At 71.0% G+C, this 114,712-nt stretch carries 97 protein-coding genes and 3 pseudogenes (2 of these 100 running past the window's edge); 53 read left to right on the forward strand and 47 right to left on the reverse strand.

Annotated elements, in window-relative coordinates; all coding sequences use genetic code 11:
- The 4 genes from ACWD2L_RS17920 to ACWD2L_RS17935 all read right to left on the reverse strand — a co-directional run.
- A protein-coding gene (locus ACWD2L_RS17920) for a FadR/GntR family transcriptional regulator (protein ID WP_351334245.1) crosses the window boundary here: on the reverse strand, nt 1-562 show its 5' portion. It extends 137 nt beyond the left edge of the window; 562 of the gene's 699 nt are visible here — the first part of the coding sequence; it begins with the start codon at nt 560-562; its stop codon lies beyond the left edge, outside the window.
- 91 nt (nt 563-653) lie between these two features.
- Nucleotides 654-1,313, reverse strand: a complete 660-nt coding sequence (locus ACWD2L_RS17925) for a response regulator transcription factor (RefSeq protein ID WP_351334248.1) — start codon at nt 1,311-1,313, stop codon at nt 654-656.
- Entirely contained in the window at nt 1,310-2,521 is a 1,212-nt protein-coding gene (locus ACWD2L_RS17930) for a sensor histidine kinase (protein WP_351334250.1), read from the reverse strand. The genes ACWD2L_RS17925 and ACWD2L_RS17930 overlap by 4 nt, the downstream gene beginning before the upstream one ends.
- A 5-nt stretch (nt 2,522-2,526) precedes the next feature.
- Nucleotides 2,527-4,698: an MMPL family transporter gene (locus ACWD2L_RS17935; RefSeq protein ID WP_351334252.1), complete on the reverse strand. Its 2,172-nt coding sequence runs from the start codon at nt 4,696-4,698 to the stop codon at nt 2,527-2,529.
- A gap of 216 nt (nt 4,699-4,914) precedes the next feature.
- Here ACWD2L_RS17935 and ACWD2L_RS17940 point away from each other — a divergent pair, with 216 nt between their 5' ends.
- The 5 genes from ACWD2L_RS17940 to ACWD2L_RS17960 all read left to right on the forward strand — a co-directional run bounded on the left by ACWD2L_RS17940 (nt 4,915) and on the right by ACWD2L_RS17960 (nt 8,826).
- Complete coding sequence (locus ACWD2L_RS17940; protein ID WP_351334286.1) at nt 4,915-5,706, forward strand: ABC transporter ATP-binding protein; 792 nt, start codon at nt 4,915-4,917, stop codon at nt 5,704-5,706.
- A 348-nt stretch (nt 5,707-6,054) separates the two neighbouring features.
- Nucleotides 6,055-6,435, forward strand: a complete 381-nt coding sequence (locus ACWD2L_RS17945; RefSeq protein ID WP_351334254.1) for a cell division protein SepF — start codon at nt 6,055-6,057, stop codon at nt 6,433-6,435.
- Nucleotides 6,436-6,599: 164 nt separating this feature from the next.
- Nucleotides 6,600-7,766 (forward strand): AAA family ATPase, encoded by a 1,167-nt coding sequence (locus ACWD2L_RS17950; protein ID WP_351334257.1) that lies wholly within the window; start codon nt 6,600-6,602, stop codon nt 7,764-7,766.
- Complete coding sequence (locus tag ACWD2L_RS17955) at nt 7,763-8,128, forward strand: nucleotide pyrophosphohydrolase (RefSeq protein WP_351334259.1); 366 nt, start codon at nt 7,763-7,765, stop codon at nt 8,126-8,128. Before ACWD2L_RS17950 ends, ACWD2L_RS17955 begins: the two co-directional genes overlap by 4 nt.
- 194 nt (nt 8,129-8,322) lie before the next feature.
- Nucleotides 8,323-8,826 carry a DUF6099 family protein gene (locus tag ACWD2L_RS17960; RefSeq protein WP_351334262.1) on the forward strand — a complete coding sequence of 168 codons (504 nt, stop codon included), beginning with the start codon at nt 8,323-8,325 and terminating at the stop codon, nt 8,824-8,826.
- A 39-nt stretch (nt 8,827-8,865) separates the two neighbouring features.
- Here the strand turns inward: ACWD2L_RS17960 and ACWD2L_RS17965 are convergent, their stop codons facing one another.
- Nucleotides 8,866-9,054: a hypothetical protein gene (locus tag ACWD2L_RS17965; protein ID WP_351334264.1), complete on the reverse strand. Its 189-nt coding sequence runs from the start codon at nt 9,052-9,054 to the stop codon at nt 8,866-8,868.
- A gap of 216 nt (nt 9,055-9,270) precedes the next feature.
- Nucleotides 9,271-10,194 carry an LLM class F420-dependent oxidoreductase gene (locus ACWD2L_RS17970; RefSeq protein WP_351334266.1) on the reverse strand — a complete coding sequence of 308 codons (924 nt, stop codon included), beginning with the start codon at nt 10,192-10,194 and terminating at the stop codon, nt 9,271-9,273.
- Between the two features lie 180 nt (nt 10,195-10,374).
- On the opposite strand from ACWD2L_RS17970, the gene ACWD2L_RS17975 reads away from it, so the two are divergent.
- The 3 genes and pseudogenes from ACWD2L_RS17975 to ACWD2L_RS17985 all read left to right on the forward strand — a co-directional run.
- Nucleotides 10,375-11,616 (forward strand): arginine deiminase, encoded by a 1,242-nt coding sequence (locus tag ACWD2L_RS17975; RefSeq protein ID WP_351331538.1) that lies wholly within the window; start codon nt 10,375-10,377, stop codon nt 11,614-11,616.
- A 120-nt stretch (nt 11,617-11,736) separates the two neighbouring features.
- Nucleotides 11,737-12,732 carry an ornithine carbamoyltransferase gene (gene argF, locus ACWD2L_RS17980; protein ID WP_351331539.1) on the forward strand — a complete coding sequence of 332 codons (996 nt, stop codon included), beginning with the start codon at nt 11,737-11,739 and terminating at the stop codon, nt 12,730-12,732.
- 119 nt (nt 12,733-12,851) lie between these two features.
- A pseudogene (locus ACWD2L_RS17985) lies at nt 12,852-13,592 on the forward strand (APC family permease); the annotation flags it as partial.
- 9 nt (nt 13,593-13,601) lie between these two features.
- Here ACWD2L_RS17985 and ACWD2L_RS17990 read toward each other — a convergent pair.
- Nucleotides 13,602-14,060 carry an ATP-binding protein gene (locus ACWD2L_RS17990; RefSeq protein WP_351331540.1) on the reverse strand — a complete coding sequence of 153 codons (459 nt, stop codon included), beginning with the start codon at nt 14,058-14,060 and terminating at the stop codon, nt 13,602-13,604.
- Nucleotides 14,061-14,314: 254 nt separating this feature from the next.
- Between ACWD2L_RS17990 and ACWD2L_RS17995 the strand changes: the two genes are divergently transcribed.
- Together ACWD2L_RS17995 and ACWD2L_RS18000 are read left to right on the forward strand one after the other, a co-directional pair.
- Nucleotides 14,315-15,145: an enoyl-CoA hydratase family protein gene (locus ACWD2L_RS17995; RefSeq protein ID WP_351331541.1), complete on the forward strand. Its 831-nt coding sequence runs from the start codon at nt 14,315-14,317 to the stop codon at nt 15,143-15,145.
- A gap of 7 nt (nt 15,146-15,152) precedes the next feature.
- Nucleotides 15,153-17,441, forward strand: a complete 2,289-nt coding sequence (locus tag ACWD2L_RS18000) for a bifunctional salicylyl-CoA 5-hydroxylase/oxidoreductase (RefSeq protein ID WP_351331542.1) — start codon at nt 15,153-15,155, stop codon at nt 17,439-17,441.
- An 831-nt stretch (nt 17,442-18,272) separates the two neighbouring features.
- Here ACWD2L_RS18000 and ACWD2L_RS18005 read toward each other — a convergent pair.
- The 8 genes from ACWD2L_RS18005 to ACWD2L_RS18040 are packed head-to-tail and all read right to left on the reverse strand — an operon-like array spanning nt 18,273 to nt 26,072.
- Nucleotides 18,273-19,493 (reverse strand): sulfate adenylyltransferase subunit 1, encoded by a 1,221-nt coding sequence (locus ACWD2L_RS18005; RefSeq protein WP_351331543.1) that lies wholly within the window; start codon nt 19,491-19,493, stop codon nt 18,273-18,275.
- 26 nt (nt 19,494-19,519) lie between these two features.
- Nucleotides 19,520-20,428: a sulfate adenylyltransferase subunit CysD gene (cysD, locus tag ACWD2L_RS18010; protein WP_351331544.1), complete on the reverse strand. Its 909-nt coding sequence runs from the start codon at nt 20,426-20,428 to the stop codon at nt 19,520-19,522.
- Nucleotides 20,425-20,982 carry an adenylyl-sulfate kinase gene (gene cysC / locus ACWD2L_RS18015; protein WP_351331545.1) on the reverse strand — a complete coding sequence of 186 codons (558 nt, stop codon included), beginning with the start codon at nt 20,980-20,982 and terminating at the stop codon, nt 20,425-20,427. Before cysC ends, cysD begins: the two co-directional genes overlap by 4 nt.
- Nucleotides 20,979-22,238 (reverse strand): glycosyltransferase family 4 protein, encoded by a 1,260-nt coding sequence (locus ACWD2L_RS18020; protein WP_351331546.1) that lies wholly within the window; start codon nt 22,236-22,238, stop codon nt 20,979-20,981. The genes cysC and ACWD2L_RS18020 overlap by 4 nt, the downstream gene beginning before the upstream one ends.
- Nucleotides 22,235-22,672, reverse strand: coding sequence for a hypothetical protein (locus ACWD2L_RS18025; RefSeq protein ID WP_351331547.1), 438 nt, complete (start codon nt 22,670-22,672; stop codon nt 22,235-22,237). The genes ACWD2L_RS18020 and ACWD2L_RS18025 overlap by 4 nt, the downstream gene beginning before the upstream one ends.
- Nucleotides 22,669-23,550 carry a sulfotransferase family protein gene (locus tag ACWD2L_RS18030; protein WP_351331548.1) on the reverse strand — a complete coding sequence of 294 codons (882 nt, stop codon included), beginning with the start codon at nt 23,548-23,550 and terminating at the stop codon, nt 22,669-22,671. The genes ACWD2L_RS18025 and ACWD2L_RS18030 overlap by 4 nt, the downstream gene beginning before the upstream one ends.
- Before the next feature lie 58 nt (nt 23,551-23,608).
- Nucleotides 23,609-24,427, reverse strand: a complete 819-nt coding sequence (locus tag ACWD2L_RS18035) for a PaaX family transcriptional regulator (protein WP_351331549.1) — start codon at nt 24,425-24,427, stop codon at nt 23,609-23,611.
- A 4-nt stretch (nt 24,428-24,431) separates the two neighbouring features.
- Nucleotides 24,432-26,072, reverse strand: coding sequence for an AMP-binding protein (locus ACWD2L_RS18040; RefSeq protein ID WP_351331550.1), 1,641 nt, complete (start codon nt 26,070-26,072; stop codon nt 24,432-24,434).
- Between the two features lie 150 nt (nt 26,073-26,222).
- On the opposite strand from ACWD2L_RS18040, the gene ACWD2L_RS18045 reads away from it, so the two are divergent.
- Genes ACWD2L_RS18045 through ACWD2L_RS18055 form a run of 3 tightly spaced genes read left to right on the forward strand, consistent with a single transcriptional unit; the run spans nt 26,223 to nt 28,636 of the window.
- Nucleotides 26,223-27,353 carry an acyl-CoA dehydrogenase family protein gene (locus ACWD2L_RS18045; protein WP_351331551.1) on the forward strand — a complete coding sequence of 377 codons (1,131 nt, stop codon included), beginning with the start codon at nt 26,223-26,225 and terminating at the stop codon, nt 27,351-27,353.
- A complete protein-coding gene (locus ACWD2L_RS18050; protein WP_351331552.1) occupies nt 27,350-27,754 on the forward strand; it encodes a RidA family protein in 405 nt (134 codons plus the stop codon). The genes ACWD2L_RS18045 and ACWD2L_RS18050 overlap by 4 nt, the downstream gene beginning before the upstream one ends.
- A 27-nt stretch (nt 27,755-27,781) precedes the next feature.
- Complete coding sequence (locus ACWD2L_RS18055; protein ID WP_351331553.1) at nt 27,782-28,636, forward strand: alpha/beta fold hydrolase; 855 nt, start codon at nt 27,782-27,784, stop codon at nt 28,634-28,636.
- A gap of 145 nt (nt 28,637-28,781) precedes the next feature.
- Here the strand turns inward: ACWD2L_RS18055 and ACWD2L_RS18060 are convergent, their stop codons facing one another.
- A complete protein-coding gene (locus ACWD2L_RS18060; RefSeq protein ID WP_351331554.1) occupies nt 28,782-30,311 on the reverse strand; it encodes a UDP-N-acetylglucosamine 1-carboxyvinyltransferase in 1,530 nt (509 codons plus the stop codon).
- 67 nt (nt 30,312-30,378) lie between these two features.
- Nucleotides 30,379-30,732 carry a hypothetical protein gene (locus tag ACWD2L_RS18065; RefSeq protein ID WP_351331555.1) on the reverse strand — a complete coding sequence of 118 codons (354 nt, stop codon included), beginning with the start codon at nt 30,730-30,732 and terminating at the stop codon, nt 30,379-30,381.
- A 300-nt stretch (nt 30,733-31,032) separates the two neighbouring features.
- Here ACWD2L_RS18065 and acnA point away from each other — a divergent pair, with 300 nt between their 5' ends.
- Nucleotides 31,033-33,759, forward strand: a complete 2,727-nt coding sequence (gene acnA, locus ACWD2L_RS18070; protein ID WP_351331556.1) for an aconitate hydratase AcnA — start codon at nt 31,033-31,035, stop codon at nt 33,757-33,759.
- Between the two features lie 148 nt (nt 33,760-33,907).
- Nucleotides 33,908-34,684, forward strand: a complete 777-nt coding sequence (locus tag ACWD2L_RS18075) for a class I SAM-dependent methyltransferase (protein ID WP_351331557.1) — start codon at nt 33,908-33,910, stop codon at nt 34,682-34,684.
- 21 nt (nt 34,685-34,705) lie between these two features.
- On the opposite strand, the gene ACWD2L_RS18080 is transcribed toward ACWD2L_RS18075, so the two are convergent.
- The 3 genes from ACWD2L_RS18080 to ACWD2L_RS18090 are packed head-to-tail and all read right to left on the reverse strand — an operon-like array spanning nt 34,706 to nt 36,214.
- Nucleotides 34,706-35,173, reverse strand: coding sequence for a hypothetical protein (locus tag ACWD2L_RS18080; RefSeq protein ID WP_351331558.1), 468 nt, complete (start codon nt 35,171-35,173; stop codon nt 34,706-34,708).
- Complete coding sequence (locus ACWD2L_RS18085; protein ID WP_351331559.1) at nt 35,154-35,393, reverse strand: DUF397 domain-containing protein; 240 nt, start codon at nt 35,391-35,393, stop codon at nt 35,154-35,156. The genes ACWD2L_RS18080 and ACWD2L_RS18085 overlap by 20 nt, the downstream gene beginning before the upstream one ends.
- Entirely contained in the window at nt 35,390-36,214 is an 825-nt protein-coding gene (locus tag ACWD2L_RS18090) for a helix-turn-helix domain-containing protein (protein WP_351331560.1), read from the reverse strand. Before ACWD2L_RS18090 ends, ACWD2L_RS18085 begins: the two co-directional genes overlap by 4 nt.
- Nucleotides 36,215-36,318: 104 nt before the next feature.
- Here ACWD2L_RS18090 and ACWD2L_RS18095 point away from each other — a divergent pair.
- The 4 genes and pseudogenes from ACWD2L_RS18095 to ACWD2L_RS18110 all read left to right on the forward strand — a co-directional run.
- Nucleotides 36,319-36,705: pseudogene (locus ACWD2L_RS18095) on the forward strand (ATP-binding protein); the annotation flags it as partial.
- A 64-nt stretch (nt 36,706-36,769) separates the two neighbouring features.
- Nucleotides 36,770-39,952, forward strand: coding sequence for an NACHT domain-containing protein (locus tag ACWD2L_RS18100; protein ID WP_351331561.1), 3,183 nt, complete (start codon nt 36,770-36,772; stop codon nt 39,950-39,952).
- Between the two features lie 106 nt (nt 39,953-40,058).
- Nucleotides 40,059-42,218 carry an ATP-binding protein gene (locus ACWD2L_RS18105; RefSeq protein ID WP_351331562.1) on the forward strand — a complete coding sequence of 720 codons (2,160 nt, stop codon included), beginning with the start codon at nt 40,059-40,061 and terminating at the stop codon, nt 42,216-42,218.
- Complete coding sequence (locus ACWD2L_RS18110) at nt 42,218-43,735, forward strand: ABC transporter substrate-binding protein (protein WP_351331563.1); 1,518 nt, start codon at nt 42,218-42,220, stop codon at nt 43,733-43,735. The genes ACWD2L_RS18105 and ACWD2L_RS18110 overlap by 1 nt, the downstream gene beginning before the upstream one ends.
- Before the next feature lie 33 nt (nt 43,736-43,768).
- Here ACWD2L_RS18110 and ACWD2L_RS18115 read toward each other — a convergent pair whose 3' ends face one another.
- Nucleotides 43,769-47,632 (reverse strand): GH92 family glycosyl hydrolase, encoded by a 3,864-nt coding sequence (locus ACWD2L_RS18115; RefSeq protein ID WP_351331564.1) that lies wholly within the window; start codon nt 47,630-47,632, stop codon nt 43,769-43,771.
- A gap of 434 nt (nt 47,633-48,066) precedes the next feature.
- Between ACWD2L_RS18115 and ngcE the strand changes: the two genes are divergently transcribed.
- From ngcE to ACWD2L_RS18165, 10 genes are all read left to right on the forward strand, one after another.
- Entirely contained in the window at nt 48,067-49,515 is a 1,449-nt protein-coding gene (ngcE, locus tag ACWD2L_RS18120) for an N-acetylglucosamine/diacetylchitobiose ABC transporter substrate-binding protein (protein ID WP_351331565.1), read from the forward strand.
- Nucleotides 49,516-49,579: 64 nt separating this feature from the next.
- Nucleotides 49,580-50,503, forward strand: a complete 924-nt coding sequence (locus ACWD2L_RS18125; protein ID WP_351331566.1) for a carbohydrate ABC transporter permease — start codon at nt 49,580-49,582, stop codon at nt 50,501-50,503.
- Between the two features lie 2 nt (nt 50,504-50,505).
- Nucleotides 50,506-51,435: a carbohydrate ABC transporter permease gene (locus ACWD2L_RS18130; RefSeq protein WP_351331567.1), complete on the forward strand. Its 930-nt coding sequence runs from the start codon at nt 50,506-50,508 to the stop codon at nt 51,433-51,435.
- Nucleotides 51,436-51,632: 197 nt separating this feature from the next.
- Nucleotides 51,633-52,844: an ROK family transcriptional regulator gene (locus ACWD2L_RS18135; RefSeq protein ID WP_351331568.1), complete on the forward strand. Its 1,212-nt coding sequence runs from the start codon at nt 51,633-51,635 to the stop codon at nt 52,842-52,844.
- Nucleotides 52,845-52,976: 132 nt separating this feature from the next.
- The gene (locus tag ACWD2L_RS18140; RefSeq protein ID WP_351331742.1) at nt 52,977-54,083 is read left to right on the forward strand and encodes an ABC transporter substrate-binding protein; all 1,107 of its coding nucleotides are present in this window, start codon (nt 52,977-52,979) and stop codon (nt 54,081-54,083) included.
- Nucleotides 54,084-54,259: 176 nt separating this feature from the next.
- Entirely contained in the window at nt 54,260-55,051 is a 792-nt protein-coding gene (locus ACWD2L_RS18145) for an ATP-binding cassette domain-containing protein (RefSeq protein WP_351331569.1), read from the forward strand.
- Nucleotides 55,048-56,328: a sugar ABC transporter permease gene (locus ACWD2L_RS18150; RefSeq protein ID WP_351331570.1), complete on the forward strand. Its 1,281-nt coding sequence runs from the start codon at nt 55,048-55,050 to the stop codon at nt 56,326-56,328. The genes ACWD2L_RS18145 and ACWD2L_RS18150 overlap by 4 nt, the downstream gene beginning before the upstream one ends.
- A 238-nt stretch (nt 56,329-56,566) precedes the next feature.
- On the forward strand, nt 56,567-58,546 hold the full coding sequence (dxs, locus tag ACWD2L_RS18155; RefSeq protein WP_351331571.1) for a 1-deoxy-D-xylulose-5-phosphate synthase: 1,980 nt from the start codon (nt 56,567-56,569) through the stop codon (nt 58,544-58,546).
- A 244-nt stretch (nt 58,547-58,790) separates the two neighbouring features.
- Nucleotides 58,791-60,329 (forward strand): amino acid permease, encoded by a 1,539-nt coding sequence (locus tag ACWD2L_RS18160; protein WP_351331572.1) that lies wholly within the window; start codon nt 58,791-58,793, stop codon nt 60,327-60,329.
- A 78-nt stretch (nt 60,330-60,407) separates the two neighbouring features.
- The gene (locus tag ACWD2L_RS18165; protein ID WP_351331573.1) at nt 60,408-61,919 is read left to right on the forward strand and encodes an ArnT family glycosyltransferase; all 1,512 of its coding nucleotides are present in this window, start codon (nt 60,408-60,410) and stop codon (nt 61,917-61,919) included.
- Between the two features lie 16 nt (nt 61,920-61,935).
- On the opposite strand, the pseudogene ACWD2L_RS18170 reads toward ACWD2L_RS18165, so the two are convergent.
- The 4 genes and pseudogenes from ACWD2L_RS18170 to ACWD2L_RS18185 all read right to left on the reverse strand — a co-directional run.
- Nucleotides 61,936-62,190: pseudogene (locus ACWD2L_RS18170) on the reverse strand (transposase); the annotation flags it as partial.
- Between the two features lie 39 nt (nt 62,191-62,229).
- Nucleotides 62,230-62,766 (reverse strand): GNAT family N-acetyltransferase, encoded by a 537-nt coding sequence (locus ACWD2L_RS18175; RefSeq protein WP_351331574.1) that lies wholly within the window; start codon nt 62,764-62,766, stop codon nt 62,230-62,232.
- Nucleotides 62,763-63,167: a hypothetical protein gene (locus ACWD2L_RS18180; RefSeq protein ID WP_451190127.1), complete on the reverse strand. Its 405-nt coding sequence runs from the start codon at nt 63,165-63,167 to the stop codon at nt 62,763-62,765. The genes ACWD2L_RS18175 and ACWD2L_RS18180 overlap by 4 nt, the downstream gene beginning before the upstream one ends.
- Nucleotides 63,168-63,510: 343 nt before the next feature.
- Nucleotides 63,511-63,900, reverse strand: a complete 390-nt coding sequence (locus ACWD2L_RS18185) for an NTP pyrophosphohydrolase (protein WP_451190130.1) — start codon at nt 63,898-63,900, stop codon at nt 63,511-63,513.
- A gap of 11 nt (nt 63,901-63,911) precedes the next feature.
- Between ACWD2L_RS18185 and ACWD2L_RS18190 the strand changes: the two genes are divergently transcribed.
- Nucleotides 63,912-64,955, forward strand: coding sequence for a hypothetical protein (locus ACWD2L_RS18190; protein WP_351331576.1), 1,044 nt, complete (start codon nt 63,912-63,914; stop codon nt 64,953-64,955).
- Nucleotides 64,956-65,060: 105 nt separating this feature from the next.
- Here the strand turns inward: ACWD2L_RS18190 and ACWD2L_RS18195 are convergent, their stop codons facing one another.
- The 5 genes from ACWD2L_RS18195 to ACWD2L_RS18215 form a co-directional block, all read right to left on the reverse strand.
- A complete protein-coding gene (locus ACWD2L_RS18195) occupies nt 65,061-67,193 on the reverse strand; it encodes a 3-hydroxyacyl-CoA dehydrogenase NAD-binding domain-containing protein (RefSeq protein ID WP_351331577.1) in 2,133 nt (710 codons plus the stop codon).
- Complete coding sequence (locus ACWD2L_RS18200) at nt 67,190-68,416, reverse strand: thiolase family protein (RefSeq protein WP_351331578.1); 1,227 nt, start codon at nt 68,414-68,416, stop codon at nt 67,190-67,192. The genes ACWD2L_RS18195 and ACWD2L_RS18200 overlap by 4 nt, the downstream gene beginning before the upstream one ends.
- Nucleotides 68,417-68,700: 284 nt before the next feature.
- Nucleotides 68,701-70,008 carry a ribonuclease D gene (locus ACWD2L_RS18205; protein WP_351331579.1) on the reverse strand — a complete coding sequence of 436 codons (1,308 nt, stop codon included), beginning with the start codon at nt 70,006-70,008 and terminating at the stop codon, nt 68,701-68,703.
- Nucleotides 70,009-70,130: 122 nt separating this feature from the next.
- A complete protein-coding gene (locus ACWD2L_RS18210; RefSeq protein WP_351331580.1) occupies nt 70,131-70,793 on the reverse strand; it encodes a response regulator transcription factor in 663 nt (220 codons plus the stop codon).
- 307 nt (nt 70,794-71,100) lie between these two features.
- Nucleotides 71,101-71,724 carry a DUF3000 domain-containing protein gene (locus ACWD2L_RS18215; protein WP_351331581.1) on the reverse strand — a complete coding sequence of 208 codons (624 nt, stop codon included), beginning with the start codon at nt 71,722-71,724 and terminating at the stop codon, nt 71,101-71,103.
- Nucleotides 71,725-71,937: 213 nt separating this feature from the next.
- Here ACWD2L_RS18215 and hemE point away from each other — a divergent pair, with 213 nt between their 5' ends.
- The 5 genes from hemE (at nt 71,938) to ACWD2L_RS18240 (ending at nt 78,175) form a co-directional block, all read left to right on the forward strand.
- Nucleotides 71,938-73,026 carry a uroporphyrinogen decarboxylase gene (gene hemE, locus ACWD2L_RS18220; protein ID WP_351331582.1) on the forward strand — a complete coding sequence of 363 codons (1,089 nt, stop codon included), beginning with the start codon at nt 71,938-71,940 and terminating at the stop codon, nt 73,024-73,026.
- A 135-nt stretch (nt 73,027-73,161) separates the two neighbouring features.
- A complete protein-coding gene (locus tag ACWD2L_RS18225) occupies nt 73,162-74,541 on the forward strand; it encodes an MFS transporter (protein WP_351331583.1) in 1,380 nt (459 codons plus the stop codon).
- The gene (locus ACWD2L_RS18230; protein ID WP_351331584.1) at nt 74,538-75,731 is read left to right on the forward strand and encodes a CaiB/BaiF CoA transferase family protein; all 1,194 of its coding nucleotides are present in this window, start codon (nt 74,538-74,540) and stop codon (nt 75,729-75,731) included. The genes ACWD2L_RS18225 and ACWD2L_RS18230 overlap by 4 nt, the downstream gene beginning before the upstream one ends.
- A gap of 236 nt (nt 75,732-75,967) precedes the next feature.
- Complete coding sequence (locus ACWD2L_RS18235) at nt 75,968-77,185, forward strand: acyl-CoA dehydrogenase family protein (RefSeq protein ID WP_351331585.1); 1,218 nt, start codon at nt 75,968-75,970, stop codon at nt 77,183-77,185.
- An 18-nt stretch (nt 77,186-77,203) separates the two neighbouring features.
- Nucleotides 77,204-78,175: a LysR family transcriptional regulator gene (locus tag ACWD2L_RS18240; RefSeq protein WP_351331586.1), complete on the forward strand. Its 972-nt coding sequence runs from the start codon at nt 77,204-77,206 to the stop codon at nt 78,173-78,175.
- A gap of 20 nt (nt 78,176-78,195) precedes the next feature.
- Here ACWD2L_RS18240 and ACWD2L_RS18245 read toward each other — a convergent pair whose 3' ends face one another.
- Together ACWD2L_RS18245 and ACWD2L_RS18250 are read right to left on the reverse strand one after the other, a co-directional pair.
- Nucleotides 78,196-79,581: an FAD-dependent oxidoreductase gene (locus ACWD2L_RS18245; protein WP_351331587.1), complete on the reverse strand. Its 1,386-nt coding sequence runs from the start codon at nt 79,579-79,581 to the stop codon at nt 78,196-78,198.
- Nucleotides 79,582-79,636: 55 nt separating this feature from the next.
- Nucleotides 79,637-80,563, reverse strand: a complete 927-nt coding sequence (locus tag ACWD2L_RS18250) for a DUF4349 domain-containing protein (protein ID WP_351331588.1) — start codon at nt 80,561-80,563, stop codon at nt 79,637-79,639.
- Nucleotides 80,564-80,744: 181 nt separating this feature from the next.
- On the opposite strand from ACWD2L_RS18250, the gene hemG reads away from it, so the two are divergent.
- Together hemG and hemQ are read left to right on the forward strand one after the other, a co-directional pair.
- Nucleotides 80,745-82,238 (forward strand): protoporphyrinogen oxidase, encoded by a 1,494-nt coding sequence (gene hemG / locus ACWD2L_RS18255; RefSeq protein WP_351331589.1) that lies wholly within the window; start codon nt 80,745-80,747, stop codon nt 82,236-82,238.
- A 4-nt stretch (nt 82,239-82,242) separates the two neighbouring features.
- On the forward strand, nt 82,243-82,986 hold the full coding sequence (gene hemQ / locus ACWD2L_RS18260) for a hydrogen peroxide-dependent heme synthase (protein ID WP_351331590.1): 744 nt from the start codon (nt 82,243-82,245) through the stop codon (nt 82,984-82,986).
- 77 nt (nt 82,987-83,063) lie between these two features.
- On the opposite strand, the gene ACWD2L_RS18265 is transcribed toward hemQ, so the two are convergent.
- The 5 genes from ACWD2L_RS18265 to ACWD2L_RS18285 form a co-directional block, all read right to left on the reverse strand.
- Nucleotides 83,064-84,686: an alpha/beta hydrolase gene (locus tag ACWD2L_RS18265; RefSeq protein ID WP_351331591.1), complete on the reverse strand. Its 1,623-nt coding sequence runs from the start codon at nt 84,684-84,686 to the stop codon at nt 83,064-83,066.
- Between the two features lie 186 nt (nt 84,687-84,872).
- A complete protein-coding gene (locus ACWD2L_RS18270) occupies nt 84,873-85,646 on the reverse strand; it encodes a TIGR04222 domain-containing membrane protein (RefSeq protein WP_351331593.1) in 774 nt (257 codons plus the stop codon).
- Between the two features lie 62 nt (nt 85,647-85,708).
- Nucleotides 85,709-86,557, reverse strand: coding sequence for a DUF4142 domain-containing protein (locus ACWD2L_RS18275; protein ID WP_351331595.1), 849 nt, complete (start codon nt 86,555-86,557; stop codon nt 85,709-85,711).
- Nucleotides 86,558-86,774: 217 nt separating this feature from the next.
- Nucleotides 86,775-88,082 (reverse strand): multinuclear nonheme iron-dependent oxidase, encoded by a 1,308-nt coding sequence (locus tag ACWD2L_RS18280; protein ID WP_351331596.1) that lies wholly within the window; start codon nt 88,080-88,082, stop codon nt 86,775-86,777.
- Between the two features lie 246 nt (nt 88,083-88,328).
- The gene (locus ACWD2L_RS18285) at nt 88,329-89,054 is read right to left on the reverse strand and encodes a peptidyl-tRNA hydrolase (RefSeq protein ID WP_351331598.1); all 726 of its coding nucleotides are present in this window, start codon (nt 89,052-89,054) and stop codon (nt 88,329-88,331) included.
- Nucleotides 89,055-89,324: 270 nt separating this feature from the next.
- Here ACWD2L_RS18285 and ACWD2L_RS18290 point away from each other — a divergent pair, with 270 nt between their 5' ends.
- Both ACWD2L_RS18290 and ACWD2L_RS18295 read left to right on the forward strand, forming a co-directional pair.
- Nucleotides 89,325-90,161 (forward strand): ATP-binding cassette domain-containing protein, encoded by an 837-nt coding sequence (locus ACWD2L_RS18290; RefSeq protein WP_351331600.1) that lies wholly within the window; start codon nt 89,325-89,327, stop codon nt 90,159-90,161.
- Nucleotides 90,158-90,826, forward strand: a complete 669-nt coding sequence (locus tag ACWD2L_RS18295) for an ABC transporter (RefSeq protein WP_351331602.1) — start codon at nt 90,158-90,160, stop codon at nt 90,824-90,826. The genes ACWD2L_RS18290 and ACWD2L_RS18295 overlap by 4 nt, the downstream gene beginning before the upstream one ends.
- 30 nt (nt 90,827-90,856) lie before the next feature.
- Here ACWD2L_RS18295 and ACWD2L_RS18300 read toward each other — a convergent pair whose 3' ends face one another.
- Nucleotides 90,857-91,039 (reverse strand): hypothetical protein, encoded by a 183-nt coding sequence (locus ACWD2L_RS18300; protein ID WP_351331604.1) that lies wholly within the window; start codon nt 91,037-91,039, stop codon nt 90,857-90,859.
- Nucleotides 91,040-91,088: 49 nt separating this feature from the next.
- Complete coding sequence (locus tag ACWD2L_RS18305; RefSeq protein ID WP_351331606.1) at nt 91,089-91,943, reverse strand: polysaccharide deacetylase family protein; 855 nt, start codon at nt 91,941-91,943, stop codon at nt 91,089-91,091.
- An 86-nt stretch (nt 91,944-92,029) separates the two neighbouring features.
- Between ACWD2L_RS18305 and ACWD2L_RS18310 the strand changes: the two genes are divergently transcribed.
- The 3 genes from ACWD2L_RS18310 (at nt 92,030) to ACWD2L_RS18320 (ending at nt 93,109) form a co-directional block, all read left to right on the forward strand.
- The gene (locus ACWD2L_RS18310; RefSeq protein ID WP_351331608.1) at nt 92,030-92,386 is read left to right on the forward strand and encodes a DUF6479 family protein; all 357 of its coding nucleotides are present in this window, start codon (nt 92,030-92,032) and stop codon (nt 92,384-92,386) included.
- Nucleotides 92,387-92,511: 125 nt separating this feature from the next.
- A complete protein-coding gene (locus tag ACWD2L_RS18315) occupies nt 92,512-92,835 on the forward strand; it encodes a plasmid stabilization protein (RefSeq protein WP_351331610.1) in 324 nt (107 codons plus the stop codon).
- 7 nt (nt 92,836-92,842) lie between these two features.
- The gene (locus ACWD2L_RS18320; protein WP_351331612.1) at nt 92,843-93,109 is read left to right on the forward strand and encodes a hypothetical protein; all 267 of its coding nucleotides are present in this window, start codon (nt 92,843-92,845) and stop codon (nt 93,107-93,109) included.
- Nucleotides 93,110-93,135: 26 nt separating this feature from the next.
- Here the strand turns inward: ACWD2L_RS18320 and ACWD2L_RS18325 are convergent, their stop codons facing one another.
- The 3 genes from ACWD2L_RS18325 to zapE form a co-directional block, all read right to left on the reverse strand.
- Nucleotides 93,136-94,014 (reverse strand): substrate-binding domain-containing protein, encoded by an 879-nt coding sequence (locus ACWD2L_RS18325; RefSeq protein ID WP_351331613.1) that lies wholly within the window; start codon nt 94,012-94,014, stop codon nt 93,136-93,138.
- Nucleotides 94,015-94,127: 113 nt separating this feature from the next.
- Nucleotides 94,128-95,510: a PhoX family protein gene (locus ACWD2L_RS18330; protein WP_351331615.1), complete on the reverse strand. Its 1,383-nt coding sequence runs from the start codon at nt 95,508-95,510 to the stop codon at nt 94,128-94,130.
- A 152-nt stretch (nt 95,511-95,662) separates the two neighbouring features.
- Nucleotides 95,663-96,742 (reverse strand): cell division protein ZapE, encoded by a 1,080-nt coding sequence (gene zapE / locus ACWD2L_RS18335; RefSeq protein ID WP_351331744.1) that lies wholly within the window; start codon nt 96,740-96,742, stop codon nt 95,663-95,665.
- Between the two features lie 82 nt (nt 96,743-96,824).
- On the opposite strand from zapE, the gene ACWD2L_RS18340 reads away from it, so the two are divergent.
- From ACWD2L_RS18340 to ACWD2L_RS18360, 5 genes are all read left to right on the forward strand, one after another.
- On the forward strand, nt 96,825-97,637 hold the full coding sequence (locus tag ACWD2L_RS18340; RefSeq protein ID WP_351331617.1) for a pyrimidine reductase family protein: 813 nt from the start codon (nt 96,825-96,827) through the stop codon (nt 97,635-97,637).
- 182 nt (nt 97,638-97,819) lie between these two features.
- Nucleotides 97,820-98,293 (forward strand): indole-3-glycerol phosphate synthase, encoded by a 474-nt coding sequence (locus tag ACWD2L_RS18345; protein WP_351331619.1) that lies wholly within the window; start codon nt 97,820-97,822, stop codon nt 98,291-98,293.
- A 132-nt stretch (nt 98,294-98,425) separates the two neighbouring features.
- Nucleotides 98,426-99,832, forward strand: coding sequence for a UDP-N-acetylmuramate--L-alanine ligase (gene murC, locus ACWD2L_RS18350; protein WP_351331620.1), 1,407 nt, complete (start codon nt 98,426-98,428; stop codon nt 99,830-99,832).
- Between the two features lie 12 nt (nt 99,833-99,844).
- Nucleotides 99,845-100,252 carry a peptide-methionine (R)-S-oxide reductase MsrB gene (gene msrB, locus ACWD2L_RS18355; protein WP_351331622.1) on the forward strand — a complete coding sequence of 136 codons (408 nt, stop codon included), beginning with the start codon at nt 99,845-99,847 and terminating at the stop codon, nt 100,250-100,252.
- 112 nt (nt 100,253-100,364) lie between these two features.
- Complete coding sequence (locus ACWD2L_RS18360) at nt 100,365-101,798, forward strand: FAD-dependent oxidoreductase (RefSeq protein WP_351331624.1); 1,434 nt, start codon at nt 100,365-100,367, stop codon at nt 101,796-101,798.
- Nucleotides 101,799-101,808: 10 nt separating this feature from the next.
- On the opposite strand, the gene ACWD2L_RS18365 is transcribed toward ACWD2L_RS18360, so the two are convergent.
- From ACWD2L_RS18365 to ACWD2L_RS18375, 3 genes are all read right to left on the reverse strand, one after another.
- A complete protein-coding gene (locus ACWD2L_RS18365; RefSeq protein WP_351331746.1) occupies nt 101,809-102,474 on the reverse strand; it encodes an ADP-ribosyltransferase in 666 nt (221 codons plus the stop codon).
- 88 nt (nt 102,475-102,562) lie between these two features.
- Nucleotides 102,563-103,825: a cytochrome P450 gene (locus ACWD2L_RS18370; RefSeq protein WP_351331626.1), complete on the reverse strand. Its 1,263-nt coding sequence runs from the start codon at nt 103,823-103,825 to the stop codon at nt 102,563-102,565.
- The gene (locus tag ACWD2L_RS18375) at nt 103,822-104,598 is read right to left on the reverse strand and encodes an alpha/beta fold hydrolase (RefSeq protein ID WP_351331628.1); all 777 of its coding nucleotides are present in this window, start codon (nt 104,596-104,598) and stop codon (nt 103,822-103,824) included. Before ACWD2L_RS18375 ends, ACWD2L_RS18370 begins: the two co-directional genes overlap by 4 nt.
- A 132-nt stretch (nt 104,599-104,730) precedes the next feature.
- On the opposite strand from ACWD2L_RS18375, the gene ACWD2L_RS18380 reads away from it, so the two are divergent.
- Nucleotides 104,731-105,564, forward strand: a complete 834-nt coding sequence (locus tag ACWD2L_RS18380; protein ID WP_351331630.1) for a pentapeptide repeat-containing protein — start codon at nt 104,731-104,733, stop codon at nt 105,562-105,564.
- Nucleotides 105,565-105,588: 24 nt separating this feature from the next.
- On the opposite strand, the gene ACWD2L_RS18385 is transcribed toward ACWD2L_RS18380, so the two are convergent.
- Nucleotides 105,589-106,230: a chorismate mutase gene (locus ACWD2L_RS18385; RefSeq protein WP_351331632.1), complete on the reverse strand. Its 642-nt coding sequence runs from the start codon at nt 106,228-106,230 to the stop codon at nt 105,589-105,591.
- Nucleotides 106,231-106,359: 129 nt separating this feature from the next.
- Here ACWD2L_RS18385 and cyc2 point away from each other — a divergent pair, with 129 nt between their 5' ends.
- The 5 genes from cyc2 (at nt 106,360) to ACWD2L_RS18410 (ending at nt 113,634) form a co-directional block, all read left to right on the forward strand.
- Complete coding sequence (gene cyc2 / locus ACWD2L_RS18390; protein ID WP_351331634.1) at nt 106,360-108,600, forward strand: germacradienol/geosmin synthase Cyc2; 2,241 nt, start codon at nt 106,360-106,362, stop codon at nt 108,598-108,600.
- Between the two features lie 86 nt (nt 108,601-108,686).
- Nucleotides 108,687-110,627 (forward strand): O-aminophenol oxidase PhsA, encoded by a 1,941-nt coding sequence (phsA, locus tag ACWD2L_RS18395; RefSeq protein WP_351331636.1) that lies wholly within the window; start codon nt 108,687-108,689, stop codon nt 110,625-110,627.
- Nucleotides 110,628-110,784: 157 nt separating this feature from the next.
- Complete coding sequence (locus ACWD2L_RS18400; RefSeq protein WP_351331638.1) at nt 110,785-111,438, forward strand: S1C family serine protease; 654 nt, start codon at nt 110,785-110,787, stop codon at nt 111,436-111,438.
- A 156-nt stretch (nt 111,439-111,594) separates the two neighbouring features.
- On the forward strand, nt 111,595-112,722 hold the full coding sequence (locus tag ACWD2L_RS18405) for an aminopeptidase P family protein (RefSeq protein WP_351331640.1): 1,128 nt from the start codon (nt 111,595-111,597) through the stop codon (nt 112,720-112,722).
- Between the two features lie 6 nt (nt 112,723-112,728).
- Nucleotides 112,729-113,634 (forward strand): aminoglycoside phosphotransferase family protein, encoded by a 906-nt coding sequence (locus ACWD2L_RS18410; protein WP_351331642.1) that lies wholly within the window; start codon nt 112,729-112,731, stop codon nt 113,632-113,634.
- 23 nt (nt 113,635-113,657) lie between these two features.
- On the opposite strand, the gene treZ is transcribed toward ACWD2L_RS18410, so the two are convergent.
- Nucleotides 113,658-114,712, reverse strand: the 3' portion of a protein-coding gene (treZ, locus tag ACWD2L_RS18415) for a malto-oligosyltrehalose trehalohydrolase (RefSeq protein ID WP_351331644.1). It continues 742 nt past the right edge of the window; only the last 1,055 of its 1,797 coding nucleotides appear in the window; its start codon lies beyond the right edge, outside the window — the gene reads right to left on this strand; its stop codon occupies nt 113,658-113,660.

Consider the following 114,712-nt stretch of genomic DNA (forward strand, 5'->3'; position numbering starts at 1 on the left):
CGTGGTCGCGCTCCCGGTCGTTGTACCGGTGCCGGATCTCGACCTGGTCGCGGGCGCGGACCTGGAGCAGCGCCTCGACGGTCTCCTTCAGCAGCGCGTTCCCGCTGGCCGTCGCGAGCGCCACGTGGAAGTGCACGGACCGGCGCAGCGACTCCTCGGGCGGGAACAGGGCGTTGGCCGCCGCGTGCTCCAACTGCTCGACCCCTTGCGGGAGTCGAATGCGCGCCGCCTCGGCCGCCACCGCCGGCTCGACGACGAGGCGGGCCTCGACGAGTTCGAGCACGGACCGCCGCGAGGTGCGCGGCCGGTGCGGATTGGCGAGCAGCCGCCGCTCGATGCCGGGCCCGACGTACGTCCCCGAGCCGTGCCGGAACTCCACGACCTGCATGGCCTCCAGGCGGCGCAGCGCCTCCCGGACGGTCGGCGTCGTCACCTCGAACCGCTTGGCCAGCTCGCGCGAGGAGGCCAGGGCGTCTCCGGGGGAGAGGCGCTCGGTGCGGATGATCTCGACTATGTCGTCCGCGAGGCGCTCGGACAGCGAGGGTTGGTCGACGTAACTCATGAAGTGAATAGATCACTTGGTTGGTGAGGGTGTCAACGGTCGTGCACGGCTCCGTTTCACCCGGCCGCGACGCGCCCTTCAGTACCCCGCCCTACAGCACCCCGCGCTCCATCGCGACGACCACGGCCCGCGTCCGGTCGCCGACGTCCAGTTTCGCGAAGATGCGCAGCAGATGTGTCTTCACGGTCGCCTCACCGATCACGAGGCGCTTCGCGATGTCCGGGTTGGACAGGCCGTCCGCGACCGCCGTCAGGACGTCCACTTCGCGCGCGGTCAGCGCCGTCTGCGTCGGCCGGCGCAGCTTCGCCACCAGCTTCTGGGCCACGCGCGGGGCCAGCACCGTCTCGCCGCGTGCCGCCGAACGGATCGCGTCGACGAGCTGTTCGCGCGTGGTGTCCTTGAGTAGATAGCCGATCGCGCCCGCCTCCACCGCGCGCTCGATCTCGGAGTCCGTGTCGTACGTCGTCAGGATCAGCACGCGGGTGCGGCTCGGCCCGGCGACGATCCGCTCGGTCGCCGCCACCCCGTCGAGCCCCGGCATCCGCAGGTCGAGCAGCGCCACGTCGGGGCGCGACTCCTCCACGAGCGCCACGCCGGACCGGCCGTCGTCCGCCTCGCCGACGACCTCGATGCCGGCCTCGGGTGCGAGCAGGGCGACGACGCCGGCCCGCATCACGGTGTGGTCGTCGACCACGACGACCCGCAGCATCGCCGCATCACTCACGCCACTCACGTCACTCGTGCCGCTCATGCTCGCTCCTCTTCGGTCCGGGTGCCGGGCAGTTGGGCCAGAACGCGGGTGCCGTCCCCCGGGGAGCTCGTGACGGTCAGCTCGCCGCCGAGCTCGGCGAGCCGCTTGCGCATGCCGTCGAGGCCGAAGCCGCGCGCCGAGGACACGTCGAAACCGCTCCCGTCGTCGGTGACCTCCAGATCGATGGCGCCCGCGCCCTGCTCCAGCACCACGACGACGGTCGAAGCGGCGGCGTGCTTACGGACGTTGGCGAGCGACTCCTGCGTGCAGCGCAGCAGCGCGATACGGGTCTGCTGGTCGCAGTCGACCTCGGCCAGCTCGGCTTCCACCGTGATCCCGGTGTCCTCGGCGAACCGGTCGAGGGTGCGACGCAGTGTGCCCGCCACCGGGCCCTGCGCGCCGCCGCCCGGCGGGGGCGTGGCGCCGACGAGAGCGCGCGCCTCCGCCAGGTTCTCCCGTGCCGTCTGCTCGATCGACGTCAACTGCTGCGCGGAGCGCGCCGATTCTGCCGGGAGTCCCGCGCGGGCCGCTTCCGCGAGGACGATGATCGAGGCGAAGCCCTGGGCGAGCGTGTCGTGGATCTCGCGGGCCATCCGCTCCCGCTCGTCCGCCGCACCCTGCTTGCGCTGCGCCGCGTCCAACGCCTGCTGGGCGTCCGCGAGTTCGTGGCTCAGTTTCTTGGTGCGGGCCTCGCTCTGCTCCGTCAGCCGGTGTACGAGGAGGCCCACCGTGGACCCGGCGGCGTACCCGGCGAGGGTGAACAGGACGTTGCCGCCGAGCAGTTGGGTACCGGACTCGCGTCCGGCGATGGTGCCGGCGGCCGTGAGCGCGGCGGCCGCACCGCTGAGTGCGAGGGCGGCGCCCGGCCCGGACGCGTAGATCCAGAAGTGCGGCAGCGACACGATGAACAGGGCGGCGCCGCTGCCCATCGTGTACGACACCGCGCCGACCCCGGCGGCCAGCAGCGCGAGGTAGGCCGTCGGCCGCAGCAGCTCCCGGCCGGGGAACATCGCCACGGCCGCGTACGCGCAGGTCATGGCGGACAGCAGCACGAACGTCGGGTACTTCGTCCCGGCCGGGGTGTCCGCCACCGCGAGGGCAGGCGGCACCAGGCCGCACAGCACCCACACCACTGCGTTCCACCGGTGGAGTGCGGGCACGACGGTCGTGGGGCTGGGGGCGAGGAGAGGCGCTCGGCTGCTGTCCACGGTGATCAGCCTACGTTCGCGAGCGGGCGCTCGGTCGTGGACGTCGCGGCCCGCAGTGGCCCGCGCGAGGGCCACCAACTCCGCTCGCCCAGAAGCAACATGAGCGCGGGCAGGATCAGCACCCGGATCACGAAGGCGTCCAGGAGCACCGCCACGGCCAGGCTGAACCCGATCTGCTTCATCTCGATGAAGTGCAGCGACACGAAGCTCGCGAACACGGTCACCATCACGAACGCCGCGCTGGTCACCACCCCGGCCGAGCTGCCGACCCCGTCGAGCACCGCCAGCCGCGTCGGCACCCCGCGCTCGGCGGCCTCCTTGATCCGGCTGATCACGAACACCTGGTAGTCCATGGAGAGCCCGAAGAGGATCACGAAGAGGAACAGCGGTACCCGCGAACCGATCGTGCCCGTCGACTGGAAGTCGAGCAGCCTCTCGGCCCAACTGTTCTGGAACGTCAGGGTGAGCACGCCGAGCGACGCGGCCGCCGACAGCAGGTTCAGGACGACGCCGACGAGACCGAGCAGCACGGACCGGAACGCCCACACGGTCATCGCGAACGTCACGAGCAGCAGCGCCCCGATGATCAGCGGCAGCTTCTCCTTCTGGTGCGCGGGATAGTCGGCGTAACGGGCCACGTCACCGGCGACGGCCGCGTCGACGCCTCCCCCCAACTTGCCGACAGCGTACGGGAGATACTCGGTACGCAGCCGCTGCAACGACTCCTGAGCAGGCTTCGTACTGACGTAGTGCGGGACGGGCAGTTCGAGCGACGTGACGCGGTGGTCGGCGGAGCCGCGCAGGGTGTACGTGCCGTTCAGGCCCGGGTCGTCCTTGGCGTCGGCGGCGAGCGAGCGCAGCGCTCCGGCCACCTCGTCGGCGCGCTCGGCGCCGGCCCGTACGAGCACCTGATGTGAGGCCTTGACCTCGGGGAACGCGGCGTTCAACCGGTCGAAGGTGGGCATCGACCGGGTCTGCCGCGAGTGCGTCTCACGGCCCATGTCGGTGAGCTTCAGGCCGAGCAGGGGAGCCGCCAATGCCATCATCGCGAGGACCGCGACGATCAGCACGGCAGCGGGCCTGCGGGCGGTGAGACGCAGCAGGGCGTTGCGCCGCACGGGCTTTTGCGGCCTCGCCTTTCGTGGCTTGCGTGCGGCGTGGCGCTCGGCCCGCGCGCCGATCTTCACGAGCAGCGCGGGCAGCACCGTCAGTGAGCTGACCACGGCGACCAGCGTGACCAGGATCGCGGCCGTCGCGATCGACGAGAAGATCACGTCGTCGGCGAGGTACAGCGTCGCGCTGGACACGGCGACCGCGAACCCGGAGAGCACGACCGCACGGCCGGACGTGGCGGCCGCGATCTCCACCAGGGCCCGCGAACTCAACTCGCCGTCCGAACGCGCCCGTTCCTCCCTCTCCCGCTTCAGATAGAACAGTGTGTAGTCGACGCCGACGGCGAGCCCGATCAGCAGAATGATGTTCGTGCCGACCCCGGCGTCGGGGAAGACGTGCGAGGCCAGCATCGACAGGCCGATCGACGCGACGATCGCGGACAGGGCGAGCAGCAGCGGCACGGTCGCCATCGCCACCGAGCGGAACACCAGCAGCAGCGTGAGCAGCGTGATGGGCAGCGCGATCATCTCCGTACGGGAGAGGTCGCTGCCGCGCAGCTCGTCGACGCCCTGGCTGATGGAGGGCCCGCCCGTCTCCTCGACGCGCAGCTCCGGATGCGCCTTCTGCGTGGCGGCGGTCTGCGCCCGCAGCGGATCGACGTGCTTCTTCCCGTCGAGTTCGGCGCCCTTCATGGTGACGTCGACGCGGACCGCCCGGCCGTCCTTCGACCACACGGGCTCGCCCACGGACCGCACCTCGGGCAGCCCCCGCATCCGGCCGACGACGTCATCGGCGACGGCGCCGCCCACCGTCCGGTCGAGGCGTCCGGAGGCACGATCCTCGATCAGCACCCGCTCCACGGGCCGCTGCGCGAGCCCGCCCTCCCGGGCGATCGCCTCGCCGCGCCCCGCCTCACCGACACCGAAGTCGGCGGACGTCGCGGCGTCGCCGCCCACGGTGATCCCGGCACCGAGGCACAGGACGACGAACAAGAACCAGCCGGCGATCGCCCTCCAGGGGTGCCCGGCGCTCCAACGAGCCATGCGTACGGTGTAGTTGGTCATGGCGTCCATGCTGGTCGCGGGGGTACGGGCGCGGACAGCGGCGACCGGTGGAACCTGGGGTCCACCGGTCGGTGGACACGGCCGCTGCGTCCACGAAATGGACACCGGCCGGGATAAATGCAACGTGCAGCTATCCTGCGTCGCAGACGCGATGAGGCAGGAGGCGCCGTGAGCGAGAACCAGGGCCGGACCGTGGCCGCCCTCGACGGCGTGGGCATGCGCCGCCACACCACCGGCCAGGCCATCCTCGACGACATCGACTGGACCGTACGGTCCGGCGAGCACTGGGCTCTGCTCGGGCCGAACGGCGCGGGCAAGACCAGCATCCTGCGGATCGTCGGCGCCACGAACTTCCCCACCACCGGCACCGTCGATGTCCTGGGTCACCGGCTCGGCCGCGTCGACGTCCGCGAGCTGCGCGCCCTCATCGGCCACGTCTCCACCTCGCAGCGCGTCCCCCAGGACCTGCCGGGCCACACCGTCGTCCTCACCGGCCACAGCGGCACCGTCCAGCCGCTCTGGAAGACGTACGACGACGAGGTGCGCGAGCGGGCCCACGCGCTGCTCGCCGAACTCCAGATCAAGGAGCTCGCCGACCGCCCCTACGGCGTCTGCTCCGGCGGCCAGCGCGCCCGCCTGCTGATCGCCCGCGCCCTCATGGCGGACCCGGCGCTGCTCCTGCTCGACGAGCCGTTCAACGCGCTCGACCTGCCCTCGCGCGAGGACCTCATCGATACGATGCGTCAGCTCGCGGCCGGACGGCCCGAGTTGGCGACGGTGACCGTCACCCACCACCTGGAAGAACTCTCCCCGGCCATCAGCCACGCGCTGCTGCTGCGCGAGGGCCGCGTCCTCGCCAGCGGCACGGTGGACGACGTACTCACCAAGAACCTGATGACGTCCTGCTTCGGTCGCCCCATCGAGGTCACGCGGCACGCGGGGCGGTGGCTGGCGCGCTCGGGCGACCTGGGCCCTTCTGACGGGCCAGGCTGGATCCGGGAGGCGTGATCGAGCGGTGCCGGTGAGCGGGGGCTGGTGCGTGCAGCTGCAAGGCGGAGGGGGGGCGTCAACGCGGAGCGTTGGCAACCGACGACAACGCGGCAGATGTGCGTGCCAGGGCACGCGACTCCAGCAAGGCCCGTCAGAAGGACCCTGGGTGTGACGGGGCGCACGGGGGCGGGGCCGTGTCGGTGTTGGGCCGAATGGGTTACATGGCGTAAGAATTGGGCGGTGCAGACAACAGTGCGAGCCCGAACGGGGTGGGGGCTGCATCCGGCCGGGGGCAGCCCCGGCACCCCCGGCCGGAAGAACAGGGCAGCTGTCATCCCTGGCGCCGACACCACGAGGACAACCTGAGTGAACAGCCACGACGTCACCGACGAACAGTGGGAAGGTCTCGCCCAGGTCGTGCCGCTGCGCAGCCGCAACGAGTGGCCGTCAGCCGTCGACCATCGGGCGATGCCGGAGGCCGACACCGAACCGCGCCGACGCTTCGTCGTCCTGCGTATCAACGTGTTCGGCGACGCGCGCGAGGTCGCGGAGACCGTCATGTCCGGCATCCCGGTGCTGCTCGACCTGTCCGGCGCCGAGACCGAAGTGGCCAAGCGGGTCCTGGACTTCAGCAGCGGCGCCGTCTTCGGCCTCGGCTGCGGCATGCACCGCGTCGACCGCAACGTCTTCCTGCTGGCCCCTCCGGGCACCGAGGTCCAGGGGCTCGTACAGGGCGCGGTCTCGTAAGCGCAATATCAGCCCCGCCGGCGTTTGAGGCGCGGAGCCCCGAGGCCGTAACGCCGGTCGACCGCGGGGACGCGCGGGCAAGCCCGACGGGCATAGTCGCTCTTTCGTAGGAAGCCCTTCGCACGCAAACGGTTCTGCGCACGCGGGCCACCTACGTTCAACCCATGACCGTGCTCCAGCGGGGCGCACCCCCGCTCCCCAGCGCGTCCCCTGACCGCCCGCGCGTCACCCGGCTCAGGCTCGCCGCCTTCGCCCGCCACCGCGGCACGACCGTCCCGCTCGGACCGTTCACCGCCGTGGCGGGCCCCAGCGGCAGCGGCAAGACCAGCGTGCTGCGCGCCTTCGCGGCGCTCGCGGGGCTTGGCGGCGGGGCACACCTGGCGGACGTCTTCCCGGACCCCCACGCCTACGTTCCCGAACGCGCACGGCCCGACGCCGAACGCCGCCGCGGGTTCCACATCGGCTGCACCGTCGACGGCCCGGTGGGACCCGTACGGCTCGACCTGGCCGTCCAGGCGGAACCCGAACTCCGGATCGTCGGCGAACGGTTGACGGGGCCCGGCATCACGTACCTCCAGACCGCCCTGCGCGACCCCGGCCGCCGCGACGTCCAGGCCGCCTGGCACACCGCGGGCTCGGTCCCCGTGACCCGCGGGCCGCTCCCCGACGACCTGCTCGGCACGGCGATGCTCCCGCTGCGCGTCGCGGGCCGCACCGAAGGGCAGCGCCAGGTGCTCGCCGCGGCCGAGCAGGTCGTCGTCGGCCTGCGCTCCACCTTCGCCTGTGACCCCGACCCCACGCGGATGCGCACCCCGGCGCCCGCGGCGGCGGACCGGCTGCACGGCGGCTGCGACAACCTCGCCGCCGTGCTGCGCCGCACCGGAGCCGAGTGCAGCACGAGGCACGCGCTGCTCGTCTCCGCTGCCCGCGCGGGTCTCGTGGGACCGGTGGCCGACGTACGCGCGGAGACCGCGTCCGACGGGACCGTGTGCGCCGTCGTGGACCGCGGCGGCGGGGCGACCAGTCCCGTCGAGCGGCTCGCGGACGGCGAGTTGAGGTACCTCGCGCTCGCGCTGGTCCTGCTCACCGGGCCCCGTGTGCTCGCCGTCGACGCGGCGGCCGAGGTCCCGGAGGCGTACCAGAGCCTGACCGTCCTCGCGGACGGCTTCGACCGGGGCCTCGACCGCGCCCAGTGCGCCGAACTCACCGCGCTGGCCGCCCGGATGTGCGCCCGCGGCCACATCCGGCTCGTCGCCGCGGTGGGCGAGGGCTCCGAGGCGGAGCGGGGGGCGCGGGCGGAAGGGGCGGCGATGGTAGACCTGGGACGATGAACGAGGAACGTGAGGAAACCCGCCCGCTCGACGTGGCGGCCCTGCAGGCGCGCCTGGCCCGGTTCGCGGTCGCCCGGGACTGGCAGCCCTTCCATACGCCGAAGAACCTGGCGGCCGCGCTGAGCGTCGAGGCGTCCGAACTGGTCGAGATCTTCCAGTGGTTGACCCCCGAGCAGTCGGCCCGCGTGATGGAGCACCCGGACTCGGCCCACCGTGTCGAGGACGAGGTCGCCGATGTCCTCGCGTATCTGCTGCAACTGTGCGAGGTGCTGGGCATCGACGCACTGGCCGCGCTGTCGGCGAAGATCGACCGCAACGAGCGGCGGTTCCCGGTGCGGGGCGAGGGGACCGGGTCCGAGTAGGCGGAGGGCCGGGCTCCGTCAACCGCCCCTCAACTGCCCCCCACGGGGACCGAATGTCACTCTCCGGAGTCACTGAGTTATCCACATCGAACGTTGTGTCCACAAATTTCTGGCTTCCCCTAGCTTTTTATCGCATCTGCCTTCACTCTGAGTAGTGGACGAAGGAGTTCGGGCGGGAGACGGACGGGGACGCGATGGATGCGGTGCGGCTCATCGGGGTCGGCCGACGGGCCCTGGCGGAGAGCCAGGACCCGCGGGACATCATGAGGGAGGCGTGGCAGGCACAGGCCTTGGCGCAGGCGATCGGGAGTCGCCTCGCGATGCAGGGGCCACCGGAGTTACGAGGCGAGGCGGTGGGGCTGAGCGAGGCGGGAGCGCGCGGCAGCGGAGGCGCGGCGACACCGATCGTGGGGGCCGGCGGGATACGGGCGGCGCAGCTGACCGAACTGGGCGATGTGCACCGGGCGTTGATGGATCTCGGCGTGCTGCTCGGTGACGTGGGGATCGCGCTCGTCGGGGTGGCGAGCGCGTCGTTCGAGGAGGGCGCCTATTGGCAGTGCATGGAGGCGATCGACGCGGCGGACGAGTCGCGGGACAGAATCCTCGAGATACTGCGGCGGCTCCCGGAAGGCTGCCGCGCGCTTCCCCTCGCCGACCGGGAGCCCACGCCGGAGCCGGACACGGACTCGGCGGCCTGAGCCCGGCGGGAGTCTGGCGTTTTTTCGGCGGGTGGTCGTTCAGATGTTCTCGGCGGCCGGTGGTGAAGTCCTGGGCGGCTGTTGGAGGTCGGCGTCGAGCTGCGTCAGGTCGGCGTTGAGCGCGGCCATCAGCTCTTCCATCTGCTGCAGCAGACCCTTGGGTGCGCCTTCCTGCTCCGGCGCGGACGTGTCGTGCACGGCCTCATCGGGCGCGGCTTCCTGGGACATTGCGGCCTCCTCGGCCCTGCCTCCCGCACGGGGAGGCAGTTGACGCAATCGTGACGCCCGGCAGTGACCGCCGGCGCGGGTGCCGGGCGGTCCGGCTCCGCCCGAGTCAACGATCAGGGCCGGGGCCGGGTCACTGCGCACCCCCGCCACCACGCGCCGGGTTGACGCGATTTCACCCGACCGTGGCAGCAGGAGACCTATCCGTCGCGGTACGCCTCAGCTCAGCTGCGGCGCCACCTCCGAGGCGATCAGTTCGAGTTGGTCCAGGTCGTCGAGGTCGAGCATCTGGAGGTACATCCGCTGGGAACCCACGGCTTGGTAAGCGGCGAGGCGTTCGACGACCTCGGCGGGGGAGCCGGCGAGGCCGTTGGCCTTGAGCTCGTCGACGTCGCGGCCGATGGCGTCGGCGCGGCGCTTGACCTCGGCGTCGGTGCGGCCGACGCAGGCGAGGAGGGCGTTGGAGTAGGTCAGCGCGTCCGGGGCGCGACCGTGCTCGCCGGCCGCGGCCTTCACGCGCTTGAACTGCTGCTCCGTGTCGGCGATCGAGGCGAAGGGGATGTTGAACTCGGTGGCGAACTTCGCGGCGAGCGCGGGGGTCTTCTTGGCGCCGTGGCCGCCGATGAGGATCGGGACGCGCGGCTGGGTGGGCTTGGGCAGGGCCGGGGAGTCCTTCAACTGGTAGAAGGTTCCGTCGTAGTTGAAGCGCTGGCCGACCGGCGTCTCCCACAGGCCCGTCACGATGGCGAGCTGCTCCTCGAGGCGCCCGAACTTCTCCTTCGGGAACGGGATGCCGTACGCGGAGTGCTCCTCCTCGTACCAGCCGGAGCCGAGGCCCAGTTCGACGCGGCCGCCGGACATCTGGTCGACCTGCGCGACCTGGATGGCGAGCACGCCGGGCAGCCGGAAGGTACCGGCCGTCATCAGCGTGCCGAGCCGGATCCGCCGGGTTTCGCGGGCGAGCCCGGCGAGTGTCGTCCAGGCGTCCGTGGGGCCCGGCAGGCCGTCGACGGGGCCCATGTGGAGGTAGTGGTCCGACCGGAAGAACGCCCCGTAGTTCAAGTCCTCGGCGGCCTTGGCGACGCGGAGCAGCGTCTCGTAGGTGGCGCCCTGCTGCGGTTCGGTGAATACGCGAAGATCCATGCGTCCATCATGCGGGTCATGGGGCGAGTGTCCTGCGTAGTCCGCGCCTGAAAGACCGGGGCTCCGCCCCGGACCCCGCGCCTCAAACGCCGGCGGGGCTGGAAATACCGGCGATTGAGCAGCGGGGGCTGGGGCGGAGCCCCGGGGCGCAACCGCCGTGCGGCGGGTAAGGATGGCTGCATGGGATTCCACGTCGACTCCGAGGCCGGCCGCCTGCGCCGAGTGATTCTGCATCGGCCCGATCTCGAGCTGAAGCGGCTCACGCCGAGCAATAAGGACCAGCTGCTCTTCGACGACGTGCTGTGGGTGCGCCGGGCCCGCCAGGAACACGACGGTTTCGCCGACGTGCTGCGCGACCGGGGCGTCAACGTGCACCTCTTCGGCGACCTGCTCACCGAGGCCCTGGACGTCGACGCCGCCCGCGGCCTCGTCCTGGACCGCGTATTCGACGAGAAGGAGTACGGCCCGCTGGCCGCGGGCCATCTGCGGGAGGCCTTCGAGACGCTGCCGTCCACGGAACTCGCCGAGGCGCTCATCGGCGGGATGACGAAGCGCGAGTTCCTGGCGGCGCACCCGGAGCCGACCTCCGTGCGCTTCCACGTCATGGAGCTCGACGACTTCCTCCTCGGCCCGCTGCCCAACCACCTGTTCACGCGCGACACCTCGGCCTGGATCTACGACGGGGTGTCCATCAACGCGATGCGGTGGCCCGCCCGGCAGCGCGAGACCGTCCACTTCGAGGCGATCTACCGGCACCATCCGCTGTTCCGGGACGCGGCGGAGGACGGGGGCTTCCACGTCTGGTCCGAGGGGCAGGCGGACTATCCGTCGACCATCGAGGGCGGCGACGTCCTCGTCATCGGGCGGGGCGCCGTCCTCATCGGGATGAGCGAGCGGACCACGCCGCAGGCCGTGGAGATGCTCGCGCACAAGCTGTTCGCGGCGGGCTCGGCGCGCACCATCGTCGCCCTCGACATGCCGAAGCGGCGGGCCTTCATGCACCTCGACACGGTCATGACGATGGTCGACGGCGACACGTTCACGCAGTACGCGGGGCTCGGCATGCTGCGCTCGTACACCATCGAACCGGGCACGTCCGGCGCGGAGTTGAAGGTCACCGACCATCCGCCCGAGCACATGCACCGGGCGATCGCCGCCGCGCTCGGACTCCCCGAGATCCGGGTCCTGACCGCGACACAGGACGTGCACGCCGCCGAGCGCGAGCAGTGGGACGACGGCTGCAATGTGCTCGCCGTCGAGCCGGGCGTCGTCGTCGCGTACGAGCGGAACGCCACGACGAACACGTTCCTGCGCAAGCAGGGCATCGAGGTCATCGAGATCCCGGGGAGCGAGCTGGGCCGCGGCCGGGGCGGGCCGCGCTGCATGAGCTGCCCGGTCGAGCGGGACGCGGTGACCGGCTGAGCAGACAGACCCATGAAGAGAAGTGCCCATGAAGAGACGTACCCATGAATAGAAATGTGGAACATCGTATAGACTTCCACTGTCCCGATCCCGTCCCCGAGTCACGCGCAGGAGCCCCGTATGAACCTCACCGGCCGCCACTTCCTCAAGGAGCTGGACTTCACCGCCGAGGAGTTCCGAGGCCTCGTCGACCTGGCCGCGGAGCTGAAGGCGGCCAAAAAGGCAGGGGCCGAGCCGCAGCACCTCAAGGGCAAGAACGTGGCGCTGATCTTCGAGAAGGCGTCCACGCGTACGCGCTGCTCCTTCGAGGTCGCGGCCGCGGACCAGGGCGCGTCGACGACGTACATCGACCCGGCCGGCTCGCACATCGGCAAGAAGGAGTCGAGCAAGGACACCGCGCGTGTGCTCGGCCGGATGTTCGACGCCATCGAGTTCCGGGGTGACGAGCAGTCCATCGTCGAGACGCTCGCCGAGTACGCGGGCGTGCCGGTCTACAACGGCCTGACCGACGACTGGCACCCCACGCAGATGCTCGCCGACGTGCTCACGATGACCGAGCACAGCGCCAAGCCGCTCACCGACATGTCCTTCGCCTACCTCGGCGACGCCCGGTTCAACATGGGCAACTCCTACCTCGTCACCGGCGCCCTGCTCGGCATGGACGTCCGGATCGTCGCGCCCAAGGCCTACTGGCCGGCCGAGGAGGTCGTCGCCAAGGCCCGTGAGCTGGCCGCCGCGAGCGGTGCCCGCATCACCCTCACCGAGTCCGTCGAGGAAGGCGTCGCGGGCGCGGACTTCGTCCTCACCGATGTCTGGGTGTCGATGGGCGAGCCCGAGGAGATCTGGGACGAGCGGATCAAGTCGCTCGCGCCGTACGCCGTCACGATGGACGTGCTGCGCGCGACGGGGAACGCGGACGTGAAGTTCCTGCACTGCCTCCCCGCCTTCCACGACCTGGGCACCAAGGTCGGCCGCGAGATACACGCCAAGTACGGCCTGGAGTCCCTCGAGGTCACCGACGAGGTCTTCGAGTCGGAGCACTCCGTCGTCTTCGACGAGGCGGAGAACCGGATGCACACGATCAAGGCCGTCATGGTCGCCACGCTCGGCCAGTAGCGACAAGCCGCACATTCACCTTCGCAGCGACAAAACCGCACATTCACTGAGCAACCGTTCAAACTGGTGGAGCCGGAACACCCTCTCCGGCCCCACCGGCACGCGGCCCCACGAAGGACGGCATGGCCGGCGTCACCTCCGGTGGCTCGCTCGCCTTCTTCTCGTACATCGGTTTCGACGCGGTCACCACGGCCGGCGAAGAGGTCAAGAACCCGCGGCGGAACATCCCCCTCGCCATCCTGATCTGCATCGGCATCGTCACGCTGCTCTACGTCGCCGTGGCCGTCGCCGCCATCGGCGCGCTCGGTGCGGGCGCCGTCGGGGACAAGCCGGCCGCGCTCTCCCTCGTCGTCGACCAGGTCACCGGGTCGACCGTCGGCGGCGGCGTCATCGCCTTCGGTGCGGTCGTCGCCATCGCCTCGGTCGTCCTCGCGGTGATGTACGGGCAGACCCGGATCCTGATGTCGATGTCCCGCGACGGGCTGATCCCGCGGGTCTTCGAGCGGGTCTCCCCGAAGACGCACACGCCGGTCGCCAACACGTGGATCGTCGCGACCGTCTTCGCGGTCCCGGCCGCGTTCTCCTCGCTCGACGCGGTCGTCAACCTGACCACCATCGGCACGCTCGCCACCATGGTCGCCGTGAACATCGCGGTGATCGCGCTGCGCCCCTCGCACCCCGGTCTGAAGCGCTCGTTCCGGGTGCCGCTGTACCCGGTCAGCCCGATCCTGGGCGTCGGCTTCTGCCTCTACCTGATCTGGGGCACGGGGTGGACGACGTGGGGCCAGTTCGCGGTGTTCCTCGTCGTGGGCGCGCTCGTGTACGCGCTGTACGGCCGCCGCAACTCGCGGCTCGGTTGAGGGGCGGCCCTACGCTTCGGACGCCGGGCGCTGTGCCGGCACCAGAGGGGGAAGCGTGAACCACACCGCCTTGCCGGAATCGGTGGGGCGGTGCCCGCACGACGAGCTGAGCGTGCGGATGAGGAGCAGGCCGCGGCCGTGCTCCTGCCAGGGGTCGGGCGGCCCGTCGTCCTCGGGATTGGTGAGGTCGGAGGGCGGCGCCGGGTCCGTGTCGTGCACCTCGACCTGACAGCCGGAGTCGAGCAGCTCCACGACCAGCTCGATCGGTGTGTCCCCCGTCGTGTGCTCCACCGCGTTCGCCACCAGTTCCGCCGTCAGCAGCTCCGCCGTGTCCGCGTCGGCGGCCGGTGAGTCGATCTCCGACAGCGCGGTCCGCACGAGGGCACGCGCGACGGGCACGGCCGCGACTGTGTGCGGCAGGGCGATGCGCCACGACGTGGGCGTAGGTGGACCGGGGAAGGGAGTCACGGCGGAATCCTGGGGGCGGAGGGCGCGTATGCGGCTCGGGGACGGGCTCGGAGGAACGGGCTCAAGGGGGACTGTCCTGCGTTCAACCTTATGAATGGTACGGCGTGGGGCGAAAGAGGCTCTCGTCGGTGCGGGCCGGGACGTCCGACCCTTTCTCCGTTATCGCGCACTCGTGACGGCAGTCACGATGCGGTGATACGGTCGACAGGTCTCGCCCCTCCTCGGCACGCCCGCGACCTCGCCGGAGGCAACGCATGAGTCCCTTCACCGGCTCCACCCCCCGTACCGACTCCTGGCAGCACCTGACGTACGCCGTGGACGAGAGCGGCGTCGCCACCGTCACGCTCGCCCGCCCCGAGAAACTCAACGCGCTCACCTTCGGCGCCTACGCCGACCTGCGCGACCTCCTCGCCGAGCTGTCCCGGACCAAGTCCGTGCGCGCCCTCGTCCTCGCCGGCGAGGGTCGCGGCTTCTGCTCGGGCGGCGACGTCGACGAGATCATCGGCGCCACGCTCTCCATGGACACCGCACAGATCCTCGACTTCAACCGGATGACCGGGCAGGTGGTCCGGGCCGTGCGCGAGGCCCCGTTCCCGGTGATCGCCGCCGTGCACGGGGTCGCGGCCGGGGCGGGCGCGGTCCTCGCGCTCGCCTCCGACTTCCGCGTCGCCGACCCGAGCGCCCGCTTCGCGTTCCTGTTCACGAAGGTCGGGCTCTCCGGCGGCGACATGGGCGCGGCGTATCTGCTGCCCCGCGTCGTCGGCCTCGGCCACGCCACCCGCCTGCTGATGCTCGGCGACGCGGTCCGCGCGCCCGAGGCCGAGCGCATCGGCCTGATCAGCGAGCTGACCGACGAGGGCAGGGCCGACGAGGCCGCGCTCGCTCTCGCCCAGCGCCTCGCCGAAGGGCCCGCCCTCGCGTACGCGCAGACGAAGGCGCTCCTGACGGCCGAGCTGGACATGCCGCTCGCCGGGGCCATCGAGATGGACGCGGCCACGCAGGCGCTGCTCATGCACGGCGAGGACTACGCCGAGTTCCACGCGGCGTTCACCGACAAGCGCCCGCCGAAGTGGCAGGGGCGGTGACCGGCTGATGACCGTACGCGCCCGGCGCATCGCCGTCATCGGAGGCGGCCCCGGCGGCCTGTACGCCGCGGCCCTCCTCAAGCGCCTCGACCCGGACCGCGAGATCACGGTCTGGGAGCGGAACGCCCCGTACGACACGTTCGGCTTCGGTGTCGTCCTGTCCGACGAAACCCTTGGTGGAATCGAGCACGCCGACCCGGTGGTCTACCGGGCGCTCCAGGGCGAGTTCGTGCGCTGGGACGACATCGACATCGTGCACCGTGGACAGCGCCACACCTCAACTGGACACGGTTTCGCGGCACTTGGCCGCCGCAGGCTCCTGGAGATCCTGCACGACCGCTGCCGCGAACTGGGCGTGGACCTGCGCTTCCAGGAGGAGGCGCCGCCGATCGCCGAACTCCGGGACATGCACGACCTGGTGATCGCCGCCGACGGTGTGCACAGCAAGACCCGCGAGACGTACGCCGACGCGTTCGGGCCGCACATCGAGGAGCACCGCAACCGCTACATCTGGCTCGCCGCCGACTTCGCGTTCGACGCCTTCCGCTTCGACATCGCCGAGACCGAGCACGGCGTGATGCAGCTGCACGGATACCCGTTCAGCGAGAGCGGGTCCACGGTCATCGTCGAGATGCGCGAAGAGGTGTGGCGGGCGGCCGGTTTCGCGGACATGGACGTACGCGAATCGATTGATGCCTGCGTACGGATCTTCAAGGACGCGCTGGGAGGGCGCGCACTGAAGACCAATAATTCCTCTTGGCTCACCTTCCGCACGGTCGTCAACGACCGCTGGTCGCACGGCAATTGCGTGCTCATCGGCGACGCCGCGCACACCGCGCACTTCTCCATCGGCTCCGGTACGAAGCTCGCCGTCGAGGACGCGCTCGCGCTCGCCGCGTGCCTGACCGAGCAGCCCACGACCGGCGCGGCGCTTGCCGCGTACGAGGAGGAGCGCAGGCCCGTCGTGGCGTCGACGCAGCGGGCGGCGCGGGCCAGCCTCCAGTGGTTCGAGGAGCTGGGCCGCTATCTGGACCAGCCGCCGCGCCAGTTCGCGTTCAACCTGCTGACGCGCTCGCGCCGGGTGACGCACGAGAACCTGCGGCTTCGGGACGCGGGGTTCACGGAGTCGGTGGAGCGGGAGTTCGGCTGTCCCGAGGGCACGCCGCCGATGTTCACGCCGTTCCGGCTCGGAGGCCTTGAGCTGCGCAACCGGGTCGTGGTGTCACCGATGGACATGTACTCGGCGGTGGACGGGGTACCGGGCGACTTCCACCTCGTGCACCTGGGGGCGCGGGCTCTCGGCGGCGCCGGTCTGGTCATGACGGAAATGGTGTGCGTGAGCCCGGAGGGGCGCATTACGCCGGGGTGTGCGGGGCTGTACGCGGATGACCAGGCGGAGTCCTGGCGCAGGATCGTGGACTTCGTCCACACGCGGGCGCCCGGTACGGCGATCGGAGTGCAGCTCGGGCACTCGGGCCGCAAGGGTTCCACGCGGTTGATGTGGGAGGGCATGGACGAGCCGCTCCCTGACGCGGACGACAACTGGCCGCTGGTCGCGGCGTCCGCGCTCCGCTATCGGCCGGACAGTCAGTTGCCGCGCGCGCTGACGGCGACCGAACTGGTGGGTGTACGCGCGCAGTTCGTGGAGTCGGCGCGGCGTGCGGCGGACGCGGGCTTCGACCTCCTCGAACTCCACTGCGCGCACGGCTACTTGCTGTCCGGTTTCCTGTCCCCGCTGACGAACCGGCGCACGGACGCGTACGGCGGGTCGCTGGAGGGTCGGCTGCGGTTCCCGCTGGAGGTCTTCGACGCCGTACGCGAGGTGTGGCCGGACGAGCGGCCGATGACGGTGCGGATCTCCGCCACGGACTGGGCGGAGGGCGGCACCAGTGCGGAGGAGGCCGTGGCGATCGCCCGCGCCTTCGCCGCGCATGGGGCCGACGCGATCGACGTGTCCACGGGGCAGGTGGTCTCGGACGAGCGGCCCGCGTTCGGGCGCTCCTACCAGGTGCCGTATGCGGATCGGATCCGGGCGGAGGCCGGGGTCCCGGTCGTGGCCGTCGGCGCGATCTCGTCTTGGGACGACGTCAACTCCCTTGTCCTGGCGGGCCGTACGGACCTGTGTGCACTGGCGCGTCCGCACCTGTACGACCCGAACTGGACGTTGCACGCTGCCGCGGAGCAGGGGTATGCGGGGCCGGGGGTCGGGTGGCCCCGGCAGTACGGTGCGGGGAGCCGGCGGCCGCAGACGGGGCGGTTGGATGCGCCGAAGCCGAGGTTGGTGCTGCCCGGGTGACGGGGTCGGTGCCGTCGTCCTGTCTGCGCGGCACCGGGGTTTTGCGGCGGTGCCGGGGTGGCGCGTCTGGCGACGGTTGCGCGGCACCGGGATTTTGCGGCGGTGCCGGGGTGGCGCGTCTGGCGACGGTTGCGCGGCACCGGGATTTTGCGGCGGTGCCGGGGTGGCGCCTCGGGTATTGGTTACGCGGCACCAGCCCTTCCCCGGGTGCGCCGGTGCCGGCTCAGCTCCCACCCGCCCGCCCCCTCCGGGGGCTTCGGCCCGTCCGGGCCCAGGGGCTGTGCCGGGGCTGCCGCTCGTGGTGACCGATGCCCGCACCGGGGTTCGGGCCTTGCCGTGGGCGACGCCTGCCGTTCTGGTCGCGCGGCACCGGGGTGCCGCCTTGCCCACTCTGCCGCCCAAGGCGGCAGATTGCCCAAGGCGGCGGGGCGGTCGGCCGTGATGGGTGGGGAGCCGTGCCGGTGGTGGATTGTTCAAGGCGGCGGGGTGGTCGGCCGTGATGGGTGGGGAGCCGTGCCGGTGGTGGATTGTTCAAGGGGGCGGGGTGGTCGGCCGTAATGGGGTGGGAGTCGTGTCGGTGGTGGATTGCCCATGGCGGCGGCGGTCGGCCGGATGCGGGGGCCGTACCCCGTGTGGCCGACGCCCCCGGAGGGGGCGGGTGGGTGGGAGATGGGCGGGTGCCATCAAGGCCCCGCAGCGGGTGCGAATTTCAAGCCCCGCCGGCGATTGAGGCGCGGGGTCCGGGGCGGAGCCCCGTGGCGTCAGGGTGACGGGGATCCAACCCCGTGGCGCCCCGTGGCGCCCCGTGGCGCCCCGTGGCGCCCCGTGGCGTCAGGGTGTCGGTTCGGGCGGTCCCGCCGTTCCCGCCATTCCCGCCGTCAGCGTCGTCCCGTCCGATGGGTCGACCAGGAGGAAGGAACCCGTTGGTCGCACCGCGGCATAGGCGTCCAGTGCCAGTGGCTCGGCCGTGCGTAGGGCCACCCGGCCCAGGTCGTTCGCCGTCAACTCGACCGCGTCCCCGAGGGATTTGACGATGGCCTGGACCGTGCGTGTCGTGTGGCGCACCAGGACCCGCTGACCCACCCGCAACGGCCGGTCCGCCACATGGCACACCGCCGCCCGCACATCCCGCGTCACAGTCGGCGCCCGGTCGGCGGACGGTGTGATCAAGTCGCCGCGGGAGACGTCGAGTTCATCGGAGAGCCGCACCGTGAGCGAGGTCCCGGCATGGGCCTCGTCCACCGGCGTGCCGAGAACGTCGAGGCCCGCGATCGTCGACGTACGGCCCGACGGGTGCACCGTCACGGCGGAGCCGACCCGGAGCGTCCCCGACGCCAACTGGCCCGCGTAGTGACGGGATTCGCCGTGCCGGATGACGCACTGGACCGGGAAGCGGGTCGGGGCCGAAGGGGATGCGACGGTCGTCGGGACCGTTTCCAGGTGTTCCAGGACCGTCGGGCCGCCGTACCAGTCCATGCGCGCGGAAGGGTCCACCACGTTGTCGCCCGCGAGCGCCGAGATTGGGATCGCGGTGACCGTCGGGATTCCCAACCCGTCGGCGTGCGTGGTGAATTCGGACGCGATTGCCGCGAAAGCGGACTCCTCGTACCCGACGAGATCCATCTTGTTCACGGCGAGGAGCACATGCGGGACACGCAGCATCGCGGCGATCGCGGCGTGCCTGCGCGTCTGCTCGACGACCCCGTGCCTGGCGTCGACCAGGACGATCGTCAGCTCCGCTGTGGACGCGCCCGTCACCATGTTCCGCGTGTACTGCACATGCCCCGGCGTGTCCGCGAGAATGAACCGCCGCCGGGGTGTGGCGAAGTACCGGTACGCGACGTCGATCGTGATGCCCTGCTCGCGTTCGGCGCGCAGGCCGTCCGTGAGCAGCGCCAGATCGGGCGTGCCGGTACGGGAGATCGACTCCAACTGGTCGGCGAGCACCGACTTGGAGTCGTGCAGGAGGCGACCCACGAGCGTGGACTTGCCGTCGTCGACCGACCCGGCCGTGGCCAGCCGCAACGTGCCCACTTCAGTAACACCAGACATGGATACAGACACAGAACCAGGCATTTCTAGAAGTATCCTTCGCGCTTGCGGTCTTCCATGGCCGCCTCGGACAACTTGTCGTCGGCGCGCGTGGCGCCCCGTTCGGTGAGCCGGGAGGCCGCGATCTCCGCGATGACCTGGTCCAGGGTCTCGGCGTCGGAGTCGACCGCGCCGGTGCAGGACATGTCGCCGACCGTGCGATAGCGGACCCGCCGCTTCTCGACCGACTCGCCGTCCTTCGGGCCGCCCCAGTCGCCGGCGGACAGCCACATGCCGCCCCGGTCGAAGACCTCGCGCCGGTGGGCGAAGTAGATCTCCGGCAGCTCGATGCGTTCGCGGGCGATGTACTGCCACACGTCCAGCTCGGTCCAGTTGGACAGCGGGAACACGCGGACGTGCTCGCCGGGGGCGTGCCGGCCGTTGTAGAGCTGCCAGAGTTCGGGGCGCTGGCGGCGCGGGTCCCACTGCGAGAACTCGTCGCGCAGCGAGAACACCCGCTCCTTCGCCCGCGCCTTCTCCTCGTCCCGGCGCCCGCCGCCGAACACGGCGTCGAAGCGCTCGTACCGGATGGCCTCCGTCAGCGGCACCGTCTGGAGCGGATTGCGCGTCCCGTCGGGGCGTTCGCGGAGCACACCCCGGTCGATGTAGTCCTGTACGGACGCCACATGGAGTGTCAGCCCATGTGCGGCGACCACACGGTCCCGGTAGGCGATGACCTCGGGAAAGTTGTGCCCCGTGTCGACGTGCAGCAGCGGGAACGGCACCGGCGCGGGCGCGAACGCCTTCAGCGCCAGATGCAGCATCAGGATCGAGTCCTTGCCGCCGGAGAACAGAATCACCGGCCGCTCGAACTCGCCCGCCACCTCACGGAAGATGTGCACGGCCTCGGATTCGAGGGTGTCCAGGTGGCTCAGTGCGTACGACGTGTCGCTCACACCAGACCCCTCGCCGCGAGGACCGCCCGCACCGAACCCGCTGACTCCTGCGGTGTCTGGTGCTGCGTCTCCAGCGCCAGATCCGGGTCCACCGGAGCCTCGTACGGGTCGTCGACCCCGGTGAGCCCCTTCAACTGCCCGGCGGCCTGACGTGCGTACAGGCCCTTCACGTCGCGCTCGCTGCACACCTCGACCGGCGTCGCGACGTGCACCTCGATGTACGGGGTGTCGCTGGAGGCGTGCCGCTTGCGCACGGCCTCCCGGCTGTCCGCGTACGGCGCGATGACGGGGACGACGGCGAACACCCCGTTGCGGGCGAGGACTTCGGCGACGAGGCCGATGCGCTGCACGTTCGTGTTGCGGTCCTCGCGGCTGAAACCGAGGCCCGCCGAGAGGAAGCGGCGGATCTCGTCGCCGTCGAGGACCTCGACGCGCAGGCCCTCCGCGCGCAACTGCCCGGCGAGGGCGCGCGCCACGGTCGTCTTGCCGGAACTGGGCAGCCCGGTGAGCCAGATGGTGGCTCCCTGCGGGCGGCCCGTGGTGGCCGTCGTCATGCGTGAAGTCCTTTCGCGGTGCCGTCGGTGCCATCGGTGCCGTCGGAGCCGTCGGCGGCCCGCACCTCGTGGGTCTTGGTCAGTTCGGTGAAGAGGGCCTCCCAGCGCGGGTGAACCGCGTCGGGGCCGTAGGCCGCCGCCGTGAGCACGGCCGCCGTGCCCATCTCCGTACGCAGCTCGCGGTCGCCCATGAGGCGGGCCAGGGCGTCGGCGAGGGCGTCGGGGTCCTGCTCGGGCACGAGCAGCCCGTCCACGCCGTGCGTGAGTACGTCGGCGGGGCCCGTGGGACAGTCGAAGGAGACCACGGGGAGGGCGTGCGCCATCGCCTCGATCATCACCATCGGCAGTCCCTCGAAACGGGAACTCAGCACGTACAGCGAGCACTTGGCGAGTTCGTCGTCCAGCTGGTCGCTGTGTCCCATCAGCAGGACGTGGTTGTAGAGGTGGTGCTCCTCGATCAGGGCGCGCAGCTGCGCCTTCTTCTCGCCGCTGCCGTAGATGCGCAGCTGCCAGTCCGGGAAATCCTGGACGAGCTTGGCCCACGCGGGGATCAGCAGGTCGAAGCCCTTCTGCGGGAAGAGCCTGCCGGCCGCGACCGCGATCTTCGAGGCGTGGTTCGCCGGGACCTGGTCGAGGGAGTGCACGGCGTTCGGGATCCGCACGACGCGCGTGCCGGGCAGCAGCCGCGCGTACTCGCCGCGGTCGCGCTCCGTCAGTACGGCGACGGCCGCGAAGCACTCGTACGTCTCGAGGATGCGGCGCTGTACGTCGGGGCGGTGCGTGCCGTGGTTCATGTGCTCCTGCGCCACCCGCACCACGCCGTTCGTGGCGTGCGCGGCGGCGAGGAAGTTCAGGGCGGGGCGCGTCGTGACGAGCACGCCGTCGGTGAGCGAGCGCAGGTAGTCGCCGAGGGCCAGTTCCAGGCGCCGGTCGAAGTACCGGTGGCCGAACTCGCCGCGCGGGATCTCACGCGCGGGCGTCGCGGCGAGGCGGTCGCGCCTGCGGGCGTGCCACCAGCCGCCGATCCCCGGCTCGGTGGCCTCGGGGGCGGCCCCCTCCCGCAGATCGACGACCGTCGTCACCGGCACCCGCTCGTCCAGCGGGAACTGCAGGGCCTCGCGCCGCCGCACGGCGCTGACGATCTCGACGTCCCAGCCCGCGGCGGCAAGGGAGTTGGCCTGGTTGAAGACGGTGCGGATGGTGCCGCCGCGCCCGTAGGCGTGCAGCAGCAGGTACCGGATTGGGGTGTTCCTCATGCGCGGCGCTCCGGCGACAGTGCGCGGCACTCCAGCGACAGGTTGTCCTCGACGGTGAAGTACGGCCGTACGCCGAACCCCGCCCCCGGCACCGCCTGCCGCGGATAGACGTAGATCGCCTTCTTGCCGCGGATGTCGTCGAGCCGCCGCCCGACGCGCAGCCTCGACGCGCCGTCCGTCAGATGCAGGTCCCACTGGTCGGCGCCGCTGAACCCGTCGTCGTACGCGGCGAGATCGGCCACGTCCCACGCGCAGCTGAACCGCGCACCGTCCAACTCGGCGTCGTACGCGAGTACTTGGTCACCGCTGGAGCGTCGCGTCACCGTCAGCCGCCACCCGTCGGTGGCCCCATCGCTCAGTCCGACCAGCCGACCGACGACCCCGATCCGCCCGTCTCGCGGCCACACTTCCTCGACCTCGGCCCGGGGCTTCACTTCAGGTACCCCCACGCCTTGCAGATGGGCCGCAGCACCTCGGGGATCTCGTCGTCCTTCGGCAGCTCGCGGCCCGCCTGCACGCTGCCGCTGCGGATCTTGTCCCGCCAGTCGCCGAGTCCCTTCTGGACCTGCGTCTCGTCGCGGGCGCCGTACTCCAGCATCGAGGGCTCGAAGTCGACCCCGAGGAAGGCGCACAGGGCGCGCATCTTGCCCTCCGGATCGGCCGTGAGCTCCTCGTAGCGCAGGGTGTGTCCGCCGGTGATGCCCTTGCGCGCGTTGTCGACGGCCTTCATGTAACGCAGGGCGTCCGCGCAGGCCTCGTCGTACGTGCGCTTCTCGGGGTCGCCCTCGTGCCAGGACTGGGCGATGGAGACGGGATGCCGCAGCAGGAACACGAATCCGGCGTCGGGCCAGCAGTCGCGGATCCGCCGGTAGGCGAAGGCGTTGCTGGGGGTCTTCTCGACGATGAAGTCCTTGCCGGACCTGGTGAGTTCACGGTGCAGGACGCGATCCCACAGCAGGTGCTCCAGGTCGCCGCGCCCCAGGTCGAGCGCGTCCATGGCGCGCTGCGACAGCTTGCTGCCGTAGCCGACCTCGAGGCGCCGGATGTGCAGCTCGTGCGGGGCGTGCAGGCGCGGGTGGGCGTCGAGCAGCATCCGCAGCAGGGTCGAACCCGAGCGCACCGGCGACATGATGAAGACGGGCCGCCGCAGCAGCCGGTCGGTCGCCGGGTCGTCGGTACATCGGTAGTCCGGGGCGGGCGGCTTCGCCGGTGACTTCTTGGCGAGGGGCTCGGCCGGCTTCGCGGACGCGCGGCGCACCTGGAGGCCGGTGGTGGCGGTCAGCGCCCGGTTCATGTTGCGCATGAGACTCATGAGAACCGACGCTAAGCGGGCATTCTGAGAGGATCTGTGGAGGAACCTGAGGGTTGCCTTAGTGCGTCGGTGCGTGGGCGAACTCCGCCCCCGCCGCCCGCAGCCGCTCGTCCAGCGCCCGGAACACCTCCGCCGCGCGCACCCCCGGCCAGTCCTCCGGCAGCAGTTCCGGCGGCAGGCTCGGGTCCGCGTAGGGGAGGTGGCGCCAGGAGTCGAGGGCCAGGAGGTAGTCGCGGTAGGCCTCGCGCGGCGGGGTTTCGGGGCGGGGCTGCCAGGCGCGCAGCACCGGCTCGTGCTCGTCGAGGAACGCCTCGTGGAGCTTGGCGAGGGCGGCGAGGTCCCACCAGCCGGCCACCGCGTCGGCCGTCGCCGCGAAGCCCAGGTGTTCGCCGCGGAACAGCTCCACGTACCCGGCGCAGCCGATGCGCTCCAACGTGTGCCGGGTCTCCTCGTAGACGCCGAGGGGCGCGAGCCACACGCCGGGCGCCGCCGTGCCGAAGCCGAGCCCTGTGAGTGTGGAGCGCAGTACGTGCCGCTTGGCACGCTCGGACTCCGGGACGGAGAACACGGCGAGCACCCAGCCGTCCCGCGCGTTCCCCGTTCCGTAGATGCGGCGGTCGCCGTCGTCGAGGAGCTGGCGGGCGTCGTCGGAGAGCGCGTAGCCGGCGGCGCCGCTCGCGGTGCGGGCCGGGAGCAGCAGGCCGCGCCGCTTCAGGCGGGACACCGCCGAGCGGACGGACGGGGCGTCGACGCCGACCGCGCCGAGCAGCCGGATCAGCTCGGCGACCGGCAGCGGCCCCGGCAGGTCGCGGCCGTAGGCGCCGTACAGGGTGACGATGAGGGAGCGGGGGGTGTGGGACGTGGGCTGCTCGGACACGCGATCACTCTACGGCCGAGGGCTCACGGAGCCGGAACCGCTGGAGCTTTCCCGTGGCCGTGCGCGGCAGCGCGTCCAGGAACTCGATCGCGCGTGGACACTTGTAGGGGACGAGTTCGGCCTTCACGAACTCGCGCAGGCCGTCGCCGTCCTGCCGCGCCCCCGGCCGCAGCACCACGTACGCGACGGCGACCTGTCCGCGCTCCTCGTCGGGGCGCCCGACCACCGCCGCCTCCGCCACGTCCGGGTGGCGCAGCAGCGCGTCCTCCACCTCCGGGCCCGCGATGTTGTACCCGGCGGAAATGATCATGTCGTCGGCGCGGGCCACGTACCGGAAATAACCGTCGGCCTCGCGGACGTACGTGTCCCCGGTGACGTTCCAGCCGTGCTGTACGTACACGGTCTGCCGCTCGTCGGCGAGGTAGCGGCAGCCGACGGGGCCGCGCACGGCAAGCAACCCCGGTTCCCCGTCCGCGAGTTGGCGGCCTTCGGTGTCGACGATGCGGGCCTCCCAGCCGGGCACGGGAACGCCCGTGGTCCCGGGCCGGATCGCGTCGTCGGCCGCCGAGATGAAGATGTGGAGCAGTTCCGTCGCACCGATCCCGTTGATGATCCGGAGCCCGGTCGCCTCCTGCCAGGCCTGCCAGGTCGCGGCGGGCAGATTCTCGCCCGCGGACACGCAGCGGCGCAGCGAGGAGATGTCGTGCGAGGGGTCATCGGCGAGCGCGCCGAGCATCGCCCGGTACGCCGTCGGCGCGGTGAACACGACCGACACCCGGTGCTCGGCGATCGCGGGCAGCAGCTTCTGCGGGCCCGCCTGTTCGAGCAGCAGCGCCGAAGCTCCCGCTCGCAGCGGAAAGATCACGAGGCCGCCGAGCCCGAACGTGAAGCCCAGCGGCGGGCTCCCCGCGAACACGTCGTCGGGCCCTGCCTTCAGTACGTGCCGCGCGAAGGTGTCCGCGACCGCGAGCACGTCCCGGTGGAAGTGCATGCACCCCTTGGGGCGCCCGGTGGTCCCGGAGGTGAAGGCGATCAGCGCGACGTCGTCGGCGGAGGTCTCGGCGGCCTCGAACGCCGCCGGTTTCCCGGCCGCCCGGTGCAGCAGGTCGTCGGCCCCGTCCCCGCCGAACGTGGTGATGCGCAGCCCCGGCACCTCCGCCTTCGCCAGGTCGTCGACCGACCGGACGTCGCACAGGGCGTGCCCCACCTGCGCGATCCCGCACACGGTGGCCAGCTCGCTCGCCCGCGCCTGCGCGAGGACGGTCACGGCGACGGCCCCGGCCTTCATCACGGCGAGCCAACACGCCGCGAGATACCGGGTGGTGGGGCCGCGCAACAACACCCGGTTGCCGGGGACGACGCCCAGGTCATCGGTGAGCACGTGCGCGATTCGGTCCACCGTCGCCTTCAACTCCCCGTAGGACCAGGGGGTTCGGCCGGGGGAGTGGAAGGCGGGGCGGTCCGCGCCGTGCCGCTCCACGGTGGCGTCGAGGAGTTCGGAGCCGCAGTTCAGTCGCTGGGGGTAGCGCAGCTCGGGCAGCTCGAAGGTGAGGCCCGGCCACAGCTCGGCGGCCGGCAGATGGTCGCGCGCGAAGGTGTCGACGTGCCCAGAAGGAAGCAGTGGGCTGGGCGGATGGTGGGTCATGGCCTGGCGCCCCCTCGTGGTGAGTGGCTCGCATGCCGTCGCCGGGTGAGGCGGCGCGCATCGAGCGTATCGTGATGGTGACGACAGTCAACGGGGCGCGATACGGTTCTTGTGTGAGGCCGGTAGGCAGTCGTGAGAGGAGCACCACGTATGGGGACATTCTCGCTCGAACCGGAGCAGCTCGCGTGGTGTGGCGAGCTACGGGCCCTCGCGGCCGACCGTCTCGCCCCGCTCGCAGAGAAGGGGGAGCCGGGCCGCGTCAACCGCCCTGTCGTCGCCGAGCTCGGCCAACTCGGTCTCCTTGAGCGCCTGTTCACATCCGGCGCGCTCGACCTCTGCCTTCTCCGGGAGTCCCTGGCCCGCGTCAGCACGGAGGCCGAGACGGCGCTCGCGTTGCAGGGGCTGGGGGCGCACCCGATCCACGTGTACGGCAGCGCGGCGGTGCGCGAGCGGTGGATTCCGCAGGTGGGCGCGGGCCGGGCCGTGGCGGCGTTCGCGCTGAGCGAGCCGGGGGCGGGCTCGGATGCGGCGGCGCTGTCCCTGGAAGCCGCGCCCCACGGCGACGGCTGGCGGCTCACCGGCGAGAAGTGCTGGATCTCGAACGCTCCCGAGGCCGACGTCTACACCGTCTTCGCCCGCACCACCCCCGGCGCGGGCGCACGCGGAGTGACGGCCTTCGCGGTCCCCGCCGACCGTCCGGGCCTGACCGGCGAGCACCTCGACATGATCTCCCCGCACCCCATCGGCGCGCTTGCCTTCGACGGCGTCCCGGTGACCCGCGACGACCTGCTCGGCGAGGTCGACGCCGGGTTCCGCGTCGCGATGAACACCCTCAACCTCTTCCGTCCAAGCGTCGGCGCCTTCGCCGTCGGCATGGCGCAGGCGGCCCTCGACGCGACCCTCACGCACACCGCGGAGCGGGAGGCGTTCGGCGCCCCGCTGAAGGAACTCCAGACGGTGGCCCACCAGGTCGCCGACATGTCGGTACGGGTGGAGTCCGCACGCCTCATGGTGTACGCGGCGGCGTCCGCGTACGACGAGGGCGCCCCGGACGTGCCGCGCCGCGCGGCCGCCGCGAAGCTCATCGCGACGGAGGCGGCGCAGCAAGTCGTCGACGCGGCCGTGCAGTTGCACGGGGCGCGGGCGCTGCGCCGCGGCCACGTCCTGGAACACCTGTACCGCGAGGTCCGGGCGCCCCGCATCTACGAGGGCGCGTCCGAGGTCCAACGGGCCATCATCGCCCGCGAGTTGTACAAGGCCCACACGAAGGGATCGGCGTGAGCAGCGACGTGGAGCGCGTCAACCCGCCCGAACTCTCCCCGCCCACCGGCTTCTCCCACGCCGTCGTCGCGACGGGCGGCCGACTGGTCATGCTCGCGGGCCAGACGTCCCTGGACGCCGACGGCAAGGTGGTCGGGGCCACCCTCCCCGCCCAGTTCACCCGCGCCCTGACGAACCTGCTCACCGCCCTGCGCGCGTCCGGCGGCACACCGGAGCACCTGACGCGCGTCACGGTCTACGCCACGGACGTCGCGGAATACCGCGAGCACGCCCGCGAACTCGGCCGGATCTGGCGCGAGTTGGCGGGCCGCGACTACCCGGCGATGGCCGTGATCGGCGTGACCCGACTCTGGGACGAGGAGGCCAAGGTGGAACTCGACGGGATCGCCGTCCTGCCATGAAGCCCACGGGCGCCTAGGCTCGACCGCATGACCCAGCAGACGGAACTCTCGGTGGTGGACCTCTCCGTGGGCCCGATCGCGTACGAGGACTCGGGAGGCGACGGCACGACCGTCGTCCTCCTCCACGGGCTGGCCCAGAACGGCACGGTGTGGCGGCGCGTCGTCGACGAACTCGGCACGTCCGCGCGGTGCATCGTGCCCCACCTTCCGTACGGGAGTCAGCACACACCCGTGCGCCCTGGTGCCCAAATCACCCCGCAATCCGTGGCGTTGCTGATCGGCGAGTTCGCCGACGCGCTCAAGCTGGGCGACGACACGGTGTTCGTGGAGAACGACGCGGGGCGCCTCCAGCAGCTCGCCGCGGAGCGCCCCGACCGGGTGGGGCGCATGGTCATCGCGGGCTGCGAGGCCTTCGACAACTATCCGCCGGGCCCGGCGGGCAAGCTCCTGGACGTCATGTCCCGGGTGCCCGGCGGCATCACCCTCCTCGTCCGCACGCTCTCCGTCCGGCCCCTGCGCCGCATGCCCGGTACGGGTTACGCGGTGATGTCGCAGCGACCGGTGCCGCACGAGATGATCGACGACTGGATCGAGCCCCTGCGCAAGGACCCGGCGGCGCGCCAACTCCTCCTCCACTACCTCCGCTCCGGCGTGAAGACGGAAATGATGGAGGCGGCGGACGCGCTCCGCGCCTACGACCGGCCCGCGCTGGTGGTCTGGGGCAAGCAGGACCGCATGATGCCGTTGGCCCACGCCCGCCGCTTGGCAGACCTGCTCCCGCAGGGCCGCCTGATCGAACTGGACGACTGCGGCACGCTGATCCCCCTGGACCAGCCACGCGCCCTGGCGGCGGCGATCCGGGAGTTTATTGCGGCCACGTAGCGCCCGGGCCGCGGAGCTCTGCCCCGGCCCCCGCTGCTCAAGCCCCGCCGGCGATTGGTTTTTCCAGCCCCGCCGGCGTTTGAGGCGCGGGGTCCGGGGCGGAGCCCCGCGGCCGCAACGCCGGTGCCCCAGGGGCTTGATGGGCTCAGATGTCCCGGAACGTCTCGATCTGCGCGCCGACGGAGTTGAGCCGCTCCGCCAGCTCCTCGTACCCCCGGTTGATCACGTACACGTTGCGCAGCACCGACGTGCCCTCCGCCGCCATCATCGCCAGCAGCACGACCACGGCGGGCCGAAGCGCGGGCGGGCACATCATCTCGGCGGCGCGCCACCGTGTCGGCCCCTCGACCAACACCCGGTGCGGGTCGAGGAGTTGGAGGCGCCCGCCGAGCCGGTTCAGGTCCGTGAGGTAGATCGCCCGGTTGTCGTAGACCCAGTCGTGGATGAGGGTCTTGCCCTGGGCCGACGCCGCGATCGCCGCGAAGAACGGCACGTTGTCGATGTTCAGGCCGGGGAACGGCATCGGGTGGATCTTGTCGATGGGCGCTTCGAGCTTCGACGGCCGGACGGTGAGGTCGATGAGCCGCGTCCGCCCGTTGTCGGCCGGGTACTCCGCGGAGCGGTCGTGGTCGAGCCCCATCTCCTCCAGGACCGCCAGCTCGATCTCCAGGAACTCCACCGGCACGCGCTTGACCGTGAGTTCGGACTGCGTGACGACGGCCGCGGTCAGCAGGCTCATCGCCTCGACCGGGTCCTCGGACGGCGAGTAGTCCACGTCGACGTCGATGTGCGGCACGCCGTGCACGGTGAGCGTGGTCGTGCCGACGCCCTCGACCTCGACGCCCAGCGCCTCCAGGAAGAAGCACAGGTCCTGGACCATGTAGTTGGAGGAGGCGTTGCGGATGACCGTGGTGCCGTCGGCGCGGGCGGCGGCGAGCAGCGCGTTCTCGGTCACGGTGTCGCCGCGCTCGGTCAGCACGATGGGGCGGTCCGGCGCGGTGCCCGGATGGACCTCCGCGTGGTAGAGGCCCTCGGTCGCCGTGATGTCGAGGCCGAAGCGGCGCAGCGCGATCATGTGCGGCTGGATGGTGCGGGTGCCGAGGTCGCAGCCGCCGGCGTAGGGCAGCTTGAAGCGGTCCATGCGGTGCAGGAGCGGGCCGAGGAACATGATGATCGACCGGGTGCGGCGGGCCGCGTCGGCGTCGATGGCGTCCATGTCGAGCTTGGCCGGCGGCACGATCTCGAGGTCCGCGCCGTCGTTGATCCAGCGGGTGCGGACGCCGATCGAGCCGAGTACCTCCAGAAGGCGGTACACCTCCTCGATGCGGGCGACCCGGCGGAGCACGGTGCGGCCCTTGTTGAGCAGCGAGGCGCACAGCAGCGCGACACACGCGTTCTTGCTCGTCTTCACTTCGATCGAACCCGACAGCCGGCGTCCGCCGACCACGCGCAGGTGCATCGGTCCCGCGTACCCGAGGGAGACGATTTCACTGTCGAGGGCTTCGCCAATTCGAGCGATCATCTCAAGGCTGATGTTTTGGTTCCCGCGCTCGATGCGGTTCACCGCACTCTGGCTGGTGTTGAGTGCCTCCGCAAGCTGCGACTGCGTCCAGCCCCGGTGCTGCCGGGCGTCGCGGATGAGCTTGCCGATACGTTCGAGGTAGTCGTCTGCCATGGCGACAGGTTATCTCAGATATGAGATGCCGCATGTGGAGGGACTCGGGGCTGGCCGACGCGACGCCTCACGCATCCGTCACACAGTCCACGTCACATCCCCGCGCGGCGAACCGCTCGCGCAGCGCGGCGGACGCCTCGTACCTGGTGGCGTCCGGAAACCCGAAGTGCTCCTCCATCAGCTCCAGCACATCCGCGACGGTCACGATCGCGGGCTCCCCGTCCCGTGCCCGCCGCCGCGCCTCGGCGATGGCCATGTCGGAGGCCCGCCGCAGCGCCACCGGATAGCGGCGACGCTCGTATGCCTCGGCCCGTGCCTGGTTCCAGGGTTCCGTTGTCCGCCCCGTGACGGCGAGGTAGAGCAGAAAGGCGAATCCCGCGGCCAGAGCCGCCGCAAGCACTCCGGTCCACCACAGGTTCATTGGCCCCACCCCCGCGCCGCCGAGCCTAGCGCTGGTGCCCCGCCCCGACCCGTACGACGATGAAGGGAGCGCGCGCGGGTACGCGGTCAGGCGTGGGCTCGGCGGCACCGCTTGATGGCATCGCCGGGTGATGTATTAGAGTTATCTCGACATCGAGATATCTACCGAGGCGCACCGTGGCCGCACGGAGTCGAAGGTCGGATGGTAAGGGCTACCTAACTTAGCCTTACCTTAGCGGATCGTCGAGTCGGCGTGGCGGCAGGATGCGGTGGAACGCGCACACACATGAAGGAGACTGTCGTGTCGGCGAACAGCTTCGACGCCCGCAGCACGCTGCGCGTGGGCGACGAGTCGTACGAGATCTTCAAGCTGGACAAGGTTGAGGGCTCGGCCCGCCTTCCGTACAGCCTGAAGGTCCTTCTGGAGAACCTGCTCCGCACCGAGGACGGCGCGAACATCACCGCCGACCACATCCGTGCGCTCGGCAACTGGGACTCCCAGGCCCAGCCCGACAAGGAGATCCAGTTCACGCCGGCCCGCGTGATCATGCAGGACTTCACGGGCGTCCCCTGCGTCGTGGACCTCGCCACGATGCGTGAGGCCGTGAAGGCCCTCGGCGGCGACCCGGCGAAGATCAACCCGCTGTCCCCGGCCGAGATGGTCATCGACCACTCCGTCATCGCCGACAAGTTCGGCACGAACGACGCGTTCAAGCAGAACGTGGACCTGGAGTACGGCCGCAACAAGGAGCGCTACCAGTTCCTGCGCTGGGGCCAGACCGCGTTCGACGACTTCAAGGTCGTCCCGCCCGGCACCGGCATCGTCCACCAGGTCAACATCGAGAAGCTGGCCCGTACGGTCATGGTCCGCAACGGCCAGGCTTACCCCGACACCCTCGTCGGCACGGACTCGCACACCACGATGGTCAACGGCCTGGGCGTGCTCGGCTGGGGCGTCGGCGGTATCGAGGCCGAGGCCGCGATGCTCGGTCAGCCGGTATCGATGCTCATCCCGCGCGTCGTCGGCTTCAAGCTGACCGGCGAGCTGCCGGCCGGCACGACCGCCACCGACCTCGTGCTCACGATCACCGAGATGCTGCGCAAGCACGGCGTCGTCGGCAAGTTCGTCGAGTTCTACGGTGAGGGCGTCGCCGCGACCTCCCTCGCGAACCGCGCCACCATCGGCAACATGTCGCCGGAGTTCGGCTCCACCGCCGCGATCTTCCCGATCGACGACGAGACGCTGAACTACCTGCGCCTGACCGGCCGTGACGCCCAGCAGGTCGCGCTCGTCGAGGCCTACGCCAAGGAGCAGGGCCTCTGGCTGGACCCGGCCGCCGAGCCCGACTTCTCCGAGAAGCTGGAGCTCGACCTCTCCACGGTCGTCCCGTCGATCGCCGGTCCGAAGCGCCCGCAGGACCGCATCGTCCTCGCGAACGCCGCCGAGCAGTTCAAGACCGACGTGCGCAACTACGTGGCGGACGACGAGGAGGCGGGCAAGGAGTCCTTCCCCGCGTCCGACGCCCCGGCCGCGACGAACGGCGTCCCGTCGAACCCGGTCACCGTGACCGCCCCTGACGGCTCGACGTACGAGCTGGACCACGGCGCCGTCACGGTCGCCGCGATCACCTCCTGCACCAACACCTCGAACCCGTACGTGATGGTGGCCGCCGCCCTCGTCGCGAAGAAGGCCGTCGAGAAGGGCCTGACCCGCAAGCCGTGGGTCAAGACCACGCTCGCGCCGGGCTCGAAGGTCGTCACCGACTACTTCGACAAGTCGGGTCTCACCCCGTACCTCGACAAGGTCGGCTTCAACCTCGTCGGCTACGGCTGCACCACCTGCATCGGCAACTCGGGCCCGCTGCCCGACGAGGTCTCGAAGGCCGTCAACGACCACGACCTGGCCGTGACGTCCGTCCTCTCCGGTAACCGGAACTTCGAGGGCCGCATCAACCCCGACGTCAAGATGAACTACCTGGCGTCCCCGCCGCTGGTCGTCGCGTACGCCATCGCCGGTTCGATGAAGGTCAACATCACCAAGGACGCCCTCGGCGTCGACCAGGACGGCAAGCCCGTGTTCCTGGCCGACATCTGGCCGACGGAGGCCGAGGTCAACGACGTCGTCGCCAACTCCATCGGCGAGGACATGTTCTCCAAGTCCTACGAGGACGTCTTCGCGGGCGACGCCCAGTGGCAGGCCCTCTCGGTCCCCACCGGCAACACCTTCGAGTGGGACAACGAGTCGACCTACGTCCGCAAGCCCCCGTACTTCGAGGGCATGCAGATGGAGCCGGCGCCGGTCCAGGACATCTCGAACGCCCGCGTCCTCGCCAAGCTGGGCGACTCGGTCACCACCGACCACATCTCCCCGGCCGGTGCGATCAAGGCCGACACCCCGGCCGGCAAGTACCTGTCGGAGCACGGCGTCGAGCGTCGCGACTTCAACTCGTACGGCTCGCGTCGCGGCAACCACGAGATCATGATCCGTGGCACGTTCGCCAACATCCGCCTGCGCAACCAGATCGCGCCGGGCACGGAGGGCGGCTACACCCGCGACTTCACCCAGGCCGACGCTGCCGGTGACGCGCCGGTGTCGTTCATCTACGACGCCTCGCAGAACTACCAGGCGCAGGGCACCCCGCTCGTCATCCTGGGCGGCAAGGAGTACGGCTCCGGTTCGTCCCGCGACTGGGCCGCCAAGGGCACCGCGCTCCTCGGCGTCAAGGCCGTCATCACCGAGTCGTACGAGCGCATCCACCGCTCGAACCTCATCGGCATGGGCGTCGTCCCGCTGCAGTTCCCGGAGGGCCAGTCGGCCGACTCGCTCGGCCTGACCGGCGAGGAGTCCTTCTCCATCGCGGGCCTCACCGAGCTGAACGACGGCACGACCCCGTCCACGGTCAAGGTCACCACCGACTCCGGCGTGGAGTTCGACGCGGTCGTCCGCATCGACACCCCCGGTGAGGCGGACTACTACCGCAACGGCGGCATCCTGCAGTACGTGCTGCGCAGCCTGATCAGCGAGTAATCGGGCCACCAGTAAGGCAGTTGAGGGCCGCATCCCCGCTTCGGCGGGGGTGCGGCCCTCTGTCATGCGTCGGCAAGAGCCGCGGCGGCCTCCCCCCGCCGGCGGAAATCAGGTGACCCGGCCCGACCGGGCGGGCTACCGTCGCCCGGTGACCGATGACCACGCATCCGTACCCGCATCCGACGCTCCCGAGGACGGCCACTTTCCGGAGAGCGTCGCCGCCGAATACGACGACGGCGAGGACCCGCGCCGCGCGGCCCTCGCCGCGGACTTCCTCGCGGCGCTCGCCGACGGCGGCCCCGCCTTCGAACTCGCCGTCGGCACCGGGCGGATCGCTCTGCCGCTGGTCGCGCGCGGCGTCCCCGTCACGGGAACCGACCTCTCGCGCGCCATGGTGGCGAGGCTCCGTGCCAAGCCCGGCGGGGCCGAACTCCCCGTAACCATCGGTGACATGACCACGACCAAGGTCGACGGCGCCGGCACGTTCACCCTCGCCTACCTCGTCTACAACACCATCAACAACCTCACCACGCAGGACGCCCAGGTCGACGCGTTCCGCAACGCGTCGGCCCACCTCGCGCCCGGCGGCCGCTTCGTCGTCGAGGTCGGCGTGCCCGTACTGCGCCACCTGCCGCCCGGCCAGGAGGCGGTGATCTTCGGCCTGTCCGGCGAGCGCGTCGCCTTCGACCGGTACGACGACCTCGTTCACCAGCGCTTCAGCTCCAACTACGTCTCCGTGGACGCCGAAGGCCGCGGCCGCTATCGCAGCATCCCCTTCCGCTACGTCTGGCCCAGCGAGCTCGACCTGATGGCCCGCTTCGCCGGAATGCGCCTGGAGCAGCGGTACGAGAACTGGGAGCGCGCCCCGTTCACCTCGGAGAGCGGCAGTCATGTGTCGGTGTACGTGAAGGACGACAGGCTCTAGGTGTATTGACCCGCAGCGTCGTCAGTCGCGAGGTCGCTCCGCGGGTAGCGGGGCGAGCTGCGGCCAGCGGGTGAGCATGGTCGCGCGCAGGTCCGTGGCGAGGCGGCCGAGGGCCGGGAGTCCGCCGCTCTGGTCGGCCACGACGCCCAGCCGGTGCGTGAGGCGCTGCCGGGCCGCGTGCAGCCGCGCGAGCGCCGCCGCGTAGTCGACCCGCCAGTCCGGGCCTGGGTGCCGATGCTCCACGTACTCCAGGACCAGTACGCGTTCGTCGGGGTCGATGTCGAGGAGCCGGGGGACGACGGGCGGGTCCACGGTGGCGGCGAGGCGCAGCGACGCGACCTCGCGGGCGTACCGGTCGGCGGCCTCCGGCGCGTCGACCAGCTGCTTCACCATCACCGGGGTGCCCTGGAACTCGGCGCGCCACAGCCGCGACCGGGGGCCCTCCAGCTCCGGGACCCGCCGGACCGCGTCAAGCCCGAGCGGCTTCAAGGAACGTGGTCCAGGCCCCGGGCGCGACGGTGAGGTGGCCGCCGTCGGCGTTCTTGGAGTCGCGGACGTGGATGGCGGAGGGGTGGGTTGCGACCTCGACGCACTGGCCGCCTTCGCTGCTGCTGTAGCTCGACTTCCGCCAGGTGTAGGCGACTTCAAGGCACGCGCCGCCTTCGCTACTGCTGTAGCTCGACTTGAACCAGTGAAGTGCGGTGGTCATGGCTCTCCTAGCAGGCGATCCAGCAGGCCCATGGTGGCTTTGGGCGTGAGGGCCTGAGATCGCAGCATCGCATACTTGCAAGCCAGGATGGACACCTCGTCGGCGTCGGAAACCCACTGGCTACCGCGCTGGGACTCCGTGTAGGCGAGATGCTGATGGTCCGGGGTCTCCAGGAGGGTGAACGGGCCTGCGTCGCCCGCGTTCTCCGGCGCATCCAGCGGCAACACCTGAAGCGACAGCCCCGGCAGGTCCGCGCTCGCCCGCAGAAAGCTCAACTCCGCCGCCCGCACCAGCGGTTCGGTGAACGCCATCTTCAGCGCGGGCTCCCACACGACGAAGCTCATCGTCGGCGGGACCTTCCGGTGGAGGATCGCCTGGCGGTCGACACGGGCCGCCGTCTTGGTCTCGATCTCGTCCTCGCCGTACGCGGGTACGCGCTGCCCCAGCAACGTCCGTGCGTACTCCGCGGTCTGGAGGATGCCGGGCACGACCAGCGCGTCGTACCACGACAGGGCGATGGCCTCCCGCTCGTGCTGGATATACGACTCCGCCCACAACGGAAACTGGTCCACCTCCGGCATCGCCGCCACCGCCGTGACCAACGCCCCCTTGGTCTCAAGGAGTTGGTCCATCGACTCCGCCAGCTTCGGCACCAGCGGGCGCCGCGCCTGCTCGATCGCCGCGATCGTCGACTCGGCCACTATCAGCCGCTCCGCGAGCGCCGCCTGTGTGTAACCGGCGGCCTTGCGGAAGAGGGCGACGAGGTCGGCGACCAGCCTCATCGCCGACGGGTTCTTCGGCGGATGTTGCGCAGGGCTCATGACGGGCAATCTCCCCGCCCCCGTTCCTTCTTGACCCCACTCGAACCCCGACAAAAAATCTGTCGGGGTCGATTCACTGTCGCCAGTCAATCACTCTCCGCAACATTCCACTCGTGAACCACGAACCCCGCGACCGCTTCTGCCGCCGCGAACGCCAATCCGTCCCCGCCGCCCGCGAGTTCACCCGCGCCGCACTCGCCGACTGGGGCGTGGAGGGCGACCGCGCAGAGGACATCGTCCTGTGCGTCAGCGAACTCGCCACCAACGCTCTCCTGCACGGCGCCCCGCCGGGCCGCGGCTACCTGCTGCGCCTCCTGCCCCACGAGGTCGGCCTCCGGGTCGAGGTGCACGACAGTGGCGGCGGCGTGCCGCGCGCGGTGCGGCCGGACGAAGGGGGCCGGGGGCTGATCCTCGTCGCGGCGCTCGCGGACGCGTGGGGCGTGGGGGAGCGGGACCCCGGCAAGGTGGTGTGGTGCGAGTTCGGGGTGGCCGGGACCGGGGCACGTATGGTGGAGGACTCGTGGGTGACGGGGGTGAGCGGTGGAACTGGGCGCAATGGGGCTGAAGCTCGCGTCCTCGGTGGTGGTGCCGTTGCTGAAGCGGTTCGTGCTGCCTCCGGCGAAGGTGGCGGGGGCCGAGTTCCCCGGTGAAAAGCCCGTCCGCGTAAGGTCGTTGCTGTCCTTCGTGGGTGATCACCCCGCTCTCAGCCGTGACGACATGCATCGGCTCTCCAGCGAGCTGGTGCGCCGCGCCGTGCAGGCCGCGCCGCCGCACGAGGCCAGGCTGCCCGACGACGAGCACGACGCGGTGGGCCAGGCCCTCACCCGTACGCTCTTCGCGCTCGGTCAGCTGGACATGAACGACGTCGACCTGGTGGTGCTCGGTCCTGAGGAGCTGGCCGCCACGCTGTCCAGCGCGGCGGAGCGGGACATCAAGGGGCTGCTCACGGCGGACGCGGCCCGCTTTCACGACGCGCTGCTCGTCACGGCCTGTGTGCACCTCGTGCGGTTCTTCACCGAGCGGCCCGGCTTCGAGGCCCGCGCGCAGCTGTCGAACTTCCGCCAACTCCGCGAACAAAAGGAGCTGTTGGAGCGCGTGCTGCGGACCGTCTCCGGTGAGGACCACCAAGCCGACGACCTCCGCTTCGAGGGGGAGTACGCCCAGTACGTCGTCGAGCGGCACCGGTGGCTCACCATCCACGGCGTCGACCTCCGCGACCCCGCCGGGCCCCAATGGCTCCTCGACGACGCCTACTTGAGCCTGACCGCCGTACCGGTGGCCGCCGCCGAGGAGGACGGCGACTACGAGACCGTGACCGAGGAGAGCGTCGAGACCGCGCTCACCGGGCGCGGCAAGATCCTGCTGCACGGTCTCGCCGGCACCGGCAAGACGACGCTCGTGCAGTGGCTCGCCCTGACCACCGCGCGCCAGGAGGCCGTGCCCGCCGCTCTGCCGCAGCTGATAGGGCGGGTCCCGTTCGTGCTGCCGCTGCGTACGCTCGCCCGGCAGGGGGCCGAACTCCCGCTGCCCGACGAGTTCCTGAAGTGGATGCGCTGCGACCTCAGCGGCAGCGAGCCCGACGGTTGGGCCGTCCGCGTCCTGCGCAACGGGCGCGCGGTGCTGCTCGTCGACGGCCTCGACGAGATCCCCAAGGCCGACCGGCGGCGCGCCCGCGACTGGCTGGCCCAGCTGGTGCGCAGGTACCCCGGCAACCTCTGGCTGTGCACCACCCGCCCCTCCGCGCTCGAACCGGGCTGGCTGCGCGGCGAGGGCTTCCACGAGCTGAGCCTCAACCCGCTGAGCCCCGGGGACCTGCGGCGCTTCATCGCGCGCTGGCACGTCGCGGCGGGCGCGGAGGGTCTCGCCGACAAGCTCGTCGAGTCCCTGCGTTCCAACCCCGAACTAAACCGACTCGCCACCAACCCCCTGATGTGCAGCCTCATTTGTGCCCTGCACCGCGAACGCCGGGGTTTTCTGCCGCACGGCCGGGCCTCTCTCTACAAGGCCGCCCTGTCCATGCTCCTGGAGCGGCGCGACACGGAGCGGGACTTCTATGTGCGGGACGACGACCGCCCTCGGCTCGACGAGGAGTCGGCGACGGAGCCGCTCAAACGGCTCGCGTACCGGCTGATCCGCAACGACGACAGCCAGATGGAACGCGACGACGCCATCCACGAGCTGCGCCGCCTCCAGCCGCAGGTTCCGAGCCTGGAACAGCTCGGCGGACCCGAGCACGCGCTCGAATACCTGCTGGAGCGCTCCGGGCTGCTCCGGGAGCCCGCGCCGGGCGCCGTGGACTTCATTCACCGCACGTTTCAGGACTACCTGGGTGCCAAGGCTGTTCTTGAGGACCGTGACTTCGGCATGCTGGTGAAACACGCTCACATGGACCAGTGGGAGGACGTGGTGCAGATGGCCGTCGCGCAAGCCGATCACAATGGGCGGGCCGACCTGCTGATGCGCCTGAGCGACCGCGGAAAGCGCGAGAAGGACGTGACCGTCCAGGCCAGGATCCGCCTCCTCGCCCTCGCCTCCCTCGAACAGGCCACGCGGCTGGAACCCGCCGTACGCCAGACCATCGAGGCCGAGGCCGCGAGCATGCTCCCGCCGCGCAGCCTGCGCCAGGCCCGCGTCCTCGCCCGCACGGGGCCGCTGCTGTTGGGGCTGCTCCCAAGAGCCGACGAGCTCGACGGGGACGCCGAGCTGGCGACCGCGCACGCCATCTGCCAGATCGGCGGCGACGCGGCCATCCCGCGCCTGCGCGAGTTCCTCACCACCTCGCAGTCCACCGTGCGCGCCCAGCTCCTCGGCCACTGGGACCGCTTCGACACCGAGACGTACGCCCGCGAGATCATCGCCCCGCTCCTCGAAGCGGCGCCAGGTGAGCCCGTCACCGTCCGCTCGAAGGCCGAACTCGACGCCCTGTCACGCCTGCCCGGCTGTGAGCGCGTCGGCATCCACGGCGACTTCGACCCCGACGCCGTCCGCGCCGCCCTGTCTTCGGAGCATCTGCGCGAGCTGCGGCTGCGCGGCGCGCTGCGGATCGACGACCTGTCCCTCCTCCACGACTTCCAGCACCTGGAGAGCCTCACCCTCCAGGGCTGCCGCAACGTCAAGGACCCCGAACCGCTCACCCGGCTCCCGCGACTGAGCAGCCTCGTACTGGAGAACGTCCCGCAGTTCGAGCCGCTGGAACAGCTCGACCAGTGCGCGCGGCTCGAAGCACTGCACATCGGCGCGGGCGTCCCCTGGCGCGGCGTGGCCGAACTGCCCAGGCCCGGCCGGCTCAAGACGCTGTCGCTGCCGCCGGGAACGTCCGAACTCGCCGAGATCACCCGCTGCGTCGCGCTTCAGGAGCTGCGCCTTCAGGACGCGAGCAGCCGGCTGCTCCCCGACGACTGGGGCGGACTGCTCGGCCGCCTGCCCGAGCTGCGCACGCTCTGCCTCTCCGCCGAGCAGCTCAGCACCCTCCTCTTCAACCCGACCAGCCAGATCCCGCAACTGACCAAGCTCTACGTCTACGCCCAGCAGGGCACCCCGCTGCAACTGCGCCGCATGTCCCGCCGCCTGCAAGGACTTGAGGAGCTGCACGTGACGCAGGGCGGCGACATCGACCTCTCCCCGCTCAAGGGAATCGCGTCGCTGCGCCGCGTACGGATCGCCTATCCGGGCGGCGTCGTCCAGGGCGTCGAGGAGCTGCCCGAGGGCGCCGAGCTGGAGATTTATCCGCAACCGTGAGGGGGTCGGCGGCCTTGCGGACCATCTGGCAAGAGATCGGCGCCACCGGTAAGTTCTAGGGTTCACGCAGAAATTGACGATCCCTAGGGAAGCAGGACAGCCGAAGATGGCCAGGCCCAAGGCGCCCTTTCTGTACGGGCGTGAACCCCTGGTGGGATCGCTCGTCCCCTCGCTCACCGGGCTGGCGTTCCACGAACGCGCCCGCGCCAAGCGTGAGTTCGGGCCCGGTGTGCCCGTCGTGCTGCTCACCGGCGAGCACGGCACCGGACGCAGCGCCCTCCTCGACGCCCTCGCCCGCGGCTACCGGGGCCGCTTACCGCTCGCCCATGTACGCGCCGTCGTACCGGGCTCTCCCGTCGCCTCCGGCATCGCCGATGAGGTTCCCGAGGGCAGTGTGCCGCCGCAGCACGCCGCGTCGGCCGCCGAGATCCTGGAGCGCCTCGTGTGCGCGCTCACCCCCACGTACGGCACCTTCCGGACCCTGATGCCCGCCCTGTTCGCCGTGTCCGGCTGGCACGTGGGGCAGACGGACGAGCGTGACGAGGTGTGCCGCAGACACGCCCGGATGCTCCTGGTGGGCGGACTCGCCCAGGGCACCGAGCGCGAGGTCGCCCGCGACTGGGCCACCCAGGTCGAGACCTCGCTCAGCCGGGCCGCCGCCCGCAACAGCGACCCCGACGACCCGGACGGCACGCAACCCGTCACCGCCGCCGTGCTGCGCCAACTCGCCACCAGAACGCCCCTCGACCCCGCCCGCGCCTGGTTCCGCAAGCGGCACACCACGCCCGACGGCACCATCGCCGAGGAGGACCCGCTGTGGCTGCTGTCCCGCCGCTTCCACCGTGGCGGCGACTACCTCCACGCGGCCGAACAGGCCCTGACCGCCGCCTTCCTGGAGGAGACGGCCCACGCGCACGGCCTGGTGCGCCGGCTCAACCGTGAGCCCTGGCCGCTGATCCTCCTCGACGAGGCGCACACCCCCGCGGGCTCCCGCTTCCTCGAACTCCTCCTGGAACAGCGGGCCCTGGGGGGACGCACGTACGACGACCGCACCGTCGTCGTCGCCACCCGGCTCGGCGACCTGCCGCGGGAGGACGCGCCGCACGCCGTGCGCCGGGAGCTCGTCGACCTGCTGCCGCCCGGCGGCGTCAGACGCCCCGGACACGCCGCCACCCTGTGGAAGCGGACCGGGCACGAGCCGTCCGAAGGCCTCCTCGTCCTCCCGCTCACCCCGCTGACCAGGGACGACATCCTTTCCATGCTCGACCGGGCGTCCTCGCGCCTGCTCCACCCGCACCTCGCCTCCGCGCTCCACGCCCTCACCGGAGGCCACCCATCGGCCAGCACCGTCCTCGCCGACGCCGCCGTCGAGACCGCCAAGCAGAACCGCACCGTCGTACCGCGCGACCTGCTCGACCTGCGCGTCGAGGGCGGCCGCGCCGTCACCGAGGTGCTGCTGCGGGACCTGCTGCCCGACCGCAGACAGCGCGACCGCCTCGTCAAGCTCTGCCTCGCCAGGGACTCCAAGGCGGCCGAGGCGCTCGCCCAGGACCTCGGCCTGGTCGGCCCCGAGCAGCTGCCCGCCACGGCCGCCGCGCAGTACCTCGTCGAGCGCGAGTGGCAGGAACTCCCGGGCTCCGACGACCCGCTGGTCACCAGCCCCCTCCTGCGCACCCTCCTCGTCCACGAGGCGCGGCGCACCCTGCCGCCGGGCGACGAACCGCACAGCTGGCGCTCCGTGCACGCCTTCCTCCACCTCCACCACGTCCAGCGCGCCGAAACCGAGGAGGCCGACGCCCTGCGCCACAACCTCGCCGCCGGAAACCCGCAACAGGTCGTCGCGATGCTCGCCGACGAGTTCGACGCGGAGGAGGCCGAACAGAGCGTCGAGCACTGGCTGCTGTGCCTCCAGCGCTGCGCGAGCGCGCCCGTGCCGCCCGCCGACGACACCTGGCGCGACCAGCGCGTCGAGATCGCCGACGGCGAGCACGCGGCCCGCTACGCGCGCCTCGACCCCTCGGGCCGCAGCATCAACCGCCTGCTGCACGCCCTGTGGTACCTCTCCGAGCCGTACGCCGACGCCGCCCTCGACCCGGACGCCGACCGGATGTGCAAGGCCGTGGGGGAGGAGCTGGGCTTCCTCGCGCGCCGCCACCCCACCTGGTACGCGGCCCTCGGGCAGGCGGCCCGCGACTGGCCGACGGCCGCCCGCAAGAGGCAGGAACTACCCGTGCCCCCAGGCACCAACTCCGGGGAGGGAGGCTGATGTTCGGCAGCAGGATCAGGGAGTGGGGTCCGCTGGACTGGTGCGTCGCCGCGATGGTGGTGCTCGCGCTCGTGGCCGGCGGGATCTACGGCGGCTCGAAGCTGCTGCGCACGTGCGACAACGGACTGAACGAGATCGGCGGTGAGTGCATCGGCGTCACCGCGGAGTCCTTCGAGGCGGACGACGACATCGGCTCGCTCCTCGGCGCCATCGCCGACGAGAACCACCGGGTCGCGTCGGAGAGCGGCACCCCCTACGTCCGTATCGCCCTGATGATGGCCTTCACCTCGGGCGACACGAGCGCGATGACCGGCGACATGATCCGCCGCGCACTCGCGGGCTCCCTCGCCGCGCTCACGGAGGCGAACGCGGGGGCGGGCGGTCCGCAGGTCCAGCTGATGCTCGCGCCCGTCGGGAAGCAACTCGACCAATGGAAGCCGGTGGTCGACCAGTTGGACGCGCTGGCCGACGACGGGAAACACCCGCTCGTCGGTGTCACGGGCATCCCCAGCAGCCAGACACAGACCAAGCACGCCCTCACCGCACTGAGCGCGAGCGAGATCCCCACGGTGGGCCCGGTCATCAACGCGTCGTCGATGAACTTCCCGTACTTCTTCAAGACCTCGCCGAGCGACGAGGAGTTCGCGAACGCCCTGCAGCACTACCTCAAAACCTACCCGCAGGGCAGCAAGAAGGGGTTGCTCCTGCTCGACAAGCACGGGGGCGACGTGTACTCCAGGGACCTGAGGAACACCCTCAGGGACCGCTTCAGCAAGGACTACGGCCTCAAGACCGGCTTCTCCGTCTTCACCGGTTCCTCCGGCAGCGACGAGGGCGAGCCGGGCCTCTTCGTGAACGCGATCGACAAGATCTGCCGTGAGCACTTGGACACGGTCTTCTTCGCGGGCCGCGACCAGGACCTCCCGGGCTTCATCGACGGCCTCTCCGACGAGGGCAGCTGCGCCCGCCGCCCCCTGCGCATCCTGAAGACCGGCATAGGCCTCGAACCCACCCTCACCAGGCCGGACGTCGAGCGCGACCTGGACAAGGCGAACGCCACCATCGTCGACGCCGCCTCCTTCGACCCGCACTGGGAGAAGGGGGGTTCCGCGGACCGACCCTCCGGCGTCGACGACTTCCTCGACCTCTTCAACGAGATCAGGACCCAGCACACGCTCGGCGAGAAGCCCCTGGCCGACGGCTACGCGGCTTCGTACTACGACGGCCTGCGGCTGCTCACCGAGGCGGTGAAGCGCACCTTCGCCGACATGAACGAGGGCGAGAACAGCGAGAAGATTCCCACGAGCAAGGAGCTGTACACGACTCTGTTGCAGCCCACCGTCAACGGCGCGGGCATGCTCCAAGGCGCGACCGGGACGTACGGCTTCGCGGGTCAGGAAACGCACCGGAAGTGGTCGGCGTGCAAGCCGGTGCCAGTCGTGGAGTTCCCGGACCGGCGTCACGAACGGAAACTCTCGCTGTACCGGACCTTCGACAACGGCGACTGCCCCGGGTGACGTGCCGCGCTCGGCACGCCACCCGGGAGGACGTCACGACAGCAGTTCCACCTCCGCCACCGTCGCCGCCCCGCCGGTGAACACCAGCCGGTAGTGCTTGTGCGCCGCCGGGGACGGCACGGAGAACGCCCGTGTCTGCTTGTCCCAGGCGAAGGACTCACCGGAGCGTTCGTCGACGGTCTTCCAGCCCTTCGCGTCGTCCGAGGCCTCCAGTTTCCACCCCGTCGGCGCCTTCGACTTGTCCCCCGAAGAGGTCAGCGTGTACTGGACCGCCTTCGCACCGTCCGCCCCGACCGGCAGCTCCACCGGACCCGATGAACTGGCCGACGTAGCGGAGGAGTTGTCGAACAGCGGGCCCGAACCCGTGATGGCGTCCGAGCGCGGCGAGGGCACCTTGTCGTCCTTCGTGATCGACGTCGGCGCGGCGTCCGCACCCGTGCCCCACTTCGACGGCTTGTCACCCATCGCGAACTCGATGACGCCACCCTTGGCGATGGCCGAGTGTGGCAGCGAAGTCTTCGTCCACGTACGACCGTTGACCTTCACGCCCTGCACGTAGATGTTCTTCGCGCTGTTCTTCGGCGCCTTGACGACCAGGTCCTTGCCGTTCTCCAGGTGCAGCGTCATCTTCGTGAACTGCGGGGAACCGATGGCGTATTCACCGCTGCCCATGACCAGCGGGTAGAAGCCCAGCGAGGAGAACAGGTACCAGGCCGACTGCTCGCCGTTGTCCTCGTCGCCGTGGTATCCCTGCCCGATCTCGCTGCCCGTGTAGAGGCGGGAGAGCACCTCGCGGACCTTCTCCTGCGTCTTCCACGGCTGACCTGCCGCGTCGTACATGTACGTGACGTGGTGGGCGACCTGGTTCGAGTGGCCGTACATGCCCATGCGTACGTCGCGCGCCTCGGTCATCTCGTGGATGACACCGCCGTACGAGCCCGCGACGTCCTTCGAGCCGGTCTCCGGCGTGTCGAAGTACGTGTCGAGCTTCTTGGCGAGGCCGCCCCGGCCGCCGTACAGATTGGCGAGGCCGCGGCTGTCCTGGACGGCGGTGAAGGCGTAGCCCCAGGCGTTGGTCTCCGTGTAGTCGTAGCCCCAGATCGCCGGGTCGAAGTCCTCCGACTTCACACGCCAGTTGCCGTCCTTGTCCTTGCCCTGGAAGAAGCCCGGACTCGACGCGCTGCCGGCCGCCTTGTCGTCGAACATGTTGACGTAGTCACGGGCGCGGTTCAGGAAGTACTCCGACTCCTCCTTGTAGTGCTTCTCGCCCGTCTTCTTGTAGAGCTTCCGGCCCATCTCCGCGATGCCGTAGTCGTTGAGGTAGCCCTCAAGCGCCCACGACGCACCCTCGTGCGTCTCCGACGGCGTGTAGCCGAGGAACGGGGAGGTCTCCATGCCCTTGCGGCCGACGCCGGCCTGTGGCGCCACCACGGTCGCGTTCTTCACGGCCGCCTTGTACGCCGACTCGACGTCGAAGTCGTCGACGCCCTTCACGTACGCGTCCGCGAACGCCACGTCCGACGACGTGCCGGTCATCAGGTCCGCGTAGCCCGGCGAGGACCAGCGGGAGGTCCAGCCGCCGTCCCGGTACTGCTGCACGAACCCGTCGACCAGCTCACCCGCCTTCTTCGGCGTCAGCAGCGAGTAGGCGGGCCAGGTCGTGCGATACGTGTCCCAGAAGCCGTTGTTGACGTACGGCTTGCCCTCGACGATCTTCGCGCCGGTGTGGGTCGGGGTGTCCGGGTTCGGCATCGGCGAGAACGGCGACGCGTACTTGTACGTCGCCTTGCTCTTTCCGCCCTGCGAACGCACCTTCTCGAAGCCCGAGTTGGGGTACAGGTACAGCCGGTACATCGAGGAGTACAGCGCCGTGCGCTGATCGTCCGTCGCGCCCTCGACCTCCACCTTCTTCATCAGCGTGTCCCACTGGGCGCGCGCCGCGTTCCGTACGTCCGCGAACGACCGCTTCTGCGGCAGCTCCTGCGACAGGTTGTCCTTCGCCTGGTCCAGGCCGATGAGGGACGTGGCGAGGCGCAGCGTCACCGTGCGGTCCTTGCCCGCGTCGAACGTGAAGTGGCCCTTCACGCCCGACGAGTCGGCGTCCTTCACCGGCTTGTCGAAGACCCCGTAGACGAACAGCCGCGTCGCACCCGCCGACAGGCCGGACTTGACGTCCGAGTAGCCGGTGACGACCCCGTTCTCCTTGTCGAGCGTGAGACCGCCCTGGTCGGAGACGTTGTCGAAGACCACGCTCGCGTCGTCGTCGGGGTAGCTGAAGCGGAGCGCCGCAGCGTGATCGGTCGGCGTCATCTCCGCCTTCACGCCGTTCTGGAACTTCACGCCGTAGTACGAGGGCGTCGCCGTCTCGTCGTCGTGCTTGAACGGCAGCGCGCGCCCGGAGCGCGACGTGTCCAACGCGTCACCGGACTTGGCCGACGGCATCACCTGGAACGTCTGCCGGTCACCCATCCACGGGCTCGGCTCGTGACTCGCCGCGAACGCCTCCATCGTGGGCAGGTTGTCCGCGTTGTTGTCGCGCGCGTAGTCGTACAGCCAGCTCAGCGAGCCCGCGTTGGTCACCGGCGTCCAGAAGTTGAAGCCGTGCGGGACGGCCGTCGCCGGGAAGGTGTTGCCGCGCGAGAAGTCACCGGTGGAGTTCGTGCCGCGGGTCGTCGACGCGTAGTCGCTCAGGTGCGCCTTCGGCTTGGCCGGCCGCGCCTTCGCGATGCTGAGGTCGTCCAGCCACCCGCGGAACTTCGCGGGCCCCTTGGGGGAGTCGTACGCGACGAGGACCCGGTCGACCGTCTTACCGGCCGCGACCGATCCGATCCCGGACTTCACCGCGTTCCACTGGTTCACGTACAGCCGCTTCGCCGCGCCCTGCCCCTGCGGGGTCAGCGCCCCGCCGTTGGAGTCGACGGCCTTGAGGTCGCTCAGGTACGTGCCGTCGGTGAAGGCGAGGTCGACGGAGACGTTCGTGGCGTCGTAGTCGCGGTCGCCGTCCGCCATCGACGGGAAGATCTTGTACGCGAGCTCGGTGTCCTTGGCCACCGCCACATCGACGTCGAAGACCTTGTTGTACGAGTACGCGCGGCCGTCGCCCTTGTGCGTGCCCGCGTAGCGCAGCGCGCGCGTGCCGGTGAAGCCGACGCCCGCCTTGGCGGTGGGCGAGGCGGTCGGGCCGCGGTCCACCAGCGAGAGCATGTCCTCGGGGGCCGGGGCGGAGTCCTCACCGGTCGAGAGCTGGAAGTCGGCGAGCTGCGTCGCGTCGTCCGCGCCGTTGTTCTTCGTGAACTCGATACGGAAGTGGGAGTACTCCGCCGGGCTCTGGATGTCGTACGACTTCAACTGCTGGCGCTTGTCGAACGTCTCGCCGGAGCGGGAGTCGAGCGTCTTCCACTCCTTGCCGTCCGCCGAACCCTTCAGGGTCCAGTCCTTCGGGTCGCGCTCGTCGTGGTCATTGGCCGACGTGAGCGCGTACTTGGAGATCTTGACCGGCCCGTCGAGGTCGTACTCGACCCAGCTCGTCGGCGTGAAGGCCAGCCACTTGGTGGTCGGCTCACCGTCGACGAGGTTCTCCTTGGTCTCACCTCCGTCCGCGTTCTCGTCGCTCGCGCGGATGTCGGTGACATGGCCGTTCACATTGCCCGGCATGCCGCTGCTGTACGCGCCGTCCACGCCGCTCGCCCGCTTCTTGCCGTCGGCGTCGGTGTCGACGGTGTTCAGCCAGTCCGGGGCGGGCTGCCCCGCCTCGAAGGAGGAGCGGAACTCCGGCTTCCCCCCGGCGGCTTGGGCGGTGGTGGCGGGGCCGAGACCCTGGCCCGCCGCCGAGAGCACAAGTGCGGCCGCGCCCAGCGCGGCCACCGTTCCGAGTCTGTGTCTGGATCTGCCTCGCATAAAGGGGCCCACCCTCCGGCTACTGGACAACGTTGTCAGTTGCTGAGCAAGGTCCAGTAGGGGCTCAAGTGCCCAGTGGTGTCAAGGGTATTGGGCCCTTTGGAGGGGATGGTTCCCCCGCCAGTGAATAAGCGGCCCGACGGATTCCGCTACGTCGCCGCTACACCCTTTGTAGACAACGCAGTTGGAAAGAACGGTTCGTCGCTGGTGCGGCGTATTTCCGGGAGGTCTCAACTCGGAAAAGACCGATGCCCAAACCTGCATTCGATCTTGCCCCCCTCACAGGGAGTGGACTATACCTGTCGCCACCGCCCGGCCCGTTCGAGATCCGGGCGGGCACCACCCAGCTCCACCTGCGTTACGCAGCACATCACCGCGGTGCCGGGGAGGATCCGGTTCACCGCCTGAGTCCTGGAGAAGGCGAGGACTTGAGCATGGGATCCACTTCCGAGCAGAACACAAACGGTGGCGTCGGCCGACGCACCCTGATGAAGCGCTCCGCTGCGCTCGGCCTGCTGTCCGTACCGGCCATGGGGATGCTCTCCGCATGCGCCAGCGGCAGCGACGACTCGGACACGAAGGCCAAGGGGGGCAAGAAGTCCGAGAAGAACCCGCTGGGTGTCAACGAGAGCGCCGCGCTCTCCGTGGTCATCTTCGACGGCGGCTTCGGCACGCAGTACGCCAAGGACGCCAACAAGATGTACAAGACGGCGCACCCGAAGGCGAAGATCGACTTCCACTCGACGCAGAAGATCCAGTCAGAGCTGCAGCCGAAGTTCAACGGCGGCACCCCGCCGGACCTCATCGACAACTCCGGTGCCGAGCAGATGGACATGGGTGTCCTCTTCTCGAAGAAGCAGCTCGCCGACCTCACGCCGCTGCTCGACGCCCCGTCGGTGGACGACCCGAGCAAGAAGTTCCGCGACACGCTGCGCCCCGGCGTCGTCGAGATGGGCCAGTTCGAGGGCAAGCAGTGCGTCGTGATGTACATGGCCTACACCGTGTACGGCGTCTGGTACTCGAAGAAGGCGCTCGACGGGCTGGACGCGGAGTACCCGCAGACCTGGGACGACATGCTCGCCGTCTGCGCGAAGGCGAAGAAGAAGGGCATGGCCGGCTGGACGTACGCCGGTAAGTACCCGTACTACCTGCCGTTCTCGCTCTACCCGTTCATCGCCAAGATCGGCGGCCGCGAGGTCCTCGACAAGATCGACAACCTGGAGCCGAAGGCCTGGAGCGACCCGGCCGTCAAGGCCGCCTTCGAGGCGTACTACGAGCTCTACAAGAAGGGCTACATCCTCAAGGGCACGCCCGGCATCGACCACATCCAGTCGCAGACCGCGTGGGCCAAGGGCAAGGCGCTGTTCCTCCCCAACGGGTCCTGGGTGGAGAACGAGTCGGCGAGCGTCATCCCCAAGGACTTCGAGCTGACCGTGAGCGCGCCGTCCGGCCTCGACAAGAGCGACAAGATGCCGTTCGGCACCATCTGGGCGGCCGGCTCCGAGCCGTACATCGTTCCGGCGAACGCGAAGAACGCCGAGGGCGGCATGGAGCAGCTGCGCATCATGCTCAGCGAGAAGTCCTCGCAGAACACCACGAAGCTCGTGAAGTCGCTGACCGCCTACAACGGCGGCACCGACGGCATCAAGCTGACCTCGGGCACGGAGTCGGCCAACGCCGCCCTGGAACTGGCCAAGGACAACGTGGTCAACCCGCGTATGCAGGACTGGTACGCGAAGCTCCAGAAGGAGCAGATCGGCGTCTCGTGTCTGGGCGAGATGATGGCTGGCCGCATGACCCCGGCCGAGGCCATCAAGAAGATCCAGGCATTCGCGGATGCGACGGCCAAGGACTCGTCCATCAAGCACTACAAGCACCAGTAGCGGCACAGCACGTGCGCTCTCGTCACCAGCGGCGGCACCCGCGAACCGAACGGGGTCGGTAAAAATGCAACACGGCAAGTACCGCTTCATTGTGGGGTTCTTGGTGGCCCCCCTCGCGCTGTACGCCATCTTCGTCATCTGGCCGTTCATCCAGGCGATCTACTACTCGTTCACCGACTGGACCGGACTGAGCCCGGATTTCAAGATGGTGGGCTTCGCGAACTACAAGAGGTTGTTCGAGGACGACGTCTTCTGGAAGTCGCTCCAACACAGCCTCATGTTCGTGGTGCTGCTGCCGCTGGTGACGCTCGGCCTCGCGCTGTTCTTCTCCTTCATGATCAATGTGGGGGGACGGCACAGAAAGGGCGCCGCCGTCTCGGGCGTGCGCGGGTCGGGCTTCTACAAGATCGCGTACTTCTTCCCGCAGGTACTGTCGATCGCGATCGTCGCGATCCTCTTCCGGTTCGCGTACAGCCCGAACGACGGCGCGACCAACGGCGCGCTCCGAGCGGTCGGCCTGGACTCGCTCGCGCAGGACTGGCTGGGCGACCCGAACGTCGCCCTGTGGTCCATCATGGCCGTCCTGGTGTGGAGCACGGTCGGGTTCTTCGTGGTCCTGTTCTCGGCGGGCATGGCGTCCATCCCGAAGGACTTCTACGAGGCGGCGCTGCTCGACGGCGCAGGACGGGCCACCACCTTCTTCAAGATCACGGTGCCCCTGCTGTGGGACACCATCCAGTCCGGCTGGATCTACATGGGCATCCTCGCCCTCGGCGCCGAGGCCTTCGCCTCGGTCCAGATCATGTCGGTGGGCCCCGGCGGTCCCGCCTACTCGACGACCGTCCTCCCCCTGTACGTCTGGCAATCGGCGTTCCGTGACGCGAACGCCGCCTACGCAACGACGATCGGTGTCGCCCTGCTCGTCCTCACGCTGCTGTTCGCGGCCGTCGTGATGCGCCTCGGTCGACGCGAGCGGCTGGAGTTCTGACCATGAAGACCACCGACACTCCGCCGTCCGAGGTCCCGGCCCAGCGCGGCAGCGGCGACCCGGTCACCAAGACGAAGTCGCCCGAGGACAAGAAGCTGAAGAGCAGCGAGGGCGGCGTCCTCAACGTCTTCTCGCACGGCATGCTCATCCTCTGGGCGATCCTGGTCGTCATGCCGCTGCTGTGGGCGGTGATGACGTCCTTCAAGACGGACGGCGACATCTTCGGCTCGCCCTGGTCGCTGCCGGACAAGCTGCACTTCGAGAACTGGTCGCGGGCGTGGTCCGACGCCCACATGAGCGACTATTTCCTCAACACCATTGTGGTCGTGGGCTGTTCACTCGTGGGCACGCTCGTACTCGGCTCGATGGTCGCGTACGTGCTCGCCCGCTTCGAGTTCCCGGGACGCAGCTTCATCTACTACCTGTTCGTCGGCGGCATGAGCTTCCCGATCATCCTGGCGCTCGTACCGCTGTTCTTCGTCATGAAGAACCTGGCCCTGCTGAACACGATCCCGGGCCTCGTCCTCGCCTACATCGCGTACTCGCTGCCGTTCACGGTGTTCTTCCTCACGTCGTTCTTCCGTACGCTGCCGAGCTCGATCGCGGAGGCGGCGTTCGTCGACGGGGCCTCGCACACCCGGACGTTCTTCCAGATCATGCTGCCGATGGCCAAGCCCGGCCTGATCAGCGTGGGCATCTTCAACTTCCTCGGCCAGTGGAACCAGTACATGATTCCGACGGTCCTCAACCCGGACCCCGACAAGCGTGTCCTCGCCCAGGGCCTCGTCGAGCTCGCCACGAGCCAGGGCTACAAGGGCGACTGGTCGGGCCTCTTCGCGGGTCTGGTGATGGCGATGCTGCCGGTGCTGGCGGCGTACATCATCTTCCAGCGCCAGGTCGTTCAGGGGTTGACCGCGGGGGCGCTGAAGTAACCGCCCGAATTCTCGTACGACGAAGGGTCCGGCCCCGGGGCAAATCCCCCCGGGGCCGGACTTCTGCGCGTTTCCAAGGGAACGGATTGGTGTCAAGGGCTTGACGCCGGAGACACCTTCAGCGGAGCTTGGAGTTCATAACTTGTACAAGGTCCGGTCACACTGGGTGACGCGGATCAAGGGATAAGGGTGGGTCAATGGAGACTCCGGGGTCGCAGTCCTCGCTGCACCGGGCCAATCTCGAGCGGGTCGTACGCGCCGTACGCCTTGCCGGTTCGCTCACGCAGGCCGAGATCGCGAGGACGACGGGCCTGTCCGCCGCGACGGTCTCCAACATCGTCCGGGAGCTCAAGGACGGCGGAACCGTCGAGGTCACGCCCACATCGGCCGGCGGCCGCAGGGCCCGCAGCGTCTCCCTCAGTGGCGACGCCGGCATCGTGATCGGCGTCGACTTCGGCCACACCCACCTGCGCGTGGCGGTCGGCAACCTCGCCCACCAGGTGCTCGCGGAGGAGTCCGAGCCGCTCGACGTGGACGCCTCCGCCGCGCAGGGCTTCGACCGGGCCGAGGAGCTGGTGGAGCGCCTCATCGTGGCCACGGGCGTGGACCGGGCGAAGGTCGCCGGTGTCGGTCTCGGTGTGCCGGGCCCCATCGACGTGGAGAGCGGCACGCTGGGCTCCACCTCGATCCTGCCGGGCTGGTCCGGCACCAAGCCCGCCGAGGAGCTGGCGCGGCGCCTGGGCGTCCCCGTGCACGTCGACAACGACGCCAACCTCGGCGCGCTCGGCGAGCTGGTGTGGGGCAGCGGCCGGGGCGTCAAGGACCTCGCGTACATCAAGGTGGCCAGTGGTGTCGGCGCGGGCCTCGTGATCAGCGGGAAGATCTACCGCGGGCCCGGCGGCACGGCGGGGGAGATCGGGCACATCACGCTCGACGAGTCGGGGCCCGTGTGCCGCTGCGGCAACCGCGGCTGCCTGGAGACCTTCACCGCCGCCCGCTACGTGCTGCCGCTGCTCCAGTCCAGCCACGGCACCGACCTCACGATGGAGAAGGTCGTGCGGCTCGCGCGCGACGGGGACCCGGGCTGCCGCCGCGTCGTCGCGGACGTGGGGCGGCACATCGGCTCCGGTGTGGCGAATCTTTGCAATCTGCTGAACCCCAGCCGGGTCGTCCTCGGCGGCGATCTGGCGGAGGCCGGGGAGCTGGTCCTGGGGCCCATCAGGGAGTCCGTGGGACGCTATGCGATCCCCAGCGCCGGGCGCCAACTCTCGGTCCTCCCAGGGGCGTTGGGCGGCCGCGCGGAGGTGCTCGGGGCGCTCGCCCTGGCACTCAGCGAGATGGGCGATTCGATGCTTTTGGACGGTTCTGGTGCAGGTGCTGTGCCCGCAGCCACACCTGCCTTCACTTAGAGAACGCATGACACCGTTGCCAACCCGTTAAGGATTTACTCCTTGACGCTGCGGTTGCGGCCGAGTTGACTTCCAGCCACCTCGGCCGCAACGACGCGGCCTCGTCAGGGAGGTTTCAAAGTGAACACGCGTATGCGTCGTGCCGCCGTTGCGTTCTGTGCCACCGCCATGGCCGCGTCCCTCGCTGCCTGTGGCAGCGCCAAGGAGTCCGGCGACGACTCCACCAAGTCCGAAGGCAAGAAGACCGACGCGCTGAAGATAGGTCTGCTCCTCCCGGAGAACCAGACCGCGCGTTACGAGAAGTTCGACAAGCCCATCATCGAGCAGCAGGTCAAGAAGCTGACGGGTGGCAAGGGCAAGGTCCAGTACCTCAACGCCAAGCAGGACCCGTCCGTCCAGTCGCAGCAGATCGACACGATGATCACCAACAAGGTGGACGTGCTGATCCTCGACTCGGTCGACTCCAAGGCCGTCGCCGGGGGCGTGAAGAAGGCCAAGGACGCGGACATCCCCGTCGTCGCCTACGACCGCCTGGCCGAGGGCCCGATCTCCGCCTACACCTCGTTCGACAACGAGGAGGTCGGCAAGGAGCAGGGCAAGGCGCTGCTGAAGGCCCTGGGCGACAAGGCCAAGCCGAGCAACGAGATCGTGATGATGAACGGGGCCGCCACGGACCCGAACGCCGGCGACTTCAAGAAGGGCGCCCACTCCGTCCTCGACGGCAAGGTGAAGGTCGGCAAGGAGTACGACACCAAGGAGTGGAAGGCGGAGAACGCCAACCAGAACATGGAAGGCGCCATCTCCGCCCTCGGCAAGGACAAGATCGTCGGCGTCTACTCCGCCAACGACGGCCTCGCGGGCGGCATCATCACCGCGCTCAAGGGCGCGGGCCTCTCGAAGCTGCCGCCGGTCACCGGTCAGGACGCAGAACTCGCGGGCGTGCAGCGGATCGTGACGGGCGACCAGTACATGTCGGTCTTCAAGTCGTACCCGACCGAGGCCGAGACCGTCGCCAAGATGGCCGTCTCGATCGCCAAGACGGGCAAGATCGACAGCTCGCTGGAGACCACCAAGGTCGACAGCGGCACCGCCAAGGGCATCCCCTCCGTGATCGTCCCGATCGTCTCGCTGACGCAGGACAACATCCAGGACACGGTCGTCAAGGAGGGTTACTACACGGTCAACGACATCTGCACGGCCAAGTACAAGGCGGCCTGCGACAAGATCGGCCTGAAGTAACCCGGGAGCTCGAAGCAGCCTTCCCCACGGCCCTGACGGGCCCCTGATGCACGTCCGGCGCCCCGCCGCCAACAGCCCCGCAAGCTCAACGGCGGGGCGTCGGACGGAACACCAACACCCCCCTCATTCTTCTGAGTTCAACCTCCCGCCGGGTCATGCCTGTGGCGGTGAAGGAGATGGTTCACGTGTCCGCTACGCCCGTGCTGGCGTTGCGCGGGGTCTCCAAGCGATTCGGTGCCGTGCAGGCGCTCACCGACGTAGAGCTTGAAGTCCACGCCGGTGAGGTGGTCGCCCTGGTCGGCGACAACGGTGCCGGAAAGTCCACCCTGGTCAAGACGATCGCCGGCGTGCATCCCATCGATGACGGTGTCATCGAGTGGAACGGCAAGGCCGTCGCCGTCAACCGGCCGCACGATGCCCAGGACCTGGGCATCGCGACCGTCTATCAGGACCTCTCGCTGTGCGACAACATCGATGTCGTCGGCAACCTGTTCCTGGGGCGCGAGATCAAGAAGCGCGGCATCCTCGACGAGGTCGAGATGGAGCGCCGCTCCCGGGAACTGCTCGAGACCCTGTCGATCCGGATACCCAGCGTGCGGATCCCGGTCGCCTCGCTCTCCGGTGGCCAGCGCCAGGTCGTGGCGATCGCCCGCTCCATGCTCGGCGAGCCCAAGCTGGTGATCCTCGACGAGCCGACCGCCGCCCTCGGCGTCGAGCAGACCGCGCAGGTCCTCGACCTCGTCGAGCGGCTGCGCGAGCGCGGCCACGCGGTCATCCTCATCAGCCACAACATGGCCGATGTGAAGGCCGTCGCCGACAAGGTCGGCGTGCTCCGACTCGGCCGCAACAACGGCGTGTTCGACGTCAAGAGCACGTCCCAGGAAGAGATCATCTCCGCCATCACCGGCGCCACGGACAACGCCGTGACCCGACGTGCGGCGCGCGCCAACGGGGAGGCTCAGAAGTGAGCATCGACAAGACCAAAGCCCCCGCGGACGAACCGGGCGTCGCCGCCGGCGCCGCCGTGACCGCGGTCGACCCCCGCCTCCTCGTGCGCGAGCAGGGCTTCGCGGGTTACCTCAGCGAGTTCAAGCGCAAGATCAAGGGCGGTGACCTCGGCGCCATCCCGGTCGTCATCGGCCTGATCGTCATCGGCGCGATCTTCCAGAGCCTGAACTCGGCGTTCCTGGGCGCGGAGAACCTCAACAACATCTTCGTCGCGATGGTCGCCACCGGCATGATGTCGGTCGGCATCGTCTTCGTGCTGATGCTCGGCGAGATCGACCTCTCGGTCGGCTCCGTGTCCGGTGTCTCCTCGGCGATCACCGCGGTGCTGAGCGTCACACACGGCGTGAACGAGTGGGTCGCCGTCCTGGTCTCGCTCGCCGCGGGCGCGATCATCGGCGCCCTGCACGGCTTCTTCTTCGCCCGGCTCGGCGCCCCCGCGTTCGCCGTCACGCTGGCGGGCCTGCTGTTCTGGAACGGCTTCATGCTCCAGATCCTGGGTTCCAACGGCACGATCAACATCGACGGCGACGGCGTGGTCGGCAAGCTCACCACGTACTACTTCTCGGACGTCGTCGCTGCCTACGGCCTCGCCGTCATCGCGATCCTCGCCTACTTCGTGCCGACCTTCCTCGGCAACCGGCGCCGCGAGGCCGCGGGCATCCCGTCCCGGCCGCTCAGCGACATCGTGCTGCGCACGGTGCTGCTCGCGATCGCGCTCTTCGGCGTCGCGATCATCTTCAACCAGTACAAGGGCCTGCCGCTCGCGGTGCTGCTGTTCGGCATCGTGCTCGTCGGTACGGACTTCCTTCTCCGCCGTACTTCGTACGGCCGTAAGGTCAACGCGCTCGGCGGCAGCGTCGAGGCCTCCCGGCGTGCCGGTATCAACGTCACGGCGATCCGGATCTCGGTCTTCGCCCTCGCGGGCCTGTTCGCGGCGGTCGGCGGCCTCTTCTGGGCCTCCAAGATCGCGGCGGCAAACCAGAGCGCCGGCGCCGGCGACCTCCTGATGAACGTCATCGCCGCGGCCGTCATCGGCGGCACCAGCCTCTTCGGTGGCCGGGGCCGCACCTGGAACGCGCTGCTCGGTGTGCTGGTGATCACGTCGATCCAGTACGGCCTCGCGCTCGAGGGCATCGCCACCCCGATCCAGTACATGATCACCGGCGGTGTACTCCTCGCCACGGTCGTCATCGACTCGGTCACCCGTAAGACCCAGAAGACGGCCGGCCGCGCCTGACGGCTGTTCCGGCCCTTCTGGCCTCGACCGACTGTGCCCGGCGTCGATGGTGACGCCGGGCACAGTCACGCTCACACCCTGCGTGCGGGCCGAACGCCTGATTCTGTTTCGTGACGAGGGCGTGACGAGGAACGCACGGCCCGCACGCCGTGGCGCGCAGGGGAACATTAGAATCGACAGGCCCGGCAAGCTCGACAGCTCAACCAGTTACTCACAGCTCTATCGCAAGGAGGCACGGGTGCCGCTGCTGACCCGCATCACGGGACCGCGCGATCTGGACCGGCTCAGCCTTGAGCAGCTGGACCAGCTGGCAGGAGAGATCCGGACCTTCCTCGTCGACGCGGTCTCCAAGACCGGCGGCCACCTCGGCCCGAACCTCGGCGTCGTCGAGCTGACGATCGCCCTGCATCGCGTCTTCGAGTCCCCCCAGGACAAGGTGCTGTGGGACACCGGCCACCAGTCCTACGTGCACAAGCTGCTCACCGGCCGCAAGGACTTCTCCAAGCTGAAGATGAAGGGCGGCCTGTCCGGCTACCCCTCGCAGGCCGAGTCCGAGCACGACGTGATCGAGAACAGCCACGCCTCCACCGTCCTCGGCTGGGCCGACGGCCTCGCGAAGGCGAACGAGATCCAGGACCGCGGCGACCACGTCGTCGCGGTCATCGGCGACGGCGCGCTCACCGGCGGCATGGCCTGGGAGGCGCTGAACAACATCGCCGCCGCCAAGGACCGCCCCCTCGTCATCGTGGTCAATGACAACGAGCGCTCGTACGCTCCCACGATCGGCGGCCTCGCCAACCACCTCGCGACCCTGCGCACCACGGACGGCTACGAGCGCTTCCTGGCCCGCGGCAAGGACCTCCTGGAGCGCACCCCGGTCGTCGGCAAGCCCCTCTACGAGACGCTGCACGGCGCGAAGAAGGGCCTCAAGGACTTCATCGCCCCGCAGGGCATGTTCGAGGACCTCGGCCTGAAGTACGTCGGCCCGATCGACGGCCACGACCTCGAGGCCCTGGAGTCCGCGCTCACCCGCGCCAAGCGCTTCGGCGGCCCGGTCATCGTGCACTGCCTCACCGAGAAGGGCCGCGGCTACAAGCCCGCCCTCCAGGACGAGGCCGACCGCTTCCACGGCATCGGCCCCATCCACCCCGACACCGGCCTCCCGATCAAGGCCTCCGGCGCCGACTGGACGTCGGTCTTCGGCGACGAGATGGCCAAGCTCGGCCGCGAGCGCGAGGACATCGTGGCGATCACCGCCGCGATGCTGCAGCCGGTCGGCCTGAAGAAGTTCGCCGATGAGTTCCCCGAGCGGGTCTACGACGTCGGCATCGCCGAGCAGCACGCGGCGACCAGCGCGGCGGGCCTCGCCCAGGGCGGCCTGCACCCGGTCTTCGCGGTGTACGCGACGTTCCTCAACCGCGCCTTCGACCAGGTCCTGATGGACGTCGCCCTGCACAAGTGCGGCGTCACCTTCGTCCTGGACCGGGCCGGCATCACCGGCACCGACGGCGCCTCGCACAACGGCATGTGGGACATGTCCCTGCTCCAGGTCGTCCCCGGCGTCCGCATCGCCGCGCCGCGCGACGCCGACCAGGTCCGCGCGCAGCTGCGCGAGGCGGTCCAGGTCGAGGACGCGCCCACCGTCGTCCGCTACTCCAAGGGCGCGGTCGGCCCGGCCGTCGAGGCGGTCGGCAAGGTCGGCGGCATGGACGTACTCCGGGAGGCCTCTTCCGAACTCCCACCCGTCTCCCACCACCACCCTCAACCGAGTCCCTACGGGACGCACCCCTTGATCGACGTCCTCCTGGTCTCGGTCGGCGCGCTGGCGCCCATGTGCCTGGAGATCGCCGACCTCCTCGACAAGCAGGGCATCACGACGACGGTCGTCGACCCCCGCTGGGTCAAGCCGGTCGACGAGGCGATGGCTCCGCTGGCCGAGCGCCACCGGGTGGTCGTCACGGTCGAGGACAACTCCCGGGTGGGCGGCGTCGGTTCGTCCATCGCGCAGGCGCTGCGCGACGCGGGCGTCGACGTCCCGCTCCGCGACTTCGGCATCCCGCCGCGCTTCCTGGAGCACGCCTCCCGCAAGGAGATCATGGCCGAGATCGGCCTCACGGCCCCCGACATCGCCCGCCAGGTCACGGGCCTCGTCTCCAAGCTGGACGGCCGCTACGAGGGCTCCGCCGCGGCGGACGCGGTCGAGGCGGCTCGCGACTGAGCACATCAAGCCCGTCGCGAGCAATTCAAGCCCGTCGGACGGGCAATTCAAGCCCGTCCGGCGATTGAGGACATCTTGTGCCCCGGTCGGCCGGGGACGAGGCCACGGGGCTCCGCCCCGGACCCCGCTGCTCAATCGCCGCAGGGGCTTGATTGGCCCACGCGGCTCCAAATGGGGGCCGGACCGGCCCCATTCGCATGAAACCGGTTGACTCACCCGCGCGCCGAAGGCCACTCGTCCGATCATGTCGAGGACGACGAAGCCAACGGAGGTAAGCGTGAGCACCCAGCCAGGCGGCGCGGAACGAACAGCCCGTAACGGCCTGTTCCGCACCAAGTCCATCGAGCAGTCCATCCAGGACACCGAGGAACCCGAGCACCAGCTCAAGAAGACCCTCTCCGCCCTCGACCTCACCGTCTTCGGCGTCGGCGTCGTCATCGGCTCCGGCATCTTCGTCATCACCGGCACGGCCGCCACCGACTACGCGGGCCCGGCCGTGACCATCGCCTTCGTCGTCGCCGCCGTGGTCTGCGCCCTCGCCGCGCTCTGCTACGCGGAGTTCGCCTCGACGGTCCCGGTCGCCGGATCCGCGTACACCTTCGCCTTCGCCTCGCTCGGCGAGTTCCCGGCCTGGATCATCGGCTGGGACCTGATCCTCGAACTCGCCCTCGGCTGCGCGACGGTCGCGGTCGGCTGGTCCGGCTACGTACAGTCCCTCCTCGACAGCTGGGGCATCCCACTGCCGGGGGCGCTCCAGGGACCCGGCTCCGGCCAGGGCGGCTTCAGCTTCAACATCGCCGCGTTCCTGCTGGTGCTCGCCGTGATGACGGTCGTCGTGATCGGCATGAAGCTCTCGGCCTGGGTGACATCGGTGGTCGTGGCCATCAAGGTGACGGTCGTCCTGATCGTGATCGCGGTGGGTGCCTTCTTCATCAAGTCCAGCAACTACAGCCCGTACATCCCGCCGGCCCAGGACAACAAGAGCAGCTCGGGGCTGAGCGCCACCCTCCTCGAAGGCATCGCCGGATTCACACCGCAGAGCTTCGGCGTGATGGGCATCTTTACCGCCGCGGCCGTCGTCTTCTTCGCGTTCATCGGCTTCGACGTCGTGGCGACCGCCGCCGAGGAGACCCGCAATCCGCAGAAGGACGTCCCGCGCGGCATCCTCGGCTCCCTCGCCATCTGCACGGTCCTGTACGTGGGCGTGGCCGCGGTCGTGACCGGCATGCAGAACTACAAGGAACTCGACCCGGGCGCCCCGCTCGCGGAGGCGTTCAAGTCGGTCGGCCACCCGTTCTGGGCGGGCCTGATCTCGTTCGGCGCGGTCATCGGCCTGACGACCGTCTGCATGATCCTGCTCCTCGGCCAGAGCCGCGTCTTCTTCGCGATGAGCCGCGACGGTCTGCTGCCCCCGGTGTTCAGCAGGGTCCACCCCAGGTTCCGCACCCCGTACCGCTCGACGATCATCCTGGGCGTCCTGACGGCGTGCGTGGCCGGCCTCATCTCCCTCGAGGAACTCTCCAAGCTGGTCAACATCGGCACGCTGTTCGCCTTCGTCGTCGTGGCCCTCGGCGTCCTCATCCTGCGCCGCACCCGCCCCGACCTGCCGCGCGCCTTCAAGGCCCCGTGGGTGCCGTTCCTGCCCATCGCCTCCGTGGCGTGCTCGGTGTGGCTGATGCTCAACCTGTCCGTGGAGACGTGGCTGCGGTTCGCGGTGTGGATGGTGATCGGCGTGGTCATCTACTTCGCGTACGGCCGCCGCCACAGCCGGGCCCAGCGGTAATCACGGTAATCACGACCACACCCCGCCCCCGTATGTCCCTACTAAGTAGGACATACGGGGGCGGATAGCTTGGCGCACATGCTCAGCGAGGCGCTCCTTCCACGACCGTACGTATCCGAAGGCCGTACCGGCTCCTCGAAAGACAGACGCACCCGACGCCCCCGCCGCTACTGGCCCCGCCTGCTCCTCGCCCTCACGGCCCTGGCCTGCGTCACCCGCATCCCGTCCTTCACCCGCCCGCTCTGGAACCCGGACGAGGGCTATCTCGCCGTCCAGGCACGGCTGTTGGCGCACGGCGGCTCGCTCTACGAAACCGTTGTCGACCGCAAACCCCCGCTGGTCCCCTGGCTGTACGAGGCGGTGTTCGCGGTCTTCGGTTCGGACTCGCTCACGCCGGTGCGGGTGTGCGCGGTGCTGGCGCACGTGGTGACAGCGGTGCTCTTGGCGTCACTGGCCCGCCGCCGCTGGGGCGACACGCCGGGCCGCACCGCGGGCGTCCTCTACCTCCTCCTGTCCATCGGCCTGAACCCGGAGGACACGCAGGCCGCGACCTTCGAGGTCTTCATGCTGCCGTGGACCGCGGCGGCGCTCTGGTGCGCGGACCGCCGCAACTGGGCCCTGTGCGGTGCCGCGATCTCGGGGGCGTTCCTGACGAAGCAGACCGGGGGAGCGGTGCTGGTACCGGCGGTGTGGCTGCTCTGGAGGGCGGGGTGGCCGCGAAGTGGGCTGCTGCGGTGCGGAGTTGGAGCACTCGCGCCCGTCGCGGCAGCCGCACTGCTCACGAACCCCACCGGTTTCGCCTTCTGGACGGTGACGGGCTCGGGCGCATACGCGTCCATCACCGGCTCCGAACTCCACGTCCTCCTACGAGGGTTGACGAATGCGGCGATCCTGTCGGTGGCGTGCGCGGGCGTGCTGCCGGCGATCGTACGGGTGCTGCGCATCGCGCGGACGGGCTGCGCGGACCTCTGGCTGTGGCTGGCGTCCTCGGCGATCGCGGTCGTCTTCGGCTTCCACTTCTTCGGCCACTACTACCTCCAACTGGTCCCGCCCCTGGCCCTGTTGGGAACGCTGGCACTGCACATTCTCACCCGCGAACACCAGCGACGTGCCCTGCTCGCCTCGTCGTGCTGCGCGGCCCTGTTCCTCACGTGGGGCCTGCTCGCACCGCGCACGGACCTCGCCCACACGGAGCGTTTGGCCACGGCGGTGCGCGAGCGCACGACCCCGGACGACCGGATCCTGATCTGGGGCATGCACCCGGAAGCGTACTGGCTCTCGAACCGCACCCCGGCCTCCCGCTTCCTGACGGCCGGCCTCCTCACGAACTTCAGCGGGGGCCGGGACGGGGGCGGCGTCGGGGAGCGGTTCGCGGTGCCGGGGAGCTGGGCCACGTTCCGGGCGGAGGTGCGGGACCGGCCACCGACGTTGATCGTGGACGACTCACGGGGCGCGCCGTACGGACCGGGGCGGGTGGGGTCGCTACGGCGCATCCTGGCGGGGTATTGGGAAGTGGCCGTGGTGGACGGTTCCGTGGTCTACGAACGCGCCCACGCGCCCCGGAACACTCCGGACGACAGCCGGCCCTAGGAGTTGTCTTCAAGTGTCACGCCCACATCAGGAGCGGGGCGAGGGTGACGGCTGCTTGGTAGGACTCGGCGGTCTTGTCGTAGAGGGTGGCGATGCCGCGCCATTGCTTGAGCCGGTTGAAGCACCGTTCCACGACGTTGCGCCGTTTGTAGAGCTGCTTGTCGAAGGCAGGTCGGCGCCCGCCCCGGCTGCCGCGCCGGAGCCGGTTGCGGACCTGGTCGGCCCGCTCGGGAATGGTGTGGCCGATGCCGCGGCGCCGCAGCCAGGTCCGCATCGTCGCAGCCATCAACGAGTGGCTGTGACACGCCAGTCACCGCGCGGCGAGGCCCAGTTCATAGCGGCTGACCCAGGTCGCCGGGCCATCATCCTGCCGCTGGCCCGGAGCGCCGCCGACCGGCACGTCGCCGCGGTGCACGAACCCCCGCGCCTCGTAGTGACTACGCAGGCGGACGTTGGACTTCACGCAGTCCAGCCGCAAGGCGTCCACTCCCAGTTGCCGGGCAGTATCGGTTGCCCAGTCGAGAATGACGTCCCCCAGCCCGGTCGCCCAGCGACGTACAGCCATCCGATGGATGTATCCCGCAGTGCCGCCGACATCCGCCCACAACGAGTCCGACCAGTCCACGGTGACGGTGTCCGCTGGCTTGTCGTCGATCTCGACCAACCACGTCTCGCCTCGGGCGAGCGCCTCCGCCACCCACGCCGCCTCGAAGCGTGAAGGCCACTGACTGACTCCGCGGACCTCCAACCACTCCGCCGCCTCGTCGAGCACGCTCAGCACATCGTCCATGTGCTCGCCCTCAGCACGCTGAAAGACGACCTTGTCACTGCTCCAATCAACTGTCATGACACGGATGATCGCAGCTGCTCAGCACCCTCAACAGCCACTTCCGATACACGCTCCAGCCGACCACCGCTCGTCGGTCCCCCCCTTGGCCGGGGACTTCTTCGCCGACTCGGGGATCTCGCGGTCGCCGCGGAGGGCCTTCCAGTGTTCTGCCCCGCTGTCGGCAGCTTCTCGGGCCGGTCACCACCCATCGCCTTGTCGAGGTCGATGCCGTCGATGTTGTTGTTGAGGTCGCTGTAGAGCCGGTAGCCGGTGCCGCCGAGGGCCAGGACGAGAACCAGGAGCACGAGGAGCACGATCCGGCCCGTGCGGCACTTCTTCTTCGGGGCCTTGCGGCCGCGCCGTGTACTGGACTCGGCTCCGTGGGATGTCGGTACAGGTGTGCCCACGTCATGGCTCACGGTGGGGTTCTCGCAACTCGCGCCCAGAGGGGGCAGGAGCAGCAGGCCGCTCCCGTGGGGGGCCGGGTCGGTGCTGCTCGGCTGACGCTTGGTAGGACGCGGAGAGAGACGTCAAGGGGGAGGCGCGCCCAAGGCCGATCTGCTCTACGCAGTGCAGTACCAGAGCGGACGCCCCCTTGGTGATTGGCGTTCCCTGGGCAACCCGTACCGGGACCCGAAGGGTGCGGCGACGTTGGGTGTGCCGACCGTTGCCGTGGACGGGCACGGCCGTGCTCGGCGTCTGTGTCTCCGGTGGGGAGGCGGAACCGGCGGCTTCGGAAGGTTGATCCGGGTTCGGGCGCCCTCAGCCCGGCCACACGGTGCGCGGCCCTGCACAGGTCGCGCCCAACGCGCCCACCCTGCCCCGCAATTCACGATCCGCCGTAACGACAGTGCAAGGCCGCCCAAGCCCCGCCACCACCCCCACGATGTGATCGTCCCCGCTCCCCTCCGCCGACTCCACCCGCACCCCGGGCACCGATTCCACGCCCCGCGCGGCTCCCTCGACGACGAGGATCACCTCGGTGCCGGTTCGCTTTCCGTAGTCCACCAGGCGGTCCCGAAGTCGCTCGGCGGCGCCTCGGCGGTCGCGCCACCATCCGTCGGGGACGGAGCCGACGACGTTGGCCCCGTCGACCACCAGCACTTCGTTCATGCGGCAAGGGTCGCACGAGGGGGCCGTGCGGCGCGGCATAGGCTGGAGGTGTGAACGGCGACTGGCTGATCGGTGGGCGCGGCGGCGTCCTCCGCGCGTACGCGTACGCCCCCGGAGAGGGCGCGGTCACGTGCCGCGCGGAGCAGTATCCAGAAGGCCCCTGGTCACCACCCCGCACGGTCGGCGGCGAGCAGTGCGTGCATCCGGGCGGGGGCGTTGCCCGCAGCAGCGAGGGGTACGCGCACCTCGTCGCCTGGCGGCCCACCGTTTCCGGCGAGGCCGGACTCGTGCACTCGACGCACTTCCAGCCGCACCTCTCCGCCCTCGACTGGCTCCCCATCGGCCACCCCAACAAGCAGGGCGACCGCACCGGCCCACCCGCCGTGGCCGTCGACGCGCAGGGCCGCGCCCACGTCTTCGTACGCAACAACGGTGGCGGGGTGAGCCTGCGGATGCAGGAGGAGAAGGGCGGCTGGGGGCCGTGGCGGGATCTCAAGGGGGAGGATGTGCATGGGCAACTCGCAGCTGTGGCGGGGGAGTCGGGGCTGATCACCCTCTACGCCGTGACCGCTGACGGGGGCGTTCTGCGGTGGCGTCAGGAGGAGGCGGGGCGGCCCCTCGTACGGGACGAGAAGCCGGAGCCCGCCGCCGCCCGGCCGGGCACCCTGTGTGCCCTCGCCACGTCCGCCGGGCACACCACCCTCTTCTTCACCGACGAGGACGGTGCCGTGTGCGCCTGGCGAGGGGAGGGCGCGCCGGTGCGGGTGCTGGATGCGGTCGGGCCCGGGGCCGTTTCGGCCGTTCGGTGTCAACTGGACGGCGTGGACTGCACGTTGCTCGCTCAGCGCACGGCCGGCGGTCGGGTCGCCTTCGCCGCGTATCCCACCGAGACGGAGTCCGCGGGGGCCTGGTGGGCGGAGTCGGAGTCCGGTCCTGAGCTGCCGGCGGACGCGCGGGTCGCGCTCGCGGAGGACCGTGACCGGCATGTTGTGGCGGGGAGTTGGGTGCCGGGGGAGCCTGCGCGGCTGCATCTCGCGCGGCGGAAGCGGGATGAGCCCGGGCTGGCGATGGAGGCGTGGCGGGGTGTCGGGTGAGGCCCCCGCACCATGAACTGTGACGGCTACCTACGAAATGTTCGTAGATAGCCGTCACAGTCACAGCAACAGCCGCATCAGCAGCCCACCGTCACGCGGCACGCGTCACGCGGGGACCGAAGCCACCCCCGCCTCCAGGAACTTCTTCCCGGTGACCCGCTCGGAGACGCCCGCCCGGTCCAGGTACGGAGTGATCCCGCCCAGGTGGAAGGGCCAACCGGCGCCCGTGATCAGGCAGAGGTCGATGTCCTGGGCCTCGGCGACGACGTTCTCGTCGAGCATCAGGCCGATCTCCTGCGCCACCGCGTCGAGGACGCGGTCGCGGGTCTGCTCCTCGGAGAGGACCACGTCGCCCTGGTTCAGCAGAGCCGCGACCTCCGGGTCCAGCTCCGGCTTGCCGGAGTCGTAGACGTAGAAGCCGCGCTTGCCGGCCTTGACGACGGCCGCGAGGTTCGGGGACACCGTGAAGCGCTCCGGGAAGGCGCGGTTCAGGGTCTCCGAGACGTGCAGGCCGATGGCCGGGCCGACCAGCTCCAGGAGGACCAGCGGGGACATCGGGAGGCCGAGGGGCTCGACGGCCTTCTCCGCGACCGCGACCGGCGTGCCCTCGTCGATGACGTTCTGGATCTCGCCCATGAAGCGGGTCAGGATGCGGTTGACCACGAACGCCGGGGCGTCCTTGACCAGGACCGCGGTCTTCTTCAGCTTCTTGGCCACACCGAACGCCGTCGCCAGCGCCGCGTCGTCCGTCTGCTCGCCGCGGACGATCTCCAGGAGCGGGAGGATCGCGACCGGGTTGAAGAAGTGGAAGCCGACCACGCGCTCGGGGTGCTTCAGCTTGGCGGCCATCTCCGACACCGAGAGGGACGAGGTGTTCGTCGCCAGGATCGCGTGCGCGGGGGCCACGGCCTCCACCTCCGCGAAGACCTGCTGCTTGACGCCGATCTCCTCGAAGACGGCCTCGATGATGAAGTCGGCGTCCGCGAAGCCCTCGGCCTTGTCGAGCACACCGGAGACGAGGGCCTTCAGGCGGTTCGCCTTGTCCTGGTTGATGCGGCCCTTGCCGAGCAGCTTCTCGATCTCGGCGTGGACGTAGCCCACACCCTTGTCGACGCGCTCCTGGTCGATGTCCGTGAGGACGACCGGGACCTCGAGGCGGCGCAGGAACAGCAGGGCGAGCTGCGAGGCCATCAGGCCCGCGCCCACCACGCCGACCTTTGTGACCGGGCGCGCCAGGTTCTTGTCCGGGGCGCCCGCCGGGCGCTTCGCGCGCTTCTGGACGAGGTTGAACGCGTAGATGCCCGCGCGCAGTTCGCCGCCCATGATCAGGTCCGCGAGGGCCTGGTCCTCGGCGTCGAAGCCGGCCTGAAGGTCACCGGACTTGGCGTTCGCGATGATGTCGAGCGCGCGGTACGCGGCCGGGGCAGCGCCGTGCACCTTGCTGTCGGCGATGAACTTGCCGCGCGCCACGGCCTGGTCCCAGGCCTCGCCGCGGTCGACGTCCGGGCGCTCGACCTTGACGTCGCCCTTGAGGACCTGAGCGGTCCAGAGGAGGGACTGCTCAAGGAAGTCGGCGCCCTCGAACAGGGCGTCGGCGATGCCCAGCTCGTAGACCTGCGCGCCCTTGAGCTGCTTGTTCTGGTTGAGGCTGTTCTCGATGATGACCGAGACGGCCTTGTCCGCGCCGATCAGGTTCGGCAGCAGCGCACAGCCGCCCCAGCCGGGAACCAGGCCGAGGAAGACCTCGGGGAGCGAGAAGGCCGGGAGGGCCTGAGACACGGTCCTGTACGAGCAGTGGAGACCGACCTCCACGCCGCCGCCCATCGCCGCACCGTTGTAGTACGCGAAGGTGGGGACCGCGAGGGAGGAGAGGCGCTTGAAGACCTCGTGGCCGCCCTTGCCGATGGCCAGCGCGTCGTCGTGCTTCTTCAGCAGCTCGACGCCCTTGAGGTCGGCGCCGACCGCGAAGATGAACGGCTTGCCGGTGACGCCGGCGCCGACGATGTCGCCCTCGGCGGCCTCCTTCTCGACCTGGTCGATCGCCGTGTTCAGGTTGGCGAGCGACGCGGGGCCGAAGGTGGTCGGCTTGGTGTGGTCCAGGCCGTTGTCCAGCGTGATGAGGGCGAACTTGCCCGCGCCGTACGGGAGATCGAGGTGGCGTACGTGCGCCGACGTGACGACCTCGTCCTCGAAGAGGGCGGATGCGCCCTTCAGGAGCTCAGCGGTGGTGGTGCTCACTTGTCGCCTCCGGCGTCCTTGTGGTGCGGGTTCTCCCAGATGACCGTGGCGCCCATGCCGAAGCCGACGCACATGGTCGTGAGGCCGTAGCGGACCTCCGGCTGCTCCTCGAACTGGCGGGCCAGCTGCGTCATCAGACGGACGCCGGAGGAGGCGAGCGGGTGGCCGTACGCGATGGCGCCGCCGTACTGGTTGACGCGCGCGTCGTCGTCGGCGATGCCGTAGTGGTCGAGGAAGGCGAGGACCTGGATGGCGAAGGCCTCGTTGATCTCGAAGAGGTTGATGTCCTCGATCGACAGGCCGGCCTTCGCGAGCGCCTTCTCCGTGGCCGGGATCGGGCCGTAGCCCATGACCTCCGGCTCCACGCCCACGAAGGCGTAGGAGACGAGGCGCATCTTGACCGGGAGGTCGTTCTCGCGGGCGAAGTCCTCGCTCGCGATGATGGAGGCCGTCGCACCGTCGTTGAGACCGGCGGCGTTTCCAGCGGTCACGCGGCCGTGCGTGCGGAACGGGGTCTTGAGGCCCGCGAGGCTCTCCAGGGTCGTACCCGGGCGCATCGGCTCGTCGGCCGTGACGAGGCCCCAGCCGGTCTCGCCGACCTCGGTGTTGGTGTTGCGCACGGAGATGGGCACCAGATCCTGCTGGATCTTGCCGTTCGCGTACGCCTTCGCCGCCTTCTCCTGCGAGCGCACGGCGTACTCGTCGGCGCGCTGCTTGGTGATGTGCGGGTAGCGGTCGTGCAGGTTCTCCGCCGTCATGCCCATGAAGAGGGCCGACTCGTCGACCAGCTTCTCCGATACGAAGCGGGGGTTCGGGTCCACGCCCTCGCCCATGGGGTGGCGGCCCATGTGCTCGACGCCGCCCGCGATGACGGCGTCGTACGCGCCGAACGCGATGGATCCGGCCGTCGACGTGACGGCGGTCAGGGCGCCCGCGCACATGCGGTCGATCGAGTAGCCGGGCACCGACTGCGGCAGGCCCGCGAGGATGCCCGCGGTGCGGCCGATGGTCAGGCCCTGGTCACCGATCTGCGTGGTCGCGGCGACGGCGACCTCGTCGATCCGCGCGGGGTCCAGGTTCGGGTTGCGGCGCAGCAGCTCCCGGATGGACTTGACGACCAGGTCGTCGGCGCGGGTCTCGTGGTAGATGCCCTTCGGGCCCGCCTTGCCGAACGGGGTGCGGACGCCGTCGACGAAGACGACGTCCCTGACGGTACGAGGCACGATGGCTCTCCTCCAGGTGCGGGAATGCGCTGCGAATACCGCCATGCTACTTGCGAGTAACCAAGTCTTGAAGCCCCCCTGGCCGGAGCGGCGAACGTCACATGTGCGGAGCCCCCACCCCGCCCCTTCCCGAAAGTCCTGCCGGACGGGCCTGCTCAATCGCCGCAGGGGCTTGATAGACCAAGCCCCGCCGGCGATTGAGGCGCGGGGTCCGGGGCGGAGCCCCGTGGCCGGGCAGCACGACGCCCCCCGACCAATGAGGCCGAGGGGCGTGAAGAGGTGGGTCAGGCGGATGCCGCGAGTGCGGCGAGGAGGACAGGCGTGACCTGTTCCACCTGCCACCGCCGCGCCCCGTGCGAGGCCAACGCCTCCGCGACGGACTCCGCGTCGACGACCGCCGGAGGCTCCCAGCACACCCGGCGCACCGTGTCCGGCGTGATCAGGTTCTCCTGCGGCATCGAGAGCGTCTCGGCCAGCGCCGAGACCGCCGCCCGCGCCGCCGAGAGGCGGGCCGCCGCGGCGGGGTCCTTGTCGGCCCAGGCGCGCGGCGGGGGCGGCCCCGTCGTGGCCTGGCCCGGCTGCGGCAGCTCGGCGTCCGGCAGGGCCCGCGCCCGGTCGACCGCCGCCTGCCACTGCTCCAGCTGGCGCCGGCCCATGCGGTGGCCGAAGCCGGGCAGGGCGGACAGCGCGTGCACATTGGGCGGCAGCGCGAGCGCGGCCTCGACGATCGCCGAGTCACCGAGCACCTTGCCCGGCGAGACGTCCCGCCGCTGCGCGACGTCGTCGCGCGCCGTCCACAGCTCGCGGACGACCGCCATCTGACGCCTGCGCCGCACTTTGTGCATCCCGGACGTGCGCCGCCACGGGTCCTTGCGCGGCGGTGCGGGTGGGGCGGAGGCGATGGCGTCGAACTCTTCGTGGGCCCACTCCAGCTTGCCCTGCCGGTCGAGCTCCTTCTCCAGCGCGTCGCGCAGGTCGACGAGGAGTTCGACGTCGAGGGCGGCGTAGCGCAGCCAGGGGTCGGGCAGCGGGCGCGTCGACCAGTCGACGGCGGAGTGGCCCTTCTCCAGTACGTAGCCGAGCACGTTCTCGACCATCGCGCCGAGGCCCACCCGCGGGAAACCGGCGAGCCGGCCGGCCAGCTCCGTATCGAAGAGCCGTGTGGGCCGCATGCCTATGTCGCGCAGGCACGGCAGGTCCTGGGTGGCGGCGTGCAGGTCCCACTCGGCGTCGGCGATGGCGTCGCCGAGCGAGGAGAGGTCGGGGCAGCCGACCGGGTCGATGAGCGCGGTGCCCGCGCCCTCCCGGCGCAGCTGCACCAGATAGGCGCGCTGCCCGTAGCGGTAGCCGGAGGCGCGCTCGGCGTCGACGGCGACGGGGCCCGTGCCGGCGGCGAAGGCCGCGACGACATCGGCGAGCGAGGCTTCGTCGGCGATCACCGGCGGAATACCCTCGCGGGGTTCGAGGAGGGGGGTCGGCGCACCGTTGACTGAACCAACAGATCCTTCAGCAGAAGATCCGCCGTCGTCCAGAGGGGCGCCTCCGGTGGTGCGCAGTGAACTGTCTGCTGCGGTTTCTTGGGCGTCGGTCACCTGTCAAGAGTATCTGTGAACGCACGGCGCCCGTCGACGGAACGTTACGTCGACGGGCGCCGTGCCGAAGTAAACCGGATGAATCCGGCCACTGGGCGATCAGTGGGTCGGGGAAACGGTGATCAGTGGATGATGCCGGTGCGCAGCGCGACCGCCACCATGCCCGCCCGGTCACCCGTACCGAGCTTGCGCGCGATGCGGGCGAGGTGGCTCTTCACGGTCAGGGCGGACAGGCCCATGGAGACGCCGATGGCCTTGTTCGACTGGCCCTCGGCGACGAGCCGGAGCACCTCCACTTCGCGGCCGGACAGTTCGCGGTAGCCGCCCGGGTGGCTCGGGGCACCCGGGGGGCGACGGTGCATACGCGCGGCCGCGGCGCCGATCGGGGCGGCGCCCGGCCGGGTGGGCATGCCGATGTTGGTACGGGTACCGGTGACGACGTAGCCCTTGACGCCGCCCGCGAGGGCGTTGCGCACGGCACCGATGTCGTCGGCGGCGGAGAGGGCGAGCCCGTTGGGCCAGCCCGCGGCTCGGGTTTCGGAGAGGAGCGTCAGGCCGGATCCATCGGGGAGGTGGACGTCGGCGACGCAGATGTCGCGGGGGTTGCCGATGCGGGGACGAGCCTCCGCGACGGACGAGGCCTCGATCACGTCACGAACACCGAGCGCCCACAGGTGGCGGGTCACGGTGGAACGGACGCGGGGGTCGGCCACGACCACCATCGCGGTCGGCTTGTTCGGGCGGTAGGCGACCAGGCTTGAGGGCTGCTCGAGGAGAACGGACACCAGGCCTCCTGGGGTGCGGGACGGAGCCGGCTCGGGGATGAAGCCGGGAGGAACCGTGCTTTCAAGGTCACTGGGTCCTTCGGCACCAAACCCCGGGGCCTTTAGAGAATGATCACGATTTGGTGAGTAACAATGCGAGCAATTCGGACACGTTAGCGATCATTCGAAAGGGTGCCGAATAGTCGCGAGTCGCATCCAATCGAACCAAATCGGACCGACCGGGGCCATTCCGAAAGGACCCGAAACATGAGAAAGCCGCGTCGGAGCTGCTCCGACGCGGCCGAAAAAGACCCCTGCGATTCGGTGGTCAGGAAGGACGCGGCCCCCGCCGCTGCGGCAGCGTCACCACCGCGCCGTCCGGACCCTGTGGCGCGGACGCCACCGGCGGCAGGCCCGCGATCTGGCACAGCACCTCGCACCACGCCGCGAGATGCGCCGATGTGTCCGGTACGCCACCGAGGCCCTCGCGCGGCGTCCACGACGCCCGGATCTCGATCTGCGAGGCGGGCGCCCGGTCGCCGAGCCCCCCGAAGTAGTGCGAACTCGCGCGGGTGACCGTGCCCGAAGGCTCCCCGTAGGAGAGGCCGCGGGCCTCCAGCGCGCCCGTCAGCCAGGACCACGAGACGTCCGGGAGCAGCGGGTCGGCCGCCATCTCCGATTCGAGTTCGGCCCGGACCAGGGTCACGAGCCGGAACGTGCCGTTCCAGGCGTCGTGCCCCGCCGGGTCGTGCAGCAGGACGAGCCGCCCGTCGGCCAGATCCTCGTCACCGTCGACGACCGCGGCCTCGAGCGCGTACGAGAACGGGGCCAGGCGCTGCGGCGGCCGCGTCGGGTCGATCTCGATCTCCGGGCGGAGCCGCGCGGACCGCAGGGCGTCGACCGCCGTGCGGAAGGCGGGCGGGGTGGGGTCGTGCTCCTGTGCAGCGTTCATGTCCCGAGCGTTCTGCCCCTCCCGCACCGATTCACTCTTCCCGCCTGTGTCGTCGTGGTCGTCGCGCCCGTCGTCCGACCGTTGTCCCTGAGCCGAAGCCATGCCGGGAAGGTTAAGGGGAGCGAGGCCCTCCCGTGGGGAGGGACACCCGTCTCGGAGCCCCTTCCCCATGTCCTTCACAGGCGGCGCGGCGGGCGTGCGAAACTTTCGGGTGTGAGTGCCAATACCGAGGCCACGGGCCAACAGCCGTCAGCGACGTACGAACCCACGAAGGCGACGCGGGATTCAGCCTTCCTCAAGGCGTGCAGGCGCGAGCCCGTGCCGCACACGCCGGTGTGGTTCATGCGCCAGGCCGGCCGCTCGCTGCCCGAGTACCACAAGGTGCGCGAGGGCATCGCGATGCTGGACTCCTGCATGCGGCCCGACCTGGTCGCCGAGATCACGATGCAGCCGGTGCGCCGGCACGACGTCGACGCGGCGATCTACTTCAGCGACATCGTCGTGCCGCTCAAGGCCATCGGCATCGACCTCGACATCAAGCCCGGTGTCGGCCCGGTCATCGCCAACCCGATCCGCTCGCGCGCCGACCTGGCCCAGCTGCGGGACCTCACCCCCGAGGACGTCTGGTACGTCACCGAGGCGATGGGACTGCTCACCGCCGAGCTCGGCGAGAAGCCGCTGATCGGCTTCGCGGGCGCCCCGTTCACGCTCGCCAGCTACCTCGTGGAGGGCGGCCCGTCCCGCAACCACGAGCACACCAAGGCGCTCATGTACGGCGACCCGCAGCTCTGGGCCGACCTGCTCGACCGCCTCGCCGAGATCACCTCCGCGTTCCTGAAGGTGCAGATCGAGGCCGGCGCCAGCGCCGTCCAGCTCTTCGACTCGTGGGTGGGCGCCCTGGCCCCCGCCGACTACCGGCGCTCCGTGATGCCGGCGTCGGCCAAGGTCTTCGAGTCCGTCGCCTCCTACGGCGTGCCGCGCATCCACTTCGGCGTCGGCACCGGTGAGCTGCTCGGCCTCATGGGCCAGGCCGGCGCGGACGTCGTCGGCGTCGACTGGCGTGTCCCGCTCGACGAGGCAGCGCGCCGCGTCGGCCCCGGCAAGACGCTCCAGGGCAACTTCGACCCGGCCATCCTGTTCTCCACTCCCGAGGCCATCGAGACCAAGGCCGACGAGGTCCTCGACGCCGCCGCGGGCCTTGAGGGCCACATCTTCAACCTCGGCCACGGCGTCCCCCCGAACACCGACCCGGACGCGCTGACCCGGCTCGTGGAGTACGTCCACACGCAGACGGCCAAGTAGCTCGCGCCGCCGCCGGGCTCCCTTCGGAATCCCCGAAGGGGCCCTGCGGAAATCGGCCATTGTTCGCGCCCGCCACCTCCGATTGCCTGTGCGGTGCGCCACCCCATCCGGTGGTGCGGGACCGTGGAGGTGGACGTGACCGCGCATGCAGCGTCGCAGGCGGCGGCCGGGGCCGGGACGGCGAAGTCGCCCGGAATCCGTCGAGGTGTGTCGTCGGCGGACTGGTGGATCATCGGCCTGTTGCTGGCCTTCTTCACCCTCAACTTCGCCGACAAGGCGGCCATCGGGCTCGCCGCGCCCGACCTGGAGAAGGACCTCGGGCTCACCGCCGCCCAGTACGGCCTGATGTCGAGCGCCTTCTTCTGGCTGTTCGCGGCGGGCGCGGTCGTCCTCGCGCTGTTCTTCCGGCGGATCGGCTGGCGCTGGTCCGCGGCCGGGCTGATGATCGCGTGGGTGGCGAGCATGGCGCCGCTGACGGTGCCCACCACGGTGGGCGTGGTGATCGCGTCGCGGATGGTACTCGGGTTCTTCGAGGGGCCGGCGCACGCCCTGTGCCAGTCCGTCGTCGCGGACCGTTTCCCGTCGGAGCGGAGGGCGTTCGCGGGAGCGGTCGTCAACGCGGGTTCCTCCGTGGGGCCGTTGGTCGCCACGCCGCTACTCACGTGGGTCATCGTCACGTGGACGTGGCATGCGGCGTTCGTGGTGCTAGTTGTGAGCGGTGCCGTGTGGGCCGTGCTGTGGCTGGTCGTGACGCGGAGGGAGTCGGGGATGGGGCCGCGGGGCTCTGCCCCGGACCCCGCGCCTCAAACGCCGGCGGGGCTTGGCGATGGTGACATCGACGTACCGTTGATCTCGCTCCTGCGTACCGGCAGCTTCTGGGGTCTCGCCCTGCTCTCCTTCGCCGGGTACCTCATTTCCTCGCTCAAGGTGTCCTGGCTGCCGTCGTTCCTGCACGACGGGATGGGCTACTCGCGCGGCACCGTCGGGCTTCTCGCCACCCTCCCGTACGGGCTCGCGATCGTCGTGCTGCTCACCGCCGGGCTGATCTCGGGGCGGATGCTGAAGGCCGGGCGCTCGGCGCGGGCCGCGCGCGGGTTCCTGACCATGGGCTACCTGTGCTTCGCGGGCGTCGCCATGATCGCCTTCACGCAGGTGCCGCCGGGCGGGCTCCAACTGGCGCTCGTGGTCGCCGCGTTCTCCATCAACAGCGTGGCGTTCTCCGTCGCCTTCGCGGGCGCCGCCGACTTCCTGCCCCGCAGGCACCGGCCCGGCTTCTTCGGCTGCATCATCGCCGCGTACAGCGTCGCGGGGATCGTCGCGCCGTGGCTGCTCGGCGTCATCGTGGATGCCGCGGACACGGTCTCGCAGGGGTACGCGGACGGGTTCCTGGTCGTCGGCATCACCATCTGCGTCTTCGCCGTCGCGGGCGGGCTGCTGCTGGACCCGGCGCGCTCGCGCGAGGCGCTGCTCGCCGAGACGGCGCGCCGCAGGGCCCTGGCGGGTGAGGCCCGATGAGCCGCCCACTGGACGGACTGCGCGTACTCGACTTCGGGCAGTACATCGCCGCTCCCGGCGCCGGGCAGAACCTCGCCGACCTCGGCGCCGACGTCATCAAGGTGGAACCCCTCGCGGGCGACCAGGCGCGCGGTATCGGCCCCTTCGGCACCGCGATGGTCCGCGCCAACAACCGCGGCAAGCGCAGCATCGCCGTCGACCTGCGCGCGCCCGCGGGCGAGGCCGTGGTCCGCGAGCTGCTCGGCACCGCGGACGTGCTGCTGCACAACTTCCGGCACGGTGTCAGCGAGCGGCTCGGCCTCGGCCCGGACGCCCTGCTTGCCCGCCACCCCCGCCTCGTCTACGGCTTCGTCACCGGGTTCGGTACGCGGGGGCCCTCGGCGTACCGAGTCGGCCTCGACATCGCGGCGCAGGCCGAGTTCGCCGTCATGGACCTCACCGGGGAGGCGGACGGGGATCCGCAGCGGGTGGGCTTCGCGGTGGCGGACGTGCTGGCGGCGCAGGCCCTTACGTCGGGGGTCCTCGCCGCGCTGCTCCAGCGGGCGGGCACCGGCCGGGGCGACGTCGTGGAGACCTCGCTCATGGAGGCCGTCGTGCACGCGCAGGCGTCCACCTGGGCCGAGCACGAGCTGAGCGGCAGCGTGCCGACGCGGCGCGGCAACGGGCAGGCGCTGGCGGCGCCCGCCGCGGACCTCGTACGGACCCGGGACGGCGGGGCGCTGGTCCTCTCCGCGTACACACGGGAGAAGTTCGCGGCGCTGTGCGAGGTGATCGGGCGGCCGGAGCTGGCCGGTGACCCGCGGTTCGCGTCCAACCCCGCGCGGGTCGAGCACCGGCCGGAACTCCTCGGTCTGCTGCACGACACCCTCGGCCGGCTCGACCGGGACGAGGCCCTGGAGCGGTTGCGAGGCGCGGGCATCGTGTGCGGGGCCGTGCGGCGCTTCGACGAGCTCGCCGACGACCCTGACGTACGGGCCTCCGGGCTGATCGCGGACTGCGGCGCCGGGCACACGGCGCCGACCACCGCGTTCTCGGTGGGCGGGCGACGTCCCGGGAGCACGCCGCCGGCGCCGGGCGTCGGTGAGCACACGGGGCGCATCCTCGCGGAACTCGGGCGCAGCGAGCGGGAGATCGGGGCGCTGGTCGACGGCGGGGTCGTCGTGGCGGCGGACCTCGCGGTGCGGCCGTGAGGTCCGCCGGGGCCTGGCCCCTCGTCATCGTGGCGCGGCACCCGGGCGCCGCCTTGCCCACCCTGCCGCCCAAGGCGGCAACTCAAGCCCCTGCGGCGATCGAGCAGGTCTTTCCAGCCCCGCCGGCGTTTGAGGCGCGGGGTCCGGGGCGGAGCCCCGTGGCGTGGGCGCGGACCCGCCGCCGCATTCCGTCCCGCACAACAGCCCTTACGCACCACCCCACAGGAGGAACCCACATGATCGACCCCGACGTGTTCGCCCTCGGATTCGAGGACTACCTCGCCCGCGTGGCCGCCCTCACCGACGACGTCCTCATCCCCGCCGAACAGGAGATGGTGGAGGCCGGGGCCGTCCCCGAGCACGTACTGGAAGCGCTCGCCCGGAACGGACTGTTCGGTGTGTCGATACCGCGGCGGCTCGGCGGGCTCGACTGGTCCATGAGCCAACAGGTGCGGCTGACCATGGAGTTCACCCGCGCGTCGTGCGTGTACCGCTCCCGGTTCTCCACCGTCATCGGACTGTGCTCGCAGGCGATCCTCGACCACGGCACCGACGCGCAGCGCGAGGGCATGCTGCCGAAGATGGCGGCGGGGGAGCACGTCACGGCGTTCGCGCTGACCGAGCCGGGCGCCGGCTCGGACGCCGGGTCGCTGAGCACCACCGCGCGCCGGTCCGACGGCGGCTGGGTCATCGACGGGCACAAGCGGTACATCACCAACGCCCACTGGGCGGACGAGCTCGTGGTGTTCGCCCGTACCGGAGAGCCCGGCGAGGGAGCCGCGGGCGTCTCCGCGTTCCTCGTGCCGCGCGACACCGAAGGCGTCACGACCCGGCTGCCCACCCGCATGAACGGGCACGCCGAGGCGCCGGTCGCCGAGATCGACCTCGTCGGGGTGCGGGTCGCCGACTCCGCGCTGCTCGGCGGCGAACTCGGCGCCGGGTTCAAGGCCGCACTGCGCGGCATCAACCACGCCCGGCTGCACGTCGCCGCCACCTGCGTGGGGCAGGCCACCCGGATGCTGGAGGAGACCTCCCGGCACCTGTCGGGACGGGAGCAGTTCGGGGCGCCGCTCGCCGAACTCGGCGCCGTACAGGCCGACCTCGGCCGCTGCTTCGCCGACCTGGAGGCCGCCCGTGCCCTCACCCTGGACGCCGCCCGCGCCTTCGACTCCGGCACGGTGCCGCGCCACCGCATCGCCGCCGCCAAGCTGTTCGCCTCCGAGATGGCGAGCCGCGTCGCGGACCGCTGTGTCCAGCTCCTCGGCGGCGAGGGCATCGTCGGCGACCACCCCGTACCGCGGATGTGGCGCGACGTCCGGGCGCTGCGGATCTACGAGGGGTCGTCCCCGGTCCACGAGCGCAACCTCGGCAGGGCCGTGACCAGGCAGGTCGGCGTGGACGGGACGCTTCCGGACACTTACCGTGTGACCCGCGGAGCAGCCGTGGAGGTGTAGCACTTCAAAGGAGACCCGGTGGAGCTGAGGCAGCTGGAGCAGTTTCTGGCCGTGGTGGACCACGGCGGTCTCGGGCGCGCCGCCGAACGCCTGTACCTGTCGCAGCCCACCGTCTCCGGATCCATCAGGGCCCTGGAGCGCGAGCTGAAGGTCGAGCTGTTCCACCGCACCGCGCGCCGCCTCGTGCCGACCTCCGCGGGCCTGCAGCTGGTGCCGCTGGCCCGGCGGGTGCTCGACGACGTGGTCGCCGTCCAGGACGCGATGCGCGGTGCACGCGAGGTCGGCGGCGGGGTGCTCACGGTGATGTGCACGCCCGACATGTCCGGGGAGGCGGTGGCGTCCTGGGCCGGTGGGTTCACGCGCGCGTACCCGGCGGTCCGGCTCGACATCAGCGAGGTCGGCTCCCGGCACGAACTCGTGGCGGCGGTCGCCGACGGGCGGGCCGAACTGGGCTTCACGCTCGCCCCCGACGAACTCCGCGGCGATCTCGACTTCATCGAACTGGGGGTGCAGCGGCTGCTGTTGGTACGCCCACCGGGGCACGGCGGGCCGGGAGCGGGCGCGCGGCGCGTCCCCCTCGCCGCCATCGGTGACCTGCCGCTCGCCCGCCGCCAGGTGACCCGCAACGAGGAGGACGCCGTGCAGGCGGCGCTGGCCGCGCACGGCGTCGACCCGACGACCGGTGCGACCGTGCCCAGCAGGAACGCGCAGCTGACGTTCGTGCTCCGGTCCGGGTTCCAGGCGTTCCTGCCGCTGCGGATGTGCGCGGCGGCGCTCGACGCCGGGGCCGAGGTCGTCGAGACCGACCCGCTCATCGAGTCGCCGTTCGGCGTCGTGCACCGGGCCGGTGAACTCGCCCCCGCCGCGCAGCAGTTCGTGGCCGATGTCCGCGACGCGCTGCGGAACTGGTTCGACGCCATCGCGGCGGGGAGCGAGTCCGGGCTCGGCCTCGTGGACGCGGTCGCCGCGGCGCGGGAGGCGGCGCTCTGATCCGACGGTCAGAGCCGGTGTCAGCCGGCCCGGACCGCCGCCACGGCCTTGCGTGCTGCCACGAGTACCGGGTCCCACACCGGTGAGAACGGTGGGGCGTAGCCCAGGTCGAGGGCCGTCATCTGCTCCACCGTCATGCCCGCGGTCAGCGCGACCGCCGCCACGTCGACCCGCTTCGCCGCGCCCTCGCGGCCCACGATCTGCACGCCGAGCAGCCGGCCCGTGCGCCGCTCGGCCAGCATCTTCACCGTCATCAGCGCCGCGCCGGGGTAGTAACCCGCCCTGCTCGTCGACTCGATGGTGACGGTCACGTACTGCAGGCCCGCGCGGCGTGCGTCCTTCTCACGCAGGCCCGTGCGGGCGATCTCCAGGTCGCACACCTTGCTGACGGCCGTGCCGACGACACCGGGGAACGTCGCGTAGTCCCCGCCGACGTTGGCGCCGATGATCTGGCCGTGCTTGTTGGCGTGGGTGCCGAGCGCGATGTGGCGTTCGCTGCCCGACACCAGGTCCAGGACCTCCACGCAGTCGCCGCCCGCCCAGATGTCCTCGTGGCCGCGCACCCGCATCGACCGGTCCGTGAGCAGCCCGCCGGACGCCCCGAGCGGCAGCCCGGCGTCCCGCGCGAGGGTCGTCTCCGGGCGCACGCCGATCCCCAACACGACCACGTCCGCCGGGTATTCGGCGTCGTCCGTGACCACCGCGCGGGCCCGTCCGCCGTCCCCGGTGAGGATCTTCGTCACCTCGGCGTCGTCGACCATGGTGATGCCCATGCCGCTCATCGCCTCGTGCACGAGCCGGCCCATGTCCGCGTCGAGCGTCGACATCGGTTCGGCGCCGCGGTTCACCATCGTCACCTCGTACCCGCGGTGGATCAGCGCCTCCGCCATCTCCACGCCGATGTACCCGGCGCCCACGACCACGGCGTGCCTGCCCTTCGCCGCCCGCAGCGTGTCGAGCAGTGCCTGGCCGTCGTCGAGCGTCTGCACGCCGTGCACGCCCGGCGCGTCGATGCCGGGCAGGTCGGGGCGGACCGGCCGGGCACCGGTGGCGATCACGAGCTTGTCGTACGAGGTCCAGGACTCGGCCCCGCCGTCGAGTTCACGGGAACGTACGCGGCGGCCCGGCACGTCGATCTCCATGACCTCAGTGCGGGTGCGGAGGTCGATGTGGCGCTCCCGGTGCTCCTCGGGGGACCGGGCGATCAGCTCGTCCCGGTCGGCGACCTGGCCGCCCACCCAGTAGGGGATGCCGCATGCCGAGTACGACGTGAAGTGGCCGCGTTCGAAGGCCACGATCTCCAGGTCGTCCGGGCCTTTGAGGCGGCGGGCCTGGGAGGCGGCGGACATGCCGGTGGCGTCGCCGCCGATGATGACGAGGCGCTCGCGCGCGGTGTCGGTGGTCATCTGTTTACGCTAACCCGGGGTTGACGTCGCGGGGCGCTGCCCCGGATCCCGCGCCTCAATCGCCGGCGGGGCTTGATTTGGCGGATGGTTGATTGCGGGAGCGGATGAATCGCGCGATCAGGAACGCCACCAACGCCAGTAGCGTCGCGAACGGCAGTACCGCCGCTACAGCTATTCCGATCCACTTCAGCGTCGTGGTGAAGGAGTTCCAGCCGGCCGACAGGGCGTCGAGGAAGCCCGGGTCGGTGTCTGCCGGAGGTGGGGGCGTCTCGGTCAGGCGGAGGGTGATGGTTGCGAGGGAGGTGCGGTCCTTGAGGGAGTCCTGTTGGGCGAGGAGTGCCTCCAACTCCGACTGGCGCGTGCCCAGTTCGCCCTCCAAGGTCACCACGTCGCTCAACTTCTCGGCCCGGTCCATGAGTTCCCGTACGCGTGCCACGCTCGCCCGCTGCGACTTGATCCGGCTGTCGACGTCCACGACCTGATCCGTGACGTCCTTCGCGGTCCGGTTCTGCTCCAACAGGCGCCCGCTGCCCGCGAGTTGGCCGAGCACGTCCTCGTACGACTCCTGTGGTACGCGCAGCGTCACGCGGGAGCGTTCGTGGCCGTGGCCGTCCCGGTCGGTCGTCTCGTCGCCGACCATGCCGCCCGCGTCCTCGGCGGCGGTGCGGGCCTTGTCGAGCGCGTCCGGGACGTCCTTGACGCGCACGGAGAGGTGCGCGGTGCGGATGACGTGGACGCCGGTGAGCTTCGGCGGCTTCTTGGCCTGGTGACCGGCGGAGCCGGACCTGCCGCCGCCCGCGCCGAGGTCGCTCTGGGAAGCCCCCTTGTCGTCGCCGTCGGCGGCGCTCTTGCTCCCAGAGTCGCCACCCCCGCCCGAACAGCCGGTCAGCGCGAGCGCCACCGCGAACAGCGCCGCGACGAGCAGCGTCAGCGGGCGTCGTGGCCCGGTGCGTGTCTTCGTACGGGAACGGGAAAGGTGCATGGACGTAACCCCCGAGGGATGTGGACGTGACGGTCGTCGGACGTCCCTTCGACGCGCGGGCGGCCCGAACGGTGGTTGCCGAGCGGTCCCGAACCGGTCACGGTCGGGACACGTCGAACGCGTGCCCGGCGCGCGCCCGGCACGCGTCAATCCGGGGCTGACGTTCTGACAAAGTGGGGGCATGCGTGAAGCGGACACTGTGACGAAGACGGGTCGGGGCAGGCGGGGCAGGAACGTCCTCGTCATCGGCGGCGGAATTGCCGGCCTCGCGGCCGCCCACCGACTGCTCGCCGGGAGCGAACGGGGCGGGCCGGTGCACGTGACCGTCCTGGAGGCCGACGAACGGCTCGGCGGCAAGCTGCGCACGGGCGAGATCGCCGGCGCGCGCGTCGACCTCGGTGCCGAGTCGATGCTGGCCCGCCGCCCCGAAGCGGTCGGCCTCGCCCGCGAGGTGGGCCTCGGAGACCGGCTTCAGCCACCGTCCACGGCCACCGCCTCCATCTGGACCCGCGGCGCCCTGCGCCCCATGCCCAAGGGCCACGTCATGGGCGTGCCCGGCACCGCCGAGGCGCTTGAGGGCGTCCTCTCCGACGAGGGCCTGCGCCGCATCCGCCGCGACGACCACCTGCCGCCCACCCACCTCGGCGAGGACACGGCCGTCGGCAGGTACGTCGCCGCGCGCCTGGGCCGCGAGGTCGTCGACCGGCTCGTCGAACCGCTGCTCGGCGGCGTCTACGCGGGCGACGCCGACCTGATCTCGATGCGCAGCGCGGTGCCGCAGCTGTTCGAGGAGGCGGGGCGTCATGTGTCGCTGACGGAAGCGGTCCGCGCCATCCAGGAGCGGGCGGCGGCCAACCAGCAGACCGGCCCCGTGTTCATGGGCATCGACGGCGGCATCGGTACGTTGCCCGGCGCGGTGGCCGACGCCGTGCGCGCCAAGGGCGGCGAGATCCTGCTCGGCGAGCGCGCCACCTCGCTCACCACGCGCGACGCGATCTGGCGGCTCGGCACCGAGTCGGGGCGTGTCTTCGAGGCCGACCAGGTGATCGTCGCGCTGCCGGCCCGCGCCGCCGCGAGCCTCCTGCGCACGGCGTCCCCGATGGCCTCGCAGGAGCTGCGCCGCATCGAGTACGCCTCCATGGCGCTGATCACGATGGCGTTCCGCAAGTCGGAGGCGGACCTCCCCGAGGGCAGCGGCTTCCTCGTCCCGCCGGTCGACGGCCACACGATCAAGGCCGCCACCTTCGCCTCCCGCAAGTGGGGCTGGATCGCCGAGCAGAACCCGGACCTGATGGTGGTCCGCACCTCGGTCGGCCGCTACGGCGACGAGAAGGACCTCGCCCGCGACGACAACGACCTCATCGACCTGTCGCGCCAGGACCTGCGCGAGGCGACCGGCATGGGCGCCGCCCCGGTCGCCGCGCACGTCACACGCTGGAAGGACGGGCTGCCCCAGTACCCCGTCGGGCACGCCGCCCGCGTCGAGCGGATCCGCGAGCACATCGCCGCCGTGCCCGGCCTCGCCGTGTGCGGAGCCGCGTACGACGGCGTCGGCATCCCGGCGTGCATCGCCGGCGCGTACGCCGCCGTGGACATGCTCGGCGGCGACTCCGCCGCGCTCGACGAGCTGAAGGCCGACCCGGTGCAGAGCATGCACGGCGGAGCAGGAGAATGAGGACATGAGCGACGACGCCCCCACCAACGAGACCACCACCGACGCCGCGCGCGTACCGAACAAGGGCAAGCTGGCGAAGGACCTCAACGAGGTCATCCGCTACACCCTCTGGTCCGTCTTCAAGCTGAAGGACGTGCTGCCGGAGGACCGTTCCGGGTACGCGGACGAGGTCCAGGAGCTGTTCGACCAGCTCGCCGCGAAGGACGTGACGATCCGCGGCACGTACGACGTGTCGGGCCTGCGCGCCGACGCCGACCTCATGATCTGGTGGCACGCGGAGACGGCCGACCAGCTGCAGGAGGCGTACAACCTGTTCCGCCGCACCAAGCTCGGGCGCGCGCTCGAGCCGGTGTGGTCGAACATGGCGCTGCACCGCCCCGCCGAGTTCAACCGCTCGCACATCCCGGCGTTCCTCGCCGACGAGAACGCGCGCGACTACATCTCGGTGTACCCGTTCGTGCGCTCCTACGACTGGTACCTGCTGCCGGACGACGAGCGCCGCAAGATGCTCGCCGACCACGGGAAGATGGCGCGTGGCTACCCGGACGTGCGGGCCAACACGGTCGCGTCCTTCTCGCTCGGCGACTACGAGTGGATTCTGGCGTTCGAGGCGGATGAGCTGCATCGGATCGTGGACCTGATGCGTCTGCTCCGCGCGTCCGAGGCACGTCGTCACGTCCGCGAGGAGGTCCCGTTCTTCACGGGGCGCCGTAAGAGCGTTGCCGACCTGGTGGCTGGGCTCGCCTAATCAAGCCCCGCCGTCGGACGAGAGCCAGCGGGGTCCGGGGCAGAGCCCCGCGGCCCCGCCCCCGGGAGCCGTCGGCCTCAATCGCCGGCCGGGCTTGATTTGCCCAGCGGCTTCGGCTCCTTGTGCGGGGCGCACGACGCTGCGCCGGTCTCCGGCAGCTCTCCGTCCAGGAGATACGCGTCCAGGCGCCCGTTGACGCACTTGTTGGGGCCCGCCCCGATCCCGTGCGTGCCCGCATCGCGTTCGGTCACCAGGGACGAACCGGCCAGACGGCGGTTGAGTTCCTGCGCGCCCTTGTACGGCGTCGCCGCATCGCGTTCGGCCGCGAGGACGAGGGTCGGCGGGAGTTCGCCCGGTGAGGTGCGTACGTCGAGTGGCTGTTGCCGGGGCGTGGACCAGTAGGCGCACGGCAGGTTCATCCACGCGTTGTCCCACGTCTCGAACGGGGCGCGCTTCGCGAGGGCCGTGTTGTCGCGGTCCCAGGTGCGGAAGTCCGTCGGCCAGGACGCGTCGTTGCACTGGACGGCCGTGTAGACGGCGTTGCCGTTCTCGTCCTCCTTGGCGGACGCCTTGATGGGCGCGGCCTGGTCGACGAGCGGCTTCGGGTCGCCCTTCACGTAGGCGGAGAGCGCGTAGGCCCGCAGCGGCCAGTAGTCGTCGTAGTACCCGGTCTGAAGGAACGCGGACTGCAACTGTGCGGGCCCGACCTTGCCCCCGGCCGGCTTTCGGGACACTTCCGCGCGCACCTTCCCGTACGCGGCGCGCACCTTCTCGGCTGTGTTGCCCAGGTGGTACGTCTTGTCGTGGCGGGCGACCCACGCCCTGAAGTCGGCCCAGCGGCGCTCGAAGGCGGCCGACTGTTCGAGGTTGTTGGCGTACCAGATGCCCTTCGGGGACGGGTCGACCGCCGAGTCGAAGACCATCCGCCGCACATGCGAGGGGAACAGCTCCGCGTACACGGCCCCCATGTACGTCCCGTACGAGGCGCCCATGAACGTCAGCTTCTTCTCGCCGAGCGCGGCCCGTAGCACGTCCAGGTCGCGGGCGTTGTTGAGCGTCGTGAAGTGCTCGATGTCCGGGTTCCGCTCGGCGCACCCGCGCGCGTACGCCTTCGCCTGCGCGACGCGCTTCTTCTTGTACGCGGCCGAGGGGTGGATCGGCGACTGCGTCGGCCCCTGGACGTGCTTCTTCGGGTCCTCGCAGGACAGCGGCGCCGACCGGCCGACGCCCCGCGGGGCGTAGCCGACCAGGTCGTACGCGGCGCCGATGCGTCGCCACTCCGGCTGCGTTCCGGCCATCGGGAAGTACATGCCGTTGCCGCCGGGGCCGCCGGGGTTGAAGACGAGCGAGCCCTGCCGGGCGACCTTCTTCGCCTTGTCCTTCTGGCCCTTCTCCTTGCCGGTGTCTTTTCCGGTCGCCTTCGCGCGGCTGACGGTCAGCTTGATCTGCTCGCCCATCGGGTGCGCGTAGTCGAGCGGAACGGTAACGGTGCCGCACCGGATCGGCTTCGGCAGCTCCTCCGCCTTGGCGCAGGCGCCCCAGTGGATCCCCGCGTCCGCGGCGCGCAGCGCGGCGATCGTGCTGCCGGCCGTCTCGGCGGCGGGCGGAGGCGTGGGCACGGCGGCGCCCGCGGGGGCGGTGACCAGGGCCGAGAGGATCAAGGATCCCGCGGTGGCGCAGAGGACGGGGGCTGCTCGCATCGCTTGGACGTATCCCTTCGTCGGGACCCGCGAACCCGTGCGGTGGGGCGATTCGCGAGGCCGTGCGGCTCGCGCGCACAAAAGGGATCCTTGGGGCGGCAGTTGACGAAGTAAAGGACCAGGTCGTGGGTGTCGGAACCATGACCCTGATGCGTGGTAACTGCCGTCATCGCCGTGCGGGGCGGCTCACTCGGTGGTATGCCGACGCGTTCCGGTCAGCGCCGCCCGCAGTTGCGGGTCGTCGACCGCCCGTACCCCGCGCACCGCGACGGCGAGCAGACTCCCGGCACCCAGCGGGCGGCCCGCGAGGAGCCGCTGCCCGGTCGGCGAGGCCCAGCGCGTGTACGGGTGGATCTCGATGCGGGCGAGTGTCAGACAGCTCAGCGTGAGCAGCAGCGGAAGCCCGAACCACAGGGCCACCGGTCCTCCTTGCTGCGCGCTCTCGCCCGGCAACAGGACCGCGAGCGCGCCGAGCAGCAGCACGGCGGCCGCCGCCTGCCGCACCTGCCGTACGGCTCCCGCGAGGCTCGTGCGCTCCCGGTCCGGCACCGCGAGCCCGGCCGCGACCAGCCGCTCGGCGAGCACCCGCACCGCGTCGCCGGCCGCGGCGGCCGTTCGCAGCGGCGCGATCCGCGCCTGTCCCTCGGGCCCGATCGCGCGGAGCACCGAACGCTCCATCGGGTCCTCGCCGACCGGGTCGACGACGGTCGCCCAGCCGGTGTGCGCGAGCAGCAGGCGCCGGCTGCGGGCCATCGCCACGAGCGTCACCTCGGCGACCCGGTCGGGGCCGCCGGACAGGAAGGCGGTCTCGTACAGGGAGAGCTCGTGCCCCGGGTACGCACCGCCCGGGACGCGGTCCGCGCGTTCGCTCTCGGCGGCGCGCACGGCCGCGAGACACAGCCGCCCACAGGAGACTCCCGCGACGGCACAGGCGACGAGGAGGAACAGGACCCACAACATGCGCAGTTTCTACGACAGTTGCGCGGCTGCCGCCATGCCCCGTTCACGATGTGGACGGCCTGTTATCGCGTTGTGACGCTGGGCTTTGGTTTCGGTTTCGGGTTCGGCGGTTTTTTGGTGTCCTTCTTGTCGTCCTTCTTGGTGTCGTCCTTCTTGCGCGTCTCGGGCGCCGGCTTCGGGCGGGACACGGCGGGCGGCAGGGAGAAGGAGGGAGTGGGCGACGGTGAGACCGGGGTCGCCGAGCCCGGTACGGAGGTGGGACCCGGTGGGGCGGGGGAGCGGGTGGCGGGCGGCGGGCTCGCGGTGGCGCCGTCGCGGGCGAGCGCGTCGAAGTCGACGAGGCCGGTGGCCTCCAGCACCTTGATGTGGTCGAGGACGGTGGTGTTGGCGTCGTCCGCGAGTTGCCGCACGAGCGCGTTGCGGGTCGAGGCGCGTACCTGGGCGACCAGTGAGAAGACCTGGCCGTGGGCGCGGCGGAGGATGTTGGCGAATTTCCGCTCGTAGTCCTCATCTCGTGCGGCGGTCAACTCCCTTAGCCAGCCCTGCTGTTGCGCGTTCGGCTGGCTGGGCAGCTCCAGGTTCAGCCGGGCCGCGACCTCGCGCACCCGGGCGTCCAGGAAGGTGTGCCCTTCTACGAGGTGTTCGCCCGCCGTCTCGACCGCCTTACTGGGGGCCCGTTCCTCGGCCTGCTGGCCGGCGGGCAGCTCCCACAGGCCGGCGAGTCGCACCTTGGTGATGAAGAGGCGGTCGGCGGCGGACAGCGGCCCGAATCTGGTGGACACGGCCTGGGCGTTGAGCTCGGCGAGGCCGGTGCCGGAGCGGTCCGCGTACGACCAGAGGGGGAAGAGGAGTGCGGCGAGTGTTGCCGCGAGGCCTGTGACGATGAGGGCGGTGCCGTTGAAGAGTCGCATGGTGCCTCCAGGTGCGGCACGCTAGCCTCCGGCTCGGGGGTGGGGTGGGCATCGGGCCGGAGTACGTCTCCTGCGGTACGTAGGTGGGCCCCCTTGGTCTGCACCGGGGTTGCGGCCGCGGGGCTCTGCCCCGGACCCCGCTGCTCAATCGCCGCAGGGGCTTGAGTGGCTCAGCCGTGCCGCAGGGGCTTGAGTGGCTCAGGCGTGGCGCGAGGGCTTAGATGGCTCGCCTTAGTGCGAATGTTGCTGTTTTTAGGGCGCGGGTTATTGGGCGGCCCGTTAGGGGCCTCGGGCCGGAGCGGTTGAGCCACCAGTGGGTCAACTCGCGGCGTGGGGCCGGGGACTGGATGCGTTGCGTGAGGAGGAGCTTCTCGGCGAAGTCGAGGGCGTCGCGGCGGTAGCCGGTTGTCATGGGGTGGCTTCGCGCGTAGGCCAGGAAGAGTGAGCGGTACGTGGATTCGCCCAGGATTTGGGGGAGTTCGGGGGCCACCTTCGCGACGATGTCGGCCCGCTTGGCCGCGAGTGCGCGGCTCTGTACGGCGAGCCGTGTGCGGTCGAAGCCCTCCGGGGCGGGGGTGTCGGCCACGAGTGCGGAGAGCAACGCGGCCTGCCCGAGGGCGAGTCGCTGGCGTGTGGCGTCGTCGACGGGTGGGGCGGCGGGTGCGGGTGGCCGGTGGTCCGGGGCTTGCGTGCGGGGGCCGGATCCGGCCGTGACCGTCCGACGGATGACCTCAACCTCGCGCTCCAACTCCCCAAGATCTTCGGGGAAGTTCTCGTCGCGTTCGAGCAGGACTCCCGGCGGGGTCACCCGCGAGGCCAGTTCGGCCAGGACGTCGAGGACCGCCTCCGGCACCGGATGGGCGTGGCTGTCGTGCCAGACGCCGTCCCGCTCGAAGCCGCCCGCGACGTGCACGTACGCGATGGCCTCCACCGGCAGCTCGGCCAACGCCTTCGCCGGGTCCTCGCCGCGGTTGACGTGATTGGTGTGGAGGTTCGCCACGTCGATGAGGAGGCGGACGCCGGTACGGTCCACCAGCTCGTACAGGAACTGGCCCTCCGTCAGTTCCTCGCCGGGCCAGCCGAACAGGGCCGCGATGTTCTCCACCGCGAGTGGCACCGGCAGCGTGTCCTGGGCGATCCGCACGTTCTCGCACAGCACGTCGAGCGCGTCGCGGGTGCGCGGCACCGGCAGCAGGTGCCCCGCCTCCAGCGGCTGGGAGGCGGTGCGCTCGCCACCGGCTCGTACGAACGCGATGTGCTCGCTCACCAGCGGCGAACCAAGCGCCTCCGCGCACGCGGCGAGGTCGGCGAGCCGCCCCTCGTCGGGCCTGTCGGCTCCGCCGAGACCGAGGGCGACGCCGTGCGGGACGACGGTGACGCCGCGCTCGCGCAGCCGCCGCAGGGAGTCCGGCAGATGCCCCGGACAGAGATTCTCGGCGACGGCCTCGACCCAGTCGATGCCCGGCATGGCCTCCACCGTCTCCGCGATCTCCGGCCGCCAGCCGATCCCCGTACCCAGCTCCATGGAACTCCCCCTCCTCCGCACGGCTTCCTGGATTCCTGACCGCGACGGCGCGGCTCGAACCCCTGAACGGGGACGTTCAGAGCAACATTTGAGGTTTCACCCACCGCCCCCCCGGGCGGCGCGCCGAACGCCAAGGGGCCCAGGGGAACCGACCCGTCCTCTCACGGAGTGGGGTAGCCTTCCGAGTGGCCCCGGCCGTCCGTCATCCCCCGTGCGGACGGGCGGGGTCTTCTCCGTTCCCGGGGCTCAGAGGTGGGCGAGACCGGACAGGAAGTCGCCGGTCAGAGGTCCCTCGGACACGACGGTGTCGCTGGGCGGGATCTCCGTGAACCCGGCATCCCGTACGACGGGCAGCCCGCTCGTGGTCAGCGCCGGCCAGCGCTCCGGGTCGGCGGTCCGCACCGACAGCGGGAAGCCCGCCTCGTGCCACTCCTTGCGCTCCGCGTCGGACAGCTCCCACCAGGCGAGCTGGGCCCCGTGACCGGCCTGCGCCATGGTCTTGCCCGCGGTCATGCCGAGGTCGGGGTTGAGCCAGAGGACCGGGGCCGAGGAGGCGGGGGCGGGCGGCGCCTCCGGGTCGTCGAGGTCCGTGCCGGAGACCTGGAGGCGGGCCAGGTCCTTGGGCCAGCCGTCGAGGGGGACCGGAGGGAAGACGCGCACCTCGGCGGAGCCGGTGGTGACCGTGATCCCGTCGAGGGCCTCCGCGCGCCGCCACTCCGCGCCCCGCGCCCGCCGCACCACCTTGCGGATCCGGGCGTCCTGCCAGTCGTGCATCGCCTGCGCCCACGGGCCGTCGCCGACCGAGCGCTCGTCCGAGAGGATCACCAACACGGCGCGCGCGGCGGCTTCCAGGGCGTCCGTCCGCGTCGGCGGCGCGGCGCGTTCGATGCGGACGACGAGTGGCAGCACGAACTCGCGTGCGCTGGGCTCGGGGTGGGTGGGGGTGTCGGTACGGGCGGCGTCGCTGGTCACGGGTCCAGTCTGCCAGGCGGTCGGCCGCTCCCGACGTCACGGGGCTCCGCCCCGGACCCCGCTGGCTCTCGTCCGACGGCGGGGCTTGAAAGGCCTGCTCAATCGCCGCAGGGGCTGAAAGATCGGGGCTCCGCCCCGGACCCCGCTGCTCAAACGCCGCAGGGGCTTGAATGGCTCAGCCGCCGCCGGGGCTTGAATGGGTCAGTCGCCGCACGGGCTGGTGGGCCCCTGAGCGGCGGGGCCCGCGCGTGTGTGCGGGAGCATGGCCGTATGCACGTCACGCTCCGCGGTGCGGGTCGCCGCTATGGACTTGGTGGGCCCTGGGTGTTGCGCGGGGTCGACCTGGACGTGCCCGAAGGGGCCGTGTTCCGGGTGCGGGGGCCCAACGGCGCCGGGAAGTCCACGCTGTTGCGGCTGGCCGCCGGGATCGACGCGCCCACCGAGGGCCGGGTCATCGGCCGCCCGCGCACGGCCTACGTACCCGAACGCTTCCCGCCCGCCCTGCCGTTCACCGCCCGCGCCTACCTCACGCACATGGGCCGCATCCACGGCCTCTCCCGCCGGACGGCAGCACGGCGTGCGGGGGAGTGGCTGGAGCGGTTCGGCGCCGAGGAGTACACGGGCGCACCCCTCGCCGAGCTGTCCAAGGGCAGCAGCCAGAAGGTGGCGGTCGCCGCGGCCCTGCTCGCCGACCCGGAGCTGCTCGTCCTCGACGAGGCCTGGACCGGGCTCGACACCGCGGCCCGCGACACGCTCGACGGCGCCGTCGCCGAACGCGCCGCGGCCGGTGCCGCCGTGCTCTTCGTCGACCACGACCCGCGCCGCCTCGCCGCCACCGCCGACGCGACGTACGAGGTGGAGGCGTCAACTGTCCGAAGAAGTACGGGAGTCGGCGGTGCGACAGTTGTTGTCGACGCCGCAGGGACCGCCGGGCACGAGCCCGCCCTGCCGCACCCGTCCACCCACGTCCGCCTCGACCCCCGCACCGTACGGATCACCACGGACGCCGTGCACTCCGACGCCGTGCTGCGCACGCTGCTCACCGCCGACCCGCCCTGGCACATCGTCTCCGTCCGCACGCCCGAGCCCACGGAGAACAACGGATGACCGCGGCCCTGCTCACCTACCAGTCGGCCCTGCTGCTGCGCTCGCAGCGCTGGCTGGCGCCGGTCGTGCTCTACGCCGCGTTCGCCGCCGTGGGCGTCCAGGCGGGGCAGCCGGTGCTCGACTCCCTCGCGTACACGGCGGCGGCGCTGCTCCCCGTGGGGGCCTGGCTGGCCCGGATCTGTGTCACCAACGAGCCGCCTGCGGCCCGCAGTTGCACCGCGGCGGCGACGGCGCCGTGGCGCGCCCACCTGGCGAGCCTGGCCGCCGCGTTCCTCGCCACGGTGGCCGTCGGTGTCGTGGCGACCGTGGTCGTGGCGCTGATCAGCGACGGGGTCAGCACCGATCGCCTGGTGCGCGTGGCCAGGTGGCCGGCCGCCGGGGCCGGGCTGCTCGCGGTGCTGGTGTGCGCCTCCGTCGGCGTCGCCGTCGGGGCCGTCACCACGTGGCCCGTGGTGCGCGGCACCGGTCTCGGCGTGGCCGGCCTCGTGCTGTGCGCGCTCGTCGCGCTGATCGCCCCCGGGTCTCCGGCGAAGTCGGTGGTGAGTGCGCTGGTGACCGGGTCGCAGGACGGGGCGGTGCCGGTCCTGCTGCTGCCGCTCGTGGGGGCGGTGGCCCTGGCCGGGATCTGCGTGACGGCGGCCTGCGCCCTCGCGTCCCGCCGCTGAACCGTCTGCCGTGTCTGCTGTGTCTGCCCGTCACCCGGAGCAGGCAGTGCGCTGCGCTTCCTGCCACTCGCAGACCGGGCACAGCGTGATGCCCTTCGTCGACTCCGGGTACTCGGTCGGCTCCCGGCACAGCACGCACTCGGCGAACGGCTCGTCCGCCGTCGCGGCGGGTGCCGGGCGCTCCTCGGGGGTGCCGTCGCAGTAATCAGCCATGCCACCAGCGTACGTACACGGGCGTACGGCCGAGCAGGGCCGAGCACGCTCACGTCCCGCGCGCCGCCCCCACCAGCTCCGACACCCGCACGAAGCGGTACCCCTTCGCCCGCAGCCTCGGCACCACCGACCGCACCACCCGCTCCGTCGTCGGCGCCGCGCTGCGCGTGCAGTGCATGACGACGACCGAACCGGGCCGCACCCCGTCGAGCACCTGCCGGGTCACGGCGCCCGCGTCCGTGGCGAACGCGTCACCGCTCACCACGTCCCACTGCACCGCCGTCACCCCGGTCGGCGTCAGCGCCCGCAGCGCCGCCCGGTCGTAGCAGCCGCCGGGGAACCGGAAGTACGGCACGACGTGCTCGACCCCCGCCTTCCGGAACGCCCCGAACGCGCGGTCGACATCGGCGCGCATGCCCCGCGCCGACACCCTCGGCAGGCCGTAGCAGTCCCCGGTGAAGGCGTAATGGCTGTACGAGTGGTTGGCGACCTCGAACAGCCGGTCCCGGCCGATGTCCTTGGCCTGCGCGGGGTACTCGTCGGCCCAGCGGCCCGTCATGAAGACGGTGGCCGGGACCTTCAACTTCCTTAGGGCGCGTACCAGTTGAGGGTTGTCGAAGCGCTCGCCCGCCCGTGCCCGCGCCCCCTGGTCGGCCGTCATGTCGGCGTCGAAGGTGAGAGCGACGGTGCGCCCCTTCGTCGCCGTGCCGCGCTCGAAGACGGGGGTGGTGCCACCCGGACCGGGCGCGAGGGTGGGCTTGGGGGTGGCCCTCGGTTTCGGCGGGACCGACGCGGAGGTCTTCGGTGGGCCATTGGAGGGGGTGGGCTCGCCGCATCCGGCGAGGCCGAGAGCGAGCGCGCCCAGGGCGCAGGCCGCGGTGACGCGGCGTACATGTCTGATCACGCGCCGACGATATCGTCGGATTCTCTGCAAATCGTGCAAATCGGACCGATGGGGCGTGATCTCGTGCAGCGGGGTACTCGGCGCCCATGACGACACCAATGGCTTTCCCCGACCCCTCGACCTCGGTCGTCCCGTTCGTCGTCGGCCTGGTGATCGCGCTGGCCCTCATCTGGGCGGTCTGGATGGGCATCAGGTTCCGCCGCCGGGAGCCGGGTCCTCCCGACCCGGCCGACCAGCCGAAACTCCCGCGTACGGGCCCGGTCCACGAGGTCCGCGAGATGCGGGAGCCCGACGAGATGCCGCACACGGACGACGGCGGCTCGCGCCTGATGCCGCACGAGCTGCACAACGCGGACAGCAAGCGCAGCGAGGACCAGCGGCCGCGCCGCTGGAGCCGGGGCAACAGTGGCGCGTTCGGCAGCGGCGGCCCCGGACGCACGTGACGCCGCTTGCGGTGTCCCCAGCACCCGCCCGCAAACGCGCCGTCCTGCGACATGGGGCAGGACGGGCTACAACGGAGCGGGAGGGGCGCGAGGGGCTACAACGGAAGGGAAGGGAGTGACTCGCCATGCCGAGCGGATCGAATGCCAAGCGCGAGCGCCAGTACGAGAAGATCAAACAGAGTGCCCAGGACCGGGGCGAGAGCACGTCGCGGGCCAAGGAGATCGCCGCCCGCACGGTGAACAAGGAGCGGGCGAGGAGCGGCGAGTCGAAGCAGGCGAGCCGCACGTCGACGCAGGACATCTCCTCGGGCAGGCGTGGCGGGCTGCGCTCCCACCAGGGCTCGGGCGGTCCGACAAAGGACCAGCTCTACGCGGAGGCCAGGGACCGGGGCGTCAAGGGTCGCTCGCAGATGAACAAGTCCCAGCTCAGCAAGGCATTGGGGCGCTGATCGCCTCATGAGCAGGGAACAGGGCGCCGTCCCTCGGGATCTCCCCGACCAGCAGGCGGACCCCGACGAGACCGAAGACGAGACCGAAACCACTGAGCCCGGCGGTGCCCCCGACGGCGGCGACGACGAACGAGCCGGGTCCGAGGACGCGCCGGAGACCGGCCCCGACGTCACCGTCCCCGACTCGGACGTGGCGGGCACCGGTCGCACCGGCGCACCCCACGCCCCGGGCGTCCACCCGGACCAGCCCGTCCCGGACGAGCCCGCCGACTAGCAGCCCGCACAGCGGCCCATGGCGGCCTACCGCCCCCGCAGCGCCTCCGCCACCCGGTCGAAGAGCGCCGCGTGGGCGTGGGCGCTGGCGGGGACCTCCGGGTTCCACGGCAGCACCGCCGCCCGTTCGGCGACGGACGCCCAGTGCGGGTCTGCCGCGTAGAGTTCGTGCGGCGCGGCGTTGGCGCGGGCGTCCGACAGGACGACGTCCGGCGCGAGTTCGGCGACGTCCCGCCACGTCCCCGTGTACCAGTTGGCGCCGGGGCCCTCGGGCGGCGCCACCATGTCCACGCCGAGCCCGCCGAGCGCGCTCAGGTCGGGCCATTTGGTGGGCCGGGCCAGGTGTACCGCGTCCGCCCCGGCGGCCGAGAGTGCCAGCACCCTGACCCGCCGCTCCCCACGGGCCGCGATGCCCAACTGCCGCTCGGCGCGGGCGAGTTCATCCTGCGACCGCGCCGGCTCGGACGTCCCGAGCGAGCGTCCGAGCTCCGCGAAGCGCTCCCGCACCCCGCCCAGCGTGCGGCCCTGCCCCACGTCGATCACGACGACGGGGACGTGCTCCTCCAGATGCTTCGCCGTATGGGGTTCGATGCCGTACACCTGCCCGCCGCCGTACGTGAGCGCCACGACCAGGTCGGGGCGCGCCGCGAGCACGTCGTCCAGGCCGAGACCCGCCCCGGCGCCCAGATACGCGAGGCGGTCCAGCGGCAGCCTGCCGGACTTGGCGTGGTCGGGCTCGTCGCCGTCGTGGAACGAGCCGAAGATCCCCACCGGGCGTATACCCAGATCCCACAGGCTCGCCCCGGCCTGTATATAGGCGACGACGCGCTGCGGCGTCTCGCTCGCGGACGTGAGGTGTCCGCGGTCGTCGGTGAACTCCCAGGCTGTGGTTGACCGTTCTTCCATGGAGGGACCTTGCCCAGGGCACTCGCACGGCACGCAGTGCACCACCCGCGAAAACCGGCCATGCGATCGGCCGTTCCCTCGAACGAGGGAACGGCCGATCAGTGAAACACGCCCTAATGCCAAGGTCCCGTCACCGCGAACGTCGTCCCCGGCGTATAGCAGTTCACGAACATGGTGTCGCCGTTCGGCGAGAACGTGACCCCGGCGAACTCGCCCCACTCGGGCTTGTCGGCCGTGCCGATGTTCTGCCGGCCGCGCGCCATGGCGTACACCTCGCCCTTGCGCGTCACGCCGAACACATGCTGCGCGCCCTCGCCGTCCTCGCACACCATCAGGCCCCCGCTGGGCGCGAGGCAGATGTTGTCGGGCTCCTCGCCCGGCAGTTGGACGTCCGTGTCGGGGCCGAACACGATGACGAGCGTCAGGCGGCGCGACGACGGGTCGTAGCGCCAGATCTGCCCGTAGTGGTCGGCGGCCGAGCCCTCGCGGCTGCGTGCGTACGACGAGACGAAGTAGACGCTCGACCCGCCCCAGTAGCAGCCCTCCAGCTTCTGCGCGTGGGTGATGCCCTTCGGGCCGAAGTCCTGGTTGCGGATGGGTGTTTGGGCGGCCAGCGGGTCCGGTACGTCGACCCACTCGACGCCGCTGAACGTCGCCCCCGTCTCCTGGACGGCCGACAGGTCCGGCACGCCGGGCACCCGCATCGCCTGCAGCTTGCCGCCCGCGCGCAGCGAACCGAGGCCGCCCTTCGTGTTCTTGGGCAGGAAGCGGTAGAAGAGGCCGAAGGGCTTGTCGAAGGCGTCCTCGGTCTCGTAGACGACGCCGCGCTTCGGATCGACGGCGATCGCCTCGTGCTGGAAGCGGCCCATCGCGGTGAGCGGCACGGCGCCCGAGCGGTGCGGGTCGACCGGGTCGACCTCGAAGATGAAGCCGTGGTCCTTGGTGTAGCCGTTCGTACCGGCCTTGTCCTCGGTCTCCTCGCAGGTGAGCCAGGTGCCCCAAGGCGTGTGCCCGCCCGCGCAGTTGACCGCCGTACCGGCGATGCCGACGCGCTCGGACACGACGTTGTTCTTCCGGTCCACGGCGAGCACGGTACAGCCGCCCTTGCCCATCGGGTCGTACGTCAGACCCTCGACGGTCGGCACGGCGATCTTCCCGGTGACCCGGTTCTCGTGGTTGCGTACGAGGTGTACGCGGCCCTGTCTGCCGGCGAAGGCGGCCATCCCGTCGTGGTTGGAGGGCACCTTGCCCTCGCCGGAGCGGAGTTGTTCCCCCTCCCGCGAGAGGACCTTGTAGCGGAATCCCTTCGGGAGGTCGAGCAGCCCGGCCGGGTCGGGCACCAACGGGCCGTATCCGGCGCGTCCTTGGGCGGCGGCCGAGCCGGCGAACAGCTCGGAGAGGTTCCCCGCGAAGGCGATGCCCACTCCCAGGGCGCCGGAGCGGGCGAGGACTTGGCGGCGGGTCGCGGACTGTCGTGCGTCAGCGGTGCGTGACATGGGTGCAACCTCCTGCTGGCGGACAGGAACTGTGACCCGGCTGTGTTTATCACGTGCCTTTGGCCGCGGGAACCACGCGCGTAGCGCAGGCGATTCGTGCACCGACCACGTAACGCTGCACCCGTGTTTCGAGGCCTCTGGTGCGAAGCCGCCTACTCGTGCACGAGCCCCTTCGCGTCGCGCGCGAGCGCGGTCAGCCGGGAGATCGCCCGGAAGTACTTCTTCTTGTAGCCGCCGTTCAGCATCTCCTCGCTGAACAGCCGATCGAACGGGAGCCCCGACGTGAGTACGGGCATCTCCCGGTCGTAGAGCCGGTCCGCCAGGACGACGAGCCGCAGCGCCGTCGACTGGTCGGGTACGGCCGCCACATCGGTGAGGCAGACGGCCTTCAGGTCGTCCGTCAGCGCCCCGTACCGGCTCGGGTGCACGCGCGCGAGGTGCTCGAGCAGGTGCGGGAAGTCGTCGAGCGAGGCGCCCTCGGTGGCGTACGCCGCCTTGGTGACCTGCTCGTCGGTGAACGGCGCGGGGGCCTCGGGAAGGCCGCGGTGCCGGTAGTCCTCACCGTCGATGCGCAACGGCCTGAAGTGCGCCGACAGGCCCTGGATCTCGCGCAGGAAGTCGACGGCGGCGAACCGGCCCTCACCGAGCTTGCCCGGCAGCGTGTTCGACGTCGCGGCGAGCGCGACACCTGCCTCGACCAGCTTCCTGAGGAGGGACGACACGAGCACCGTGTCCCCGGGATCGTCCAGCTCGAACTCGTCGATGCACAGCAGTCGGTGCCCGCCGAGCGTCTTGACGGTCTGCTGGAAGCCGAGCGCGCCCACCAGGTTCGTCAGCTCGACGAACGTGCCGAACGCCTTGAACTCGGGCTCGGCGGGGGTCGCGTGCCACAGGGAGGCGAGGAGGTGGGTCTTGCCGACGCCGTACCCGCCGTCGAGGTAGACGCCGCGCGGCCCTGTCGGGGCGGCGGGCTTCTTACCGAAGCCGAGGAAACCGCGCTTCTTGCCGGCGCCGGACGCGTGCGCCCCGCCGAGACCGGCCGCGAACGCGCTCAGGACCTGGACGGCCTCGGTCTGGCTGGGCTGCTTCGGGTCCGGTATGTACGTGTCGAAGCGTACGGAGTCGAAACGGGGCGGCGGCACCATCTCGGCGACCAGGCGCTCCGCGGGGACGCGCGGCTCGCGGGCGCACAGGGACAGCGGCGACGGGTCGGGTATGGGGCTGATGCCCATCTGGCTGGACTCCCGGGAGTCGGCGGCTTCGAGGGATGACGACACGGTTACCCAGCTTAGTCGCCGTGCCACACTGCACGACATGCGACGCCTGTTCCCTGTGACGTACGAAACAGCAGATGGCAAGGGGTACGAGGGGAGGGAGGCGAGCCCGGAGGGGCATGAGTGGAGCCTCGACGAGCTCGCCGACGCCTACGCGTATCCGCCCGAAGCCGGGCACGCGCCGTGGCTGCGGGCCAACATGGTCTCCACGCTGGACGGCGCGGCCCAGCACGACGGCCGCTCCAAGCCCATCTCCAACGCCACCGACATGCGGGTCTTCGGCATGCTGCGCGGGCTCGCCGACGTCGTCGTGGTCGGCGCGGAGACGGTCCGCCTGGAGGGCTACCGCCCCGCACGCGCCCGTGACGCGTTCGCCGCGCGGAGGAAGGCGGCCGGTCAGGGCCCCGCCCCGCAGATCGCCGTGATCAGCGCGAGCCTCGACCTCGACTTCGACCTGCCCCTGTTCACCGAACCGCTGATGCCGACGCTGCTGCTCACCGGCGCGGGCGCCGCGGCCGACCGGATCGAGGCGGCACGCGCGGCCGGCGTCGAGGTGCTGACCGCCGGCGAGGGCGCCGCGGTCGAACCGGACCGCGCGGTGGCGGCGCTCGGCGAGCGGGGGCTCAACCGGCTGCTCACCGAGGGCGGGCCGAGGATGCTCGGTCAGTTCGTGGCGGGCGGGGTACTCGACGAGCTGTGCCTGACGGTGTCCCCGATGCTCACCGCGGGCGACGCCCAGCGGATCGCGGGAGGCTCGACCCTGGCCGTTCCGGAGCGGTTCGAACTGACGTCCCTACTGGAGGAGGAGGGATTCCTCTTCAGCCGCTACGCCCGGCCGCGGGGCGCACAGTAGCCGCCGGCGCCGAAAGCACGGCGACATTCGGCGGAATGAGTCGTTCCGTTTAGCGTTGGCTGGGCACACTAAATCTCGCAGTCCCCGTGCGAATGCGGGGCAGGATGGTTTCCGCAGGTCCGCTGGTCCACCCGGAGGGTCGACGACAGTCGGCCCACGGTAGGAGAAGAAGGGCGCCCGTCGTGTTCACGAGCGTATTGATGATCGAGAAGGCTCTGACCTCCGCCGACGTGGAGTTCGTCACCACGTTGCACGGAGAGGAGGAAGTCTCCTTCCACGTGCTGCTCCAGCCCCGCGGGGACCAGGCCGACCGCCTGCTGCGGGCCATCGACGACGTCGCGATGGGGGAGTTCGACGACGCGGGCAGGGAGAGCCAGGTACCCGAGGGCGACGAGGCCAAGGCCCCGGCGGAGAAGGCCCTCGCCGTCTCCCTCGCCGCGCTGCATCAGGCGGACAGCGAGGCGGTGGGCCGGCTCATCGAGGACCACCCGTTGGACGCCCTCAAGGCCCTCGTCGACGAGGTGAAGGCGGACGAGGTCATCGTGCTGACCGACCCGCACTACGTAGAGGAGTTCTTCCACCGGGACTGGGCCTCCCGCGCCCGCCACCAGGTCGGCGTACCGGTCCTGAAACTGTTCTCGCACAGCAAGGCCTGACCGGAGTCCTGACCGGAGCCCTGAACGGGGAGAGGTGCGGGCGGGCACGGGCACAGGCAATAGGCTGGGGCCCGTGCCGTGGTCGTCGTGACCACGGGCCAGGACATCCGAGAACCCCAGGGGAGACCACGCATGGCACCCGGCCTGCCGCATTCCGTCGCCGACATGGACCGACCGCACTTCATCGGCATCGGCGGCGCCGGCATGTCGGGCATCGCCAAGATCCTCGCCCAGCGCGGCGCGCGGGTGGCGGGCAGCGACGCCCGTGAGTCCGCGACGGCGCAGGCGCTGCGCGAGCTCGGCGTGACGGTGCACATCGGCCACGACGCCGGACACCTCGCCCCGGACGCCACCTGCGTGGTCGTCTCCTCGGCCATCCGCGAGGACAACCCGGAGCTGGCCCGCGCGGCCGAACTGGGCATCCCGACGGTCCACCGCTCGGACGCCCTCGCCTCCCTGATGGATGGCCTGCGCCCGATCGCCGTGGCCGGCACGCACGGCAAGACGACCACGACGTCGATGCTCGCGGTGTCCCTGAAGTCCCTCGGCCTGAACCCGTCCTACGCCATCGGCGGCGACCTGGACGTCCCCGGCTCCAACGCCGATCACGGCGAGGGCGAGATCTTCGTCGCCGAGGCCGACGAATCGGACCGCAGCTTCCACAAGTACGCGCCGGAAGTCGCGATCATCCTCAACGTCGAACTCGACCACCACGCGAACTACGCGTCCATGGACGAGATCTACGAGTCCTTCGAGACGTTCACGCGGCGGATCACCCCCGGCGGCACCCTCGTCATCGCCGCGGACCAGTCGGGCGCGGCCGAGCTGACCCGCAGGGTCCGGGACACGATGTCCCTCAAGGTCGTCACGTACGGCGAGTCCGAGGGCGCGGACATCCGCATCCACAAGATCACCCCGCGCGGCCTGGCCAGCGAGGTGACCGTCCTCATGGACGGCAAGCTGCTGACCTTCACGGTCTCCGTCCCCGGCCGCCACTACGCGCAGAACGCGGTGGCGGCGCTCGCCGCGGGCGTCGCGATGGGCATCCCGGCCCGGAACCTGGCCTCGGCGCTCAAGTCGTACACGGGCGTCAAGCGCCGCCTCCAGCTCAAGGGCGAGGTGAACGGCGTGCAGGTCATCGACTCCTACGCCCACCACCCCACGGAGATGACGGCCGACCTGGAGGCCATGCGCGCGGCGGCAGGCGACGCCCGCATCCTCACCCTCTTCCAGCCCCACCTCTTCTCCCGCACCCAGGAACTGGGCAAGGAGATGGGCGCCGCCCTCGCCCTCACGGACGCCTCGGTCGTCCTCGACATCTACCCGGCCCGCGAGGACCCGATCCCCGGCATCACCAGCGCCCTCATCGTCGCCGCCGCACGCGAGGCGGGCGCCGACGTACAGGAGGCCGCCGACAAGGACGCGGCGGTCGCGGCGATCGCGGGAATGGCCAAGCCCGGCGATCTCGTTATCACCATGGGCGCGGGCGACGTCACGGAACTCGGACCGCGCATCCTTGACCAGCTGCAGGGCCTCTGAAGGGACGAGCACATGTCGTACGACGTCGAGAAGCCGGACGAGCAGTGGCGCACGGAGCTGACTCCGGCGGAGTACGCGGTGCTGCGCCAGGCCGGCACGGAGCCCGCGTTCCGCGGTGAGTACACCGACACGAAGACGAAGGGCGTCTACGGCTGCCGGGCCTGCGGCGCCGAGCTCTTCACATCCACCGAGAAGTTCGAGTCGCACTGCGGCTGGCCGTCCTTCTACGACCCGAAGAACACCGACGCCGTGGAGATCGTCGAGGACCGCTCCCACGGCATGGTCCGCACCGAGGTGCGCTGCGCGCGCTGCGGCTCGCACCTCGGCCACGTCTTCGAGGGCGAGGGGTACGCGACGCCCACGGATCAGCGGTACTGCATCAACTCCATCTCGCTGACGCTGGAGCCGGACGGGGAGTGATCCCGGAGCGGGCGATCTCGTCCCACAGCCGTATGGTGCGTGGACGCCCCGACGACGGATAGTCGGAGATCCGTCGAGCGCACAACGCGCCGCGGGTCAGGGGGAGTTGCCCATGCCCGACATTCTCGTACTCGGAGCCGGTCTGAACGGCCTGACGACCGCGCTGCTGCTCGCCCGCGACGGGCACCGCGTCACGGTCCTCGAGCGGGACCCGGCGGAGCCCGGCGCGGGCGGGGCCGAGGAGCTGTGGCGGGACTGGCGGCGGCCGGGGGTCAACCAGTTCAGGCTCGTCCACCTGATGCTGCCGCGCTGGCGGGCCGAGATGGACCGGGAACTGCCCGAGGTCATCGCCGAGCTGGAAGCGCTCGGTGGGCTGCGGGTGAACCTCGTCCGGGAGCTGCCGGACGCGCTGACCGGCGGCGTGCGCGAGGGGGACGAGCGGTTCGAAACGGTGACCGGGCGGCGCCCCGTCGTGGAGGCCGCCCTGGCCGCGGTGGCCGCCCGCACCCCCGGCGTCACCGTTCACCGGGACGTCACGGTCACCGGCCTGGTGGTCGCGGAGGCATCGGCTCCCGGTGTGCCGCACGTCGGCGGCGTCACCGTCGAGGGCGGGCGGACGTTCCTCGCCGAGCTCGTCGTCGACGCGGGCGGGCGGCGCTCGACGGTGGCGGACATGGTCGCCGCCGCGGGCGGACGGCGGCCCGTCGAGGAGCGCGAGGACTCCGGATTCGTCTACTACACGCGGCACTTCAGCTCGCGCGGCACAGGCGGTGGTGTGCCCGCGTCCCAGGACGTGCTGCTCCAGAACTTCGACAGCCTGTCCGTCCTCACCCTCGCCTGCGACAACGACACTTGGGGCGTGGGACTGATCGTGTCCTCCCGTGACCGGCGGCTGCGTGCGCTGCGCGAGGCGGGGGCCTGGGGCAGGGCCCTGGCCTCGTACCCCACCGCCGCGCACTGGGGCGAGGCCGAGCCGATCACCCCGGTGCAGGCGATCGCGGGCATCGAGGACCGGCACCGCCGTTACGTCGTCGACGGCGCCCCCACGGTGACCGGTCTGGTCGCCGTGGGGGACTCCTGGGCCTGCACGAACCCCTCGCTCGGGCGCGGCTCGTCGATCGGGGTCCTGCACGCGTGCGCGCTGCGCGACCTGCTGCGCGAGACCGACCCGGCGAAGCCGGACGAGTTCGTGCTGCGCTTCGACGAGGCCACCGAGACGGGCGCGGCCGGCGGCTTGTTCCGCGCCACGCTCGCCTTCGACCGGCACCGGCTCGCCGAGCTGAGCGCCGATATGAACGGCGTCCGTTACGAGACCGACGACCCCGGCTGGGCCTTCACCAAGGCACTGCAGGCCGCCGCCCTGCGGGACCCGGACGCGCTGCGGGCGAGGTCCTTGATCGGGTCCCTCCTGGAGACACCGGACACGGCTCTCGCCCGCCCCGGCGTCATGGACAAGGTCATCGAACTCGGCGCCGACGCCCCGCAGTACCCCGCGCCCGGTCCCGACCGGGCCGGGCTGCTCGCCGCCATCGGCGAGGGGGCGTAGCCGACAGGTCCTAGCGGGTCGCCGTCGGCGCCGTCACCGGCCGGAAGCCCGGGTTGCTCACGCAGTCCGACATGCTCTCGGTGTTGGTCTCCTTGTTGATCGGGCACGCGCCGATGACGAAGCGCGAGGAGACCCCGCCGGGGAAGGCGACCTCGACCTGGTCGGCGTACTTGTGCGTGTCGCCGATCGTCTCGTTGACGTCGATGCCGTTCGGGGCGTCGATGTAGTAGTTGTACGCGCCGCCCTTCATCCACTTGGTCCACTTCTTAAAGAGGTCGTGGTCACGCGTGGTGGAGACGAACGGCGACGGCTGGTTCTTGAGGACGTACTGCTCCAGGTCGTACTGGCCGTACTTGACGTCCTTCGGGGCGAAGCCCTCCTTGAAGATGACCGCAGGGGCGCGCCCGTCCGCCCGGTACAGCGTCTGGCAGTCGTTCCGGTACTCGGGCTCCGGCGAGATCTTCTCGAGGGGGACGCGGTCGATGGCGGCGTACAGGCGGTCCGGGACCACGGGGCAGGAGGCCGCGGCCTTCGCCGCGCCGGGGGCCGACTTCGCGGTGTCGGCATCCGGGGCACTGGCGGTGGCCGACGGCGCGGAGGCGAGCGCCAGCACGGACACCGCGGCGGCGGGCAGGGTGGCGAGGCGGCGCGCGGTGCGGGAGAACTTGTTGATCATCATGAGCAGAACCTTCGGGGGCCACGGCCAGGATCCCCGCCAATCACCGGATCGTGGGCGTGTGCGGCTGCGTGGGCACCCGTAGCTTCTACGTGCGCACCCGTAGTTCCTTGATTCCGTTGATGAAGTTCGAGACGAGCCTGCGGGGCGGCGCCGTGAGTGTCAGGTCCAGGAGCGTGCGGGCCACCTCTTCGTACAGCGCCTGTAGTTGGAGGCGGGCGAAGTGGGCGCCCAGGCAGACGTGCGGACCGTCTCCGAAGGAGACGTGGGGGTTGGGGGTGCGGGCCAGGTCCAGGGTGAACGGCTCGGGGAAGACGCGTTCGTCGTGGTTGGCGGAGGCGTGGAAGACGACCACCTTGTCGCCCCGCCTGATGGTGGTGCCCGCCAGGGTCGTGTCCTCGGCCGCCGTGCGGCGGAAGGTCAGGACCGGCGGGTGGCGGCGCAGGAGTTCGTCGAGCGCGAGCGCCGAGTCGGCCTTTCCCGTGCGGAGTTGCTCGTACGCGGACGGGGTCTCGGCGAGGAGCGCCAGGCCGCCGGGGGCCGCACTGCGGACCGTGTCGTTGCCCGCGACGGTGAGGAGGAAGAAGAACATCTGCCGCTCGGACGGGGTGAGTTCGGGGTCCGCCGCGAGCGTCGTCATGATGTCGTCGGCCGGGTGGGCGCGCTTGTGGGCCGTCAGCTCGTCGGCGTACGCGAACATGTCGGCCAGCGCGGAGGGGGAGCGCGGGTTCACCGGTGGGCCGGTGGTGGCCGCGGGGGACGTCTCGTCCGGGTCCTGGTAGCCGATGACGCGGCGCGTCCAGTGCAGGAGCAGCGCGCGGTCGGACTCCGGGACGCCCAGGAGGTCGGCGAGGTTCAGGAGGGCGTAGTCGTCGGTGACCGTGGCGACCAGGTCCACCGTGCCCGTGTCTGTGTCTATCTCTGTGTCCGTGCCCGCGTGCTCGGTGAGCGCCTTGTGCAGCAGGGTTCTTGCCCGGTTCCGTACCGACTCCTCGAACGCCGCCACACGGCGCGGCGTGAACGCCCGGCTCACCAGGCGGCGCAGCCTGCCGTGGGCCGGCGGGTCCTGGTTGAGCATCATGCCGCGGATGAACGGGAGGTCGGCCGGGTCCGGATCGCGGATCTGGGTCGCGCCCAGGTGCGAGGAGAACGCGGACGCGTCCTTGAGGACCCGGACCACGTCCGCGTGCCGGGTGACCGCCCAGAAGCCGGGGCCCTCCGGCCAGCCGAGGACCGCGGGCTCCGGTTGCCAGGCCACCGGGTGGTGGTCGCGCAGCGTCCGGTAGTGGTCGTGCGGGACGCCACGCGCGTACAGGCGCGGGTCGAAGACGTCGGGGACGGCAGGTGTCACGAGCCGTCCGCCCGCAGGAAGTCCTCCATGACGCGGATCAGCGCGAGCGGCGCCTCGTCCATCGCGTAGTGGCCGCACACGGGGAGGTCGACGAGCTCGCCGCGGGTGAACCAGGTCAGCCACGTCGAGCGCATCAGGGGCGCGGCCAGGGCCGGGTCGAGCTGCCCGGTGACCGCGAGCGCGGGGACCGTACAGGGCTCCAGGTCGGTGTGGAAGTCGTCGCCGGTCCACGAGTCGAGCCAGGCCCGGAACGCCTTCGCGTCGCTGCACGCGAGCGAGCGCCGCACCATGCGGTCCAGCCACGCGGCGGGGCGTACGCCACCTGTCGTGACGTCGATGATCGCGCGGCGGTTGGCAGGCGAGGCGTCGGCCGTCACGAACAGCTCCCACTGCTCGGGCGGCATGGGCAGCCCGGACGCCGGAACCGGGGAGACCCCCACGATGCGCCGCACCCGCCGCGGCGCGTTCGCCACCACGCGCTGCGCCACGCTGCCGCCCATGGAGTGCCCGATCAGCGAGAACCGCTCCCAGCCGAGCCGGTCCGCGAGGTCGAGCACGTCCGCGGCGGCCTCGGTCGTCGTGTACGCGCCCGGCGTCTGTTTCGCCTCCCCGTAGCCGCGCAGGTCCACGAGCGCGTACTGGAAGGTGGTGCGGTCGAGGTCGGGCACGATCGGCGCGTAGGCGGCGCGGTCCGCGAACCAGCCGTGCACCGCGATCACCTTGTGCGGGCCGTCACCGTGCAGTTCGTACGGCAGGACGAAGGACGAGGCCACGTCGACTCCCCAGGGTGTGGAACTTCAGGCGGTGCCGGACGCCTCCAAGGTGGCGCGAGGCCGGGCCCTGCCACAAGAGGGCGCACGCGCGCGTGGCCGCGTGCGCCGTGTCCCATCGGCGACAATGTACGGGTGACCTCCCCGGAAGCCCCTCCTGACCGCCCCGACCTGCGCGCCGATTGCGCGGACTGTTTCGGCCTGTGCTGCGTCGCCCTCCCCTTCGCGAAGTCGCAGGACTTCGCGCACGACAAGAACGCGGGCACGCCCTGCCGCAACCTTCAGGACGACTTCCGCTGCGGCATCCACACCAGGCTGCGCGACGAGGGGTACCCCGGCTGCACCGTCTTCGACTGCTTCGGCGCGGGCCAGAAGATCTCCCAGGTCACCTTCGAGGGCGTCAGCTGGCGCGAGCGGCCCGAGAGCGCCAGGGCCATGTACGAGGTCTTCCCCGTGATGCGTCAACTGCACGAGCTGCTCTGGTACTTGAGCGACGTACTGGAGCTGGACGCCGCCGGCCCCGTGCACGGCGAAGCCCGGCAGGCCCGCGAGGACATCGAGCGGCTGACCCGCGCGCGTAGCGACGAACTCGCCGCCGCCGACGTGCCGGCCGTCCGGGGCGAGGTGAACGCCCTTCTACTGAAGGCGAGCGAACTGGCGCGCGCCGACGTGCCGGGTGCCCTGGGACACAAGAAGAACCACCGCGGCGCCGACCTTGTCGGGGCCCGCTTCAAAAAGGCCGACCTACGGGGCGCCAATCTGCGCGGCGCCCTTCTTGTAGCCGCGGATCTGACGGGCGCCGACCTCCGCTGCGCCGACCTGATCGGCGCGGACCTGCGCGACGCCCGGCTCGCGGGCGCCGACCTCACCGGGGCGCTGTTCCTCACCCAGGCGCAGGTGAACGCGGCGCGCGGCGACGCCGCCACCCGCATCCCGGCGGGCCTGCGGCGCCCCGCGCACTGGACGTAGACCTACCTCAAAAGTCCAGGGACCTCAGGAGGCGCACACCGAAGGCAGCGCCCGCGCGAGGCCCTTGAAGTGCAGCGCGTCGAACCCGCGCGCGTGGGCGTCACGCAGCGCCACCGCCGTCAGCAGCGGCCCGCAGGCCGCAGAGGTACGCGTGGGGCCCACCTCCCGCAGCGCGTCAAGGAGCTGCGTCGTGATCCGGTCGAGCTGCGGCCGCACCTCCGTCGCCAGGTCGGGGCGCTCGGTCGGGCGCTGCTCGGGGTGGGCGTCCCAGCGGGCGTAGAGGCCGCGCTGCACCACCTTGTTGGCCTCGATCTGGTCCCGGAACACGGACTGCGCGAACTGCGGGTCGATGCCGAGATCGGCCGAGCGCTTCGCCACGTCGTCGAGGATCACCTTCTCGCGCGCCGGGTCGTCGATCGGCGCGTCAGTGCCGTACTTCGCCGCCGCGACCTTGTCCGCGAGGGCCAGCCGCTCCGTGGCGAGCGAGGTGATCGCGGCGAGGGCGTGCGGGTTCACGTGGGAGACGGTGGAGGACGTGGCGGCGGTGGCGGCGGGTGCGGCCGGCGCCGCGGAGGCCGGGAGGGCCGCCCCGCCGAGGGCGAGCGCGGTGGCGGCGCCCAGGGTGATCAGGCGGCGGGCGGCGGTTGACGTGGTCCGGATGCGCAAGACGGGTCCTTCGCTTCGTACAGGCAACGGGTGCACGGCGTGCCCCTGTTGTGTATCAGGTTCACGCGATAGTGCGATCATGATCCGCTCCGTGGATGCCGGTTGACGGCCACGGGTAGGGCCGCGCTCATGACACACGAGTCCACGCAGCCTTTCCACCTGCCGCGCTTCTACATGCCGTACCAGGCCCGGCTCAATCCGCACCTGGACGGGGCGCGGGCCCATTCCACGGTGTGGGCCCGCGAGATGGGCATGCTGGAGGGCAGCGGCGTCTGGGACCAGGACGACCTGGACGCGCACGACTACGGCCTGTTGTGCGCGTACACGCACCCCGACTGCGACGGCCCGGCGCTCTCCTTGATCACCGACTGGTACGTGTGGGTCTTCTTCTTCGACGACCACTTCCTCGACATGTACAAGCGCACGAACGACCGCGCGGCCGGCAAGGCGCACCTGGACCGGCTGCCGCTGTTCATGCCGATGGAGCTCGACACCCCCGTGCCCGAGCCGGAGAACCCGGTCGAGGCGGGCCTCATCGACCTGTGGCGGCGCACCGTGCCCGCCATGTCGATGGACTGGCGGCGCCGCTTCGCGGAGTCGACCGAGCACCTCCTGAACGAGTCGATGTGGGAACTGTCCAACATCAACGAGGGGCGGATCTCCAACCCCGTCGAGTACATCGAGATGCGCCGCAAGGTGGGCGGCGCCCCCTGGTCGGCGGGCCTGGTGGAGTACGCGACCGCCGAAGTCCCGGCACCCGTCGCGCAGTCGAGGCCGCTGCGTGTCCTCATGGAGACGTTCGCCGACGCGGTGCACCTACGGAACGACCTCTTCTCCTACGAACGCGAGGTCATGGATGAGGGTGAACTCTCCAACGGCGTCCTGGTGTTGGAGACCTTCTTCGGCTGTACGACACAGGAGGCGGCCGAGGCCGTCAACGACGTACTGACTTCGCGGCTGCACCAGTTCGAGCACACCGCGCTCACCGAAGTGCCCGCCCTCTCCGTGGAGAAGGGGCTCACACCGGACCAGGTCGCCGCGGTCGCCGCGTACACGTGCGGACTGCAGGACTGGCAGTCCGGCGGCCACGAGTGGCACATGCGCTCCAGCCGCTACATGAACAAGGAGGCCACCGCGCGGTCCGAGCCGCCCCTGGGCGGGCCGAGCGGGCTCGGGACCGGCGCCACGGACGTACGGGCGCTGCTCGACGGGGTCGGAGCCGAGCGTCTGCGCGCGTACACGCACGTGCCGTTCCAGAAGGTCGGCCCCTCCCTGATCCCCGACATCCACATGCCGTTCGCCCTGACCCTCAACCCGGAGCTCGACGGCGCCCGCGCGCGGCTGCTCCCCTGGACGCACCGCATGGGCATCCTGGGGGAGGGTGTCTGGGACGAGGACAAACTCCGCGCCTACGACCTGCCGTTGTGCGCTGCGGGGCTCGACCCGGACGGTTCGGCCGAGGCGCTCGACCTCAGCTCCCAGTGGCTCGCCTGGGGCACCTACGGGGACGACTACTACCCGCTCGTCTTCGGCCACCGGAGGGACCTGGCCGCCGCCAAACTGTGCACCACGCGGCTCTCCGAGCGCATGCCCGTGACCGGCGAGGAGATCCCGCTCCCCGCCAACGCGATGGAGCGCGGCCTCGCCGACCTGTGGCGGCGCACCACGGCGGACATGGCCCCGGAGCAACGGCGCACCCTGAAGGCCGCCGTGGAGGTCATGACGGAGAGCTGGGTGTGGGAGGTCGCCAACCAGCTCCAGCACCGCATCCCCGACCCGGTCGACTACCTGGAGATGCGCCGCGCCACCTTCGGCTCCGACCTCACCCTGAGCCTGTGCCGGATGGGCCACGGGCCCGCCGTGCCGCCCGAGGTCTACCGCACAGGACCGGTGCGAGCCCTGGAGAACTCGGCGATCGACTACGCGTGCCTGCTCAACGACGTGTTCTCGTACCAGAAGGAAATCGAGTACGAGGGCGAGATCCACAACGCGATCCTGGTCGTGCAGAACTTCTTCGGCGCGGACTACCCGACGGGCGTCCGCATCGTGAACGACCTCATGACACAGCGCATGCGGCAGTTCGAGCACATCGTCGAGCACGAACTCCCCGTCCTCTACGAGGATTTCGGCCTCCACCGAGACGCGCGCACGGCCCTCGACGGCTATGTCGAGGACCTGCGGAACTGGATGGCGGGCATCCTCAACTGGCACCGAAACGTCGACCGGTACCGCGACGGCTGGCTCGCACGCCGCGCCCACGGCTTCGTCCCCGGCCGCGTCCCGGCGCCTCCGGTTCCGATTGGTTTCAAGAACCGCACGTCCGGATTGGGTGGTTCAGGGAACTTTGCTGGGACGTCAGCCGTCTTGTGAGGTGAGACGGCCGTTCATGGCCGGACAAGACGGCCGTTCGCGGCCGTGACGGGGAAGATGTGAGAACACACGGGGGTGTTCTTTTCATGACCGAAATTTTCGATCGCATCACGGACAGGCTCACCGGGGTCGAGGAGGCCGCGAGCGAGATCGCCGCGGCCGCCGTGGGGGAACTGGCGCCGTACGTGGCGCCGTTGACGGTGCCGCCGGTGCTGCGGCCCGACTCGGGTGATGTCCGACAGGAAACAGAGATCGCGCTGCGGCCCACGTGGCAGCGGCTGCACCCGCAGCTCCCGCCGACACTGATGTGGGGCTACGAGGGCACGGTGCCGGGCCCGACGATCGAGGTGCGGCGCGGGCAGCGCGTCCGCATCGCCTGGACGAACCGCATTCCCAAGGGCGGCGAGTACCCGGTGACGTCGGTGGAGGCGCCCACTCCGCCGACCGAGCCGGGACAGGACCCGCCGCCCCCGCCGACGACGCTGCCCGGCCGCGGCGGCGTCCCGGCGAACGCGGACGTGGCAGCGCTGCCCGCCTGGACCGTGACGCACCTGCACGGCGCGCAGACCGGCGGCGGCAACGACGGCTGGGCGGACAACGCGGTGGGCTTCGGCGACGCCCAGCTCTCCGAGTATCCGAACGACCACCAGGCGGTGCAGTGGTGGTACCACGACCACGCCATGAACATCACCAGGTGGAACGTGTACGCGGGCCTCTACGGGACGTACCTGGTCCGGGACGACGAGGAGGACGCCCTGGGGCTCCCCTCCGGGGAGCGGGAGATACCGCTGCTGCTCGCCGACCGGAACCTGGACACGGACGAGGACGGCAGGCTGAACGGCAGGCTGCTGCACAAGACCGTGATCGTCGACCCGGCGAACGAGGAGACGGGCAAGCCCGTCACCATCCCGTTCAGCGGCCCGTACACGACGGTCAACGGGCGGATCTGGCCCTACGCGCAGGTGGACGCGGGCTGGTACCGCTTCCGCCTGGTGAACGCGTCGAACGCGCGGATCTACAACCTGGTGCTCATCGATGAGGACGGCGACCCGCTGCCCGGCGTCGTGCACCAGATCGGCAGCGACGGCGGACTGCTTCCGCGGCCCGTCCCGATCGATTTCGATGAGGCGCTGCCGACGCTGCCCGTCGCGCCCGCCGAGCGCATGGACCTGCTCATCGACTTCGCGTCCCTCGCGGGCAAGCGGGTGCGCCTGGTCGACAAGGGGCGCAACGAGGCGCCGGGCGTGCCCGACGTGCCCGGCGATGTGCGCTACCCGCACGTCATGGAGTTCCGGGTGGGCGAGTGCGGTGACCAGGAGCCGTTCGTGCTGCCCGAGGTGCTGTCCGGGTCCTTCCGGAGGCTCACGCACGACATCGAGCACGGGCACCGGCTGATCGTCCTGACGCCGCCCGCGACCAAGGGCGGCGGTGGACACCCGGAGATCTGGGAGATGGAGGAGGTCACCGACGACGCCGAGGGCGCGGCGGGCGCCGATGACGTCCAGGTGCCCACAGACGGCGTCATCCAACTCATCGACGACAAGGGTGCGTTGAAGACGTACCGGCGCATCGCCCGGACCTTCAACGACGGGCTCGGCTTCACCATCGGTGAGGGCACCCACGAGCAGTGGAGCTTCCTCAACCTCGCGGTGAACCCGCCGGTCGTGCACCCGATGCACATCCACCTCGCCGACTTCCAGATACTCGGCCGGGATGTGTACGACGCCTCCGGGTTCGACGTCGAGGTGGGCGGCACGGTCAAGCCGGTCGCGTTCGACCCGAACTCGGTGATACCGCTGCCGCCCAACGAGCAGGGGCACAAGGACGTGTTCCGCGCCCTGCCCGGCCAGATGCTCCGCGTCATGGGCAGGTTCGACGGGGCGTACGGCCGGTTCATGTACCACTGCCACCTCCTGGAGCACGAGGACATGGGCATGATGCGGCCCTTCGTAGTGCTCCCGCCGGAAGCCCTGAAGTTCGACCACGGGGCCGGGCACGGCGGTGGCCACGGGGGCCACACCGGCTGATCGGCCGACCGGCCGACCGGGGAGTCACCTGGGGTACCGGGGTCGGTGTTCGAGCCGACCCCGGCACTCTCACTCGTTCGTGGATCGTCGTGGGCGTGCGCGGAGGGTAGGGCTCTGGCCGTGGCCGAACGGGCCAGGGACCGGAGGCGGGCGACCCATGGAACAGACTGCGTTGCGGCCCAAGTCGATGCCGGGAACCGGGGGCCGGGCATCGACCTCGGCGTCGGCCGCGACCTCGGCGTCGGCGTCGAGGCCGGAGCCGCCGAAGCCGTCGAGGCCCAGCGGGCCGGGTGCCGCCGGGCGGCGTGGCAGGCGCCTGTGCAGCGTGCTGTGCGGGCTGCTGTGCGCGGTGGTGCTCGTCCTTGCGGGCATCGGCCTCGGTACCGTGGGTGCCACCGTCATCGGCATGAGCAAGCTCGCCGAACTGAAGCGGCAGGCCCCGCCCGCGGCACGGCCCGCGGCCCCGCCGCCGAGCAGCCCCGCCGCCACGCCGGGGCCCGGCACGGCGCCCCCGCCGCCCGCGCCGCCGCTGTCGAGGGGCGGGCTCGGCGTGGAGGTCGTCGACGCCCCCAAGACGTCGGGCGCGCTCGTCGTGGCCGTGCACATCCCGGGCCCCGGCTACACCGGCGGCCTGGTCCGCGGCGACGTCCTGGTGGGCCTGGGCGGCCGGCGCGTCGGCTCAGCGCTCGACCTGGCGGCTCACGTGGACGACGTGGTGGACACCCGGCCGGGCCGGCAGGTGGCGGTCACGGTCCGGCACGCGAACGGGGAACTGCAGAAGCTTGCGGTCACACCGGGGGTGGTCACATGACGTCACACGACGTCCGGGTTCGGCGCGCGCCCCGCCCACGGCGCCTGAAATCATGGGCAGAGGTCGGTCTCGCGCCGCCCCGCGCCGCCGGGCAGGATGGCTGTCCGTACGACGCCCGCACCGCCATAGGCGCCCACCCGTACGAAAGGCCAGGACATGACGACCGGTACACCCGCGCCCTTCACCGCCGCCGACTACAAGGCCCGCATGGACCGTGCCGCGCAGTCCGCCGCAGCCGCGGGGCTCGCAGGGGTGCTGGTCGCGCCGGGCCCCGACCTCGTATGGCTCACCGGTTACCACGTGCCGGCCGACACCGAGCGGCTCACGCTCCTCGTGCTCGCGGCCGACCAGGAGCCCACACTCGTCGTGCCGACCCTGGAGGCACCGGACGCCGCCAAGGCCGCCGGCGCGCCCGCGATGACGCTGCGTGACTGGACCGACGGCAAGGACCCGTACGGCGTCACGGCCCCGCTGCTCGACGTGACGGGCCGCTTCGGGGTGAGCGACAACGCCTGGGCGATGCACCTGCTCGGCCTGCAGAAGACCCTGCCCGAGACCACGTACGTCTCGCTCACCGAGGCCCTTCCGATGCTGCGCGGCGTGAAGGACGCCGCCGAACTGGAGCGCCTCGCCGCCGCGGGCGCCGCGGCGGACGCCACGTACGAGGAGATCAAGAAGGTCGCCTTCGCGGGCCGCCGCGAGAACGACATCGCCGGTGAACTGTCCGAGCTGCTGAAGCGGTTCGGGCACTCGCAGGTCGACTTCACCGTCGTCGGCTCGGGCCCGAACGGCGCCAACCCGCACCACGAGGCGAGCGACCGCGTCATCCAGGACGGCGACATGGTGGTGCTCGACTTCGGCGGCCTCAAGCACGGCTACGGCTCCGACACCACGCGTACCGTGCACGTCGGCGAGCCGACCGACGAGGAGCGCCGGGTGCACGACATCGTCCGGGAGGCGCAGACCGCGGCCTGTGACGCGGTGCGGCCGGGGATCGCCTGCCAGGACGTCGACCGGGTCGCCCGCAAGATCATCACCGACGCCGGGTACGGCGAGTACTTCATCCACCGCACCGGGCACGGCATCGGCGTCACCACCCACGAACCGCCCTACATGATCGAGGGCGAGGAGCAGGAGCTGGTGCCCGGCATGTGCTTCTCCGTCGAACCCGGCATCTATCTGCCGGGCCGGTTCGGCGTCCGCGTCGAGGACATCGTGACCGTCACCGAGGACGGCGGCCGGCGCCTCAACGCGACGGCGCGCGAGCTGGCGATCGTGGGCTGAGCGGCCATGCCGTCGACCCCGCGGCAGCCCACTGCCGACGCCGTGCGCCGCGTCCTGGAGGCGATGCTTCCGGACGGCGGCGCCCCGCAGACGCGCCCCGTCACCGAGGGCGGCGAGCACTCCACGTGGTGGGTGGGTGAGAAGCACGTGCTGCGCCTCGCCACCGACCCGGTGATGTCCGCGCGGCTGCGGCGCGAGGTGCGCCTGCGTGACCTCGTACGCCACCACGTCCAGGTCGCCGTGCCCGCCTCCGTCGCCACGGGGGAGTGGGCGCCGGGCCTCGCCTGCACGCTCGACAAGCGGCTGCCCGGGGAGTCCGCGGAGGTCAGGGACGTCACCGCGGCGGGCGAGGAGGATCTCGCCGGGCTGCTCGCGGGGCTGCGCGCGGTGCCGGTCGCGCGGACCGGTCCCGTCGGCGTACCGAAGGTGCCGCCGCGCTCGCTGGAGAGCCTGCGCCGCGAGGCCGGCGCCGCGGCCCTGAAGCTGCACGCGGACGGCGAGTTCGAGGCCGAGCGGCTCGATCAGCTCTCCGCGCGGGCCGTCGCGCAACTCGCCCCGCAGTCCGGCACGGTGCTCGTCCACCACGACCTCAAGGGCGAACATCTGACGGTGTCGGCGGACGGCCGGGTGCGCGGTGTCCTCGACTGGGCCGACGCGGTCGTCGGTGATGCCGCGGAGGACATCGCCGGGCTCACCATCGCGGTCGGCGCGCGTGCCGCGGTCCGCTCCGCGACGCTGGCGGGGTACGGACCGCGGTCGTGCCTGCGGGGGCTGTGGCTGGCCCGCTGCGACGTCCTGGTACGGCTCGGGGACCGGTTGTACGGCGCCGACGACAGCCCAGTGGGCCTGCTGCGCGTGCAGGCGGAGCGGGCGTGGGAGGCGATCCTGCTGGAGCTGGTGTCGGAGGGCTGAGCGCCGACCCCCGCCACCCGTTCCTACGGCGCCACGGCGACCACGCAGGACTCCGGCGGGACCGTCAGCACGCCGTCCCTGCCCGGCAGTTCCACCGGCTCCCACGCGGCGAGCAGCCGCGCCACAGGACGTCCCAGCGGGATCGACACCGGGACGTCCGACAGGTTCACCGCCACCCGAAGGTCGCCGCGCCGGTAGGCGATCCACCGCGCCCGCTCGTCGTACGCGACCTTGACCGCCGCCAGATCCGGGTCCCGGAGGTCCGGGCGGGCGCGGCGCAGGGCGATGAGTTCGCGGTACCAGGCGAGCACGCGCGCGTGGTGGCCCGTTTCGCGCTCCTCCCAGTCCAGGCAGGAGCGCTCACGGGTGGCCGCGTCCTGCGGGTCCGGGACGTCCTCCTCGGCCCAGCCGTGCGCCGCGAACTCCCGCCGCCTGCCCTTGCGCACGGCGTCCGCGAGAGCGGCGTCGGTGTGGTCGGTGAAGTACTGCCAGGGCGTGCTCGCGGCCCACTCCTCGCCCATGAACAACATCGGCGTGAAGGGCCCGGTGAGCACGAGCGTCGCCGCGCATGCCAGCAGCCCGGGGCCGACGAGCGCGCCGAGGCGCTCGCCCCGCGCCCGGTTGCCGACCTGGTCGTGGCTCTGCGTGTAGGCGAGCAGCCGGTGCGCGGGGACGGCGGCGCGGTCCAGCGGTCGACCGTGGTGGCGGCCGCGGAACGTCGAGTACGTGCCGTCGTGGAAGAAGCCCTGCGTGAGCGTCTTGGCGAGTGCGGCCATCGGCTGCCGCGCGAAGTCCCCGTAGTAGCCCCGCCGTTCCCCGGTGACGGCCGCGTGCACGGCGTGGTGCACGTCGTCGTTCCACTGCGCGTGCAGCCCGAGCCCGCCCTCGGAGCGCGCGGTGATGACGCGCGGGTCGCCGAGGTCGGACTCGCCGACCAGGAACAGCGGCCGGCCGAGGCCCTCGGCGAGCGCGTCCACGGCCGCCGAGAGCTCCTCCAGGAACGGCAGGGCGCGCCCGTCGTGGAGCTCGTGGATCGCGTCGAGCCGCAGCCCGTCGATCCGGTAGTCGCGCAGCCAGG

The sequence above is a fragment of the Streptomyces sp. NPDC002754 genome (genome assembly GCF_053592315.1).

Coding starts and splice junctions, on each gene's coding strand:
- ACWD2L_RS17925 (WP_351334248.1), bottom strand. CDS start 1,313: ATGAGCGGCACGAGTGACGTGAGTGGCGTGAGTGATGCGGCGATGCTG.
- ACWD2L_RS17935 (WP_351334252.1), bottom strand. CDS start 4,698: ATGACCAACTACACCGTACGCATGGCTCGTTGGAGCGCCGGGCACCCC.
- ACWD2L_RS17940 (WP_351334286.1), top strand. CDS start 4,915: ATGCGCCGCCACACCACCGGCCAGGCCATCCTCGACGACATCGACTGG.
- ACWD2L_RS17950 (WP_351334257.1), top strand. CDS start 6,600: ATGACCGTGCTCCAGCGGGGCGCACCCCCGCTCCCCAGCGCGTCCCCT.
- ACWD2L_RS17955 (WP_351334259.1), top strand. CDS start 7,763: ATGAACGAGGAACGTGAGGAAACCCGCCCGCTCGACGTGGCGGCCCTG.
- ACWD2L_RS17960 (WP_351334262.1), top strand. CDS start 8,323: ATGGATGCGGTGCGGCTCATCGGGGTCGGCCGACGGGCCCTGGCGGAG.
- ACWD2L_RS17965 (WP_351334264.1), bottom strand. CDS start 9,054: ATGTCCCAGGAAGCCGCGCCCGATGAGGCCGTGCACGACACGTCCGCG.
- ACWD2L_RS17970 (WP_351334266.1), bottom strand. CDS start 10,194: ATGGATCTTCGCGTATTCACCGAACCGCAGCAGGGCGCCACCTACGAG.
- ACWD2L_RS17975 (WP_351331538.1), top strand. CDS start 10,375: ATGGGATTCCACGTCGACTCCGAGGCCGGCCGCCTGCGCCGAGTGATT.
- argF (WP_351331539.1), top strand. CDS start 11,737: ATGAACCTCACCGGCCGCCACTTCCTCAAGGAGCTGGACTTCACCGCC.
- ACWD2L_RS17995 (WP_351331541.1), top strand. CDS start 14,315: ATGAGTCCCTTCACCGGCTCCACCCCCCGTACCGACTCCTGGCAGCAC.
- ACWD2L_RS18000 (WP_351331542.1), top strand. CDS start 15,153: ATGACCGTACGCGCCCGGCGCATCGCCGTCATCGGAGGCGGCCCCGGC.
- ACWD2L_RS18005 (WP_351331543.1), bottom strand. CDS start 19,493: ATGTCTGGTGTTACTGAAGTGGGCACGTTGCGGCTGGCCACGGCCGGG.
- cysC (WP_351331545.1), bottom strand. CDS start 20,982: ATGACGACGGCCACCACGGGCCGCCCGCAGGGAGCCACCATCTGGCTC.
- ACWD2L_RS18020 (WP_351331546.1), bottom strand. CDS start 22,238: ATGAGGAACACCCCAATCCGGTACCTGCTGCTGCACGCCTACGGGCGC.
- ACWD2L_RS18030 (WP_351331548.1), bottom strand. CDS start 23,550: ATGAGTCTCATGCGCAACATGAACCGGGCGCTGACCGCCACCACCGGC.
- ACWD2L_RS18040 (WP_351331550.1), bottom strand. CDS start 26,072: ATGACCCACCATCCGCCCAGCCCACTGCTTCCTTCTGGGCACGTCGAC.
- ACWD2L_RS18045 (WP_351331551.1), top strand. CDS start 26,223: ATGGGGACATTCTCGCTCGAACCGGAGCAGCTCGCGTGGTGTGGCGAG.
- ACWD2L_RS18055 (WP_351331553.1), top strand. CDS start 27,782: ATGACCCAGCAGACGGAACTCTCGGTGGTGGACCTCTCCGTGGGCCCG.
- ACWD2L_RS18060 (WP_351331554.1), bottom strand. CDS start 30,311: ATGGCAGACGACTACCTCGAACGTATCGGCAAGCTCATCCGCGACGCC.
- ACWD2L_RS18065 (WP_351331555.1), bottom strand. CDS start 30,732: ATGAACCTGTGGTGGACCGGAGTGCTTGCGGCGGCTCTGGCCGCGGGA.
- ACWD2L_RS18085 (WP_351331559.1), bottom strand. CDS start 35,393: ATGACCACCGCACTTCACTGGTTCAAGTCGAGCTACAGCAGTAGCGAA.
- ACWD2L_RS18090 (WP_351331560.1), bottom strand. CDS start 36,214: ATGAGCCCTGCGCAACATCCGCCGAAGAACCCGTCGGCGATGAGGCTG.
- ACWD2L_RS18100 (WP_351331561.1), top strand. CDS start 36,770: ATGGGGCTGAAGCTCGCGTCCTCGGTGGTGGTGCCGTTGCTGAAGCGG.
- ACWD2L_RS18105 (WP_351331562.1), top strand. CDS start 40,059: ATGGCCAGGCCCAAGGCGCCCTTTCTGTACGGGCGTGAACCCCTGGTG.
- ACWD2L_RS18110 (WP_351331563.1), top strand. CDS start 42,218: ATGTTCGGCAGCAGGATCAGGGAGTGGGGTCCGCTGGACTGGTGCGTC.
- ACWD2L_RS18115 (WP_351331564.1), bottom strand. CDS start 47,632: ATGCGAGGCAGATCCAGACACAGACTCGGAACGGTGGCCGCGCTGGGC.
- ngcE (WP_351331565.1), top strand. CDS start 48,067: ATGGGATCCACTTCCGAGCAGAACACAAACGGTGGCGTCGGCCGACGC.
- ACWD2L_RS18125 (WP_351331566.1), top strand. CDS start 49,580: ATGCAACACGGCAAGTACCGCTTCATTGTGGGGTTCTTGGTGGCCCCC.
- ACWD2L_RS18130 (WP_351331567.1), top strand. CDS start 50,506: ATGAAGACCACCGACACTCCGCCGTCCGAGGTCCCGGCCCAGCGCGGC.
- ACWD2L_RS18135 (WP_351331568.1), top strand. CDS start 51,633: ATGGAGACTCCGGGGTCGCAGTCCTCGCTGCACCGGGCCAATCTCGAG.
- ACWD2L_RS18140 (WP_351331742.1), top strand. CDS start 52,977: ATGCGTCGTGCCGCCGTTGCGTTCTGTGCCACCGCCATGGCCGCGTCC.
- ACWD2L_RS18145 (WP_351331569.1), top strand. CDS start 54,260: ATGGTTCACGTGTCCGCTACGCCCGTGCTGGCGTTGCGCGGGGTCTCC.
- ACWD2L_RS18160 (WP_351331572.1), top strand. CDS start 58,791: ATGTCGAGGACGACGAAGCCAACGGAGGTAAGCGTGAGCACCCAGCCA.
- ACWD2L_RS18165 (WP_351331573.1), top strand. CDS start 60,408: ATGCTCAGCGAGGCGCTCCTTCCACGACCGTACGTATCCGAAGGCCGT.
- ACWD2L_RS18175 (WP_351331574.1), bottom strand. CDS start 62,766: ATGACAGTTGATTGGAGCAGTGACAAGGTCGTCTTTCAGCGTGCTGAG.
- ACWD2L_RS18185 (WP_451190130.1), bottom strand. CDS start 63,900: ATGCCGCGCCGCACGGCCCCCTCGTGCGACCCTTGCCGCATGAACGAA.
- ACWD2L_RS18215 (WP_351331581.1), bottom strand. CDS start 71,724: ATGAACGCTGCACAGGAGCACGACCCCACCCCGCCCGCCTTCCGCACG.
- ACWD2L_RS18230 (WP_351331584.1), top strand. CDS start 74,538: ATGAGCCGCCCACTGGACGGACTGCGCGTACTCGACTTCGGGCAGTAC.
- ACWD2L_RS18235 (WP_351331585.1), top strand. CDS start 75,968: ATGATCGACCCCGACGTGTTCGCCCTCGGATTCGAGGACTACCTCGCC.
- ACWD2L_RS18245 (WP_351331587.1), bottom strand. CDS start 79,581: ATGACCACCGACACCGCGCGCGAGCGCCTCGTCATCATCGGCGGCGAC.
- ACWD2L_RS18250 (WP_351331588.1), bottom strand. CDS start 80,563: ATGCACCTTTCCCGTTCCCGTACGAAGACACGCACCGGGCCACGACGC.
- hemG (WP_351331589.1), top strand. CDS start 80,745: ATGCGTGAAGCGGACACTGTGACGAAGACGGGTCGGGGCAGGCGGGGC.
- hemQ (WP_351331590.1), top strand. CDS start 82,243: ATGAGCGACGACGCCCCCACCAACGAGACCACCACCGACGCCGCGCGC.
- ACWD2L_RS18265 (WP_351331591.1), bottom strand. CDS start 84,686: ATGCGAGCAGCCCCCGTCCTCTGCGCCACCGCGGGATCCTTGATCCTC.
- ACWD2L_RS18270 (WP_351331593.1), bottom strand. CDS start 85,646: ATGTTGTGGGTCCTGTTCCTCCTCGTCGCCTGTGCCGTCGCGGGAGTC.
- ACWD2L_RS18275 (WP_351331595.1), bottom strand. CDS start 86,557: ATGCGACTCTTCAACGGCACCGCCCTCATCGTCACAGGCCTCGCGGCA.
- ACWD2L_RS18280 (WP_351331596.1), bottom strand. CDS start 88,082: ATGGAGCTGGGTACGGGGATCGGCTGGCGGCCGGAGATCGCGGAGACG.
- ACWD2L_RS18290 (WP_351331600.1), top strand. CDS start 89,325: ATGCACGTCACGCTCCGCGGTGCGGGTCGCCGCTATGGACTTGGTGGG.
- ACWD2L_RS18295 (WP_351331602.1), top strand. CDS start 90,158: ATGACCGCGGCCCTGCTCACCTACCAGTCGGCCCTGCTGCTGCGCTCG.
- ACWD2L_RS18300 (WP_351331604.1), bottom strand. CDS start 91,039: ATGGCTGATTACTGCGACGGCACCCCCGAGGAGCGCCCGGCACCCGCC.
- ACWD2L_RS18310 (WP_351331608.1), top strand. CDS start 92,030: ATGACGACACCAATGGCTTTCCCCGACCCCTCGACCTCGGTCGTCCCG.
- ACWD2L_RS18315 (WP_351331610.1), top strand. CDS start 92,512: ATGCCGAGCGGATCGAATGCCAAGCGCGAGCGCCAGTACGAGAAGATC.
- ACWD2L_RS18320 (WP_351331612.1), top strand. CDS start 92,843: ATGAGCAGGGAACAGGGCGCCGTCCCTCGGGATCTCCCCGACCAGCAG.
- ACWD2L_RS18325 (WP_351331613.1), bottom strand. CDS start 94,014: ATGGAAGAACGGTCAACCACAGCCTGGGAGTTCACCGACGACCGCGGA.
- ACWD2L_RS18330 (WP_351331615.1), bottom strand. CDS start 95,510: ATGTCACGCACCGCTGACGCACGACAGTCCGCGACCCGCCGCCAAGTC.
- zapE (WP_351331744.1), bottom strand. CDS start 96,742: ATGGGCATCAGCCCCATACCCGACCCGTCGCCGCTGTCCCTGTGCGCC.
- ACWD2L_RS18340 (WP_351331617.1), top strand. CDS start 96,825: ATGCGACGCCTGTTCCCTGTGACGTACGAAACAGCAGATGGCAAGGGG.
- murC (WP_351331620.1), top strand. CDS start 98,426: ATGGCACCCGGCCTGCCGCATTCCGTCGCCGACATGGACCGACCGCAC.
- msrB (WP_351331622.1), top strand. CDS start 99,845: ATGTCGTACGACGTCGAGAAGCCGGACGAGCAGTGGCGCACGGAGCTG.
- ACWD2L_RS18360 (WP_351331624.1), top strand. CDS start 100,365: ATGCCCGACATTCTCGTACTCGGAGCCGGTCTGAACGGCCTGACGACC.
- ACWD2L_RS18365 (WP_351331746.1), bottom strand. CDS start 102,474: ATGATCAACAAGTTCTCCCGCACCGCGCGCCGCCTCGCCACCCTGCCC.
- cyc2 (WP_351331634.1), top strand. CDS start 106,360: ATGACACACGAGTCCACGCAGCCTTTCCACCTGCCGCGCTTCTACATG.
- phsA (WP_351331636.1), top strand. CDS start 108,687: ATGACCGAAATTTTCGATCGCATCACGGACAGGCTCACCGGGGTCGAG.
- ACWD2L_RS18400 (WP_351331638.1), top strand. CDS start 110,785: ATGGAACAGACTGCGTTGCGGCCCAAGTCGATGCCGGGAACCGGGGGC.
- ACWD2L_RS18405 (WP_351331640.1), top strand. CDS start 111,595: ATGACGACCGGTACACCCGCGCCCTTCACCGCCGCCGACTACAAGGCC.
- ACWD2L_RS18410 (WP_351331642.1), top strand. CDS start 112,729: ATGCCGTCGACCCCGCGGCAGCCCACTGCCGACGCCGTGCGCCGCGTC.